The 95,965-nt window shown below is 49.6% G+C and carries 108 protein-coding genes, 1 tRNA gene and 1 CRISPR repeat array; of the genes, 72 read left to right on the top strand and 37 right to left on the bottom strand.

What is annotated here, in order from left to right:
• The 30 genes from ACTHTY_RS10330 to rplQ form a co-directional block, all read left to right on the top strand.
• Window positions 1-478 (top strand): EF-Tu/IF-2/RF-3 family GTPase (locus tag ACTHTY_RS10330; RefSeq protein WP_033911585.1); only part of this gene is annotated, 478 nt, incomplete at its 5' end.
• A 17-nt stretch (window positions 479-495) separates the two neighbouring features.
• Window positions 496-807, top strand: a complete 312-nt coding sequence (gene rpsJ, locus ACTHTY_RS10325; protein WP_002642322.1) for a 30S ribosomal protein S10 — start codon at window positions 496-498, stop codon at window positions 805-807.
• Between the two features lie 251 nt (window positions 808-1,058).
• Window positions 1,059-1,703 (top strand): 50S ribosomal protein L3, encoded by a 645-nt coding sequence (rplC, locus tag ACTHTY_RS10320; protein WP_004464584.1) that lies wholly within the window; start codon window positions 1,059-1,061, stop codon window positions 1,701-1,703.
• The gene (gene rplD, locus ACTHTY_RS10315; RefSeq protein WP_003684798.1) at window positions 1,703-2,323 is read left to right on the top strand and encodes a 50S ribosomal protein L4; all 621 of its coding nucleotides are present in this window, start codon (window positions 1,703-1,705) and stop codon (window positions 2,321-2,323) included. The genes rplC and rplD overlap by 1 nt, the downstream gene beginning before the upstream one ends.
• A complete protein-coding gene (rplW, locus tag ACTHTY_RS10310; protein WP_002243944.1) occupies window positions 2,320-2,634 on the top strand; it encodes a 50S ribosomal protein L23 in 315 nt (104 codons plus the stop codon). Before rplD ends, rplW begins: the two co-directional genes overlap by 4 nt.
• A gap of 5 nt (window positions 2,635-2,639) precedes the next feature.
• Window positions 2,640-3,473 carry a 50S ribosomal protein L2 gene (gene rplB, locus ACTHTY_RS10305; protein WP_003684813.1) on the top strand — a complete coding sequence of 278 codons (834 nt, stop codon included), beginning with the start codon at window positions 2,640-2,642 and terminating at the stop codon, window positions 3,471-3,473.
• A 5-nt stretch (window positions 3,474-3,478) separates the two neighbouring features.
• Entirely contained in the window at window positions 3,479-3,757 is a 279-nt protein-coding gene (rpsS, locus tag ACTHTY_RS10300; protein ID WP_002215422.1) for a 30S ribosomal protein S19, read from the top strand.
• An 8-nt stretch (window positions 3,758-3,765) separates the two neighbouring features.
• A complete protein-coding gene (rplV, locus tag ACTHTY_RS10295) occupies window positions 3,766-4,095 on the top strand; it encodes a 50S ribosomal protein L22 (protein WP_003749277.1) in 330 nt (109 codons plus the stop codon).
• A gap of 9 nt (window positions 4,096-4,104) precedes the next feature.
• The gene (gene rpsC / locus ACTHTY_RS10290; protein WP_003684753.1) at window positions 4,105-4,797 is read left to right on the top strand and encodes a 30S ribosomal protein S3; all 693 of its coding nucleotides are present in this window, start codon (window positions 4,105-4,107) and stop codon (window positions 4,795-4,797) included.
• On the top strand, window positions 4,781-5,197 hold the full coding sequence (gene rplP / locus ACTHTY_RS10285) for a 50S ribosomal protein L16 (protein WP_003684741.1): 417 nt from the start codon (window positions 4,781-4,783) through the stop codon (window positions 5,195-5,197). Before rpsC ends, rplP begins: the two co-directional genes overlap by 17 nt.
• Window positions 5,197-5,388, top strand: coding sequence for a 50S ribosomal protein L29 (rpmC, locus tag ACTHTY_RS10280; protein WP_003684705.1), 192 nt, complete (start codon window positions 5,197-5,199; stop codon window positions 5,386-5,388). The genes rplP and rpmC overlap by 1 nt, the downstream gene beginning before the upstream one ends.
• A complete protein-coding gene (rpsQ, locus tag ACTHTY_RS10275) occupies window positions 5,388-5,651 on the top strand; it encodes a 30S ribosomal protein S17 (RefSeq protein ID WP_003684766.1) in 264 nt (87 codons plus the stop codon). The genes rpmC and rpsQ overlap by 1 nt, the downstream gene beginning before the upstream one ends.
• A 227-nt stretch (window positions 5,652-5,878) precedes the next feature.
• Entirely contained in the window at window positions 5,879-6,247 is a 369-nt protein-coding gene (gene rplN, locus ACTHTY_RS10270) for a 50S ribosomal protein L14 (protein ID WP_002215434.1), read from the top strand.
• An 11-nt stretch (window positions 6,248-6,258) separates the two neighbouring features.
• Complete coding sequence (gene rplX / locus ACTHTY_RS10265; protein WP_003684754.1) at window positions 6,259-6,582, top strand: 50S ribosomal protein L24; 324 nt, start codon at window positions 6,259-6,261, stop codon at window positions 6,580-6,582.
• Window positions 6,583-6,591: 9 nt separating this feature from the next.
• Complete coding sequence (rplE, locus tag ACTHTY_RS10260; protein ID WP_003684750.1) at window positions 6,592-7,131, top strand: 50S ribosomal protein L5; 540 nt, start codon at window positions 6,592-6,594, stop codon at window positions 7,129-7,131.
• Between the two features lie 2 nt (window positions 7,132-7,133).
• A complete protein-coding gene (rpsN, locus tag ACTHTY_RS10255; protein ID WP_003684736.1) occupies window positions 7,134-7,439 on the top strand; it encodes a 30S ribosomal protein S14 in 306 nt (101 codons plus the stop codon).
• Window positions 7,440-7,453: 14 nt separating this feature from the next.
• Window positions 7,454-7,846 carry a 30S ribosomal protein S8 gene (gene rpsH, locus ACTHTY_RS10250; protein WP_314378550.1) on the top strand — a complete coding sequence of 131 codons (393 nt, stop codon included), beginning with the start codon at window positions 7,454-7,456 and terminating at the stop codon, window positions 7,844-7,846.
• Between the two features lie 13 nt (window positions 7,847-7,859).
• Window positions 7,860-8,393, top strand: a complete 534-nt coding sequence (gene rplF, locus ACTHTY_RS10245) for a 50S ribosomal protein L6 (RefSeq protein WP_004464590.1) — start codon at window positions 7,860-7,862, stop codon at window positions 8,391-8,393.
• A 13-nt stretch (window positions 8,394-8,406) separates the two neighbouring features.
• On the top strand, window positions 8,407-8,760 hold the full coding sequence (rplR, locus tag ACTHTY_RS10240; RefSeq protein ID WP_003749287.1) for a 50S ribosomal protein L18: 354 nt from the start codon (window positions 8,407-8,409) through the stop codon (window positions 8,758-8,760).
• A 17-nt stretch (window positions 8,761-8,777) separates the two neighbouring features.
• On the top strand, window positions 8,778-9,296 hold the full coding sequence (gene rpsE, locus ACTHTY_RS10235) for a 30S ribosomal protein S5 (protein WP_003684704.1): 519 nt from the start codon (window positions 8,778-8,780) through the stop codon (window positions 9,294-9,296).
• On the top strand, window positions 9,289-9,474 hold the full coding sequence (gene rpmD / locus ACTHTY_RS10230; RefSeq protein WP_003684808.1) for a 50S ribosomal protein L30: 186 nt from the start codon (window positions 9,289-9,291) through the stop codon (window positions 9,472-9,474). Before rpsE ends, rpmD begins: the two co-directional genes overlap by 8 nt.
• A 1-nt stretch (window position 9,475) precedes the next feature.
• On the top strand, window positions 9,476-9,910 hold the full coding sequence (rplO, locus tag ACTHTY_RS10225) for a 50S ribosomal protein L15 (RefSeq protein ID WP_440367514.1): 435 nt from the start codon (window positions 9,476-9,478) through the stop codon (window positions 9,908-9,910).
• A 13-nt stretch (window positions 9,911-9,923) separates the two neighbouring features.
• Window positions 9,924-11,219 carry a preprotein translocase subunit SecY gene (gene secY, locus ACTHTY_RS10220; protein WP_440367512.1) on the top strand — a complete coding sequence of 432 codons (1,296 nt, stop codon included), beginning with the start codon at window positions 9,924-9,926 and terminating at the stop codon, window positions 11,217-11,219.
• Between the two features lie 4 nt (window positions 11,220-11,223).
• The gene (gene infA, locus ACTHTY_RS10215; protein WP_003684714.1) at window positions 11,224-11,442 is read left to right on the top strand and encodes a translation initiation factor IF-1; all 219 of its coding nucleotides are present in this window, start codon (window positions 11,224-11,226) and stop codon (window positions 11,440-11,442) included.
• 18 nt (window positions 11,443-11,460) lie between these two features.
• Entirely contained in the window at window positions 11,461-11,574 is a 114-nt protein-coding gene (gene rpmJ / locus ACTHTY_RS10210) for a 50S ribosomal protein L36 (protein ID WP_003697674.1), read from the top strand.
• 67 nt (window positions 11,575-11,641) lie between these two features.
• The gene (rpsM, locus tag ACTHTY_RS10205) at window positions 11,642-12,004 is read left to right on the top strand and encodes a 30S ribosomal protein S13 (RefSeq protein ID WP_440367510.1); all 363 of its coding nucleotides are present in this window, start codon (window positions 11,642-11,644) and stop codon (window positions 12,002-12,004) included.
• Window positions 12,005-12,023: 19 nt separating this feature from the next.
• Window positions 12,024-12,419 (top strand): 30S ribosomal protein S11, encoded by a 396-nt coding sequence (gene rpsK, locus ACTHTY_RS10200; protein ID WP_002216249.1) that lies wholly within the window; start codon window positions 12,024-12,026, stop codon window positions 12,417-12,419.
• Window positions 12,420-12,438: 19 nt separating this feature from the next.
• Window positions 12,439-13,059 carry a 30S ribosomal protein S4 gene (rpsD, locus tag ACTHTY_RS10195; RefSeq protein WP_003749296.1) on the top strand — a complete coding sequence of 207 codons (621 nt, stop codon included), beginning with the start codon at window positions 12,439-12,441 and terminating at the stop codon, window positions 13,057-13,059.
• Window positions 13,060-13,084: 25 nt separating this feature from the next.
• Entirely contained in the window at window positions 13,085-14,071 is a 987-nt protein-coding gene (locus ACTHTY_RS10190) for a DNA-directed RNA polymerase subunit alpha (protein WP_003684706.1), read from the top strand.
• Between the two features lie 24 nt (window positions 14,072-14,095).
• Window positions 14,096-14,470 carry a 50S ribosomal protein L17 gene (gene rplQ, locus ACTHTY_RS10185; RefSeq protein WP_003684792.1) on the top strand — a complete coding sequence of 125 codons (375 nt, stop codon included), beginning with the start codon at window positions 14,096-14,098 and terminating at the stop codon, window positions 14,468-14,470.
• A gap of 112 nt (window positions 14,471-14,582) precedes the next feature.
• Window positions 14,583-15,674: direct repeats of the CRISPR family, unit length 36 nt; unit sequence GTTGTAGCTCCCTTTCTCATTTCGCAGTGCTACAAT.
• Window positions 15,675-15,737: 63 nt separating this feature from the next.
• Here the strand turns inward: rplQ and cas2 are convergent.
• The 7 genes from cas2 to ACTHTY_RS10150 form a co-directional block, all read right to left on the bottom strand.
• Complete coding sequence (gene cas2, locus ACTHTY_RS10180; RefSeq protein WP_033912916.1) at window positions 15,738-16,064, bottom strand: CRISPR-associated endonuclease Cas2; 327 nt, start codon at window positions 16,062-16,064, stop codon at window positions 15,738-15,740.
• Window positions 16,057-16,971 (bottom strand): type II CRISPR-associated endonuclease Cas1, encoded by a 915-nt coding sequence (gene cas1 / locus ACTHTY_RS10175; protein WP_440367508.1) that lies wholly within the window; start codon window positions 16,969-16,971, stop codon window positions 16,057-16,059. Before cas1 ends, cas2 begins: the two co-directional genes overlap by 8 nt.
• Window positions 16,972-17,037: 66 nt before the next feature.
• A complete protein-coding gene (gene cas9, locus ACTHTY_RS10170) occupies window positions 17,038-20,283 on the bottom strand; it encodes a type II CRISPR RNA-guided endonuclease Cas9 (protein WP_440367507.1) in 3,246 nt (1,081 codons plus the stop codon).
• Window positions 20,284-20,552: 269 nt separating this feature from the next.
• A complete protein-coding gene (locus tag ACTHTY_RS10165; protein ID WP_440367506.1) occupies window positions 20,553-21,977 on the bottom strand; it encodes an alanine/glycine:cation symporter family protein in 1,425 nt (474 codons plus the stop codon).
• 262 nt (window positions 21,978-22,239) lie between these two features.
• Window positions 22,240-23,751, bottom strand: a complete 1,512-nt coding sequence (gene lysS / locus ACTHTY_RS10160) for a lysine--tRNA ligase (RefSeq protein ID WP_440367504.1) — start codon at window positions 23,749-23,751, stop codon at window positions 22,240-22,242.
• A gap of 179 nt (window positions 23,752-23,930) precedes the next feature.
• Entirely contained in the window at window positions 23,931-25,373 is a 1,443-nt protein-coding gene (aldA, locus tag ACTHTY_RS10155) for an aldehyde dehydrogenase (RefSeq protein ID WP_070814096.1), read from the bottom strand.
• A gap of 310 nt (window positions 25,374-25,683) precedes the next feature.
• Window positions 25,684-25,759, bottom strand: a tRNA-Lys gene (locus ACTHTY_RS10150).
• Between the two features lie 182 nt (window positions 25,760-25,941).
• Between ACTHTY_RS10150 and ACTHTY_RS10145 the strand changes: the two genes are divergently transcribed.
• On the top strand, window positions 25,942-26,373 hold the full coding sequence (locus ACTHTY_RS10145) for an Ag473 family lipoprotein (RefSeq protein ID WP_063069252.1): 432 nt from the start codon (window positions 25,942-25,944) through the stop codon (window positions 26,371-26,373).
• 63 nt (window positions 26,374-26,436) lie between these two features.
• Here the strand turns inward: ACTHTY_RS10145 and ACTHTY_RS10140 are convergent, their stop codons facing one another.
• Window positions 26,437-27,411, bottom strand: a complete 975-nt coding sequence (locus tag ACTHTY_RS10140; RefSeq protein WP_440367502.1) for a TerC family protein — start codon at window positions 27,409-27,411, stop codon at window positions 26,437-26,439.
• 33 nt (window positions 27,412-27,444) lie between these two features.
• Window positions 27,445-27,894, bottom strand: coding sequence for a CopD family copper resistance protein (locus tag ACTHTY_RS10135; RefSeq protein ID WP_049330770.1), 450 nt, complete (start codon window positions 27,892-27,894; stop codon window positions 27,445-27,447).
• Between the two features lie 254 nt (window positions 27,895-28,148).
• Between ACTHTY_RS10135 and ACTHTY_RS10130 the strand changes: the two genes are divergently transcribed.
• Complete coding sequence (locus ACTHTY_RS10130; protein ID WP_003684747.1) at window positions 28,149-28,361, top strand: glycine zipper 2TM domain-containing protein; 213 nt, start codon at window positions 28,149-28,151, stop codon at window positions 28,359-28,361.
• A 63-nt stretch (window positions 28,362-28,424) separates the two neighbouring features.
• On the opposite strand, the gene ACTHTY_RS10125 is transcribed toward ACTHTY_RS10130, so the two are convergent.
• From ACTHTY_RS10125 to ACTHTY_RS10105, 5 genes are all read right to left on the bottom strand, one after another.
• Window positions 28,425-29,345 (bottom strand): hydrogen peroxide-inducible genes activator, encoded by a 921-nt coding sequence (locus tag ACTHTY_RS10125; protein WP_049330768.1) that lies wholly within the window; start codon window positions 29,343-29,345, stop codon window positions 28,425-28,427.
• A gap of 3 nt (window positions 29,346-29,348) precedes the next feature.
• The gene (gene minE, locus ACTHTY_RS10120; protein WP_003680625.1) at window positions 29,349-29,612 is read right to left on the bottom strand and encodes a cell division topological specificity factor MinE; all 264 of its coding nucleotides are present in this window, start codon (window positions 29,610-29,612) and stop codon (window positions 29,349-29,351) included.
• Window positions 29,613-29,615: 3 nt separating this feature from the next.
• Window positions 29,616-30,431 (bottom strand): septum site-determining protein MinD, encoded by an 816-nt coding sequence (gene minD / locus ACTHTY_RS10115; protein WP_063076224.1) that lies wholly within the window; start codon window positions 30,429-30,431, stop codon window positions 29,616-29,618.
• A 26-nt stretch (window positions 30,432-30,457) separates the two neighbouring features.
• Window positions 30,458-31,177, bottom strand: a complete 720-nt coding sequence (gene minC / locus ACTHTY_RS10110; RefSeq protein ID WP_004520214.1) for a septum site-determining protein MinC — start codon at window positions 31,175-31,177, stop codon at window positions 30,458-30,460.
• Between the two features lie 147 nt (window positions 31,178-31,324).
• A complete protein-coding gene (locus tag ACTHTY_RS10105) occupies window positions 31,325-32,560 on the bottom strand; it encodes an FAD-binding domain-containing protein (RefSeq protein ID WP_440367500.1) in 1,236 nt (411 codons plus the stop codon).
• A 125-nt stretch (window positions 32,561-32,685) separates the two neighbouring features.
• On the opposite strand from ACTHTY_RS10105, the gene ACTHTY_RS10100 reads away from it, so the two are divergent.
• From ACTHTY_RS10100 to ACTHTY_RS10070, 7 genes are all read left to right on the top strand, one after another.
• Window positions 32,686-33,543, top strand: a complete 858-nt coding sequence (locus tag ACTHTY_RS10100; RefSeq protein ID WP_440367498.1) for an ATP-grasp domain-containing protein — start codon at window positions 32,686-32,688, stop codon at window positions 33,541-33,543.
• Between the two features lie 370 nt (window positions 33,544-33,913).
• Window positions 33,914-35,305, top strand: a complete 1,392-nt coding sequence (locus ACTHTY_RS10095) for an alanine/glycine:cation symporter family protein (protein WP_070695183.1) — start codon at window positions 33,914-33,916, stop codon at window positions 35,303-35,305.
• 82 nt (window positions 35,306-35,387) lie between these two features.
• Window positions 35,388-36,644, top strand: a complete 1,257-nt coding sequence (locus ACTHTY_RS10090; protein WP_440367497.1) for a D-amino acid dehydrogenase — start codon at window positions 35,388-35,390, stop codon at window positions 36,642-36,644.
• Window positions 36,645-36,824: 180 nt separating this feature from the next.
• Entirely contained in the window at window positions 36,825-37,634 is an 810-nt protein-coding gene (zupT, locus tag ACTHTY_RS10085) for a zinc transporter ZupT (RefSeq protein ID WP_440367495.1), read from the top strand.
• Between the two features lie 96 nt (window positions 37,635-37,730).
• Window positions 37,731-40,562, top strand: a complete 2,832-nt coding sequence (locus ACTHTY_RS10080) for a valine--tRNA ligase (RefSeq protein ID WP_440367494.1) — start codon at window positions 37,731-37,733, stop codon at window positions 40,560-40,562.
• A 72-nt stretch (window positions 40,563-40,634) separates the two neighbouring features.
• Complete coding sequence (locus ACTHTY_RS10075; RefSeq protein WP_440367492.1) at window positions 40,635-40,862, top strand: enterochelin ABC transporter; 228 nt, start codon at window positions 40,635-40,637, stop codon at window positions 40,860-40,862.
• Between the two features lie 98 nt (window positions 40,863-40,960).
• The gene (locus tag ACTHTY_RS10070; RefSeq protein ID WP_440367491.1) at window positions 40,961-41,425 is read left to right on the top strand and encodes a hypothetical protein; all 465 of its coding nucleotides are present in this window, start codon (window positions 40,961-40,963) and stop codon (window positions 41,423-41,425) included.
• A 107-nt stretch (window positions 41,426-41,532) separates the two neighbouring features.
• Here the strand turns inward: ACTHTY_RS10070 and ACTHTY_RS10065 are convergent, their stop codons facing one another.
• Together ACTHTY_RS10065 and ACTHTY_RS10060 are read right to left on the bottom strand one after the other, a co-directional pair.
• On the bottom strand, window positions 41,533-42,474 hold the full coding sequence (locus ACTHTY_RS10065) for an ABC transporter ATP-binding protein (protein ID WP_440367489.1): 942 nt from the start codon (window positions 42,472-42,474) through the stop codon (window positions 41,533-41,535).
• Window positions 42,475-42,489: 15 nt separating this feature from the next.
• Complete coding sequence (locus tag ACTHTY_RS10060) at window positions 42,490-43,380, bottom strand: NUDIX domain-containing protein (RefSeq protein WP_440367487.1); 891 nt, start codon at window positions 43,378-43,380, stop codon at window positions 42,490-42,492.
• A 120-nt stretch (window positions 43,381-43,500) separates the two neighbouring features.
• Here ACTHTY_RS10060 and ACTHTY_RS10055 point away from each other — a divergent pair, with 120 nt between their 5' ends.
• From ACTHTY_RS10055 to ACTHTY_RS10015, 9 genes are all read left to right on the top strand, one after another.
• Window positions 43,501-44,085, top strand: a complete 585-nt coding sequence (locus ACTHTY_RS10055) for a beta-class carbonic anhydrase (RefSeq protein ID WP_049322449.1) — start codon at window positions 43,501-43,503, stop codon at window positions 44,083-44,085.
• 18 nt (window positions 44,086-44,103) lie between these two features.
• A complete protein-coding gene (nadD, locus tag ACTHTY_RS10050) occupies window positions 44,104-44,709 on the top strand; it encodes a nicotinate-nucleotide adenylyltransferase (RefSeq protein ID WP_003684732.1) in 606 nt (201 codons plus the stop codon).
• A 58-nt stretch (window positions 44,710-44,767) separates the two neighbouring features.
• The gene (rsfS, locus tag ACTHTY_RS10045; RefSeq protein ID WP_002246503.1) at window positions 44,768-45,154 is read left to right on the top strand and encodes a ribosome silencing factor; all 387 of its coding nucleotides are present in this window, start codon (window positions 44,768-44,770) and stop codon (window positions 45,152-45,154) included.
• Between the two features lie 108 nt (window positions 45,155-45,262).
• Window positions 45,263-46,657, top strand: a complete 1,395-nt coding sequence (gene hrpA, locus ACTHTY_RS10040; protein ID WP_440367485.1) for an ATP-dependent RNA helicase HrpA — start codon at window positions 45,263-45,265, stop codon at window positions 46,655-46,657.
• A 70-nt stretch (window positions 46,658-46,727) separates the two neighbouring features.
• Window positions 46,728-47,456, top strand: coding sequence for a PmeII family type II restriction endonuclease (locus ACTHTY_RS10035; RefSeq protein WP_070822986.1), 729 nt, complete (start codon window positions 46,728-46,730; stop codon window positions 47,454-47,456).
• 72 nt (window positions 47,457-47,528) lie between these two features.
• Window positions 47,529-48,788 (top strand): DNA (cytosine-5-)-methyltransferase, encoded by a 1,260-nt coding sequence (gene dcm, locus ACTHTY_RS10030; protein WP_070822989.1) that lies wholly within the window; start codon window positions 47,529-47,531, stop codon window positions 48,786-48,788.
• Between the two features lie 160 nt (window positions 48,789-48,948).
• Window positions 48,949-49,173 (top strand): hypothetical protein, encoded by a 225-nt coding sequence (locus ACTHTY_RS10025; RefSeq protein WP_349267275.1) that lies wholly within the window; start codon window positions 48,949-48,951, stop codon window positions 49,171-49,173.
• A 139-nt stretch (window positions 49,174-49,312) separates the two neighbouring features.
• On the top strand, window positions 49,313-50,890 hold the full coding sequence (gene lpt3, locus ACTHTY_RS10020; protein ID WP_440367482.1) for a lipooligosaccharide phosphoethanolamine transferase: 1,578 nt from the start codon (window positions 49,313-49,315) through the stop codon (window positions 50,888-50,890).
• 65 nt (window positions 50,891-50,955) lie between these two features.
• Window positions 50,956-53,913 carry a DUF3418 domain-containing protein gene (locus tag ACTHTY_RS10015; RefSeq protein ID WP_440367480.1) on the top strand — a complete coding sequence of 986 codons (2,958 nt, stop codon included), beginning with the start codon at window positions 50,956-50,958 and terminating at the stop codon, window positions 53,911-53,913.
• 40 nt (window positions 53,914-53,953) lie between these two features.
• Here the strand turns inward: ACTHTY_RS10015 and ACTHTY_RS10010 are convergent, their stop codons facing one another.
• The 5 genes from ACTHTY_RS10010 to ACTHTY_RS09990 form a co-directional block, all read right to left on the bottom strand.
• Window positions 53,954-54,904, bottom strand: a complete 951-nt coding sequence (locus tag ACTHTY_RS10010; protein ID WP_107810681.1) for a sce7725 family protein — start codon at window positions 54,902-54,904, stop codon at window positions 53,954-53,956.
• 48 nt (window positions 54,905-54,952) lie between these two features.
• The gene (locus ACTHTY_RS10005; protein ID WP_107810680.1) at window positions 54,953-55,816 is read right to left on the bottom strand and encodes a sce7726 family protein; all 864 of its coding nucleotides are present in this window, start codon (window positions 55,814-55,816) and stop codon (window positions 54,953-54,955) included.
• Between the two features lie 585 nt (window positions 55,817-56,401).
• Window positions 56,402-57,172: a ParA family protein gene (locus tag ACTHTY_RS10000; RefSeq protein WP_049336841.1), complete on the bottom strand. Its 771-nt coding sequence runs from the start codon at window positions 57,170-57,172 to the stop codon at window positions 56,402-56,404.
• A gap of 67 nt (window positions 57,173-57,239) precedes the next feature.
• Window positions 57,240-57,869, bottom strand: a complete 630-nt coding sequence (gene rsmG, locus ACTHTY_RS09995) for a 16S rRNA (guanine(527)-N(7))-methyltransferase RsmG (RefSeq protein WP_036493627.1) — start codon at window positions 57,867-57,869, stop codon at window positions 57,240-57,242.
• 82 nt (window positions 57,870-57,951) lie between these two features.
• Window positions 57,952-58,446, bottom strand: coding sequence for a hypothetical protein (locus ACTHTY_RS09990; protein WP_440367477.1), 495 nt, complete (start codon window positions 58,444-58,446; stop codon window positions 57,952-57,954).
• Window positions 58,447-58,877: 431 nt separating this feature from the next.
• Here ACTHTY_RS09990 and ACTHTY_RS09985 point away from each other — a divergent pair, with 431 nt between their 5' ends.
• From ACTHTY_RS09985 to ACTHTY_RS09975, 3 genes are all read left to right on the top strand, one after another.
• Complete coding sequence (locus tag ACTHTY_RS09985) at window positions 58,878-60,350, top strand: malate:quinone oxidoreductase (protein WP_440367475.1); 1,473 nt, start codon at window positions 58,878-58,880, stop codon at window positions 60,348-60,350.
• A 143-nt stretch (window positions 60,351-60,493) separates the two neighbouring features.
• On the top strand, window positions 60,494-61,276 hold the full coding sequence (gene trpC / locus ACTHTY_RS09980; protein WP_440367474.1) for an indole-3-glycerol phosphate synthase TrpC: 783 nt from the start codon (window positions 60,494-60,496) through the stop codon (window positions 61,274-61,276).
• A 64-nt stretch (window positions 61,277-61,340) separates the two neighbouring features.
• Window positions 61,341-61,712 (top strand): DUF488 domain-containing protein, encoded by a 372-nt coding sequence (locus ACTHTY_RS09975; protein ID WP_070583765.1) that lies wholly within the window; start codon window positions 61,341-61,343, stop codon window positions 61,710-61,712.
• A 72-nt stretch (window positions 61,713-61,784) separates the two neighbouring features.
• Here the strand turns inward: ACTHTY_RS09975 and ACTHTY_RS09970 are convergent, their stop codons facing one another.
• From ACTHTY_RS09970 to argG, 5 genes are all read right to left on the bottom strand, one after another.
• Window positions 61,785-62,417, bottom strand: coding sequence for a DUF421 domain-containing protein (locus ACTHTY_RS09970; protein ID WP_049336846.1), 633 nt, complete (start codon window positions 62,415-62,417; stop codon window positions 61,785-61,787).
• A 14-nt stretch (window positions 62,418-62,431) separates the two neighbouring features.
• A complete protein-coding gene (locus tag ACTHTY_RS09965) occupies window positions 62,432-62,881 on the bottom strand; it encodes a DUF3290 domain-containing protein (protein WP_070823009.1) in 450 nt (149 codons plus the stop codon).
• A gap of 120 nt (window positions 62,882-63,001) precedes the next feature.
• Window positions 63,002-63,217, bottom strand: a complete 216-nt coding sequence (locus ACTHTY_RS09960) for a hypothetical protein (RefSeq protein WP_049329287.1) — start codon at window positions 63,215-63,217, stop codon at window positions 63,002-63,004.
• Entirely contained in the window at window positions 63,210-63,425 is a 216-nt protein-coding gene (locus tag ACTHTY_RS09955; protein ID WP_003749376.1) for a DUF4177 domain-containing protein, read from the bottom strand. Before ACTHTY_RS09955 ends, ACTHTY_RS09960 begins: the two co-directional genes overlap by 8 nt.
• Before the next feature lie 42 nt (window positions 63,426-63,467).
• Entirely contained in the window at window positions 63,468-64,811 is a 1,344-nt protein-coding gene (gene argG / locus ACTHTY_RS09950) for an argininosuccinate synthase (protein ID WP_440367472.1), read from the bottom strand.
• Between the two features lie 109 nt (window positions 64,812-64,920).
• Between argG and ACTHTY_RS09945 the strand changes: the two genes are divergently transcribed.
• From ACTHTY_RS09945 to ACTHTY_RS09935, 3 genes are read left to right on the top strand one after another with little or no spacing between them, the layout of a single operon-like run.
• The gene (locus ACTHTY_RS09945; protein ID WP_440367471.1) at window positions 64,921-65,721 is read left to right on the top strand and encodes a competence/damage-inducible protein A; all 801 of its coding nucleotides are present in this window, start codon (window positions 64,921-64,923) and stop codon (window positions 65,719-65,721) included.
• Window positions 65,721-66,347, top strand: a complete 627-nt coding sequence (locus tag ACTHTY_RS09940) for a phosphatase PAP2 family protein (RefSeq protein WP_440367470.1) — start codon at window positions 65,721-65,723, stop codon at window positions 66,345-66,347. The genes ACTHTY_RS09945 and ACTHTY_RS09940 overlap by 1 nt, the downstream gene beginning before the upstream one ends.
• Before the next feature lie 12 nt (window positions 66,348-66,359).
• Complete coding sequence (locus tag ACTHTY_RS09935; RefSeq protein WP_440367469.1) at window positions 66,360-67,310, top strand: YheT family hydrolase; 951 nt, start codon at window positions 66,360-66,362, stop codon at window positions 67,308-67,310.
• Between the two features lie 96 nt (window positions 67,311-67,406).
• On the opposite strand, the gene ACTHTY_RS09930 is transcribed toward ACTHTY_RS09935, so the two are convergent.
• The 6 genes from ACTHTY_RS09930 to ACTHTY_RS09905 form a co-directional block, all read right to left on the bottom strand.
• A complete protein-coding gene (locus tag ACTHTY_RS09930; protein ID WP_003680641.1) occupies window positions 67,407-67,703 on the bottom strand; it encodes a helix-turn-helix domain-containing protein in 297 nt (98 codons plus the stop codon).
• Window positions 67,704-68,108: 405 nt separating this feature from the next.
• A complete protein-coding gene (map, locus tag ACTHTY_RS09925) occupies window positions 68,109-68,909 on the bottom strand; it encodes a type I methionyl aminopeptidase (protein WP_223168821.1) in 801 nt (266 codons plus the stop codon).
• A 42-nt stretch (window positions 68,910-68,951) separates the two neighbouring features.
• Window positions 68,952-69,557 carry a hypothetical protein gene (locus ACTHTY_RS09920; RefSeq protein ID WP_440367468.1) on the bottom strand — a complete coding sequence of 202 codons (606 nt, stop codon included), beginning with the start codon at window positions 69,555-69,557 and terminating at the stop codon, window positions 68,952-68,954.
• A 67-nt stretch (window positions 69,558-69,624) separates the two neighbouring features.
• Complete coding sequence (locus ACTHTY_RS09915; protein WP_150538015.1) at window positions 69,625-70,236, bottom strand: BON domain-containing protein; 612 nt, start codon at window positions 70,234-70,236, stop codon at window positions 69,625-69,627.
• A gap of 73 nt (window positions 70,237-70,309) precedes the next feature.
• Window positions 70,310-70,903: a phosphoheptose isomerase gene (locus ACTHTY_RS09910; RefSeq protein WP_003749391.1), complete on the bottom strand. Its 594-nt coding sequence runs from the start codon at window positions 70,901-70,903 to the stop codon at window positions 70,310-70,312.
• 4 nt (window positions 70,904-70,907) lie between these two features.
• Complete coding sequence (locus ACTHTY_RS09905; protein ID WP_049359336.1) at window positions 70,908-71,255, bottom strand: YraN family protein; 348 nt, start codon at window positions 71,253-71,255, stop codon at window positions 70,908-70,910.
• A gap of 65 nt (window positions 71,256-71,320) precedes the next feature.
• On the opposite strand from ACTHTY_RS09905, the gene rsmI reads away from it, so the two are divergent.
• Entirely contained in the window at window positions 71,321-72,199 is an 879-nt protein-coding gene (gene rsmI / locus ACTHTY_RS09900) for a 16S rRNA (cytidine(1402)-2'-O)-methyltransferase (RefSeq protein ID WP_440367466.1), read from the top strand.
• A 156-nt stretch (window positions 72,200-72,355) separates the two neighbouring features.
• Here rsmI and ACTHTY_RS09895 read toward each other — a convergent pair whose 3' ends face one another.
• The 3 genes from ACTHTY_RS09895 to ACTHTY_RS09885 all read right to left on the bottom strand — a co-directional run bounded on the left by ACTHTY_RS09895 (window position 72,356) and on the right by ACTHTY_RS09885 (window position 76,664).
• Window positions 72,356-73,165, bottom strand: a complete 810-nt coding sequence (locus ACTHTY_RS09895; RefSeq protein ID WP_440367465.1) for an alpha/beta hydrolase — start codon at window positions 73,163-73,165, stop codon at window positions 72,356-72,358.
• 113 nt (window positions 73,166-73,278) lie between these two features.
• Window positions 73,279-74,268 (bottom strand): peptidylprolyl isomerase, encoded by a 990-nt coding sequence (locus tag ACTHTY_RS09890; protein ID WP_250615162.1) that lies wholly within the window; start codon window positions 74,266-74,268, stop codon window positions 73,279-73,281.
• Window positions 74,265-76,664 carry an LPS-assembly protein LptD gene (locus ACTHTY_RS09885; RefSeq protein ID WP_440367464.1) on the bottom strand — a complete coding sequence of 800 codons (2,400 nt, stop codon included), beginning with the start codon at window positions 76,662-76,664 and terminating at the stop codon, window positions 74,265-74,267. The genes ACTHTY_RS09890 and ACTHTY_RS09885 overlap by 4 nt, the downstream gene beginning before the upstream one ends.
• A 69-nt stretch (window positions 76,665-76,733) precedes the next feature.
• On the opposite strand from ACTHTY_RS09885, the gene amgK reads away from it, so the two are divergent.
• The 3 genes from amgK (at window position 76,734) to ACTHTY_RS09870 (ending at window position 81,301) form a co-directional block, all read left to right on the top strand.
• Window positions 76,734-77,738 carry an N-acetylmuramate/N-acetylglucosamine kinase AmgK gene (gene amgK, locus ACTHTY_RS09880; protein WP_440367462.1) on the top strand — a complete coding sequence of 335 codons (1,005 nt, stop codon included), beginning with the start codon at window positions 76,734-76,736 and terminating at the stop codon, window positions 77,736-77,738.
• Between the two features lie 84 nt (window positions 77,739-77,822).
• The gene (mnmG, locus tag ACTHTY_RS09875) at window positions 77,823-79,718 is read left to right on the top strand and encodes a tRNA uridine-5-carboxymethylaminomethyl(34) synthesis enzyme MnmG (protein WP_440367461.1); all 1,896 of its coding nucleotides are present in this window, start codon (window positions 77,823-77,825) and stop codon (window positions 79,716-79,718) included.
• Window positions 79,719-79,846: 128 nt separating this feature from the next.
• Window positions 79,847-81,301: a KAP family P-loop NTPase fold protein gene (locus ACTHTY_RS09870; RefSeq protein ID WP_150538020.1), complete on the top strand. Its 1,455-nt coding sequence runs from the start codon at window positions 79,847-79,849 to the stop codon at window positions 81,299-81,301.
• Between the two features lie 74 nt (window positions 81,302-81,375).
• On the opposite strand, the gene ACTHTY_RS09865 is transcribed toward ACTHTY_RS09870, so the two are convergent.
• Entirely contained in the window at window positions 81,376-81,969 is a 594-nt protein-coding gene (locus ACTHTY_RS09865; RefSeq protein WP_440367459.1) for a 5-formyltetrahydrofolate cyclo-ligase, read from the bottom strand.
• Window positions 81,970-82,047: 78 nt separating this feature from the next.
• Here ACTHTY_RS09865 and ACTHTY_RS09860 point away from each other — a divergent pair, with 78 nt between their 5' ends.
• From ACTHTY_RS09860 to ACTHTY_RS09800, 13 genes are all read left to right on the top strand, one after another.
• Window positions 82,048-82,290 carry a hypothetical protein gene (locus ACTHTY_RS09860; protein WP_063076190.1) on the top strand — a complete coding sequence of 81 codons (243 nt, stop codon included), beginning with the start codon at window positions 82,048-82,050 and terminating at the stop codon, window positions 82,288-82,290.
• 176 nt (window positions 82,291-82,466) lie between these two features.
• The gene (rpsB, locus tag ACTHTY_RS09855; protein WP_002230071.1) at window positions 82,467-83,195 is read left to right on the top strand and encodes a 30S ribosomal protein S2; all 729 of its coding nucleotides are present in this window, start codon (window positions 82,467-82,469) and stop codon (window positions 83,193-83,195) included.
• 123 nt (window positions 83,196-83,318) lie between these two features.
• Window positions 83,319-84,173: a translation elongation factor Ts gene (gene tsf, locus ACTHTY_RS09850; protein WP_002223203.1), complete on the top strand. Its 855-nt coding sequence runs from the start codon at window positions 83,319-83,321 to the stop codon at window positions 84,171-84,173.
• 217 nt (window positions 84,174-84,390) lie between these two features.
• Window positions 84,391-85,110, top strand: a complete 720-nt coding sequence (gene pyrH / locus ACTHTY_RS09845) for a UMP kinase (protein ID WP_003708812.1) — start codon at window positions 84,391-84,393, stop codon at window positions 85,108-85,110.
• A 162-nt stretch (window positions 85,111-85,272) separates the two neighbouring features.
• On the top strand, window positions 85,273-85,743 hold the full coding sequence (gene rlmH / locus ACTHTY_RS09840; protein WP_440367456.1) for a 23S rRNA (pseudouridine(1915)-N(3))-methyltransferase RlmH: 471 nt from the start codon (window positions 85,273-85,275) through the stop codon (window positions 85,741-85,743).
• Window positions 85,744-85,888: 145 nt separating this feature from the next.
• Window positions 85,889-86,530, top strand: a complete 642-nt coding sequence (pyrE, locus tag ACTHTY_RS09835; RefSeq protein WP_003682682.1) for an orotate phosphoribosyltransferase — start codon at window positions 85,889-85,891, stop codon at window positions 86,528-86,530.
• Window positions 86,531-86,629: 99 nt separating this feature from the next.
• The gene (locus ACTHTY_RS09830; RefSeq protein ID WP_440367454.1) at window positions 86,630-87,025 is read left to right on the top strand and encodes an MJ0042-type zinc finger domain-containing protein; all 396 of its coding nucleotides are present in this window, start codon (window positions 86,630-86,632) and stop codon (window positions 87,023-87,025) included.
• Complete coding sequence (gene argA, locus ACTHTY_RS09825) at window positions 87,022-88,335, top strand: amino-acid N-acetyltransferase (RefSeq protein WP_440367453.1); 1,314 nt, start codon at window positions 87,022-87,024, stop codon at window positions 88,333-88,335. The genes ACTHTY_RS09830 and argA overlap by 4 nt, the downstream gene beginning before the upstream one ends.
• 45 nt (window positions 88,336-88,380) lie before the next feature.
• Window positions 88,381-89,160: an exodeoxyribonuclease III gene (locus tag ACTHTY_RS09820; RefSeq protein WP_440367451.1), complete on the top strand. Its 780-nt coding sequence runs from the start codon at window positions 88,381-88,383 to the stop codon at window positions 89,158-89,160.
• Complete coding sequence (locus ACTHTY_RS09815) at window positions 89,147-89,491, top strand: hypothetical protein (RefSeq protein ID WP_070608462.1); 345 nt, start codon at window positions 89,147-89,149, stop codon at window positions 89,489-89,491. The genes ACTHTY_RS09820 and ACTHTY_RS09815 overlap by 14 nt, the downstream gene beginning before the upstream one ends.
• A 10-nt stretch (window positions 89,492-89,501) precedes the next feature.
• Window positions 89,502-90,035 (top strand): alpha/beta hydrolase, encoded by a 534-nt coding sequence (locus ACTHTY_RS09810; RefSeq protein ID WP_440367450.1) that lies wholly within the window; start codon window positions 89,502-89,504, stop codon window positions 90,033-90,035.
• Between the two features lie 160 nt (window positions 90,036-90,195).
• Window positions 90,196-92,307 carry a TonB-dependent receptor gene (locus tag ACTHTY_RS09805; RefSeq protein ID WP_440367448.1) on the top strand — a complete coding sequence of 704 codons (2,112 nt, stop codon included), beginning with the start codon at window positions 90,196-90,198 and terminating at the stop codon, window positions 92,305-92,307.
• Window positions 92,308-92,477: 170 nt separating this feature from the next.
• Window positions 92,478-93,173, top strand: coding sequence for a thiol:disulfide interchange protein DsbA/DsbL (locus tag ACTHTY_RS09800; protein WP_440367446.1), 696 nt, complete (start codon window positions 92,478-92,480; stop codon window positions 93,171-93,173).
• Between the two features lie 165 nt (window positions 93,174-93,338).
• Here the strand turns inward: ACTHTY_RS09800 and ffh are convergent, their stop codons facing one another.
• A complete protein-coding gene (ffh, locus tag ACTHTY_RS09795) occupies window positions 93,339-94,709 on the bottom strand; it encodes a signal recognition particle protein (RefSeq protein ID WP_003684000.1) in 1,371 nt (456 codons plus the stop codon).
• Between the two features lie 182 nt (window positions 94,710-94,891).
• On the opposite strand from ffh, the gene ACTHTY_RS09790 reads away from it, so the two are divergent.
• Window positions 94,892-95,704: a cytochrome C assembly family protein gene (locus tag ACTHTY_RS09790; RefSeq protein ID WP_440367444.1), complete on the top strand. Its 813-nt coding sequence runs from the start codon at window positions 94,892-94,894 to the stop codon at window positions 95,702-95,704.
• The last annotated feature ends 261 nt before the right edge of the window (window positions 95,705-95,965 follow it).

The following is a 95,965-nucleotide window of genomic DNA, read 5'->3' as shown; positions in this document are numbered from 1 at the left end:
CATCCACGTTGGTGACGAGATCGAAATCGTAGGTCTGAAAGAAACTCAAAAAACCACTTGTACCGGTGTTGAAATGTTCCGCAAACTGCTGGACGAAGGTCAAGCTGGTGACAACGTAGGTGTATTGTTGCGTGGTACTAAACGTGAAGACGTAGAGCGTGGTCAAGTATTGGCTAAACCAGGTACTATCACTCCTCACACCAAATTCAAAGCAGAAGTATACGTACTGAGCAAAGAAGAGGGTGGTCGTCACACTCCATTCTTCGCTAACTACCGTCCACAATTCTACTTCCGTACTACTGACGTAACTGGTGCAGTTACCTTGGAGGAAGGCGTAGAAATGGTAATGCCAGGTGAGAACGTAACCATTACTGTAGAACTGATTGCGCCTATCGCTATGGAAGAAGGTCTGCGCTTTGCGATTCGCGAAGGTGGTCGTACCGTAGGTGCGGGTGTGGTTTCTTCTGTAATCGCTTAATTGAGGGATATTGATAAATGGCAAACCAAAAAATCCGTATCCGCCTGAAAGCTTATGATTACAGTCTGATTGACCGTTCTGCGCAAGAAATCGTTGAAACTGCCAAACGTACTGGCGCTGTTGTTAAAGGTCCGATTCCTTTGCCAACTAAAATCGAACGTTTCAACATCTTGCGTTCTCCTCACGTGAACAAAACTTCTCGTGAACAATTGGAAATCCGTACCCACTTGCGTCTGATGGACATCGTGGACTGGACTGACAAAACTACTGATGCACTGATGAAACTGGATCTTCCAGCGGGTGTAGATGTAGAAATTAAAGTTCAATAAGAACTGAAAAACCGAACAGCTTGGCTGTTCGGTTTTTTATAGAATTCTTAGGCCGTCTGAAAATTTTCAGATATTTGGTAACACTTCATCCGAAAAAAATGACGGTTTTAAGAAGTTAAATTGAAATTTTTGTTGATATTTCTTTGATTTGTCAATTATAATGGCGGACTTGGTACATCCGTATCAAGTTTAACTTTGTCTGAAAGGCAGGCCAATCGTAGCCCGCCCCTTTACTTAAAAGGAAAATAATCATGACTTTAGGTCTGGTTGGACGCAAAGTTGGTATGACTCGCGTGTTCGACGAACAGGGTGTTTCTGTTCCGGTAACTGTTTTGGATATGTCTGCCAACCGCGTTACACAAGTGAAATCCAAAGATACTGACGGCTACACTGCTGTACAAGTTACCTTTGGTCAGAAAAAAGCTAATCGTGTCAACAAAACTGAAGCCGGTCACTTTGCTAAAGCGGGTGTTGAAGCTGGTCGCGGTTTGGTTGAGTTTGCTTTGACTGAAGAAAAACTGGCTGAATTGAAAGCCGGTGATGAAATTACCGTTTCTATGTTTGAAGTTGGTCAATTGGTAGATGTAACCGGTACCTCTAAAGGTAAAGGTTTCTCTGGTACGATCAAACGTCATAACTTCGGTGCTCAACGTACTTCCCACGGTAACTCCCGTTCTCATCGTGTTCCTGGTTCTATCGGTATGGCACAAGACCCTGGTCGCGTGTTCCCTGGTAAACGTATGGCAGGTCAATACGGTAACACTAAAGCAACTGTTCAAAAATTGGAAGTTGTACGTGTTGATGCTGAACGCCAACTCTTGTTGGTTAAAGGTGCTGTTCCGGGTTCGGTTAACAGCGACGTCGTGGTTCGTCCTAGCGTGAAAGTAGGTGCGTAATGGAATTGAAAGTAATTGACGCTAAAGGACAAGTATCTGGCAGCTTGGCTGTTTCTGATGCTTTGTTTGCTCGCGAATACAATGAAGCTCTGGTTCACCAACTGGTTACTGCTTACTTGGCAAATGCCCGTTCTGGTAACCGTGCTCAAAAAACTCGTGCCGAAGTAAACCACTCTACTAAAAAACCATGGCGCCAAAAAGGTACCGGTCGTGCTCGTTCCGGTATGACTTCTTCTCCGCTGTGGCGTAAAGGTGGTCGTGCATTCCCAAACAAACCTGACGAAAACTTTACTCAAAAAGTGAACCGTAAAATGTACCGTGCCGGTATGGCGACTATTTTGTCCCAATTGGCTCGTGACGAACGTTTGTTTGCAATTGAAGCATTGACTGCTGAAACTCCTAAAACCAAAGTTTTTGCCGAACAAGTGAAAAACTTGGGTTTGGAGCAAGTTCTGTTTGTAACTAAACAGCTCGACGAGAATGTTTACTTGGCTTCACGCAACTTGCCTAACGTATTGGTTTTGGAAGCTCAACAAGTTGATCCTTACAGCTTGCTGCGTTACAAAAAAGTCGTTATCACTAAAGATGCAGTTGCACAATTAGAGGAGCAATGGGTATGAATCAACAACGTTTGACTCAAGTAATCTTGGCACCTATCGTTTCTGAAAAAAGCAACGTATTGGCTGAAAAACGTAACCAAATGACGTTTAAAGTTTTGGCAAATGCAACAAAACCTGAAATTAAAGCGGCTGTTGAGCTGCTGTTCGGCGTTCAAGTTGCAGACGTCACTACTGTTACCATTAAAGGTAAAGTTAAACGTTTTGGTCGCACTTTAGGTCGTCGCAGCGATGTTAAAAAGGCTTATGTAAGCTTGGCTGCCGGTCAAGAGTTGGATTTGGAAGCCGCTGCTGCAGCTGCAGATAAGGAATAAACAAAATGGCAATCGTTAAAATGAAGCCGACCTCTGCAGGCCGTCGCGGCATGGTTCGCGTGGTAACAGAAGGTTTGCACAAAGGTGCACCTTATGCACCTCTGCTGGAAAAGAAAAATTCTACTGCCGGTCGTAACAACAATGGTCATATCACTACCCGTCATAAAGGTGGTGGCCATAAACATCATTACCGCGTAGTAGATTTTAAACGTAACAAAGACGGTATCCCTGCAAAAGTAGAGCGTATCGAATATGACCCTAACCGTACTGCATTTATCGCACTGTTGTGCTATGCAGATGGTGAGCGTCGCTACATCATTGCTCCTCGTGGCATTCAAGCCGGTGCAGTATTGGTTTCCGGTGCTGAAGCTGCTATCAAAGTAGGTAACACTCTGCCGATCCGCAATATTCCTGTTGGTACAACTATTCACTGTATCGAAATGAAACCTGGTAAAGGTGCGCAAATTGCACGTTCTGCTGGTGCTTCTGCGGTATTGCTTGCAAAAGAAGGTGCTTACGCACAAGTTCGTTTGCGTTCTGGTGAAGTGCGCAAAATTAGCGTAAATTGCCGTGCAACTATCGGTGAAGTTGGTAACGAAGAACAAAGCCTGAAAAAAATCGGTAAAGCAGGTGCTAACCGCTGGCGTGGTATTCGTCCGACCGTTCGTGGTGTTGTAATGAACCCTGTTGATCACCCACATGGTGGTGGTGAAGGCCGTACTGGTGAGGCTCGCGAACCGGTTAGTCCATGGGGTACTCCTGCTAAGGGCTACCGCACTCGTAATAACAAACGCACGGATAACATGATTGTTCGTCGTCGTTACTCAAATAAAGGTTAATTAGTATGGCTCGTTCATTAAAAAAAGGCCCATATGTAGACCTGCATTTGCTGAAAAAAGTAGATGCTGCTCGTGCAAGCAACGACAAACGCCCAATTAAAACTTGGTCACGTCGTTCTACCATTTTACCTGATTTCATCGGTCTGACTATCGCTGTTCACAACGGTCGCACTCACGTGCCAGTGTTCATCAGCGACAATATGGTTGGTCATAAATTAGGTGAGTTCTCATTGACCCGTACCTTTAAAGGCCACTTGGCTGATAAAAAGGCTAAAAAGAAATAAGGTGAATCATGAGAGTAAGTGCACAACATAAAAACGCCCGTATTTCAGCTCAAAAAGCTCGTTTGGTAGCTGATTTGATTCGTGGTAAAGACGTTGCCCAAGCTTTGAATATCTTGGCATTCAGCCCTAAAAAAGGTGCTGAGCTGATTAAAAAAGTATTGGAATCAGCAATCGCCAATGCCGAGCACAACAATGGTGCTGACATTGACGAACTGAAAGTGGTAACTATCTTTGTTGACAAAGGCCCAAGCTTGAAACGTTTCCAAGCTCGTGCCAAAGGTCGCGGTAACCGCATCGAGAAACAAACTTGTCATATTAATGTGACAGTGGGCAACTAAGGAAAAGCTATGGGACAAAAGATTAACCCTACAGGCTTTCGCCTGGCGGTAACGAAAGACTGGGCTTCAAAATGGTTTGCTAAAAGCACCGACTTTTCTACTGTTTTGAAACAAGATATTGATGTTCGTAATTACTTGCGTAAAAAACTGGCCAATGCTTCAGTTGGTCGCGTAGTGATCGAACGTCCTGCAAAATCTGCGCGTATTACCATTCACTCTGCTCGTCCAGGTGTGGTTATTGGTAAAAAAGGTGAGGATATCGAAATCTTGAAACGTGACTTGCAAGCTCTGATGGGTGTGCCTGTTCATGTAAATATTGAAGAGATTCGTCGTCCTGAATTGGATGCGCAAATCATTGCTGATGGTATTGCCCAGCAGCTTGAAAAACGTGTTCAATTCCGTCGCGCTATGAAACGTGCAATGCAAAATGCAATGCGTTCTGGTGCTAAAGGCATCAAGATCATGACTTCAGGCCGTCTGAATGGTGCTGATATCGCTCGTAGCGAATGGTACCGTGAAGGTCGTGTACCTTTGCATACTTTGCGTGCGAACGTAGATTATGCAACTAGCGAAGCACACACTACTTATGGTGTACTGGGTCTGAAAGTTTGGGTTTATACAGAAGGTAATATTAAATCTTCTAAACCTGAGCATGAGAAGAAACAAAGAAAGGCAGGTGGACGTAATGCTGCAGCCAACTAGACTGAAATATCGCAAGCAACAAAAAGGCCGTAACACCGGTATTGCTACTCGCGGTAACAAAGTAAGTTTCGGTGAGTTCGGTTTGAAAGCCGTAGGCCGTGGTCGTTTGACTGCCCGCCAAATCGAAGCTGCTCGTCGTACTATGACTCGTCATATTAAACGTGGCGGTCGTATTTGGATCCGTGTATTCCCTGATAAACCAATTACTGAGAAACCTATCCAAGTTCGTATGGGTGGCGGTAAAGGTAATGTGGAATATTACATTGCTGAAGTTAAACCAGGCAAAGTATTGTACGAAATGGACGGTGTTCCTGAGTCTTTGGCTCGTGAAGCATTTGAATTGGCCGCTGCCAAATTGCCTATTCCTACAACCTTTGTAGTAAGACAGGTGGGTCAATAATGAAAGCAAATGAATTGAAAGACAAATCTATTGAGCAATTAAACTCTGATTTGTTGGACTTGTTGAAAGCTCAGTTTGGCTTACGCATGCAAAATGCAACCGGTCAGTTGGGTAAATCTAGCGAGTTGAAACGTGTACGTCGCGATATTGCTCGTATTAAAACCATTTTAACTGAAAAAGGTGCTAAGTAATGAGCGAAGCTAAAAATGTTCGTACTTTGCAAGGCAAAGTGGTAAGCGACAAAATGGACAAAACTGTTACAGTATTGGTTGAACGTAAAGTTAAACACCCTTTGTACGGTAAAATTATTCGTTTATCAACTAAAATCCATGCTCATGATGAAAACAATCAATATGGTATTGGTGATGTAGTGGTAATCGAGGAATCTCGTCCTTTGTCAAAAACCAAGTCTTGGGTTGTAAAAGAATTGGTTGAGAAAGCACGTACTGTTTGATTTAAAACACAGTAATGTAGCTTAATAAGAAACGAAGTCTTGCAGCAAAGTTAATTTGCGTGTAAACTTCGTTTCTTATCTTCCAACTTCTTATGGAAGTTTCTCTCCCTTCGGGATCCAAGACTGGTTTACTAGAACCGTGATGGTTTCATTTAATAAGCAGCTTAAAGTAAGGTGCGAGTTATATGAAAGTGGTAAATTAAGTTGGTTAATTTAAAGGTACTAATATGATTCAAATGCAGACCATCTTAGATGTGGCTGATAACTCTGGTGCGCGTCGCGTAATGTGCATCAAAGTATTGGGCGGATCTAAGCGTCGCTACGCTTCTGTTGGCGACATTATTAAAGTTGCAGTTAAAGATGCAGCCCCACGTGGTCGTGTCAAAAAAGGTGATGTATACAATGCGGTAGTTGTTCGTACTGCTAAGGGTGTGCGTCGTCCTGATGGTGCGTTAATTAAATTCGATAACAATGCTGCTGTGTTGTTGAATAATAAACTTGAACCTCTGGGTACCCGTATTTTTGGTCCGGTAACCCGTGAATTGCGTACTGAGCGATTTATGAAAATCGTTTCATTGGCGCCTGAAGTATTATAAGGAATAGCGCGATGAATAAGATCATTAAAGGCGATCAGGTTGTAGTGATTACCGGTAAAGATAAAGGTAAGCAAGGTCAAGTAGTTCGAGTGTTGGGTGATAAAGTTGTTGTTGAGGGTGTTAATGTTGTGAAACGCCATCAAAAACCTAATCCAATGCGTGGTATTGAGGGTGGCATTATTACTAAAGAAATGCCTTTGGATATTTCTAATATTGCAATCCTGAATCCGGAAACTAATAAAGCAGACCGTGTTGGTATTAAGCTGATTGAAAATGAAGGCAAAGTTAAACGCGTTCGTTTCTTCAAATCAAATGGCTCTATCATTGGAGCATAAGGAGATAACATGGCTCGTTTGAGAGAGTTTTATAAAGATACAGTTGTTCCTGAATTGGTTAAACAATTTGGTTACAAATCAGTAATGGAAGTTCCACGTATTGAAAAAATCACCTTGAATATGGGTGTGGGTGAAGCTGTTGCTGATAAAAAAGTTATGGAACACGCTGTTTCTGATTTAGAGAAAATTGCTGGTCAAAAGCCAGTTGTTACTGTTGCTCGTAAATCTATCGCGGGTTTTAAAATCCGTGATAACTATCCAGTTGGTTGCAAAGTAACATTGCGTCGTGATCAAATGTTTGAATTCTTGGATCGTTTGATTACTATTGCGTTGCCTCGTGTACGTGACTTCCGTGGTGTAAGCGGTAAATCATTTGATGGTCGTGGCAATTACAATATGGGCGTTCGTGAGCAAATTATTTTCCCGGAAATTGAATACGATAAAATCGATGCTTTGCGTGGTTTGAATATTACTATTACAACTACTGCAAAAACTGATGAAGAAGCGAAAGCTTTGTTGTCACTGTTCAAGTTTCCGTTTAAAGGATAATCATGGCTAAGAAAGCACTTATTAATCGTGAGCTGAAACGTCAAGCATTGGCGAAAAAGTTTGCAGCTAAACGTGAGGCAATTTTCGCTGTTATTAATGATGCTAATGCGACTGAAGAAGAACGTTTTGAAGCACGTTTGAAATTTCAATCCATTCCTCGTAATGCAGCACCTGTACGTCAACGTCGTCGTTGTGCTTTAACAGGTCGTCCTCGTGGCACTTTCCGTAAATTTGGTCTGGGCCGTATTAAAATCCGTGAAATCGCTATGCGTGGCGAGATCCCTGGTGTTGTTAAAGCTAGCTGGTAATAGGAGTATAAATAATGAGTATGCATGATCCTATTTCCGATATGTTGACTCGTATTCGCAATGCGCAACGTGCTAATAAAGTAGCAGTTGCCATGCCTTCCTCTAAACTGAAATGTGCAATTGCAAAAGTTCTGAAAGAAGAAGGTTATATCGAGGATTTTGCGGTTTCTGCTGAGGCAAAACCGGTATTGGAAATTCAATTGAAATACTATGCAGGTCGTCCTGTGATTGAGCAAATTAAACGTGTTTCACGTCCAGGTTTGCGTATTTACAAAGCATCAAGTGAGATCCCTAGCGTAATGAATGGTCTGGGTGTCGCTATTGTTAGTACTTCTAAAGGTGTAATGACTGATCGCAAAGCCCGTTCTGAGGGTGTGGGTGGTGAGTTGTTGTGCATCGTAGCCTAGTGGAGAAAAGTAAATGTCACGCGTCGCAAAAAACCCAGTGACTGTTCCTGCTGGTGTAGAAGTAAAATTCGGAACAGATGCATTGGTTATCAAAGGTAAAAACGGTGAGTTGTCTTTTCCTTTGCATTCCGATGTTGCTATTGAATTGAACGATGGTAAATTGACTTTTGCTGCAAAAAATGACAGTAAACAGGCTAATGCTATGTCTGGTACTGCTCGTGCATTGGTTAATAACATGGTTAAGGGTGTTTCTGAAGGTTTTGAGAAAAAACTTCAATTGATTGGTGTGGGTTATCGTGCCCAAGCTCAAGGCAAAGTTTTGAACTTGTCTTTGGGTTTCTCTCATCCAATCGTGTACGAAATGCCTGAAGGTGTTTCTGTTCAAACCCCTAGCCAAACAGAAATCGTTTTGACTGGTGCAGATAAACAAGTGGTTGGCCAAGTCGCTGCTGAAATTCGTGCATTCCGTTCTCCTGAGCCTTATAAAGGTAAAGGTGTTCGTTATGTAGGTGAAGTAGTAGTGATGAAAGAAGCCAAGAAAAAATAATTGAGGTTCACTAATGGATAAACATACAACCCGACTCCGTCGTGCACGCAAAACCCGTGCGCGTATTGCGGACTTGAAAATGGTAAGATTATGTGTGTTCCGCAGCAATAATCATATTTATGCTCAAGTAATTAGTGCTGAAGGTGATAAAGTATTGGCCCAAGCCTCTACATTGGAAGCTGAAGTACGTAGTAGCCTGAAATCAGGTAGCAACGTTGAAGCAGCAGCTGTAGTTGGTAAGCGTATTGCTGAAAAAGCTAAAGCAGTGGGTGTTGAAAAAGTTGCTTTTGACCGTTCAGGTTTCCAATATCACGGTCGTGTGAAAGCTTTGGCTGAAGCTGCACGTGAAAATGGTTTAAGCTTCTAATATTTGGAGACTTTCAGATGGCAAAACATGAAATTGAAGAACGCGGTGACGGTCTGATTGAAAAGATGGTCGCAGTTAATCGCGTGACTAAAGTAGTTAAAGGTGGCCGTATCATGGCTTTCTCTGCACTGACTGTTGTTGGTGATGGTGATGGTCGCATCGGTATGGGCAAAGGTAAATCAAAAGAAGTACCAGTTGCTGTTCAAAAAGCAATGGATCAAGCTCGACGCTCTATGATTAAAGTACCTTTGAAAAACGGTACTATTCATCATGAAGTTATTGGTCGTCATGGTGCTACTAAGGTATTTATGCAACCTGCTAAAGAAGGTAGCGGTGTGAAAGCTGGTGGTCCAATGCGTTTAGTATTTGATGCTATGGGTATCCATAACATTTCAGCTAAAGTACATGGTTCTACTAATCCTTACAATATTGTACGCGCTACATTAGACGGCTTGTCTAAACTGTATACCCCTGCTGATATTGCTGCTAAACGTGGCTTGACAGTAGAAGATATTTTGGGAGCTAACCATGACTGAGCAAAAAAAGATTAAAGTTACATTGGTTAAGAGCCTGATCGGTACAATTGAATCTCATCGTGCATGTGCTCGCGGTTTAGGTTTGCGCCGTCGTGAACATACTGTAGAGGTTTTGGATACCCCTGAAAACCGTGGCATGATCAATAAAATCAGCTACTTGTTGAAAGTGGAGTCTTAATATGTTTTTGAATACTATTCAACCTGCTGAGGGTGCTACTCACGCTAGTCGTCGTGTAGGTCGTGGTATTGGTAGCGGCTTAGGTAAGACAGGTGGTCGTGGTCATAAAGGTCAAAAAAGCCGTTCTGGTGGCTTCCACAAGGTAGGTTTTGAAGGCGGTCAAATGCCTTTGCAACGTCGTCTGCCGAAACGTGGTTTCAAATCTTTAACTGCAGCCGCTAATGCTGAAGTTCGTTTGAGTGAATTGAATCTGATTGCTGTGAACGAGATTGATGTCTTGGTTCTTAAACAAGCTGGTCTGATTCCTGCAACTGCTTCTAATGTAAAAGTTATTGCTTCTGGTGAAATCTCAAAAGCAGTTACCTTGAAAGGTGTAAAAGCTACTAAAGGTGCTAAAGCTGCTATTGAAGCTGCCGGTGGTACAGTAGAAGAATAAGGCTTGCACTATAGTGGCTAATCAACAATCTTTATCAGGATTATCCAAATTTGGTGATCTGAAAAAGCGTCTAGTGTTCCTTTTAGGGGCTTTAGTCGTTTTCCGTATTGGTGCTCATATACCTGTACCGGGCGTAGATGCTGTTGCGTTAGCTAAATTATTCGAAGGCGCTCGTGACGGCATATTCGGAATGTTAAATATGTTCTCGGGTGGTTCGTTGGAGCGCTTTACTATATTTGCAATTGGCATTATGCCTTATATTTCGTCATCGATTATTGTGCAGCTTGCTTCGGAGATTATTCCTTCTTTAAAAGCTTTAAAGAAGGAAGGTGAGGCTGGTAGGAAAATAATTACGAAATATACTAGGTATGGAACGGTATTATTGGCTGTATTGCAAAGCTTTGCGGCTGCATCATTTGTTTATCAACAAGGTGTTGTTGTAACGACTGCGCTTGAGTTTTATATTTCTACAGTGGTCTGTTTAGTTACAGGTACTATGTTTCTGATGTGGTTAGGGGAGCAAATTACCGAGCGTGGTATTGGTAATGGTATTTCCTTAATTATTACAGCAGGTATTGTATCTGGTGTCCCATCAGGGATTACTAAATTATTAGATCAGAAATCGCATACTGCCGTATTAATAGCTTTAGGTACGTTGCTATTAATATATGTTGTAGTCTATTTTGAGAGTGCTCAGCGTAAAGTTCCTGTTCATTATGCGAAGAGACAGTTTGGCTCGGGAATGATGTCAGGACAAAGCATTCATATGCCATTTAAGCTAAATATGGCGGGTGTTATTCCTCCCATTTTTGCTTCCAGTATCATTTTGTTTCCATCTACACTTTTAGGTTGGTTTGGTTCCAATAATACAAATTCAGTTTTATATCAGATTGCTGCTCAACTACAGCATGGTAAAATTTTATTTATCGTATTATTTGCGTCAACAATCATTTTTTTCTGCTATTTCTATACTGCTTTAGTATTCAGTCCTAAAGAGATGGCAGAAAATTTGAAGAAGAGTGGTGCATTTGTGCCAGGTATACGACCAGGTGAGCAAACCTCTAGATATTTGGAAAAAGTGGTACTAAGGTTGACATTATTTGGTGCTTTGTACATTACTACAATCTGTCTGATACCTGAAATTTTAACAACTGCATGGAATGTTACTATCAATTTCGGTGGTACATCTTTGCTTATTTTGGTCGTTGTTACAATGGATTTTAGGACGCAAATTAATTCATACATAATGAGTAGTCAGTATGAAGACTTGATGAGTCGTCCAGATATGAAATCTTTGTCACGTAAGTAGGCTTATGGCTAAAGAAGATACCATACAGATGCAGGGCGAAATTCTTGAGACTTTGCCCAATGCAACATTTAAAGTAAAACTGGAAAATGATCATGTAGTACTTGGTCATATATCTGGCAAAATGCGGATGCACTATATCCGTATTTCTCCAGGAGATAAGGTAACAGTTGAATTAACTCCTTATGATTTAACCCGTGCTCGGATTGTTTTCCGAGCAAGATAAACGATAAAAGGAAATAAAATGCGTGTACAACCTTCTGTAAAGAAAATTTGTCGCAATTGCAAGATTATTCGTCGTAATCGTGTAGTTCGCGTAATTTGTACTGACCCACGTCACAAACAACGTCAAGGTTAAGAAGCTAGTTTTCTTAACTATTGATTTTGTGGTATAGTGACATACTTTGCCCTAAAAAGGAAAAAATATGGCTCGTATTGCAGGGGTAAATATCCCTAATAATGCCCATATCGTAATTGGCCTTCAGGCTATTTATGGTATTGGTGCGACTCGTGCTAAATTGATTTGTGAGGCAGCAAATATTGCTCCTACTATTAAAGCAAAAGATTTGGACGAGGCTCAATTAGACGCTTTGCGTGAGCAAGTTGCTAAATATGAAGTTGAAGGCGATTTGCGTCGTGAAGTAACGATGAGCATTAAACGACTGATGGATATGGGTTGCTATCGCGGCTTCCGTCATCGTCGTGGCTTGCCTTGTCGTGGTCAACGCACTCGCACAAATGCTCGTACCCGTAAAGGTCCGCGCAAAGCGATTGCCGGTAAGAAATAAATTTTAAGGAATTTGATTAATGGCTAAAGCAAACACAGCTTCGCGTGTGCGTAAAAAAGTACGTAAAACCGTAAGCGAAGGTATTGTGCACGTTCATGCATCTTTCAACAATACCATCATTACAATCACTGACCGTCAAGGCAATGCATTGTCTTGGGCTACCTCTGGCGGCGCTGGTTTTAAAGGTTCTCGTAAAAGTACACCATTTGCAGCACAAGTTGCAGCAGAAGCAGCTGGTAAAGTTGCCCAAGAGTATGGCGTTAAAAATTTAGAAGTCCGCATTAAAGGCCCTGGCCCTGGTCGCGAATCTTCTGTACGTGCTTTAAACGCTCTTGGTTTCAAGATTACCAGCATTACTGACGTTACCCCGTTGCCTCATAACGGTTGCCGTCCGCCTAAAAAACGTCGTATTTAATATTGGAGTGATTTAAAACATGGCACGTTATATTGGCCCTAAATGTAAATTAGCACGTCGCGAAGGTACGGATCTGTTTTTGAAGAGTGCACGTCGCTCTTTGGATTCCAAATGTAAAATGGATTCTGCACCTGGTCAACACGGTGCGAAAAAACCACGTTTGTCAGACTACGGTTTGCAATTGCGTGAAAAACAAAAAATCCGTCGTATTTATGGCGTGTTAGAACGCCAATTCCGTCGTTACTTTGCGGAAGCTGATCGTCGTAAAGGTTCTACCGGTGAATTGCTGTTGCAATTGCTGGAGTCCCGTTTGGACAATGTCGTTTATCGTATGGGTTTTGGCTCTACCCGCGCTGAAGCACGTCAATTGGTTTCTCATAAAGCTATCGTTGTAAACGGTCAGGTTGTTAATATCCCTTCTTTCCAAGTTAAAGCAGGCGATGTTGTAGCTGTTCGTGAAAAAGCTAAGAAACAAGTACGTATCCAAGAGGCATTGAGCTTGGCTACTCAAATTGGCTTGCCAAGCTGGGTATCTGTTGATGCCGACAAATTGGAAGGTGTATTCAAAAATATGCCGGATCGCTCAGAATTGTCTGGCGATATTAATGAACAGCTGGTGGTAGAGTTCTACTCTAAATAATGCTAGCTCAATGAGGGACAGTTAAATGCAAAATAGCACAACCGAATTTTTGAAACCTCGTCAAATTGATGTAGATACTTTGTCTTCCACTCGGGCCAAGGTGTCTATGCAGCCATTTGAACGTGGTTTTGGTCATACTTTAGGTAATGCTTTGCGTCGTATCTTACTGTCATCCATGAATGGTTTTGCCCCAACTGAAGTAGTTATTTCCGGCGTATTGCACGAATACTCTACTATTGATGGTGTTCAGGAGGATGTTGTTGACGTTCTCTTGAACATTAAAGGTATCGTATTCAAGCTTCACGGTCGTAACCAAGTTCAGTTGACTTTGAAAAAAACAGGTGCCGGTGCAGTTGTAGCCGGTGATATTGATTTGCCACACGATGTGGAAATTATCAATCCTGAGCATGTTATTTGCCACTTGGCTGACAATGGCCAAATTGACATGGAAATTAAAGTAGAGCAAGGTCGTGGTTATCAATCTGTTTCAGGCCGTCGCGTATTGCGTGATGAGAACAAACAGATTGGTGCGATTCAGTTGGATGCGAGCTTTTCGCCCATCAGTCGTGTTAGCTTTGAAGTTGAACCTGCACGCGTAGAGCAACGCACGGATTTGGATAAATTGGTTTTAGATATTGAAACCAATGGTTCTATTGATCCGGAAGAGGCTGTACGTAGTGCCGCACGTATCTTAATTGACCAAATGTCTATTTTTGCAGATCTGCAAGGTACTCCGGTTGAAGAGGTTGAAGAAAAAGCGCCTCCTATCGATCCTATCTTGCTGCGTCCTGTAGATGATTTGGAATTAACCGTACGTTCAGCTAATTGTCTGAAAGCTGAAGATATTTACTATATTGGCGATTTGATTCAACGTACTGAAACCGAGCTTCTCAAGACCCCTAATTTGGGTCGTAAATCTTTGAATGAGATCAAAGAAGTGTTGGCCTCTAAAGGTCTGACATTAGGTTCTAAATTAGAAGCTTGGCCGCCTGTAGGCTTAGAAAAGCCGTAAGTTTGAAGATTAAAGGATAATGACATGCGTCATCGTAATGGCAACCGCAAATTAAACCGTACTAGCAGCCACCGTGCTGCGATGCTGCGCAATATGGCGAATTCCTTGTTGACTCACGAAACCATCGTGACAACTTTGCCTAAAGCAAAAGAATTGCGCCGCGTAGTTGAGCCCTTGATTACCTTGGGTAAAAAACCTTCTTTGGCAAACCGTCGTTTGGCTTTTGACCGCACTCGCGATCGTGATGTTGTAGTTAAATTGTTTGACGAATTGGGTCCACGCTTTGCTGCTCGTAACGGCGGCTATGTTCGTGTACTGAAATACGGTTTCCGTAAAGGCGACAATGCTCCTTTGGCATTGGTTGAATTGGTTGATAAAGCAGCTGATTCTGCTGAATAAGCAAATTAATATGAAAGCACTACCTGTTTAGGTGGTGCTTTTTTATTTGGATAGACCCTTTATCATTGCGCAGAGTTACAATCCGCCTCCGCTTGGACTCGTGTCAATAACTGTTGTAGCTCCCTTTCTCATTTCGCAGTGCTACAATCAACAAGAGCCGCATCATTAATATAGGCAGGTTGTAGCTCCCTTTCTCATTTCGCAGTGCTACAATGGATATTCGCCGTAGCCTCGAACGTTTCCCGTTGTAGCTCCCTTTCTCATTTCGCAGTGCTACAATAATTCTGTGTTGCGCTTGGTAGAACTTTTCGTTGTAGCTCCCTTTCTCATTTCGCAGTGCTACAATTGGCAAAGGCGTGAACGCTCACACAATCATGTTGTAGCTCCCTTTCTCATTTCGCAGTGCTACAATGTATGGTATTGAGATAGACGGCGTTGATGGGTTGTAGCTCCCTTTCTCATTTCGCAGTGCTACAATAGCGCGTGGAACACATCATCAAGACACTGGGTTGTAGCTCCCTTTCTCATTTCGCAGTGCTACAATCAAACACGCTGTCAAAGCATATCGTGTTGAGTTGTAGCTCCCTTTCTCATTTCGCAGTGCTACAATAGGTTTCATTTTAGATATACTCTTTCATAGGTTGTAGCTCCCTTTCTCATTTCGCAGTGCTACAATAGGCTTACGGCTGCCGTGTTTGAGTGTGAGGTTGTAGCTCCCTTTCTCATTTCGCAGTGCTACAATCGGTTGTTATTCGCTAGTGATGTATAACAGGTTGTAGCTCCCTTTCTCATTTCGCAGTGCTACAATGTCATTTTTAAATTTTTCTTTCACTTGCGTGTTGTAGCTCCCTTTCTCATTTCGCAGTGCTACAATCAGCCTGCTGGCGTTGGTAGATACACTCGAGTTGTAGCTCCCTTTCTCATTTCGCAGTGCTACAATGCCCTCTTGGTGTCAATACTTAACGACTTGGTTGTAGCTCCCTTTCTCATTTCGCAGTGCTACAATCGCGACTGTTGAACCTACACCTGAACCTGCGTTGTAGCTCCCTTTCTCATTTCGCAGTGCTACAATTCAGGTCGTAGTTGTTGGCTTCCAACGTCTGTTGTAGCTCCCTTTCTCATTTCGCAGTGCTACAATGTATGCCAGGTTCAGAAAATGAAATAAAAGGTTGTAGCTCCCTTTCTCATTTCGCAGTGCTACAATACCTCAACGGGAAACCCTTATCATGTAAGGGTTTCCCGTTTTATTTGGTCTGAAAAAAAGGGCTTAAAATAATAATAGTTGGTCGGAATTTACCCTTTTTTCTTGGGTTTTCAGCTCTCCCAACAGCAGTTTCATGGTGGCATATTGCTTTTCTGTTACTTCCAAACAGCGGATTGAACCTTCTTGCGGTAGGTTTGCACATAGCCTATTGTGGTGTTTTTGCAACGAATCTCGACCTTTGACAATACGGCTGTATACGGAAAGTTGGAGCATTTGGTATCCATCTTTTAATAGAAACTGGCGGAATTGATTGGCAGCTTTGCGCTTTGCCGCTGTGGTAACCGGTAGGTCGAAGAAGACAATAATCCTCATAAATTTGGCCTCACTCATATTGGTATTCTTTCAATGGCAAGATTTCAGGCAGTTTCAGCTGTTTGGCGTTTTTATCGGTTACGCTGGCTTGAAATGAAGAAATCATTTTGTCTATGGCAGCTAAGGTGCTGAAGTGTTGCCGTTCGATGCAGATTTGACAGTGAAGGGTCTTGATAAGGTTTTGTTTGATGCCGGGGGTCAGTTTAGTTTTCAGACGGCCTTGTTCATGCAAATGTATAACGACCAGGTCGGCCAGTGGGCGTAAGGGTTCGATAAAGTCATCAGCGAGGTTGAATGGATTCAGTTCGCTTCTATGAAACAAGCCTAATGCAGGCAACCAGCCATATAAGGTCAGGGCGCGTGCAACTGCTGCACGGAGTACGGCGTAGGTGTAGTTCAATGCGGCATTGACGGCATTGTTATCATTACGGGTAAACTTTTCTCCAAAGAGGGCTTGGAAGTAGAGGGTGGCAGCTTGGGCTTCACGGTTTCCGGTGTCGCCCGAACGGACTTCGACTGCCAAAGTGCGCAGCCGTTTGGCTGCAAGATCATTGCCTGTTTCGTCTGCGACAAATGCTTGATTTAGGATTTTTTGGCGGACGATATGTTGCCAGATTTGCTTTTTTAAGGGTTCGCTTATATTCAGCTGCAGTTTGAGGATTTTGAGTTGGCGGTGATATTGGGCATAAGGCAGCCATTGTCCGCAGGGCAGGAATTGCTCATCACATGTCAGCAGAGTTGTACCATGCTCGGCTAAGGCCGATAGGAGCGGGGTAGTGATCAGGGTTTCGCGGTTTTCGATGATGATTACAGCAATGTCTTCTAATGGTACGGTATGGAACTCGCCGTTTTGTTGAATCAGCAGTTGCCGGCGTTGCAAGGATAGTTTGCCGCCGTTTTGAATGAGCAGGCTGCGCCAAGTCATGTTTTTCCCCTTATTTTTATATAAAAAATCCCTGCTTCAGGCCGTCTGAAACAGGGATGGATTAATTTAACGGACAGATGGGCGTTTTTTCAGACGGCATGGTCTGATTTCTTTGCCCAGTTCGTCGATTTGGTATTTTTGGAATGAAAGGGCGGTTTTGACGCCGATGCCTTCCAGAATTCCGTTTTTCCCGACTTTATTATCCAGATCGTGGATACGGATATTAATATTACCTGTACCTCGATGACAGCTAGCAAAGTAACCAAATATTCTAGCTTTTTTTGTTATTACTTCAATTAAATCATTAGGATGTAATGAAAATTTAAAGTTAAAACTATCATCAATAAGTTGCCAATCTTCTTCATCTTTAAAAGCGATAATAGCCCTATCCGGCAAAATCCCTTTCGCTACCTGCCAACTGTAAATCGGTACGAGATAATACTTGCCGCCTTTCTCAAAAACATCTACGCGCACCATGGTTGCGTTGTCGGCAATGCCGTTGTGGTTACGCACCCATACGCCGGTTTTCTGTACTTGCTCTACGCGTACGGCTTTTACCTGTTGGGTGCGGTTGCCTACTTTATCGTATTTGTAAAACGGCTCGGCAAAGGCTTTGGCAGGATCGTCTTTATGTGCTTCCAAACGTGCTTTCAGTCCTTCGTATAGCTTAGGTTCGCGCTCCCGATTGACCATTTTTTCCAAGTCTTTCAGTTTTAACTGTGTCAGCGGTACGCGCAACACGCTGATGCCTTCGTCCAGTCGTTTGGCGGATTTGACGGTCTCCATATGGCCTTGCCCGCTCATCTTCCGATTGGGCGCGCGTGAAACAAACAGTGGCGTAACGTATTCGTGCACGGCTTCGGGACGAGATGATAATTTTTCTGCGAGCAGGGTACGCAGTTTTTCGGGGGTATCCGCTTCTTCAAATTCGGGTTTGCCGTCCGGTTTGCCGAAGACGCGAATCATGACTTCTTGTGCGAAAAATTCCCAAGGTTGCGGGAAGTGTGTTTTTTGATGCAGCACTTCTCCTGTTTCTTTATCTATGGTTTTGCCGTCAAACGCGTTCATCTCTTTATAGCGTACAAAACGGGTAATTTTCTGCTGCATGGCAACGGTCGAGCAGGCAATGACGACTGCGTCCAAGGCGTGATGGCGGTCGTTTTCCGCACGCACTTTGCGCAATCCCCAAAAGCCGCGCAACAGATTGGTAATTTGTCCGTTTGAGGCAAAGACACGTCTTTTCCCTTTACCTGTCAGCCGCATACGGTCGGCAACAAATTGGCACAGGAAACGGTTGACGTAGCGCGTATCGTTCAGGTTGCGTTCTTTAAAGCCATCTTCATCGAATTTTTGCAGCAGAATCCGTTGTTTTTTACTGCGCGGGAAACGGCTGGTTTCAACACGCGCTTTAAATTCCTGCCATTCGCGGCTGTTGTCTTTGCCGTTGAAGTATTCGTAAGGGGTTTGATTGCCTTTGTTTTGGTTTTCGCTGCCCAATACCAGCACTTTATTGTTGAAACTGTCGTCCCATGTGCGCGAGAACGGCAGGGCATGGTCGATTTCAACATAGCCTTTTTCGTTCAGACGGCCTAGGTTGATTTCTTTGCCCGAATATAGGCATTTGCCGTGTTGTTGCTCGTACAGGCGCAGTTTCAGAATATCTTTGGATTTGGGTTCGCCGACAAAATTGGGGAAATACTCTCGGAATTTAGCGGCGGCTTTTTCCCGGTCTTTATGGTTTTCTTTTTGGCGTTTTTCGATTTCTTTGCGGTCTTTAAACGATTTACCTACCTCTCTTGCCGTTTCAATATGGATACGTGCAGGGGAGCCATAACGGCGTACAACGGCGTTAATGACTTTTCTGGCTTGAGATAAGGCGCGTAAGACGACTGGGTTACGGATTTCATCGGCGGGGATCGGTGGCAGAGAAATCTCTTCCTCCGTATTTTTCTTTCCGCAATGGTCTCCGTAGATTTCGGCGCAGGCTTCATCGTAACGTTTGCCTTGTTCCATTAGAGGCACAATTCTGCGCAATGCTTTCAAGGAAATTTGGACGAACTTATCGAAGCTGATGTGCTTCAACAACGCTTCTAAGATTTCAGGCTGAACACGGTCTTTCAGACGGCCTGTAATGTCTTCATCGGTTTTGAACAGGGAGAATGCCGTGCCGATTTCGTCTTGTAATTCGGGAGAAAGGTTTAATGGGGATTTTTTGTCTTTCAATTCTTCTTTTTCCAGCGCACGGCTGATGGCATGGTAGGCCTTCATTTCCATCAATGTTGAGGTTTCGACATTGTCTTTACCATAGCGCAAGCCTTTGAAAAAGGCGGTATCTTCTAAACCCAGCAGCTTACGGGCTTGTGCGTAAGTCAGTTTCTTTTTATACGGCTGATTTATAAGTATGGTGCGTTCGGTATCGGTCAATGGCCGCTCGCTGCCTTGCTCTAAAATACGCAGGTTGTTCAGCTTGGTCAGCCAGATGAAACGTTCGGCTGTGTAGGTGTTTTTAGCGGCTTTCGGCTCTGTCGGTTCGAAGGTGCAATGCCCCAACATTTTTTGAATGGCATCGCCAGACAGAGCAGGGCGTTGCGCCATCAGCAGGGTTTCAATACCTTCTTTAAGGCCGTCTGAAACATGCGGATTGCCGAATTCTTTTTGTTTTTCAAACAGCAAAACCAGCTCCGCCTGTAAATCTTCGCGGCTGAACGTATGCGAATAATCGCCGCGCTGGTTGCGGATATGGCCGCTTTCTTTTTCAAATTTATTTAAAGCCAATTCGGCCGGAGTGCGGAAATTGCCTGTCTTTAAGGCTTGAGTGTTACTCTTCATACCTGCACGCAAAGCCCCAAGCTCCTTATCGGCAGTTTCGCCCTCGTTTTTTCTTTGCGACAAATAACCGCGATGTTTGATTAAATGCAACAAGACTGCCGACCACTCCAAAGGCGTCAGTTTGCGGTCTAATGCGGCTGCGCGAAGTTGCCATGGTGTATTCGGTAAGGATTTGATCAAGCCGTTTTCGTCAAAATCGGCGGCTTGTAATACGCCTTCGCGTTTCAATAGGCGGCGGGCCCGAAGCAGGCGATGGGCGCGACGGCGGGTCAGGCGGCGAACACTGCGTGCCAAGCGTCTTGCCGCTGCGAGAGAGTCACCTGTTTTCGGAACTTCTGCACGCTCAAATACGCGCACGCCCAAATCAATCAGGCGGATGGGGTTTTCTTCTTCGTCAATTTCTACCATCGCCCAGCCGACGGATGCGATGCCGATATCGAGACCGAGGATGTAGTTGATTGGGTTGGGTTTGAATGCAGCCATCAGTTTCTCCGTAATATGATGTTTGGTAAGTATAAATATATCCTAGGTAAGTATTACCATGCAAATGAAATGCTTGACTGGGTGTCGATTTGGAATTAGAATTTGAACATATTGTTGCACTGCGAAATGAGAAACGTTGCTACAATAAGGCCGTCTGAAAAGATGTGCCGCAACGCTCTGCCCCTTAAGGCTTCTGCTTTAAGGGGCATCGTTTTGTCTAAATGGCAGGGATTAAAAAGGCCGTCTGAAATTTCAGACGGCCTTTGGTTTTACCAGATATCGGATTTGATTTTGCGTTTCAAGCCCGGGTGTTCAGAGAGTTTGAACTCTGGGTCTTTACCCATTTTCAGCTTGGCTGTGTAGTCTTTCAACAGCAGGAAGGCAAGTGGTGACAGGAGCAGGATGGCAACGAGGTTAATCCATGCCATGATGCCCATGGCCATGTCTGCCATATCCCATACCAAGGGTACGTTGGCAATTGCGCCGAAGTAGACCCATGCCAAAACCAGCATACGGAAAACGGCGGTAACCAGCCAATGGCTCTTGATGAATTGGACGTTGGATTCGGCATAGGCATAGTTGCCGATAACGGTTGAAAAGGCAAACATAAACAGGATGGCAGCAAGGAAGCCCGCGCCCCATTCGCCTACCTGGCTGACGATTGCCGCTTGGGTCAGCGCCGCACCGCTCAGGTCGCCGTAAGGCTGTTGATAGATCAAGACGATAAAGGCGGTGCATGAGCAGACGATGATGGTATCGACGAAAACGCCCAGCATTTGAATCATGCCTTGGGAGACGGGGTGTTTCACTTCGGCTGCGGCTGCGGCGTTCGGCGCGGAACCCATACCCGCCTCATTGGAATACAGGCCGCGTTTGATACCCTGCATCATGGTGGTCGAAATCAGACCGCCGAGGAAACCGCCTGCAGCCGAATCGAAGTTGAACGCGTTGGAGAAAATCTGACCGAACACATCAGGAATTAGGGAAATATTGGTAGCAATGATGAAGAGTGCTATGACGAGATATAAAACCGCCATCAGCGGAACGATAATTTCCGCGGCTTTAGATACGCGACGGATACCGCCGAAGATAATCGGGGCAGTCAGAATGACCAGGGCGACACCGACATAGTGTTGATCCCAGCCCCATGCCGCTTTGGTGGTATCGGCGATGGTATTGGTCTGTACGGCTTCAAATACAAAGCCGAAACAGAAAATCAGGCTCAGGGCGAACAAAACGCCCAGCCATTTTTGTCCCAGGCCTTGAGTTATGTAGTAGGCAGGACCGCCGCGGAAGTGGTGGTTGTCGTAGTCCCGGACTTTAAAGAGTTGGGCCAGTGAAGATTCGACAAACGCCGAACTCATGCCGATTAAGGCAGTTACCCACATCCAGAATACCGCGCCCGGCCCGCCGAGTTTGATGGCAATCGCCACACCGGCGATGTTGCCCACGCCTACGCGGCTGGCCAAGCCGGTAACAAATGCTTGGAACGGTGTGATTCCGTGCGGATCATCACCTTGTTTGCGACCGCCTAGCATTTCTTTGATACTGCGGCCGAAGAGGCGGAATTGTACAAAACCGGTGGTAATGGTAAAAAATAGGCCTGCGCCTAAAAGCATATATACCAATCCCGACCACATTGGGTCGTTGATGGCGTTTACCCAGCCGTGAAGCTGTTCGAAAAATTGATCCATACAAACCTTTCAGAGTTTCTGCATTTTCAGACGGCCTGTGTGTGTGGGCTGCCTGTAATTGGATGTATTCTAGCAGACTGTCAACAAACTGAAAAACGTTTACATATTCTTTTTTATATTATCTTTTTGATTATCATGTAATTTTATTATTATGGTGTAAAGGATTTATTGATTTTAATTTTCCCATTTTGCATATTTGAACAAAAAGGCCGTCTGAAAACAGAGTCTTGTTTTCAGACGGCCTTGATTTTATTTCAATGTGTTATTCAGGACGCATTTGCGGGAACAGAATCACGTCGCGGATGGTTTGCGAATCGGTCAGCAACATTACCAAGCGGTCGATGCCGATGCCGCAACCGCCGGTCGGTGGCAGGCCGAATTCCATGGCGCGGATGTAGTCGGCATCGTAGTGCATGGCTTCGTCGTCGCCGGCGTCTTTTTGCGCCACTTGCGCTTTGAAGCGTTCGGCTTGATCTTCCGGATCGTTCAACTCGGAGTAGCCGTTTGCCAGTTCGCGGCCGACAACGAAGAGCTCGAAGCGTTCGGTCAAACCCGGTTTGCTGTCGGATGCGCGTGCCAATGGCGATACTTCGACAGGGTAGTCGATGATGAAAGTCGGGTTCCACAGTTTGCCCTCGGCGCAACCTTCAAACAGGGCGAGTTGCAGGCTGCCGATGCCCGGAGACGGAGGCAGGCTTTCGCCGTGTTTGACGATTTCTTTTTTCAGCCATTCTTCATTGTTCAACTGCTCATCGGTGTAGTGCGGATTGTATTTTTTGATGGCACCGAGAATGGTCAGGCGTTCAAACGGGCTTTCCAAATCGACTTCTTTGCCGTTGTAGCTGATTTTTGCCGTACCGTTTACCGCGCGGGAAGCGTTGCGGATGATGTCTTCCGCCATTTGCATCATGCGTTCGTAGTCGGAGAAGGCTTCGTAGAATTCGATCATGGTGAATTCAGGGTTGTGGCGTACGGACATGCCCTCGTTACGGAAGCTGCGGTTGATTTCAAACACGCGTTCCAAACCGCCGACAACCAAGCGTTTCAGATACAGCTCGGGCGCAATGCGCAGGTAGAGCGGAATGTCCAAGGCGTTGTGGTGGGTAACGAACGGTTTTGCTGTCGCACCGCCCGGAATCGGGTGCATCATTGGGGTTTCAACTTCCAAATAATGCTCGTTGACCATGAAATTGCGCACGGATTGGATAATTTGGCTGCGTTTGATGAAGGTATTGCGCGATTCTTCGTTGGCAATCAAATCGACGTAGCGTTGACGGTATTTGGTTTCCTGATCGCTCAAACCTTTGTGTTTGTCCGGCAGAGGGCGCAGGGATTTGGACAGCAGACGGATGTTGGACACGCGCACGGTCAATTCGCCGTGGTTGGTTTTGAACAAAGTACCTTCCGCACCGATGATGTCGCCTAAGTCCCAGTGGTTGAAGTCGTCCAAAACTTCTTGGCTCACGCCTTTGTTATTCAAATAAAGCTGGATTTGACCGGTAACGTCTTGAATGGTGGCGAAGCTGGCTTTGCCCATTTGACGTTTGAGCATCATACGGCCGGCCACTTTGACGGGAATGCCTTGCGGGTCGAGTTCTTCTTTGCTGACTTTACCGTATTGGGTGTGCAGATCGGCGGCAAAGCTGTCGCGTTTGAAATCGTTAGGGTAGGCATTGCGTTCTTTGCGGATGTTGTGCAGTTTCTCGCGGCGCAGGGCAATGATTTGGTTTTCGTCCAACTGCGGCTCGATTTGCGGATTGTTTTGTTCGCTCATGGTGTTTTCCGGAAAAATGAGTCAGGCTGCCGGAGTTTTCAGACGGCCTGAATAAAGTGAAAAATTGGCTCTATTTTACGCGATGTCGGTGTTTTTTTCTATAAAGGCAGAAAGGCCGCCTGAAACCTGAAAAATCAGTTTCAGACGGCCTTTTGTTTCATGAAGGGCCGTATCGGCAGTTAGATATCGGTTTCCAAATAAACGACTTGGGTTTGCAGATATTCTTCCAAACCGTGTTTACCGTCCGCGCCGCCGATACCTGATTTTTTCCAACCGGCATGGAAGCCCTGCATGGCTTCGAAGTTTTCGCGGTTGATGTAGGTTTCGCCGAAACGCAGACGGCGGGTTACATAAAACGCTTCATTCAGATTGGTGGTATAGACGGAGCTGGTCAGGCCGAATTCGCTGTCGTTTGCCAAAGCGATGACTTGATCGAGTGTGTCGAAAGTGGCAACCGGCAGGACTGGGCCGAAGGTTTCTTCCTTCATGATGTCCATGCTGTTGTCGGTATCGGTCAGCAGGGTAGGTTCGAAGAAGTAGCCTTTGCCGTCGGCACGTTTGCCGCCGCAAACCAAGGTTGCGCCTTGTCTAACTGCGCGTTCGACTTTTTCGGCAACGGATTTTACGGCGCGTTCTTCAATCAATGGGCCCATTTCCAGTGCGCCGGGTTCGGCTTCGGCCGGGTTGCCGTAGCGCACGCCTTTCATGGCGGCGGTCATTTTTTCAATAAATGCGTCTTTCAGGCTGCTGTGGACATACACGCGTTCGGCGCAGTTGCAGATTTGGCCGGTATTGCCCACGCGTGAAGCCAAGATGGATTTCACTGCCAAGTCCAAATCCGCGTCTTTCAAAACGATGGCAGGGGCTTTGCCGCCCAGTTCCAGTGAGACTTTGGTAATGTTGGTGGCGGCGGCTTCCATTACTTGGCGGCCTGCATCGACAGAACCGGTCAGGCTGACCATATCGACTTGCGGATGCGATGCCAAGGCATTGCCTATTTCTGCGCCAGGGCCGTTGACGACGTTGAATACGCCGGCCGGTAAGCCTGAAGCGTGAACGATTTCAGCAAAAATGTGGCAGTTAATCGGGGTAACGCTGCTTGGTTTGACGACGATGGTATTGCCTGTTACCAAAGCCGGGCCCATTTTTCGGGCAATCAGGAAGAATGGGAAGTTCCACGGCAAAATGCCGGCGATTACGCCCAAAGGACGTTTGAACAATAAAATATTTTCGCGCGGGCGGTCGCTTTGGATGATTTCGCCTTCATAACGGCGCGCCCATTCGGCTTGATAATCGAGATAGTCGGCAGTGAACATGACTTCTATGCGTGCCAAGTCTTTGGTTTTGCCGCCTTCAGCAACAATAGTGTCGGTCAGCTCGTCGGCACGTTCGCGGATGCCTTGGGCGATTTTGCGCAGGTATGCGCCGCGTTCAACGGCAGGTAAACGCTCCCACGCAGTTTGCGCATCTCTGGCCGCAGCAACGGCACGGTCAACATCTGCTTTTCCGCCTTTAGGCTCACGCGCGATGACTTCTTCGGTTGCCGGATTTAATACATCACGCCATGTGCCGTTAAAGTCGGTTTCAAAGCGGCCGTTAATATACATAGACAGTTGTTTCATCAAACCTTCTCCTGTTGTTGTAGTTGGATGTAGTTTTAGTCTATGCCTAAATTGTCTGGCATACAAGAGGATTTAGCGTGGGTTGATGATAGGTATTTGGAAGCTTTTAGAAAAAGATGATGGGTGGGGGAGTTGGGTTTGATTAATTCAAGAGGTTGGTGCTGGTGTGATGCCTTGAGTTGGTATCCGTAACAGCATTGTGACAAAGCTCGGATATTGCTTGATTTTGATGATAAAAAAGTATCAAGTGAAGAAAGGCTTGATGGAGAATATAAAAAAACCTGCTTTTTTTAAAGCAGGTTTTCATATTTGGTGGGTCGTGAGCGATTCGAACGCTCGACCAACGGATTAAAAGTCCGCTGCTCTACCGACTGAGCTAACGACCCGATAAGTTGTGCATTATAGGGAGATTGTTTCTTTTCGTCAACTGTTTTTTTGAAATTTTTTTCAAAAAACGTAAACCAGCTGTTATTTGGCGTTAATTCTCCCTTTTTTGAGCATTTATTATGTTATGATTTTTTGGTCTGTCAGTTTTGGCAGATATTTTTTAGACCAAAGGATATACAACATGAAAAAATTATTGATTGCTGCAATGATGGTGGCTGGTTTGGCTGCTTGTTCTCAAGAGGCGAAACAGGAAACTCAAGAAGCGGCTTCTGCCGTTGCTTCTGATGTGAACGCTGCTGCCGAACACGCGGCTTCTGCTGCCGATGCTGCTGCTTCCGAAGCTAAAGGCGCTGCTGAACAGGCTGTTTCTGACGCTAAAGAAGCCGGTGCCGATGCGAAGGAAACTGCGGAGAAAGCAATTTCCGATGCTAAAGAAACTACCGGTAAAGCCATCGATGGTGCTAAAGAAGCCAGCGACAAAGCCTTGGACGATGCAAAAGCTGCTGTGGGCGAAGCTAAAGATGCTGCCAAAGACGCAGCTAAAGACGCTATGGGTAAAGCTGCCGATGCAACTCAAGAAGCTGCCGACAAATTGAAAGACGCTGCTAAATAAGCTGGTGTTTGATATTTGAAAAGGCCGTCTGAAATGTTCAGACGGCCTTTTTATATCGGCAGATTATTTTTTCTCTTGCTGATGCGTGTACACCAAAGAAGTCAGGATGGATGCACCCAGTGCGCCGAAGACGACGGACAGGGAAATGGAAATCGGGATATGTACCCAGTGCATAATCAGCATCTTGATACCGATAAAGCTCAACACGAAAGCCAAGCCGTATTTGAGGAAAATAAAGCGTTCGGCAAAGTCTGCCAGTAAGAAGTACATGGCACGCAGGCCCAAGATGGCAAAAATGTTGGAAGTGAGGACGATGAAAGGGTCGGTAGTTACGGCAAAAATAGCGGGGATGCTGTCCACGGCGAAGATGACGTCGCTCAATTCGATCATAATCAATACCAGCAAAAGCGGCGTAGCGATACGTTTGCCGTTTTCGATGGTAAAGAATTTTTCACCGTCAAACTGTTGGCTGGTTGGGATGACTTTTTTGAGTAGGGTCAGGATTTTGTTTTGGGAAAGGTCTTCTTCAGCTTCGGCTTCCGGCTTCATCATGTGAATGCCGGTGTATAAGAGGAAGGCGCCGAAGAGGTACAAAATCCATTCAAATTGTTGTACCAAGGCTGCGCCGATGAAGATCATGATGGCACGCAGGACAATGGCGCCGAATACACCATAGAGCAAGACGCGGTGTTGGAATTTGGGTTCGACTTTGAAGTAGCCGAAAATCATCAGGAAAACGAAGATGTTATCAACGGCAAGGGATTTTTCAAGCACATAGCCGGTGAAGAATTCGAGGACTTTTTCTTTGGCGACAACGGCCCCGTAAGTCGGGTTGCCCGCCAGTTCAAAATAGAGCCAGCCTGCAAACGTGCAGGATACGGCCACCCAAATGCCGCTCCAGGCGAGGGCTTCTTTGATGCTGACTTTGTGGGCGCCGTTTTTTTTCAGCGATACCATATCGATGGCGATCATGATTAAGACGGCAATAAAGAAGATGCCGTAAAACATCGGCGAGCCGACGGACGGGTATTGGGTCATAAACAATCCTTGTGTGCGGGGGAAGGGTAAGGTTTACCAAGACAGGTAGAACATTGCTTTGGCAAAAAAGACGATAAACAGCATATGGCTGAATACGACGGCGTGTATGTATTTCGACCAGCCGACGGTGAGGGTGTGCCGTGCCATTTTGACGACGGCGATGGCAAAATGTACCAAAACGCTTATTGCCAACAGGATTTTGATGCTCAGCATGATGCCGAAAGAGCTGTCGAATGGGTGGTGAAGTATCGGCAGGTAGCGGTTGTACACCATCACGATGCCGCTGATGAACAAGGTAATGACGACAGGCGGCATTACGCGGACGGCACGATAGGACATGGCACGTTCGACTTCGCGGCGCGATTCGCGCGAAACGCGGCCGGTGTGCAAAACGGAGAGAACCAGCATTTCGAAAAATACGCCGCCGACAAAGGCAATCGCGCAATAAACGTGGATGATGTGTGCCAGTGCGTAGATACTCATGACGGGTGTTTCCGGTAATTCAGACAAGTCGTCATTGTATCACTACCGAATGCGGTTGATGTATGCGCAATTTTATGCCAAATATATTAAATTTTATAAATATTCTATTGGAATTGCCGTTTATTTTTGAAGTTAACCGTTCATCAAGGACGTTATCTTAGTTTAATCTGTCTTTACTTATCAGAAAATATATTAATGAAAGGTTGTGCCATACTGCTCCATATAAAGCTTAACCTCTGATGGAGAATCAAACCATGAAGAAAACTTTTGCAAAAACTGTGACCTTGATCATGCTGGCCGCTTCTTTGGGTGCATGTGCCAATATGACTCAAACCCAACGCAACACTGCTGCTGGTGCGGTATTGGGTGGTGTGGCAGGTAACTTGATTGGTGGCGATACCGGCTCTACCTTGGGTGGTGCGGCTTTGGGTGGTGTTATCGGCAGTCAAGTTCATACCCGCTACTAATCCTTTATTCGGTTAAAAATAAAAAGGCCGTCTGAATGTTCAGACGGCCTTTTGTTTTGCGGTTTATTCGTTGACGAAGGTTACACCGGTCAGTTGCGATTGCAAAATGGCAGTGCGCAAAGCAGTCAGTGCTTTCGGTCGGACAAAGTTGCGGCGATAGGCCAAAACGACACGGCGGTGCGGTGCAGTGCCTTCAAACGGGATAATGCTGAAAAGCATATGGTCGTTTTCGGTCAAGGCGGTAGCCGGCATGACGCTGATGGCCAAACCGCTGGCAACCATGTGGCGGATGGTGTTGATGGAGCTGCCTTGCAGGGTATTGGTCAAACCTTGGATTTTTTGTTTGGAAGCCAATTCGGAACAGCTCGCCAACACTTGGTCGCGCATACAGTTGCCTTCGGACAGCAGCAACACTTGTTCTTCGCCCAAAAGCTGAGGCGTAACGGCATCGAGTTCTTCAAAGTGATGTCCTTTGGGAACAATGACGAAGAAAGGTTCGTCATACAGAGGCTCGGTTACGATGCCCGGCTCTTGGAACGGTTCGGCAACGACGATTGCATCGACATCGCCGCGTTTGAGCGACTCGGTCAGGATGTGGGTATAGTTCTCTTCCAGCATCAGCGGCATTTTCGGCGCGGTTTCACGCAGCGCGGTAATGAGCTTGGGCAGAAGGTAGGGGGCAACGGTAAAAATCAGGCCGAGTTTGAACGCGCCTTCCAATTCGTTTTGCTCTTCATTGGCAAGGTGCTTGATGAGTTCTGCTTCTTCCAGAACTCGGCGGGCTTGGGCGACAATGCGCTCGCCCGCTTCGGTCGTGATGATGTCGTTGCTACTACGGTCGAACAGGGATACCGACAGCTCTTCCTCCAGCTTTTTGATGGCGATGGAGAGGGTGGGCTGGCTGACAAAGCAGCGTCGTGCGGCACGTCCGAAGTGACGTTCTTGTGCGACGGCTACGATGTAACGCAATTCGGTCAAGGTCATGTGTTAAGCCTTTTTTTGTTCCGGCAGGGTGATGTTCAGCTCAAGAACGTCCAAGCCGTCTTGTTTCTCTTGGGAGATGCGGATGTCGTCCAATGATACGTTGACGTATTTGGACAGGACTTCCAACAACTCTTTACGCAGGGTCGGCAGATAGTCCGGAGCTTGGCCTTCTTGTGCGCGCTCTTGCGCGATGATGATTTGCAGGCGGTCGCGCGCGACTGTGGCGGTTTTCGGCTTTCTGCCGAACAGCATATCGAGCAGTGACATGTATTAACCTCCGAACAGTCGTTTTAAGAAGCTTTTCTTCTCAGCTTCGAGGAAACGCATTTCGCGGTTTTCACCCAAGAGGCGGGCGATAACGTCTTTGTAGGCTTCTGCTGCTGCGGCATTGTCTTGGTGGATGACAGGTTCGCCGGCGTTGGAAGCTTGCAGAACGTTTTGTGATTCAGGAATCACACCGATCAACGGAATACGCAAGATGTCGCAAATGTCTTGAACAGACAGCATTTCGCCCTTGGCTACGCGCTCAGGGGAGTAGCGGGTAATCAGCAAGTGCTCTTTAACAGTACCGCCTTGTTCGGCTTTGCGGGATTTGCTTTGCAAAATGCCCAAGATGCGGTCGGAGTCGCGGACGCTGGATACTTCCGGATTGGTAGTAATAATGGCTTCGTCGGCAAAGTAGAGTGCCATCAGTGCACCTTGTTCGATACCGGCAGGGGAGTCGCAGATGATGAATTCAAAGCCCATTTTTTTGCTGGCCAGCTCTTTCATCACGTTGTCCACGCCTTCGCGGGTCAGAGCGTCTTTATCGCGGGTTTGCGATGCAGGCAGGATGTAGAGGTTTTCGCAGTTTTTGTCTTTAATCAGGGCTTGGTTGAGTGTGGCTTCGCCTTGGATGACATTGATGAGGTCATACACGACGCGGCGTTCGCAACCCATAATCAGGTCGAGGTTGCGCAAACCGACGTCGAAGTCGATCACGGCGGTTTTGTGGCCGCGCAGGGCCAAGCCGGTTGCGATGCTGGCGCTGGTAGTAGTCTTGCCTACGCCGCCTTTACCTGAAGTTACTACGATGATTTTGGACACGATATTTCCTTTTTAAGTACTGATGTTTATTCGGCGTCGATTGCGCTGATAACCAGTCGGTTGTCTTGCAATGATACTTGTACGGGTTTTTTGTGCAGATGCTCGGGCAGGTCTTGCTCGAAGTTGCGGTAGATACCGGCAACGGAGACTAATTCGGCCTGCATGGAATGAATAAAGATGCGCGCGTTGGTGTTGCCTTTTGCACCGGCCAACGCTCTGCCGCGCATGGGGGCGTAAATATGGATGTTGCCGTCGGCGATAAGTTCCGCACCTTGGCTGACGATGCCGGTAACGATGAGGTCGCCGTTTTCAGCGTAAACCTGCTGGCCGGTACGCACGGGCGTGCTGACCAATACGGTCGGATTATTGATGACGGTGGCCTGTACGTCTTGCGGTTGCGGTGCTTGGCGCGGGGTAGGCGCTGCCTGTGTGTCGGCTGCCTGGGTGGAGTTACCTTGTTTGAAGACCAAGTGGTAACGCGCCGCCGCTGCCGCCCATGTGTCGCTGGTGTGGTGCAGCCCTAAAATTTGCATGCCGTAACGGGCAAACAGGGAAATCATGCCGCCCAAATCGATGGATTCGGGATGGTCGAAATCTTGTACGTCTAAAATGAAAGGAACGAATTCGTCTTGGGATTGGCCTGCCAGTTGGCGCAGGAATTCTTCCAATTCGGTTAGATCTGCGGTGTGCAGATGGATGGATAAGACGTCTAAACGTGACGTTTTTATGTCGAATGCGGGTTTCATTGTAATGAAATAATAAAATTTTTTAATGACGTAAGTTTACCGTGTAAATCTTGGCTATTCAATCTGTTTGGCCGTCTGAAACCAAAATATTTTGTTTGAATGTTTTTCAGCTGTATCTAGTGTGGTTTTTTGGTGTGAGCGCAGGTTTCAGACGGCCTTGGGAAAGGGGTAGCCGTGTGTGTCGATGTCATCGGCGGCGGCCCACGGCGTGTGGATAAGGGTAGACGGCAGGTGCGCCAATTCGGGGAGGTAGCTGCGGATGTAGCTGCCGTCGGGATCGATTTGATGTGAACGGTGGGCATAGCGGACGGTGGCTGTGTCTTGTGCGGCGAGGTGCCAGTTAGCTTGGTTGAGCGCGGGGTCGGTGCCGGTTTGGACGGAGGCTGTCCACGCGATGCCTTGGTTGGGGTCGAAGTTGAGGGCATGACAGAAATAGTGGGCGCACAGCTGCTGGAGAACGGGGTGTAAGTGGCCGGTGGCTTCGAGGCCGCGGATGGAGGCGTCGATGATGGGCACGCCGGTTTGGCCGTGTCGCCAGTATTCGCGTACCGGAGCAGCATCGGTTGTTTCGGGCAGGCGGCGGTGGTAGGCGAGCTGGTAGCAGTAGTCGCGGAAAATGAGTTTGTCCAGCCACTCGAAATATCGGTTTTCCAAGCCTTCGGCAGCCAGCAGGCGCGGTGAAATGCAGCCTGCGGACAGGTAGGCATTGAGGAGGCTGGTGTTTTTTCGTGCCGGAAAGTTTTGGGTAATCGGATAGTGAACCAAATTCTGTTTGAACGCGTGCCATTGCGTTAAGGCTGCGGTTTCGCCGCCCTGTTGATAGGCAGGCAATACTGCGCCGGTATGGGCTGGAAACAGTAGAACGTTTTGTCCGGTTTGAACAGGCAATTCGGTTTCAGACGGCCTTTGTCCTGAATAAGCCTGCAACCATGCTTGTTTATAGGCGGCAAAATCGGTGTAGGGCAGGCCGTTGGCATCCATGAGGGGGGATTTGGCCAAAATGCCGCGGTCGTTGGCGTGTTGCAGGGCAAGGCCTGCTCGGTCAAAATTGTGCCAGAGGTGGTTGTCTTGGCGGATTTCGGCTTCGGTGTAGGCTTCGTCTGTGATGACGGTATGGGCATTAAGCGCAGCAGCCAAGGGGAGGAGGTCTTCGTCGGAGGCGACAACATATAAGGGAATATGGTGTGCCGCCAGACGGGTATGCAGCTCTTGTGCGGCTTGATAATGGAACAGGCTTTGACGCGGATTGTGGTTTTCAGACGGCCTTTGGCTGACCCAGACGCAGGCGATGGGCAAACCGCTTGCAACGGCGGCATTAAGCGCGGCATTGTCGTGCAGGCGGAGGTTGCGGCGGAACCAGACAAGGACGTGGGCAGATTTCATGAGCATGTTCCGACGGAAAAGGGGAAACCATTTTATCAGAATCGGCCTCATGTATCAGGCCGTCTGAAAAATCTTTTGGTTTGATTTCGCTATATAATTTCGGTTTTAGCGACGAGGCGGCAACCATGACCGAGCAAACTGTTTTGGCACTCATTACCTGCCAAACCTATCCCGAACCATCGGACAACCTGAAAACATTGGCGGCATGCTTGGAAAGCATGGGCGTGAAAACCGTATTTGATGCGTGGCAAAACCATCCGTCCGCGCCGTTTTTACTGCCTTTGTGCGCATGGGATTATGCCGCCGAACCCGAAGCCTTCCGCCAATGGCTGGAGCATGCCGGGCAGGCAGGGCAGCGTTTTATCAATCTGCCCGAGCTGATGGCTTGGAATATGGAAAAGACTTATTTGTGCGATTTGGCGGCGCGCGGCGCGCAAGTGATTCCTAGCGTGTTCGTTCCGCCGCAAAAAGCCGAATTGTCCGACATCCTGAACCAACAAGGATGGACGGACGCGGTCATCAAGCCCGCATTCGGGCAGAGCGGCAAAGGCGTGGTCAAAGTTTGTGCGGAGGAATTGGACGTGAACATGGCGGATTATCCGCAAGGTATGATTGTTCAACCTTATATCCGCGAAATCGAAACAGCAGGCGAAACCTCGCTGGTGTTTTTCAACGGCATATTCAGCCATGCCGTGCGCCGTCAGCCGCCGCAAGGCGAATGGCGCGCCAACTCGGTCTATGGCGTGTCGGTGTTCGGTATTGAGCCGCCCGAGTTTGCCGTCCGTGCCGCGCAAGACGTACTGGCCGCTTTACCGCAAATGCCGGTTTACGCCCGAGTGGATGGTACATTGGTCGGTGACACCTTTCTGCTCAATGAATTGGAACTCATCGAACCCGCCCTGTATTTGCACACCAGCGAAGGCGCAACGGAACGCTTTGCCCGAGTGTTGGCGCAGTTGCTTGGGCAACATTCATCAACCTGATTTTATCAATATAATTAACAAGCCTCAGGCCGTCTGAAAACCATCTTTCAGACGGCCTTAGGCTTTTTTAAAACAAGATTTGCGTGTTTGTATTTTTCAATAATGTGCCATTTGTCGATTGTGTCATTTTAATTGTTGCAGTCTTAATTGATGGTTGATTAACTTTCATTTGGCATTTTATCTCGGCCGCAGCCTTTATTTTTAGCGGATTGTAAACAATCTGGCCGGTCTAAATAGATATTTTTTTAGGGTAAAACCTCAAAAATCTTTTTAAAAAGAAAGATATTGTCTTATTGAATATTCTGTGCTGAAATTACATGACACTACAAAAAGTAGTGCATAAAAAATAAAACAGACAAAGGAGAAAGCCATGCAATTGTTTTTAGACAATCTCAAAGCCTTTTTCGAAACCATCAGCGGCTGGGTCTGGGGACCTATTATGTTGATGCTGCTGGTCGGTACGGGCATTTTGCTGACCGTTTTGCTGAAAGGCTTGCAGTTCACCATGTTGGGTTATGCGCTGAAACAGGCGTTTGTGCCGTCAAAGAAGCATGAAAACGGCGAAGACCACGAAGGCGATATTTCCCATTTTGCGGCGTTGATGACCGCGCTGTCTGCCACCATCGGTACGGGTAACATTGCCGGTGTGGCAACTGCGGTGGTAACCGGCGGCCCGGGCGCGGTATTTTGGATGTGGATGACCGCCATTTTCGGCATGGCCACCAAATACGGCGAGGGCGTGTTGGCGGTGAAATACCGCGTCACCAATTCCAAAGGCGAAATGTCCGGCGGCCCGATGTATTACATCGAAAAAGGCTTGGGCAAAAACTGGAAATGGATGGCCGTTGCGTTTGCGCTGTTCGGTACCTTCGCTTCCTTCGGTATCGGCAGCTCGGTGCAGTCCAACTCGGTTGCGCAGGCAGTACAAACCAGCTTCGGTGTTGAACCTGCCTACACCGGCGTGATATTGACCGTATTAACGGCCATTGTACTTTTGGGTGGCATTAAGGGCATTGCCAAAGCCGCATCTTTTATCGTACCTGCCATGGCAGTGTTTTATGTAGTAGGCGGTATTGCCATTATCGTGATTAATTCCGATGTGCTGATGCCCGCCGTCAAACTGATTTTCTCCGATGCGTTTAGCGCGCAAGCCGTGGCAGGCGGCGCCATCGGTACGGTCATCCGTTACGGCGTGGCACGCGGCGTGTTCTCCAACGAGGCGGGTATGGGTTCTGCGCCGATTGCCGCCGCCGCCGCGAAAACCGACCACCCCGTCCGTCAGGCTTTGGTTTCCATGACCGGTACGTTTTTGGACACCATCGTTGTCTGCTCGATTACCGGTATCGTGTTGGTCATGGGTCTGCTCGGTGCAGGCGGCGAGTTTGTGAAACCTGAATTGAGCGGCGCGGCGCTGACAACCGTCACTTTCCAAAAAATGCTGCCCGGCATCGGCGGCTGGATTGTGACCATCGGCCTGATTTTCTTTGCCTACTCAACCATTCTCGGCTGGTGTTATTACGGCGAGAAATGCGCGGTTTATGTATTCGGCGAGAAGTTTGCCGGTTTGTACCGTGTCGGTTATGTTTCTTCAGTTATGCTGGGAACCGTGTTGAGCCTTGATTTGGTGTGGCTGGCTTCGGACACATTTAACGGCTTGATGGCATTGCCCAACCTGATTGCGCTTTTGTTGATGGCGAAAGTCATCGTCAATGAAACGCGCGACTTCAAACAAAAAATCAAAAACGGCGAATTGCCGCATTAATGTCCAAGGCCGTCTGAACCTGAACATTCAGACGGCCCGATGGATATCAGTTTGTTTTGAAAAAAGTCAGAGGAGGAGAAAAATGAAAGTGCTTGTTTTAGGTGCTGGTGTTGCCGGCGTATCTTCCGCGTGGTATCTGGCAGAAGCAGGACATGAAGTAACGGTCATCGACCGCGCCGAGGGCGTGGCGATGGAAACCAGTTTTGCCAATGCAGGCCAGCTTTCTTACGGCTATACCACGCCTTGGGCTGCTCCCGGTATCCCGACCAAAGCACTGAAATGGCTGTTTAAAAGCCATCCGCCTTTGCTGTTTCGCCCTGACGGCAGCCTGTATCAAATTGAATGGCTGTGGCAGATGCTGCAAAACTGCACGGCAGCGCGCTATCAAATCAACAAAGAGCGCATGGTCAGGATTTCCGAATACAGCCGTGAAATGTTCCGCCGTTTTGAAGCTCAAACCGGCATGAATTTTGAAGGGCGCAAAAAAGGCACTTTGCAGATTTTCCGCCAAGCCAAAGAAGTCGAAGCGGCAGAACAAGACATTGCCGTTTTGGAACGTTACGGCGTACCGTACCGCCGTCTGAAACCCGAAGAATGTGCAGAGTTTGAGCCTGCGCTGGCGCTCGTTACCGCCAAAATTGCCGGCGGCCTGCACCTGCCCGCAGACGCGACCGGCGACTGCCATCTCTTCACTGAAAACCTATACAAATTGTGTCAGGAAAAGGGCGTACAGTTCCACTTCAACCAAACCATCCGCCGCATCGAACACAACGGACAGCGCATCAGCGCAGTCGAAACCGAAAAAGAACGGTTTGAAGCAGATGCCTTCGTCTGCGCGCTCGGCTGCTTCAGCAGAACGGTTTTGGCGCAGTTGGATCTCAATCTGCCGATTTATCCCGTCAAAGGCTATTCCTTGACCCTGCCGGTCACAAATTCAGACGGCGCACCGGTGTCCACCGTTTTGGATGAAAGCTACAAAGTTGCCATCACGCGCTTTGACAACAGAATCCGCGTCGGCGGCATGGCAGAATTGTCGGGCTACGAAATCAAACTGTCCGAAAAACGCCGCGAAACGCTGGCTTTGGTCGTCAACGATTTGTTCCCCGAGGGCGGCGATTTGAGCCAAGCATTGTTCTGGAGCGGCCTCCGACCGATGACGCCCGACAGCACACCGCTAATCGGGCGCACCCGTTTTGAAAACCTATTCTTGAATACCGGCCACGGTACTTTGGGCTGGACCATGTCGCTGGGTTCGGCAAAATTGACCGCCGATATCGTGAGCGGCAAAGACACCGAAATCCGCAGCGACGATTTGAGCCTGTCGCGCTATCAGGCTTAAGCTGGAAAGCGATAAAGTTTAGTGACATTTCAAACTTAAGGGTCGTCTGAAAACCATTTTTCAGACGGCCTTTTGTTTCAAAATCCGTGTATCCAATCAATAAAATAAATAATAACTATTATCATGTGCATTAAAAAGTGTTAGTCTGAACCTGTCCCGGCTTTTAGCGCAGGTTTTCTCATGCCCGATTTTTCGATGTCCAATTTGGCCGTTGCCTTTTCCATCACGTTGGCTGCCGGTTTGTTTACCGTATTAGGCAGCGGCTTGGTGATGTTTTCCAAAACGCCCAATCCGCGCGTGTTGTCGTTTGGTTTGGCATTTGCCGGCGGTGCGATGGTGTATGTTTCCCTGACGGAGATTTTCAGTAAATCCAGCGAGGCGTTCGCTGAAATTTATGATAAAGACCACGCGTTTGCGGCGGCGACCATGGCATTTTTGGCTGGGATGGGCGGCATCGCGTTGATTGACCGCCTGGTGCCGAACCCGCATGAAACCTTAGACGCGCAAGACCCATCGTTTCAAGAAAGCAAACGCCGCCATATCGCGCGAGTCGCCATGATGGCGGCGTTTGCGATTACTGCGCACAATTTCCCCGAAGGCTTGGCGACGTTTTTTGCCACCTTGGAAAATCCGGCGGTCGGGATGCCTTTGGCCTTGGCGATTGCCATCCATAATATTCCGGAGGGCATTTCCATCGCCGCGCCGGTTTATTTTGCCACCCGAAGCCGTAAGAAAACGGTATGGGCGTGCCTGCTATCCGGCCTGGCCGAGCCTTTGGGTGCGGCTTTGGGCTATTTGGTTTTGCAGCCGTTTCTATCGCCTGCCGTGTTTGGTTCGGTATTCGGCGTGATAGCCGGTGTGATGGTGTTTTTGGCGTTGGACGAGCTGTTGCCGGCCGCCAAACGCTATTCAGACGGCCACGAAACCGTTTACGGCCTGACAACGGGTATGGCGGTGATTGCCGTCAGCCTGGTATTGTTCCGTTTTTAAAACCCGTATGCCAAAGGCCGTCTGAAATGATTCAGACGGCCTTTTTGCGTTATAATCCGCACATCAAAAATAACCTTAATTTCACAAAGTTCCATCATGTTAGACAAATACAATCCAGCCGAAATCGAATCCAAACATTATCAAAACTGGGAAGAGCAGGGCTATTTCCAGCCTGATATGGATTTGACGAAACCGTCTTTCTCCATCCAACTGCCGCCGCCCAACGTAACCGGTACGCTGCACATGGGCCATGCCTTCAACCAAACCATCATGGACGGCCTGACCCGTTACTACCGCATGAAAGGCTGCAACACCGCCTGGATTCCGGGCACAGACCACGCGGGCATCGCCACGCAAATCGTGGTCGAGCGTCAGCTTGCCGCGCAAAATGTGTCCCGTCATGACTTGGGGCGCGAAAAATTCTTGGAAAAAGTGTGGGAATGGAAAGAAGTTTCCGGCGGCACGATTACCCAACAAATGCGCCGCGTGGGCTGCTCTGCCGACTGGACGCGCGAGTATTTCACGATGGACGACGTGCGCGCCGAAACCGTGACTGAAGTGTTTGTGCGCCTGTTTGAGCAAGGCTTGATTTACCGCGGCAAACGCTTGGTGAACTGGGATCCCGTGCTTGGCACGGCAGTATCGGATTTGGAAGTGGAAAGCGTGGAAGAACAAGGCTCTATGTGGCACATCCGCTATCCGCTGGCCGATAATCCCGCCGAAGCCGTTATCGTCGCGACCACCCGCCCCGAAACGCTGCTGGGCGACGTGGCCGTTGCCGTCAATCCTGAAGACGAACGTTATACCCATTTGATTGGCAAGGAATTAATCCTGCCGCTGACCGGCCGCACCATTCCGGTTATCGCCGACGAATACGTTGAAAAAGACTTCGGTACCGGCTGCGTGAAAATCACGCCTGCGCACGACTTTAACGACTACGAAGTCGGCAAACGCCACGACACGCGCTTGGTTAACGTGTTCGATTTGGAAGCCAAAGTGCTGGCTAACGCCGAAGTGTTCAACTTCAAAGGCGAAGCGCAACCAGGCTTTGCCCTGCCTGAAAAATACGCAGGCTTAGACCGCTTTGCCGCACGCAAACAAATGGTTGCCGATTTGCAAGAACAAGGTTTCTTGGTCGAAATCAAACCGCACACGCTAATGACGCCGAAAGGCGACCGTACCGGTTCAGTGATTGAACCGATGCTGACCAGCCAATGGTTTGTCGCCATGTCCGCCACGCCAAACGGCGGCGAGCCTGACAGCGAATTCAAAGGCTTGAGCCTCGCCGACAAAGCCAAAAAAGCCGTCGACAGCGGCGCGGTACGCTTTATCCCCGAAAACTGGGTCAACACCTACAACCAATGGATGAACAACATCCAAGACTGGTGCATCTCGCGCCAACTATGGTGGGGCCATCAAATCCCTGCGTGGTACGACAACGAAGGCAATGTGTATGTCGCCCGCAATCAGGAAGAAGCCGAAAAACAAGCCGGCAAAACAGGCTTGACCCGCGAAGAAGACGTATTGGATACATGGTTCTCCTCCGCTCTCGTGCCGTTCTCCACGCTCGGCTGGCCGTCTGAAACCGACGAACTCAAAGCCTTCCTGCCGTCCAACGTCTTGGTCACCGGCTACGAAATCATCTTCTTCTGGGTGGCGCGCATGATTATGATGACCACCCACTTCACCGGCAAAGTACCGTTTAAAGACGTGTACATCCACGGCATCGTGCGCGACCACGAAGGCAAAAAAATGTCCAAATCCGAAGGAAACGTCATCGACCCTGTGGATTTGATCGACGGTATCGACTTGGAAAAACTGCTGGTGAAACGTACCACCGGCCTGCGCAAACCCGAAACCGCGCCGAAAGTGGAAGAAGCAACCAAAAAACTCTTCCCTGAAGGCATTCCGAGCATGGGTGCGGACGCATTGCGCTTCACCATGGCGAGCTACGCCAGCTTGGGTCGCAGCGTGAACTTCGACTTCAAACGCGCCGAAGGCTACCGCAACTTCTGCAATAAATTGTGGAACGCCACCAACTTCGTGTTGATGAACACCGAAGACAAAGACTGCGGTCAAGACGAAATGCAGCCGTTGGCGTTTACCTTCGCCGACCAATGGATTATCGGCAAACTGCAACAAGCCGAAGCCGCCGTTGCCGAAGCCTTTGAAACCTACCGCTTCGACCTTGCTGCGCAAACGCTGTACGAATTTGTGTGGAACGAATATTGCGACTGGTACATCGAGCTGGCAAAAGTGCAAATCCAAACCGGCTGCCCGACAACCCAGCGCACCACACGCCGCACCCTTGTGCGCGTACTCGAAACCATCCTGCGCCTGTTGCACCCAATCATGCCGTTCATTACCGAAGAGCTGTGGCAGGTCGTTGCGCCTCTGGCGAATGCCAAAACCGCCGACAGCATCATGTTGGCCGCCTATCCGCAAGCCGATAAAGAACAAATCGTTCAGACGGCCTTCGACAAAATGGCCGCATTGAAAGACTTGGTGGAAGAAGTGCGCAAACTGCGCGGTGAAATGGGTATCGCGCCAAACGTCAAAGCACCGCTCTTTGTCGAAGGCAGTGCAGAACTCGAAGGCCTGCTCAAATACCTGCCGTCGCTGACCCGACTGACCGAAGCCAAGCTGGTGGACAGCCTGCCCGAAGCGGAAGACGCCCCCGTCGCCGTCTGCAACGGCGCGCGCCTGATGTTGAAAGTCGAAATCGACAAAGCCGCCGAAACCGCCCGTTTGAGCAAAGAAGCCGAGAAGCTGCAAAAAGCCTTGGACAAACTCAATGCCAAACTCTCCAAACCCGGCTACACCGAAAAAGCCCCGGCGCATTTGGTGGAAAAAGACAAAGCCGATTTGGCGGAATTGGAAGACAAAATGGCGAAAGTTCAAACTCAGTTGGCGAAGTTGAAAGACTGATTTTGATTTAAACAAGGCCGTCTGAAAACCTGAAACCAGGGTTTTCAGACGGCCTCATTAAAAGGAAATCAAATGATGGGCTTCATCGTGCCTATATTGTTCATCGTCGCCATCGTCGTACTTCATATTTATACCTGCTTTACCGAAGCCGCCCACCTCAACAAATGGCGGCCGTGGTTGATTATTCTACTGTTGATTTTGACCGGCACTTGGTTTATCTACTTCGTCAGTCGTACCGCACTGATGAAGTTGGGTGTCCAGCTGGTGCTGATTGCCGGTCTCGTGATTTATATTTCTTGAACGTCCGCCTGCAGTAAAATACTCGCAAAGGCCGTCTGAAAATGCAGCTTCAATGTCGTTGCAACTTTTCAGACGGCCTCTTTTAAGAAAGGAAATAGATGAAACTCTTTATTCTGCCGGTGCTTTTATCCGCAACAACCGCCCTGGCTTCTCCAATTGTCGGTACATGGCATTGCGTTGGCTCTGATGAAAACATTCACAGTGATACAAAAGTCGAATATCTTCAGGACGGCAGTTTCCGTGGCGACGCTAAGCTCAAAGTGGACGATGACGGCAATGTCTTGGCATACCATGTTGTCGGTGGGGGTAAATGGCGTTTTGCGAACAATGCCTTAACTCAAAGCCAAATCAAATACAGTGAAGTTTCACGACTCCACAGCCCTGAAACATTGGCATGGTTGGAAGAATCAGAAGACGGCCAATTCTTGGAAAGCATGATATACACCGGATTGGTCGCGCAGATGGACAAGCCTGGTGAAGATGAAGTGTATCAACTGGATAAAACAGGCAAATTGGTGGCTGAAGACGGGACTTCCCGTGAAGTATGTACGAAAGTGAAGTAAAAAGTGCTTGTAGATCAGATGGGTTTGTCTGATTGATGGCTAGATAACAAAGGCCGTCTGAAACTTAAATTTCAGACGGCCTTTTTCTTTTTCTCAACCCATCAGATTCAATCAAACCAAACGATCTGACTTTCATCCACGCTGATGCGGATTTCCTGTCCGGTTTGCGGTTTATCTGCATTGTGGTCGGCGTGGGGATACCAAATCAAATCGCCGTATTGCGGATGGGCGAGGGTGAGGCGTATGCCTTCGGCGAGGGGGGCGGCTTCGCTGATGCGGACGGCTGTGCCGTTCGGGTCGAATCGGATGGCGTGTTGGGGGATGTAGCGTGTGTCGCCGGTGTTGGCCAAACCGAGTAGCAGGGCGGCTTGGGCGTTGACGGGGCGGCGGATAAGGGTTTCCGGCGTGCCGTGTTGGAGGATGCGGCCTTCGTGCATGATGGCGATGGTGTCGACCATGGTGCAGGCTTCCTCGGCGGAGTGGGTCACGAGGATGGCGGGGATGTTTTGACTGCGGATGCGTTCGGCGGTCAGGGTGCGCAGGTGGCGGCGCAGGTGGGTGTCGAGGCTGGAGAAGGCTTCGTCCAAGAGCAACAGCGACGGGCGCGTGATGAGGGCGCGTGCGAGGGCGAGGCGTTGCTGTTCGCCGCCGGAGAGGCTTTCGGGTTTGCGTTGCGCTTCGTGTTCCAAACCGATGTCGCGCAAGGCCTGCATGGATTGTTCTTCGATTTCGGCTTTGGGCAGGCGGCGCATTTTGAGGCCGAAACCGACGTTGTCGAGGGCGGTTAAATGCGGCAAAAGGGCGTAGTCTTGAAACATCAGCGAGATATTGCGCTTTTCAGACGGCATGTCGGTGATGTTGTCGCCGTTGAGCCAGACTTCGCCGCTATCGGGACGCACCAGGCCGACGATGGTTTTGAGCAGGGTGGATTTGCCGCAGCCGGAGCGGCCGAGTACGGCGAGGATTTCGCCTGCTTCGACGTTTAGATTAATGTCTTGGGCAACGGTTTTGCTGCCGAAGCGTTTGTTGATGTTTTTGAGTTGCAACATGGTTTCAGACGGCCTTTAAAAATGGGGTCGGCAACGGATGCTGTCGAGCCATGCGGACAGCGGATGTTTGGGATCGATCAGGCCGTATCGACGGCAGGCTTCGATCGTAACCAGCTGGGCATCGTGCATCATGTGTCCGCCCAACATGGCATCAAGCAGGGTGGGGATGTCCATCAGTTCAAAACCGGCGACTTCGCCGTCTTGGTTGGCGGGTTGGAAGCCTTCGGGCAGGATGATGTCGAAGATATACAGAATTTCGTTGTGGACACCGCGATTAACGGGGCGCAAACTATATATTTGGGCAGTCGGTCGGATATGGTGGGTTAACGAAGCGGGAATGCCTGCTTCTTCTTCACCTTCGCGACAGACAGCTTCAGACGGCCTCTCGCCGCTACTGATGCCGCCTCCGGTCAGGTTGTCGAGTTTGTTTGGATCAACGGCTTTGTGCGGACTGCGGCGGCCTATCCAAAAGCGCAAACCGTCTTCTGTTTCGACCAATCCGTTCAAATGCACTGCCTGACTCATCAGGCCGAACGGGCGGAAGGCGGCGCGTTCGAGTGCGCATAAAGGCTTGCCCGACTGGTCGCAGATGTCGAACTTTTCACCGCGCCAACCTTTGAGCCAACCGCAATCGCGCCACTGTTGCGCCAGCGTTTGCAAACTGTCGCCCATTTCTGCCCAGCTGTCGGTTTCCAAATTCAGGCCGTCTGAAAGGGTCGACTGCCTGCCTGTCCAATCTTGCCCGAGGCGTTCGCGCCATAACGGGTTCAGACGGCCTAAAGGCAGGCCGTTGAGATACAGAATGCACCAATCGTCGGATGCGCCATAGCTTGTTTGCGCCCAATCCCACAATGCGTCGTGGACATCGGACGCGAATACCTGTTCAAAACGGAAAGACTGAGACATGGCGCATCCTCCAAAAGAACTAAAGATACGTCGATTTTAGCCGTTTACGGCGAATTTGCAAAACAACCGCACTACCCGAAAACCGCTATAATAGAGTAAACCATCCGAAACGAGCACATCATGAGCGAATTGAGCGAAATCCTCGCCTATAACCAACATTTCGTCGAAACGGGCGAATACGAAAAATACTTTACCAACAAATACCCCGGCCGCGAGCTGGCCATCCTTTCCTGCATGGACGCACGCATTATCGAGCTGCTGCCCAATGCGTTGGGCTTGAAAAACGGTGACGCCAAGCTCATCAAAAACGCCGGTGCGCTGGTGACCCATCCTTGGGGTTCGGTGATGCGCAGTTTGTTGGTGGCCGTATTTGAACTCAAAGTCAAAGAAATCATGGTCATTGCCCACCACGACTGCGGTATGCGCGGATTACACGCCGAAGAGTTCCTCCAACGCGTACACGACAGCAATATCCCCGACGACCGCATCGAAACCCTGCGCAATGCCGGTATCGATTTGGACGGCTGGCTGACCGGTTTTGACAACGTCGAAGACAGCGTGCGCCATACCGTCGAGCTGATTCGCAAACATCCGCTGATGCCCGACAACATCGCCATCCACGGCCTGGTCATCCACCCGACTACAGGCAAGCTCAACCTGATTGTTGACGGCAGCCTGCCTGCTTCAGACGGCCAAAACATCTAACGCAGACACCACCACGAAATGAAAAACATCGGATTATTCGGTGGCACGTTTGACCCCATCCACAACGGCCACCTCCACATCGCCCGCGCCTTCGCCGACGAAATCGGTTTGGACCTTGTCGTCTTTCTGCCGGCAGGCGACCCGTACCACAAAGACAGCACGCGCACGCCGGCGCAAGAGCGCCTCAATATGGTTGAACTCGCCATCGCCGACGAGCCGAAATTTGCCGCCAGCGACTGCGATATCGTCCGCGACGGCGCAACTTATACGTTTGACACCGTCCAAATCTTCCGCCAGCAGTTTCCCGGTGCGCAACTGTGGTGGCTGATGGGCAGCGACAGCCTGATGCAACTGCACACATGGAAAAAATGGCAAACCCTCGTGCGCCAGACCCATATCGCCATCGCCATGCGACAGGGCGACAACCTCAACAAAACCCCGCGCGAATTGCACGCATGGCTCGGCGAAGCCCTGCAAAACGGCAGCGTCCGCATCCTCAACGCGCCGCTGCACAACACCAGCTCCACCCAAATCCGCGCCGATCTCGCCAAAACCCACCATTCAGACGGCCTGCCGCAACCCGTCGCCCAATACATCCGACAACACAAACTCTATGAAAAATAGCGTTTATTCAGGCAGATAAGCTATAATGCCGTCTGAAAACATTTCAACTAGGAAAATAATGAACGAACAAGAATTGCAAGACCTGCAAAAAATGGTCGAAGTGGCCGTAAACGCCCTCGAAGACATCAAAGCCAAAGACATCTCTGTTTTGGAAACCCAAGACAAAACCTCCCTGTTCGCCCGCATGATTATTGCCAGCGGCGACAGCACACGCCAAGTCAAAGCACTGGCCAACAACGTTGCCGTCGATTTAAAAGAAGCCGGTTTCGAAATCCTCAGCACCGAAGGCGACAGCGGCGAATGGACGCTTGTCGACGCAGGCGACCTCGTTGTCCACGTCATGCTCCCTGCCGTGCGCGACTTCTACGACATCGACACCTTGTGGGGCGGAGAAAAACCGAGTTTCCACGCCGGTATGCAAAAACCTTGGCACGCCGCCGACTAAAACGGTTTATCCATACAAAGGCCGTCTGAAACTTGAAAGCAAGCAAGTTTCAGACGGCCTTTTGCTATAATTCCATTCTTTTCACATTATTTAATTCATTGCACCATCATGCCGCAACCCGATTTCGCCCAAACCCTCTCCAAAGACCGCCATTTCCTGCAATCCGCCTTTAAAAATCCCAAAAAATACGGCGGCTTGGCCAAGGTTGAAGAAAAATACAAAAAATCGCACGACCTCTATCTGCAACGCCTGTCCAAACTGCCCAAGCCCGAATTTGACAACACACTGCCCGTTCACGAAAAACTCGACGAAATCAAAAAAGCCATTGCCGAGAATCAGGTAACAATTATTTGCGGTGAAACCGGTTCGGGCAAAACCACGCAGCTGCCCAAGATTTGTTTGGAACTCGGGCGCGGGGCGGCAGGATTGATCGGGCATACCCAGCCGCGCCGTTTGGCCGCGCGTTCCGTAGCAGAGCGGATTGCCGAAGAGCTGAAATCCGAAATCGGCAGCGCGGTCGGCTATAAAGTACGCTTTACCGACCACACCTCGCGCGATGCCTGCGTCAAGCTGATGACCGACGGCATCCTGCTGGCGGAAACGCAGACCGACCGTTATCTCGCCGCCTACGACACGATTATCATCGACGAAGCGCACGAACGCAGCCTGAATATCGACTTCCTCTTGGGCTATTTGAAACAACTGCTGCCGCGCCGCCCCGATTTGAAAGTCATCATCACCTCGGCAACGATAGACGCAGAACGCTTTTCCCAACACTTTAACGGCGCGCCTGTGCTGGAAGTAAGCGGACGGACGTATCCTGTTGAAATCCTCTACCGACCGCTGACCAGCAAAGACGAAGATGATGCAGAAGTCGAGCTGACCGATGCGATTGTCGATGCAGCCGACGAATTGGCGCGACACGGAGAAGGCGATATTTTGGTGTTCCTGCCGGGCGAGCGCGAAATCCGCGAAGCCGCAGAAGCCCTACGCAAATCCACGCTGCGCCGCAACGACGAAATCCTGCCCCTATTCGCACGCCTGTCGCACGCCGAACAGCACAAAATCTTCCACCCCACAGGCGCAAAACGCCGCATCGTACTGGCAACCAACGTCGCCGAAACCTCGCTCACCGTGCCGGGCATCAAATACGTCATCGACACCGGCCTCGCGCGCGTCAAACGCTATTCTGCGCGGGCAAAAGTGGAGCAGCTTCATGTCGAAAAAATCTCCCAAGCCGCCGCCCGCCAACGCTCCGGCCGCTGCGGCCGCGTCTCCGCAGGCGTGTGTATCCGACTGTTTTCAGAAGAAGATTTCAACAGCCGCCCCGAATTTACCGACCCCGAAATCGTCCGCAGCAACCTCGCCGCCGTCATCCTGCGCATGGCATCGCTGAACCTGGGCGATGTGGCAGCATTCCCGTTTTTAGAAATGCCCGATTCGCGGTATATCAATGACGGTTTTCAAGTGTTGCTGGAATTGGGGGCGGTGGAGGCCGTCTGAAAACAGGCGGCCTGACAATAAAAAGCAGTCTGCACAGGCTGTCATTTTCAACTTGATAAAGGAAATACCCATGTCTTTGAACACAGCACAAAAACAAAAAATACTGGATGCTGCCAAACAATGGTTTCGCGACCGTATCGCGCAAAACCACATCAAAAATACCGAAAAACTGACTGACCCGAAACAGTTCAACATCAACCCTTTTTTAACGGTTTATCTTGCCAATTTTCTGACGGGCAATTCCAGCCCAGAAAGTATTGCTAAAGCATTACTGTTCCCACGCGTTTTGGGTACATCCATCAATACGTCGTTCGGGCAGAATATGCAGAGTTTCATTTCCGCTATTCAAAATGCCGTCGGTAGCACCGCCAGCGGTATGGATATCGAATTTACTGACCAAACTGACGGGCGCAAAAAATACTGCCAGCTTAAAGCTGGGCCTAACACCATCAATGCCGACGATGTGGAAACCATTGCCGGGCATTTCAAATCGGTACGCAATCTGTCGCGTACCAACCATCTGAAAATCCCTAACGACGACATGATTGTCGGCGTACTTTACGGCGAACCGGAAGATTTGAGCAGCCATTACCGCCGCATTACCGAGCAATACGACTACGATGTCGTCATCGGCAAAGATTTGTGGCACAGGCTGACGGGCGATGAAGGTTTTTATCACGAACTCATCAACGCCATCGGTTCGGTTGCGGTGGAGGCCGATTTCAGCAAGGATTTCGACCGCATTATCAAAACACTTGCCTCCAGCGAAACCGTGCAAAATTTAAGTAACCATGAATAATGTTTGACGACTCTAGCATTTCAGGTTAGATTATGCTGCGATTAATAACCATAACTAAGGTTTAGACAAATTATGCAAAGTCCCGAACACTACACCATCGCTCAAGTTGCAGATATATTAAGCGTTTCCAAAGAAACCCTGCGCCGTTGGGACAAAAACGGCACGCTTGTCCCGCAACGCCAAACTGACAACAACTACCGCCTGTACAGCCGCGAACAGCTCGAAGTATTTGAGGAAGCACGCCTGCTATTTGACAGCCGCTGGCAGGAAGAAGCCGCCATCCGACCGAACCGCCCGTACAAACTGTTGGAACTGTTTGCGGGCGCGGGCGGTTTGGCAATCGGCATGGAACAGGCAGGTTTCGAGTCCGTATTACTCAACGAAATCGATGCGGCAGCCTGTAAAACCCTGCGGAAAAACCGTCCAAATTGGAATGTTGTAGAAGGCGATATTGCCAAACTGGACTTTACCCCCTACCGCGACCAAATCGACATCCTATCGGGTGGCTTTCCGTGTCAAGCGTTTTCCTATGCAGGTAAAAAATTAGGCTTTGAAGACACGCGCGGCACACTATTTTTCGAGTTTGCCCGTGCCGTGAAAGAAACCAATCCCAAAGTGTTTGTAGCCGAAAACGTGCGCGGACTGCTGGCGCATGACGAAGGGCGCACACTGACGGCCATTACCGATATTATCGGCGAACTCGGCTATGAGCTCGTGCCGCCCCGCGTACTTAAAGCCATGTTTTATAAAGTACCGCAAAAACGTGAAAGACTGTTTTTAATTGGTATCCGTAAAGATTTGGCAGACAAAGTCGAGTTCCACTGGCCATCGCCCTACCACCGCATCCTGACCCTGCAAGATGCACTGAAAGCGGGCGAACTTTACAAAGACGACGTACCGCAATCGCCAGGGCAAAAATACCCACAGCGTAAGGCGGAAATTATGGCGCAAGTACCCGCAGGCGGTTATTGGAAAGACCTTCCCGACGCATTGCAGCGCGAATACATGCAGAAAAGCTATTTTCTCGGCGGCGGCAAAACCGGCATGGCGCGGCGGCTGGCATGGGACGAACCCAGTCTGACATTGACCTGCGCCCCTGCACAAAAACAGACCGAACGCTGCCACCCCGAAGAAACCCGCCCGTTGACTGTGCGCGAATACGCCCGCATCCAAACCTTCCCTGATGAGTGGCAGTTTGAAGGTTCACTTGGTGCGCAATACAAACAAATCGGCAACGCCGTCCCCATCAACCTGGCTTATGCTATCGGACGCTCATTAGTTCGCCTGTTGAACGATATTGAAACAAAACTTATCAAGCAGAAAGCCGCATAAACCGACAATTTTCAGGCAGGCGGGCTTCAGCCTGCCTTTTTAATCAAACCGTTTCAAACGAATAGCACGGGCTACCTGAAAGGTCGTCTGAAAACACAAAAAAGCAGCCTGCACTTTTCAGGCAGCCTGCCAATTGTATAATCACATTTAAAACAATAATATGCAAGAAATCCAACCTCTTTCAGACAGCCTGAAAACCGCCACTTCCAACACCCCCCCGCTACCGCCTGACCCGCCTCGGCGAACAAATGGCGCGCCTGCCCATCGACCCGAAAATCGCACGCATTTTGTTGGTATTATTCCATTTTTAGAAATGCCCGATTCACGGTATATCAATGACGGTTTTCAGGTATTGCTGGAATTGGGGGCGGTGGAGGCCGTCTGAAAATAAAATCTTTCTTAATCAAATAGCAGGCCATGTTTCATTTTCAGACGGCCTAAATCATTGAGAAACTAAAAACTATTGAAAAGGGAATATTGGGTTTTAAAACCCAATCGGTAAATTTTTTATTGTGAAATTATTAATGATGAAAAAATCTTTCCTCACGCTTGTTCTGTATTCGTCTCTACTTACTGCTAGCGAAATTGCCTATCGCTTTGTATTCGGAATTGAAACCTTACCGGCGGCGAAAATTGCGGAAACGTTTGCGCTGACATTTGTGATTGCTGCGCTGTATCTGTTTGCGCGTTATAAGGTGACGCGGTTGTTGATTGCGCTGTTTTTTGCGTTCAGTATTATTGCCAACAATGTGCATTATGCGGTTTATCAAAGCTGGATGACGGGCATTAATTATTGGCTGATGCTGAAAGAGGTTACCGAAGTTGGCAGCGCGGGCGCGGCGATGTTGGATAAGTTGTGGCTGCCTGTGTTGTGGGGCGTGTTGGAAGTCGTGCTGTTTTGCAGCCTTGCCAAGTTCCGCCGTAAGACGCATTTTGCTGCCGATATTTTGTTTATTGCGGCGATGTTGCTGATTTTTGGACGTTCATTCAGTACGACGCAGGAACACGGTATTTCGCCCAAACCGACATACAGCCGCGTCAAAGCCAATTATTTCAGCTTCGGCTATTTTGTCGGGCGCGTGTTGCCATATCAGTTGTTTGATTTAAGCAAGATTCCTGTGTTCAAACAGCCTGCACCAAGCAAAATCGGGCAGGGCAGTGTTCAAAATATCATCCTGATTATGGGCGAAAGTGAAAGCGCGACGCATTTGAAACTGTTTGGTTACGGACGCGAAACTTCGCCATTTTTGACCCAGCTGTCGCAAGCCAAATTTAAGCCGATTGTGAAACAAAGCTATTCCGCCGCTTTGATGACGGCTGTGTCCCTGCCCAGCTTTTTCAATGCGATACCGCATGCCAACGGCTATGAGCAAATCAGCAGCGGCGATACCAATATGTTCCGCCTCGCCAAAGAGCAGGGCTATGAAACGTATTTTTACAGCGCGCAGGCTGAAAACGAGATGGCAATTTTGAACTTAATCGGTAAGAAATGGATAGACCATCTGATTCAGCCGACGCAACTCGGCTACGGCAACGGCGACAATATGCCCGATGAGAAACTGCTACCTCTGTTCGACAAAATCAATTTGCAGCAGGGCAAGCATTTTATTGTGTTGCACCAACGCGGTTCGCACGTCCCATACGGCGCATTGTTGCAGCCTCAAGATAAAGTATTCGGCGAAGCCAATATTGTGGATAAGTACGACAACACCATCCACAAAACCGACCAAATGATTCAAACCGTATTCGAGCAGCTGCAAAAGCAGCCTGACGGCAACTGGCTGTTTGCCTATACCTCCGATCATGGCCAGTATGTGCGCAAAGATACCTACAATCAAGGCACGGTGCAGCCCGACAGCTATCTCGTGCCACTGGTGTTGTACAGCCCGGATAAGGCCGTGCAGCAGGCTGCCAACCAGGCTTTTGCACCTTGTGAGATTGCCTTCCATCAGCAGCTTTCAACGTTCCTGATTCACACGCTGGGCTACGATATGCCGGCTTCAGGTTGTCGCGAAGGCTCGGTAACGGGCAATCTGATTACAGGCGATGCGGGCAGCTTGAACATTCGCGACGGCAAGGCGGAATATGTTTATCCGCAATAAGCGGCGTGAAAACCAATAAAGACAAATTTAGATGATGTCGGGGAAGATGCCCGACCGACAAGACTATGCAAAATATGAAGAACCAAGTACGCGGATCAGGCATGGATGCACGATCCAATCCAGTCAATGTTTCAGACGGCCTGCAAAATAGTTCGGGCCATATCGGTGCCAACACGCGCTACCGCCTGACCAAACTCGGCGAACAAATGGCGCGCCTGCCCATCGACCCGAAAATTGCGCGCATTTTGCTGGCGGCGAAGAAACACGACTGCATGGCAGAAATATTGGTGATTGCGTCCGCGCTGTCGATTCAAGACCCGCGCGAGCGGCCGCTGGAAGCACGCGATGCTGCGGCTAAGGCGCACGAACGCTTTACCGACAAGCAATCCGACTTCCTTGCCTATCTGAATATTTGGGACAGTTTTCAGCGTGAGCGCGACAAAGGTTTGTCTAACAAGCAGCTGGTGCAGTGGTGCCGCCAATATTTCCTGTCGCACCTGCGTATGCGCGAATGGCGCGAGCTGCACCACCAGCTTGCCCAAACCGCGATTGAAATGGGTTTGACCACCAAAGAAGCCGCGTTTAGACAACCTCCTTCCCAAGAACAATTAAGGCCGTCTGAAAACCAAGGCGACCAAGATTTGGCGGCTAAACTCAAACAAAAACAACTGGACAAGAAACAACACCGCGCCCAAATCCGTGCCGCCAAAGAAGCCGGCTACGAACAAATCCACCGCGCCCTGCTGACCGGCCTTATCGCCAACGTCGGCATGAAATCGCCCGATGGCAACGACTACACCGGCGCGCGCGGCAGCCGCTTCCACCTTTTCCCGGCATCAGCCCTGTTCAAAGCCAAGCCCAAATGGGTGATGGCGGCAGAATTGGTTGAAACCACGCGCCTTTACGCGCGAGACGTCGCCGTTATCCAGCCCGAATGGATAGAGCAGGAAGCGCCGCACCTCGTCCGCTATCATTATTTCGAGCCGCACTGGGAACAAAAACGCGGCGAAGTCGTCGCCAGCGAACGCGTTACGCTTTACGGCCTGACCGTATTGCCGCGCCGCCCCGTGTCTTACGGCAAAGTTGCCCCCGAAGAAGCGCGCGAAATCTTTATCCGCGGCGCATTGGTGGCGCAGGAAAGCAATCTTCAGACGGCCTTTTTTGCCCACAATAAAAAGCTGATTAAAGAAATTACCGAACTCGAACACAAATCGCGCAAGCAAGACGTATTGGTTGATGACGAAGCCCTGTTTGCGTTTTATAACGAACGCCTGCCCGAGCTGGTGTGGAAAGACGCGAAAGGCAGCATTTGGGGAAGCGAAGAGGGCGGACAAACCCAGTCGGACAAGACGGCCGATCAAAACGGACAAGCAAACCAGCGCAACGCAGGGCGTGTGGCGCAAGCCGCGCACGCAGATTCCAAAGATGAGAACAACCGCGAGCGTGAACCGAGTTCACATACCCGACAAAATGTTTCAGACGACCCCAAATCCCAAAAGCAGCCAGCATCTCAAAAAGGCCGTCTGAAACCTTTGCCCCTTGCCGATATTCGCACCTTTGAAGCCTGGCTCAAAACCGCCGAACGCGACAATCCGCGCCTGTTGTTCCTCAGTCGCGACGATTTGATGCAACACGCCGCCGCGCACATTACCGAAGAGCAGTTCCCCAAATTCTGGCAAACCGCAGACGGCAAGTTCAAACTTTCCTACCGCTTCGAGCCGCACCATCCTCTCGACGGCGTGACCATGACCGTGCCGCTGACCGTCCTCAACCGTTTGCACGCGCCGTCGCTCGAATGGCTGGTGCCCGGTATGTTGCGCGAAAAAATCCAGCTGCTGATTAAAGCCCTGCCGAAGCAAATCCGCCGCATTTGCGTGCCCGTACCCGATTTCATCACCAAATTCCTCGAAAGCAATCCCGACCGCCAAGCGGCCATCATTCCCCAGTTGGCGCACTTTATCGCCAAAAGCGCCGGCGATATGCGGATTCTCGAGCAAATCGACCAAGACGCATGGGCGGCGCAAGAATTGCCCGAACACTGCTATCTGAATCTGCGCATTATCGACGACGGCGGACAAGAGCTTGCCGGCGGCCGCAAACTGCACGAATTGCAACAACAACTTGGCCAAGCCGCCGCCGTTACCTTCCGCGACAACACCCAAGAATTCGAGCGCGACAACGTTACCGCATGGGACATCGGCACCCTGCCCGAATCCATCAAATTCGCACGCGGCAAACAACAGCTTACCGGCTACCTCGGCCTGCAAAAAGAAAAAGACGGCCGCATCGCCCTGCGCCTGTTTGACACCACCGAAGCCGCCGAACAGGCACACCGTCAAGGCGTAATCGAATTGATGAAGCTGCAATTAAAAGAGCAGGTAAAAGATTTGAACAAAGGCATCCAAGGCTTTACCCAAGCCGCCATGCTGCTCAAACACATCAACGCCGACACCCTGCGCGACGACCTCACCCAAGCCGTCTGCGACCGCGCCTTTATCGGCGAAGACGAGCTACCGCGCAACGAAAAAGCCTTCAAAGAACAAATCAAACGCGCCCGCAGCCGCCTGCCCGCCGTCAAAGAAGCCCTCAGCCGCTACTTGCAGGAAACCGCAGCCGCCTACGCCGAACTCAACGGCAAACTCGGCAAACACCCGCTCACCCACCTCCTAAGACTACGCCTGCAAACCCTGCTTGCCCCCGGCTTCGCCAGCCATACCCCATGGACACAATGGCCGCGCCTCCCCATCTACCTCAAAGCCATGACCCTGCGCCTCGAAAAATACAGCGGCAACCCCGCCCGCGATGCAGCCCGCGAAGCCGACATACAGGAATTGGAACAAATGTGGCAGGAAAAAACCGACGGCTTGGTGAAACAAGGACAACCCGTTTCAGACAACCTCGCCGCGTTTAAATGGATGATTGAGGAATTGAGAGTGTCGCTGTTCGCGCAGGAATTGAAGACACCGTATCCGGTGTCGGTGAAGAGGTTGTTAAAGGTATGGGAGGGATTGAGCAACATATAATAAAAGGTCGTTTGAAAATTTTCAAACGACCTTGGGATTTTTAGTAAATACCTTGTGTTTTTAAATAATCCATCAATTCAAAATGATGTCGAATTGACAATCTTTTTAAAGTTCCTAATGAGAATGAGTAATTAGCAGAGTCGTAATACCGAACTAACTCTTGGCAAGCCGTAGACCATTGGAGTATATCTTGCCTATTCATAATGGTTGTATAAATATCCTCTAATAGTTCTTCTTTTTGAATTGAAGTTTCTTCTTTATATTCACGAGGGTCTGACAAACAATGTTGAATCCATATTACCCCTTGTTGTCTAGGGAAAGTCAAATGAAAAGCTGTAGTATATGGCTGAGAACCCCCATCAGCATAATAATCACCAATAGTACTAAAATTTGCAAACCCTTGCATACCTTGCTGAGTAAAGTTCAAATGGCGATCAGAAAAAAGTTCAATAATATTATATTGGTAGTCAAAATTTCTATTTAATCTATTAAAACAATCCTCCAAAATAACTCTATTTTGAATAAATTGATTTATATATGAATCACTAACCCTATTTCTGTAAAAAATATTTCCAATAATATGAGGCATATTATTAATGATATTTGCATCTATATTTAATTCGCCATTATGAATTAAAACAAAACGAGAATTTGGAAATATATTCCTCCAATATTCAATTTCTGTAATATCTGTACCGTTTGTTATTATTATTCCAAATATTATGGATGGTTGTTCTTCTGCCAATCGAGAAGCTTGCTGAATAATCAATTGATTATTATTAGCTAAGTCTCCAATTGTTGGATTCAGAATATAGATTAAATTCCCTCTGTAATCATCATTAATAATCTCGTTAACACATGTCAATAATTCTGTAATATTCAGTCTAACAGGTTCTAAAATTATAGAAATTTGTGAGTTTTGGATTTTCCTAGCAGAATCTCGGATTGCTAATAATTCATTACGCTTAGCTCGCAAGTAACAGTAATACATCTACTTCCCTTTCTTTTCAGTTAAGATTACAACAGACGAACGTTCGATCTAAATAATTATATTATTCAGATTATAGAGAATTTTTCCCATTTTATTATTACTGGGTCGCATATTTAAAATTAATGCTAACAATGAATAAGGCAAACTCCTAACAAATTCTTTTTCTTGTTGATTTAAGGACCGTTGCCGGAGTATTTTAACAAAATGATGATGAGCATCTATTATAGACATTGATTCAAATAAACTTATACAATCTTGTTTTACTTTTTTAGGAGATTTTGATGGTTCATAATCAAATAAGTCCTTCATCATTCTTAACATTTCTGAGTGTCTTAAACTAGATAGCATTGCTTTATAAGATAACTCTTCAAAATTGGAATTTGCTTCTCTAATAGTACGAAGGCTATTTCTTGATGTCAATTCAAGAATACCAATTTCTGAAGGTATTTTATTCTGAAGCAAATTAATTTTTGACTCAACAGTTACAATATATATTTTCTCAAAAATTTTTCTATAATCAGATAGTTGACTTTCAATTCTATCAAAATTATCTAATTCTGTTTTTATTTCATAAGCAGTTGATGTACCATTAAATATAGCAATATCACATATTGAATTTAATACATGAAACTCATTAATATAAGTTACATTAGATAACTTATGACGGCTCTTTACTAATTTATGAGCAATATTATTTTTAAAAACATATTCATTTCTATAACTTTTTTCTATTATTCTATACAATAAATCAAAAGCTTGTGATAAATTTAATCCATCCAGCTCAACTCTAATTTCAGAATTATTTAGCAGCTTTTCCCAAATTGAATGGTTAGATTTGAATACTATATCTTCAAAAACAGATTTTCGAAAAACCTGGCTAATTAAAAATGTTAAATTATTGTTTTGTTTCATGATTATTCTAAGAGTTAAAATAGCTTGATTATTGTGTTATTCACCGAATTTAATATATTTTAATTAATATCTGCTAAGCGAGCAATTAGATAATCAATATGGTTATTATAACAAAATATAGGTTACCAGTATGGCGTGAGTTACATTCATTTTAAAAAAGAACTACATGCACTTATATTATGCCACATACTATCTAAACACCAAAGTACCCCATAGTTTATCCTAAATTACCTGTGAATCATACTCATCCCCCACAGGTCGTCTGAACCCCATTTTCAGACGACCTTTTGCCACTTCGCAAAACAAGGATTCCCTCTACCCTCTCCCCAAACGTCGCCCGAACCAGTAAACTCCCCATGTTTCAATAACTTCTTGGAAGCAAGCTGTAGCCTACATCAAACCGCGTGCGTGCCTTAAGGCACACACCCTACCTATGAGTCATAAAGAGTTTGAAATTGATACGTAGGGTATGTGCGGTACGCACGCACGCGGTCTTTTTAAAAAATGTTCTTCCCAATCAAACCAAAGGCCGTCTGAAAGTATTTCCCAACTTTCAGACGGCCTTTTTTATATTCATATTTCTGTTTATTTTTCCAACCGTGCAATCAGTTCGTCGGCCAAGTCAAGATAAGCTTGGGTGCCTTTGGCGTGGGCGTCGTAGGCGAGGGCGGGGAGGCCGTGGCTGGGGGCTTCGGCTAGGCGGATGTTGCGGGGGATGACGGTATCGAAGAGCAGGTTGCCGAAGTGTTGTTTGAGCTGTTCGCTGACTTCGACGACGAGGCGGCTGCGGCTGTCGTACATGGTGCGGACGATTCCGGTTACGTCGAGGTCGGGATTGATGGCTTGGCGGATTTTGCGGACGGTGGCCACGAGGTCAGAGATGCCTTCGAGGGCGTAGTATTCGCAAAGCATTGGGACGATGACGCCGTTGGCGGCGACAAGGCCGTTGAGGGTGAGCAGGGTCAGGGACGGGGGGCAGTCGATGAGGACGTAGTCGTAGTCGTCGGCAACGAGCTGCAGGGCGTTTTTGAGGCGGATTTCGCGTGCGATTTCTTGGACGAGTTCGACTTCTGCGCCGGCCAGTGTGCGGTTGGCACCCAATACGTCGTAGCCGCCTTCTTTGCTGCGGACGACGGCGTTGGGGATGTCGGTTTCGCCGAGGACAACTTGGTAAACGCCGTTTTCGATGGTGGCTTTGTTGATGCCGCTGCCTGTGGTGGCGTTGCCTTGGGGGTCGAGGTCGACGACGAGGACGCGGCGGCCTTTGGAGGCCAGGGAGGCGGCTAGGTTGACGGTGGTGGTGGTTTTGCCGACTCCGCCTTTTTGGTTGGCGACGGCGAGGATTTGTGCGCTCATGTGCTTTGCTGTCGTGTTAAGTGTGGATGGCTGGATTGTACCGTTATTCGGTATGCTTGGGTTGTTTTCAGACGGCCTTTTTGCGGATGATGACGATATGGCGTTCGGCATTGAGTTGGGGGACGTGCAATGCTTCGACTTTTTCGACGGCGACGCTTTCGGGCAGTTTGTCGATTTCTTCTTGCGGGTATACGCCTTTCATGGCCGCCCAGTAGCCGCCGTCTTTGAGGAGGTGCTCGGTCCAGTTGACGAAGTCGGCGAGTTCGGCAAAGGCGCGGCTGGTGATGACGTCGGCGCGGCAGTCGGCGGCGGCTTCTACGCGGCCGCTGATGACGCGGACGTTTTTAAGGCCGAGTTCGATGACGGCTTGTTGCAGAAAGGCGGTTTTTTTGGTGTTGGCATCGAGGAGGGTGATGTCGAGGTCGGGGCGGCAGATGGCGGTGGGGATGCCGGGCTGTCCGCCGCCGGAGCCGACGTCGAGCATGGTTTGGGCGTGTTCGATATAGGGCAAGAGGGTCAGGCTGTCGAGCAGGTGATGGCTGACGGTTTGGGCGGGATCGCGCAGGGCGGTCAGGTTGTAGGTTTTGTTCCACTTTTGCAGCAGGGCGGCATAGTCTAGCAGTTTGGCCTGTTTGGCTTCGTCGATGTCCAAACCCAGTGCCTGTATGCCGTCGCGGAGCTGTTGCGCCTGATTCATTTGTTATTCCTTATTGGTTAAAACGCGTTGGATGTAATGGTAACGGAAAGCATGCCGTCTGAAAATGTTTGTGCCTGTTGAATCAACGTTTCATCTTGTGAAAGACGATGGGCTGCTCCGGCGCGCGCGTGAGCTGTTTGGGCAGGGTCAGCATGGCGATGATCCACACGGAGAGGGTGTAGTAGAACACGCCTTGCCCACGCAAGCCTGCCAATGCGGCATTGCCTAAGATGGCTTCAAAAATCAATCCTGCCGCCGCCGAGGCACACGCTGCGACACCGGCAAGGAATAGGGCGTAACGCGAATGCCGACGCATCATTTTTTTATACGCCAGCTTGGTCAGCCCGCCGGCAATCGGCAGGTTGAGGAAGGCAAACATGCCGCAGACGAACCATGCGACGGAATCCTGCCAACCGCTTTGCCATGCCCATGCGCCATCTTTGACCGTGACCAGCAGTCCTTGGCCGTCTGAAAAGGCGATTTGCACGATATTGTGCAATATCATCGCCAGCGGCAGGGTGAGGAACATCAGTGCGACCAATAGGGGGCGGTAGGGTTTTTCTTGTGTCAGATACATGGCGGTTTGCCTTGTTGCAGGATAAGTTGAAATGATAGCAGATTGGCGGTTGATTCACGTTTGTTAGCGCTGAAATTGCTGACAAAAACGGTCAATTAAAAAAGAAATGAAAAATTCTTTTTTCTTGGCAAACGTTGGCAGATAAAGGTTAAGAAAACGTTTTCAGACGGCCTAATCTCTTATTTTTATATGAACCGAACAGAAAATCTTTGCATTTCTCCGTAAAATCTACTAAATTCTCAATAACATATTATAAAGACCTGAAATCTGGAACCCAAACCGAAACTGCCTTCCGCCATTTACGCTCGGAAACTCAGCAGGCAAAAAAGTTTCACACACTACAAAAACAAAACAATTCCTCTGAAATCAGTTGTTTATAATGATAGATAACCACAAGGCAAACCATGCCTGACTTTAGTAGGAGTAAAACCATGGCTGAAGCAACCGATGTCGTATTAGTAGGCGGCGGCATTATGAGCGCCACTTTGGGCGTATTGCTCAAAGAACTCGAACCATCTTGGGAAATCACCCTGATCGAACGCTTAGAAGATGTGGCGTTGGAATCATCAAATGCATGGAACAATGCCGGTACGGGGCACTCTGCGCTGTGTGAATTGAACTATGCGCCCCTGACTGCCGATGGCACGATCGATCCGACCCGTGCCCTCAATATTGCCGAACAATTCCATATCAGCCGCCAATTTTGGGCGACTTTGGTCGAAGAAGGCAAACTGGCTGACCGCTCTTTCATCAATTCCGTCCCCCACATGTCGCTGGTGATGAACGCCGATCATTGCGATTATCTGCAAAAACGTTTCGACGTGTTCAAAAACCAAAAACTCTTCGAAAAAATGGAGTTTTCTACCGACCGCGCCAAAATCGCCGAATGGGCGCCGCTGGTTATCAACGGCCGCGATGAAAACCAATCCATCGCCGCCAACTACTCCGCCGAAGGCACAGACGTCGATTTCGGCAGCCTGACCCGCCAGATGGTCAAATACTTGAGCGACAAAGGCGTAAAAATCAAATTCAACCGTCATGTCGACGACCTCAACCGCGAATCGGACGGCGCATGGGTGCTGAAAACCAGCAGCACCAAAGACGATGACGACCCGTTGACACTCCGCACCCGTTTCGTCTTCCTCGGCGCAGGAGGCGGCGCACTGACCCTGCTGCAAAAATCCGGTATCCCCGAAGGCAAAGGCTACGGCGGCTTTCCGGTTTCCGGCCTCTTCTTCCGCAACAGCAATCCCGAAACGGCCGCGCAACACAACGCCAAAGTGTACGGCCAAGCCTCCGTCGGCGCTCCCCCTATGTCCGTTCCACACTTGGATACCCGCAACGTGGACGGCCAACGCCATTTGATGTTCGGCCCATATGCAGGCTTCCGCCCCAACTTCCTCAAACAAGGCTCGCTCATGGATCTGCCGATGTCCATCCACATGGACAACCTCTACCCCATGCTCCGCGCCGGTTGGGCTAATATGCCGCTGACCAAATACCTCTTGGGCGAATTGCGTAAAACCAAAGAAGAACGCTTCACTTCGCTCTTAGAGTATTATCCGGAAGCCAATCCTGACGATTGGGAACTGATTACCGCCGGTCAACGCGTACAAATCATCAAAAAAGACCCGAAAAAAGGCGGCGTACTCCAATTCGGTACCGAAATCGTCGCCCATGCCGACGGCTCGCTGGCCGCATTGCTGGGCGCGTCCCCAGGTGCATCAACCGCCGTGCCTTTGATGATTAAGCTGATCAACCAATGCTTCCCAGATCATGCCGAATCATGGTCAGGCCGTCTGAAAGAATTGGTGCCCGGCTACGGTATCAAGCTAAACGACAATCCGTCTTTGGCGGACGAAATCATCAGCCACAACGCGTCCGTTTTGGGCATTCATCACTAAATTGAAGCAGACACAAAGGCGGGCATTCTTGCCCGCCTTTTTTCAAACCATTAAAATAGCGGCATTCAGGCCGTCTGAAATCTAATCTGCAGCAGCATGTTGCACGATTCAAACCCGAAAATCAGCCCCAATAGAAAAACGCCATGACCGATATTCTCAACAAAATCCTTGCCACCAAAGCAGAAGAAGTGGCCGCCCAAAAAGCCGCCGTTTCCTTGGAAGACATCAAAGCCCAAGCGCAGGCTGCTGCGCCGGTTCGCAGCTTTATCGGCTCGATCCGTGAAAAACACGCGCAGAATCTGCCCGCCATTATTGCCGAAGTCAAAAAAGCCAGCCCAAGCAAAGGCCTGATCCGCCCTGATTTTCATCCTGCCGAAATCGCCGTTGCCTATGAAAAAGCCGGCGCGGCCTGTTTGTCCGTGTTGACGGACGAACCTTATTTCCAAGGCTCGCCGGAGTATTTGAAACAGGCGCGTGCGGCCGTGGCGCTGCCGGTCTTGCGTAAAGATTTCATCATCGACGAATACCAAATCTATCAGGCGCGCGCGTGGGGTGCGGATGCGGTTCTTCTGATTGCCGCCGCCTTGGAAGCCGAGCAGCTTGAGCGTTTTGAAGCCGTTGCCCACGAATTGGGCATGACTGTATTGTTGGAGTTGCACGATGCGTCCGAGCTGGAAAAATGCCGCAACATGACCACGCCGTTGTGGGGCGTCAACAACCGCAACCTGCGTACGTTTGAAGTGACCCTGCAACAAACCCTCGACCTCTTGCCCGAATTAAACGGCAAAACCGTTGTAACCGAAAGCGGCATCCGCAACAAAGAAGACGTCTATTTCATGCGCGACCACGGCGTGCATACTTTCCTGATCGGCGAAACCTTTATGCGTGCCGAAGATATCGAAGCCGAAGTCAAAAAACTGTTTTAAACCCTAAAAAACATCAGGCCGTCTGAATTTTCAGACGGCCTGAATCCATTGGAGACGAGAAAAAATGTTTACCGTACAGCGCATTTACGCCTATCAACCCGATTCTAAACAAACCGCCGTCTTTATCGACCGCCTCTATCCGCGCGGCGTCCATAAAGAAGTTTTCGCTACGGCGCTTTGGCTGAAAGACATTACGCCCAGTGCAAACCTGCGTCGCTGGTATCACGAAAATCCGGCTGAGAATTTTGATAGTTTTGTCAGCCGTTATCATGAAGAGCTGCAAGGCGATGCCGAGCAGGCCGCCATCAAGCGGCTGCTGGATTTGGAGCGGCAACACGGCAATATCCTGTTGCTGACCGCCGTCAAAGATCCCCGACATTCCCACGTCTCTGCGCTGGCTCAATTTTTGGGTGCAAGGTTTGAATATCGTGATTAAAAAATCAGTGTTTGGGATGAATACAAAAAGGTCGTCTGAAATCAAGGTTTCAGACGGCCTGCTATTTTCAAATCAAGAAGGATAACGGTGTGCCACCAATTTTCCGTCTATGTATTCGCCGATATAGACTTGCGAGGCTTCAAGGTGGAGGCGGTCAAGTTCCTGTTGCAGCCATTCTTCATCACGCTTAATGATTTCGAGGATGTCGGGGTCAACTTGGCCGTCTGTAATCAGTGGATAGCGCAGGCTTTCGTCGCCGTACTTAATGACGGCGAGCTGGCCGTTTTGTTCCATCACGGCACGTTTGACGGCAGAGATTTCGTAGATGCCGGCGGCGCGGAGTTTGAACATGAGGTCGTGTGCGCTGATGCCGTTTTTCATGCATTCATCGGTTTGGATTTTGCCGTTGACGATAACCCAGACGGATTTGCCGTCAATGATGGATTTGACCCAGCGATTGTGGTTTTTGATGAATTTCAGGCTTAAGACCAACAGCGTCCACAAAATCAGTACGAGGAAAAATTGCAACAGGCCGACGCTGTCGCTGTAAATCACGCCACCGATGATGCCGCCGAGTACATAGTTTTGCACTTGGTCCATGGCGGAGGTCGGTGCGAGGTTGCCTTTACCTAAGAGGTTGATTTGCAAAATCAAACCTAAAATACCCATCAGTAGTTTGAGGGCGAGCAGGGAGTATGCTTCCATGTGTGTGTATCCTGTTATTCTTTATCGATGAGTTCGATATTGTTGTTGACCAAATTGATGGGCGTCAGCGTGTAGGCGGAGAAGTCTTGATTGAAATGGACTTCATAGTATTGGCTTTTGATGCCGATAATCATGCCGTTGGACAGGCGCGTGCTGTTGACGATGATGTCTTGTTTTTCAACCTTTTGGTTTTCGATTAAGGCATCGAGAAAGCCAACCATGCGTGAAGTGTCGGCGGCGAAGTTTTGACGTTCGCTGTACGAAAGATATTGCGTGCCGCAGATGAGGATGAGCAACAGCAGCGCAATAATGCTCAGGTCGCGGTATTTGGTGTCCATGCGGTGGCGCAGGTATTGCGATACGGCGAGCAGGAGGATGACGAGGGCGGCAAAAATCAGGACGTATTTCAAGTAGTCGTTGAAATACATATGATTTTCAAGATAAAAGTGGGAAAAGAATTTCATGATATTCGTTAGCTTTAAGGAGGGTAATAAGGCCGTCTGAAACTTACAGTTCAGACGGCCTTGTCTATGAAACAAGGATGTTGCGTCAAGTTTTCAAAATAGGGTGTTTTTAAAGCGGTATCAGTTGATAAATCCGTCGTCTTTCATTTTCTTTTCGGCAAAATACTGGCTGATGACCAGTAAGCTGGCCAGAATGATAATGAAAAGACCTGCCATGGTCAGGGTGATTTTGAGAAACAAATCGGCATCGACGAAGGAAAACCAAAGTTGCAAAATCAAGAGCAACACCCAGCTGACGAACAATCCGAGACAGGCATAGACGCCGAGTTTAAACACGTTCTTTTTCCAAAATGACGACGTAGGCTTCACGCACGAAAAACAGCAGCATGCGGCGCTGGTCTTTTTCCATGGTAACGACCTTCCAGCCTTGCGAAGCGTGGCTGTTGAGGAAATCGCTGAATTTGACCGGATTGATTTTGGCGCTGCCGAAAACTAAACTGGAAAGCAGATTCTCTTGATAAATGACGGCTTTATATTCTTTCATTTTATTCCTTTAAAAATAAGGGGGCTTTAAAGCCCCCTTATTCTACTCCTTATTATTCAACTGCGGTAATACGGAGCCTTCGCCCAATGCCAACAAACCGCTTTGTGAGTAAATACCCAGTTTGGCGCGGGTGTCGGTAATGTCGAGGTTGCGCATGGTCAGTTGGCCGATGCGGTCGAGCGGTGTGAACGCTGCGTCTTCAACTTTTTCCATACTCAGGCGTTCCGGTTGGTAGGTCAGGTTGGGCGATTCGGTGTTCAGAATCGAGTAGTCGTTGCCGCGGCGCAGTTCGAGGGTGACTTCGCCGGTAATGGCTTTGGCAACCCAGCGTTGGGCGGTTTCGCGCAACATAAGCGCTTGGCTGTCAAACCAGCGGCCTTGGTAGAGCAGGCGGCCGAGGCGCAGGCCGTTAATGCGGTATTGTTCGATGGTGTCTTCGTTGTGGATGCCGGTAACCAAACGCTCGTAGGCGATGTGGAACAATGCCATTCCCGGGGCTTCGTAAATGCCGCGTGATTTGGCTTCGATGATGCGGTTTTCGATTTGGTCGCTCATGCCCAAGCCGTGACGGCCGCCGATGCGGTTGGCTTCGAGGAAGAGTTCGACAGGATCGGCGTATTCTTTGCCGTTCAGTGCAACCGGCACGCCTTCTTCAAAGCGCACGCTGACTTCTTCGGGTTTGACTTCGACGCTTTCGTCCCAGAAGGCAACGCCCATGATGGGCTTAACGATTTTGATGCCGCTGTTGAGGAATTCCAAGTCTTTGGCTTCGTGGGTGGCACCCAGCATATTGGAGTCGGTAGAGTAGGCTTTTTCAACCGACATTTTGTAGTTGAAGCCGTTGGCAATCAGAAATTCGCTCATTTCGTGACGGCCGCCGAGTTCGTCGATAAATTGTTGGTCGAGCCAAGGTTTGTAGATTTTCAACGCCGGGTTGGTCAACAGGCCGTAGCGGTAGAAACGCTCGATGTCGTTGCCTTTGTAGGTACTGCCGTCGCCCCAGATATTCACATTGTCTTCTTTCATGGCGGAAACGAGCATGGTGCCGGTTACGGCGCGGCCTAAAGGCGTGGTGTTGAAATAGGCGATGCCGCCGGTGGAAACGTGGAACGCGCCGCATTGGATGGCGGCGATGCCTTCGTGTGCCAACTGCGCGCGGCAGTCGATCAGGCGGGCATTTTCTGCGCCGTATTCCATCGCTTTTTTAGGAATAGCGTTGTAATCGTCTTCGTCAGGTTGGCCGAGGTTGGCGGTGTAGGCATAAGGCAGCGCGCCTTTGAGTTTCATCCACAACAGCGCGGCAGAGGTATCGAGGCCGCCGGAGAAGGCGATGCCGACTTTTTGACCGATGGGGAGATTTTGTAAAATGGTATGGTTTTGGCTCATTGGGATTCCTCCAGACTTGAAAAGTTGAAACCATTATCTTATAAATGGAATACATTGTCAGCAATAGGCCGTCTGAATGTTCGGAAGGCCGTATTAAAGAAACCTCATCATGAACGCTTTTAACCTCATTATCATCGGCGACGAAATCCTGCACGGCAGCCGCCAAGACAAGCATTTCGCCTTTTTCAAATCTTTATTGGAATCGCACGGGCTGAAACTCAATCAGGTGCAATATCTGCCTGACGAGCCCGATTTGCTGGTCAAACAGCTGCGCCGCAGTTTTTCAGACGGCCTGCCGACTTTCGTTACCGGCGGCATCGGCTCTACACCTGACGACCACACGCGCCAAGCCGCCGCGGCCGCTTTGGATTTGCCTGTCGTCCGCCATCCTGAAGCCGCCAAGTTTATCGAAGGCGTGACCCAGAAACGCGGCGAGCCGCTTGATTCGCCGGAACACGCCCAACGCCTGAAAATGGCGGATTTTCCCGAAGGCGCGGAATTGGTGCCCAATCCGTTTAACAACATCGCCGGATTTTCCATCCGCGAACATTATTTCTTCCCCGGTTTCCCCGTGATGGCGCACTCGATGGCTGAATGGGTATTGGAAACTTATTACGCCGACCGCTTCAACCAAACTGAACGCGGCAGCCGCAGCGTGTATGTGTTCGACCAACCCGAGTCGCGCATTACGCCGATTATGGAACATCTTGAGCGTACCTACGCCGGTATCCGTTCGTACAGCCTGCCTACCGTGGGCCGTACCGATTCAGACGGCCGTTATACTCCGCCGCATATCGAGTTCGGCATCAAAGCGGAAGGCGAGGCCTGCCGTTTGCTGGATGCTGCGTGGGAAGATGCGTTGCAGGGTTTGCAGGCGATTGGCGCGACTTTGAAAGAAACGGTGGAATAATGCACTTATCCCCAGCCCAATCCAGACGCGCACTGACTTTTGCCTCTTTGCTGTTTTTGCCGCCGACCCTCATCATCGGCATTTGGCTGGCGCAATATGGTGGCTTTGCTTTTGAGCCGCCGCTGATGCACGCCGTCCATGCCCACGCGGGCACATGGTTTGACCCGATTGCCACCGTGTTGCACTATTTGGGCAAAACCGCGATTGCCGTGCCGCTGATCGGCACAGTCGCCGCAGCCCTGTATTTTGCCGATAAGAAGCGTGAAGCACTGTTTTGCGTGTTGGCGGCATTGGTGCCGACTTTGAACATGCTGATTGTGAAGGTATGGTTTGCCCGCGAACGCCCGCTGCTTTGGCCGCGCCTGATTGAAGAGAGCAATTTTTCCTTCCCCAGCGGCCACAGTACGTTTTCCGCCGCCATTGCCGTCATGCTGATATTGCTTTGCCGCCGCACGCGCTACCGCCGCGCCGCTTGGATAGGCGGTATTTCCTTTGCCCTGTTGACCGGGTTTTCGCGCATTTATTTGGGCGTGCATTATCCCACCGACGTTTGGGCAGGCTGGACAAACGGCACGCTGACTGCCTTGCTGGTGTATATGCTCATCTTCAGGCCGTCTGAAAAATAGAAGAAATAAATCATGAATACACGTTCACCCAACACGCCTTATTGGCTCAGAAACGGCCATGCCGACACCCTGTTTGCCAAGCTGCTGCAAGGCAAAGCGCCCGACTACCGCCGCGAGCTTCTGCCCGACAGTACCGGCAAAACCCAAGTTGCCTACGATTTTGTCGACAGCACCGACCCCGATGCGCCGTTGGTGGTTTTGTTCCACGGACTGGAAGGCAGCAGCGAGAGCCATTACGCGGTCGAGCTGATGAAAGCCGTACAGCAGCGCGGTTGGAACGGCGTGGTTGCCCATTTTCGCAGTTGCGGCGGCATAGAAAACACCGCGCCCGTGTTCTACCACCTAGGCGATACGCCCGAAATCGCCTTTATGCTCAACACGCTGGCACAACGCTATTCAACCATCTACGCCGTCGGCGTTTCTTTGGGGGGCAATGCCTTGGCCAAATATTTGGGCGAGCAGGGCAGCAATGCCGTTCCGCGTGCTTCTGCCGTCGTTTCCGCGCCGGTTGATGCCGTCGCGGCAGGTACACGTTTTGATCAGGGCATGACGCGCTTGATTTACACGCGCTATTTTTTAAATTCGCTGTTGCCGAAAGCCCAGGCGATTCCCCGGTTTCAGACGGCCTTAAGCCAGCAAAACTGCAAAACGCTTGGCGATTTTGACGACCGCTTTACCGCGCCGCTACACGGTTTTGCCGACCGCCACGATTACTACCGCCGCAACTCCTGCAAACCGTTTCTGAAAGGCGTGGATACGCCGCTGCTGCTGCTCAATGCCGTCAATGACCCTTTCCTGCCGCCAGAAGCCCTGCCGACCGGGCGGGACGTGTCCTCGGCCGTTACGCTGCTGCAACCGGCATACGGTGGGCATGTCGGCTTCGTCAGCCGCGATCAAGGCCGTCTGAATCTGCAATGGCTGCCGCAAACGGTGTTGAACTATTTCAAACAGTATCAGCCGTAAATAAAAAAGGGCATGTATGCCGACATGTCCTTAGAGTGTAGAAAGTAAAAAGGCCGTCTGAAAACGAATTTCAGACGGCCTTTTTGAATGGCTTGATTATTTGCCTTTGTTGTCGGCTTTGGCTTCTTTTTTCAGAGAAGCATACAACTCAGGGTCGCGGTTTTTCAGCAAGGACGCAACGGCCAAGTCGTCACGGTTTACTTTAGCCAAATCTACGCGCTCGATGTGTACCAAACGCAGCAATTCGCGTACAGGTTTAGGCATATTGCGGCCTGATTCGTAACGGGAACCACCGGATTGAGTCACACCAATGCGGCTCCAGAAGTCCATTTGGTTCAGGCCGAGTTTTTTACGGATATCGCGGATGTTTTCAATTTTTTCGAACGATTTCATGAATCTTCCTTATTGTGGTATTTGTTGCATGCCTCTAGGCATAAAAATGGGTCTGCAAGAATGCCGGCATCCCTTTTCCTGTAGGCTTTTGGGGTGATATGTGGGCGTATTGCAAATGACTGATCTAGATAATTAGACAGTATATTCGAAAGAAGTTTTCCGCTGTCTGCCATAATTTGTGTAAATATTTCTTAATTCATTATTTCGGTAAATTTTCATTATATAAATCATTAAATTATGCGTTTATCTTAAATATGGCGTAAGCAAATTTTTACATAATTAAACAATTCAATTTGGATAAAAACTTAATTTCGAGTTTTTATTCGGTTTTCTAGGTTGAGAATGCGAATAAATTTCAGGCCGTCTGAATCTATGTTTTCAGACGGCCTGAAGGTTTTTTCAAGGTTAAGGCTTACCGCTGGCAGGGCTGATGGTAAGGATTTCGTAGCCGGTTTCGGTAACCAAAACTTCGTGTTCCCACTGGGCGGAGAGGGAGCGGTCTTTGGTGACCACTGTCCAACCGTCGTTCAGGATGCGCAGATGGCGTTTGCCTTGGTTGATCATCGGCTCGATGGTGAAAATCATGCCCGGTTTGAGGACGAGGCCCTCGCCTTTGCGGCCGTAGTGGACTACTTGCGGCGCTTCGTGGAAGCCGCGGCCGATGCCGTGTCCGCAGAATTCCTGTACTACGGAGTAGCCGGCATTTTCGGCAACCTGTTGGCAGGCATAGCCAACATCGCCGAGAGTGGCGCCGGGTTTGACCGCTTCGATACCCGCCATCATGGAGGCGTGGGTCACGTCGATCAGGCGTTGGGCAATCGGGGAGACTTTGCCGACGGTAAACATCCGGCTGGAGTCGCCGTGGAAGCCGTCTTTTTTAATGGTCAGGTCGATGTTGACGATGTCGCCTTCTTTCAGCGGCTTGTCATCGGGAATGCCGTGGCAGATAACGTGGTTGACGGAGGTGCAGCAGGATTTCGGGTAGGGCGGGTTGCCGTAGTTGAGGGGGGCCGGATAACCGCCTTGAACGTTGACGTGGTAGTCGTAAACGAGTTTGTCGATTTCGTTGGTGGTTACGCCGGGTTTGACGAATTGGCCGATGTAGTCGAGGGCTTCGGCGACCAAGCGACCGAGTTCGCGCATTTTTTCGATTTCTTCGGGGGTTTTGATGATGACTTTGTCCATGAGGTTTCCTTCTTGTTTCAGACGGCATGGAGGCCGTCTGAACGGGACGGGTGTGCCGTCTGTTTAAAACAGGTTGTCGAGATTGTCTTTATTGCGCGGTTTGGCTTGTGGTTTGGCCTCAGGCTCGGCTTTCGGAGTCGGTTTGGACTCGGTGGCTTTGGCTTTTTCCGGTTTGTTTTCTACCGCTTGTGCGGCAGGTTTATTGCTTGCGGCTTTGTTTTCTACCGGCTGGCTGGCTGCTTTAGGTTTGTTTGGAGTGGCAGGGCTGCTGTTGTCGGATTGTGTGTTTTCTGATTTGTCGGCTTCAGCGCGTTTGTTTTCTGTGCGTTTGCCGCGGTGTGTAGTGGGGCGGTCGTTTTTTGCACCTTCTTCTGCTTTTTCGCCTTTTTCGTCCTGTGGGACGACAGGATTGCCGGAGGCGGTTTTTGCGTCGCCGTCTTTGGCAGGCTGAACGGTTTCAGGTTCGACTGCGCCGTTGGGGCGCCAAACTTCAATGCGTGTGTCGGTTTGTTCGGCAGGACTTTTTTCGGGTACGTCGGTTTTGCCGGAGTTTAGGGTGCTGAATACGCCGGCGACGAGGGCGGCGACGGCGATAAAGCTGACAAGGAATAAAGCGCGGATTAAGTGTTTGGGCTTAAGTTGGAAAGGGGTTTTATTATTCTTGGACATGATGTGGCAGGTAATCGTTGGAGGAATGGCCGTCTGAATATTCAGACGGCCCCAGGTTGCCTGTGAATCAGTTGGCAACGTAGTTTTGATAGAGGGTGACGACTTTTTGTACGCCTACGGTCGTGCTGACTTTTTGGGTCACGCGGGCTTGTTCTTCAGGCGTAAGGATGCCCATCACATAGGTCACGTTGCCGTAAGTCACGATTTTGACGCGTGCTTGGGTGGCCGGGCTGAGGCCCAACAGGGTGGCGCGGACTTTGGATGTACCCCAAGTATCGTTGGTCACATCACCGAGCGAACGTGCTTGTGAGGCAACGGTAATGTAGTTGTACACGCCTTCGGCGGCTTGTTCGGAACGGGCGATGCGTTCAACAAATTGTTTTTCGCCTTCGGTAGCCACTTGGCCGAGCAGGAGCAGGTGGCGGTTGTAGCCGACAACGTTCAGTTTGGGCTTGTAGCCTTGGACTTGGTTGTTTTGGCGCAGGTAGGAGCGTGCGGTGGTTTCGACGCGCAGGGCCATAACGTTGTCGTCGGTTTGCGCGCCGGTGGTGCGGCGGTCGACGGCGGATTTGGTGCCGACGGCAGCACCGCCGATCAGTGCGCCGACGCAGCCGCTCAGACTCAGGCTCAAGAGGGTCGCTGTCAGAACGGGGAGGGCGTAGCGTTTGATGTTCTTCATATCCTTTTCCTTGGGTATGGACGGTTGGGTGTTCAGACGGCCTTTAAGGGATGGGCCGTCTGAAAAGAAAGGGTTACATGCCTTCAAGCAGGACGGAGTCGATGCAGTCGCACATGGCGTGAATCAGCAAAATATGGTTTTCCTGAATGCGGGCAGTGCGCGGATAAGGGACGTTGAGCAAAACGTCGGTATCTTTGAGCATGGCGGCGATTTTTCCGCCGTCGCGGCCGGTCATGGCGATGACGTGCATGTCGCGCTCGTGTGCCGCTTTGATGGCTTCGATGACGTTGGCGGAATTGCCGGAGGTGGAGATGCCGACCAATACGTCGCCGGCACGTCCGAGTGCGCGCACTTGTTTGCTGAATACATGGTCGAAACCGTAGTCGTTGCCGATGGCGGTCAGTGCGGAAGTGTCCGTCGTCAGCGCGACCGCGGCCAATTCCATGCGTTCTTTTTCAAAACGGCCGGTCATTTCGGCGGCGAAGTGTTGCGCGTCGGCAGCCGAACCGCCGTTGCCGCAGGCCAGGATTTTGCCGTCGTTCATCAGGCATTGCAGCATCAGCTCGGCGGCCTGTGCGGTCGGCTCGACCAGTACTTTTTCAGCTTCCTGCTTGGCGCGGATGCTCTCGGCAAAATGTGCGGAAACGCGTTCTTGTAATGTTGTCATGAGGTTAACCTGTAATATTTTGAATCCATTCGGGCGGGCCGTCGCCCTCAATCAGTACCGCGTCCAGGCGGCAGGGCGCATGGTTTAACCCGTGCTTTTGCAGATAATACTCTACACTTCGTTGCAATTTCAATAATTTGGACGGCGAGATGCTGTATGCGGCACCACCGAAACCTCGGTTTTTGCGGTATTTTACTTCAACAAACACAATCGTACCGCCGTTTTTGACGATTAAATCGATTTCGCCGTAGGCGCAATGCCAGTTCCGAGCCAGCAGCGAGCAGCCTTTGGCCTGTAGGAACGCCAGTGCCGCATCTTCGGCCGCCGCCCCCTGTTTGTGGTTTAAGCGCATGAAAAGTTTACCCGTTATATAATTATTGTTTTTAAAGAGACGCCGTTTCAGACGGCCTTGAATCTATGTACACAAAACACCTGCAAAAAGCCGTCGACAGCATCGAAAAACAGACATTATACGTTGTCGCCACACCCATCGGCAATTTAGCCGACATAACGCTGCGCGCGCTGGCCGTTCTGCAAAAGGCCGACATAATCTGCGCCGAGGATACCCGTGTTACCGCCCAGCTTTTGAGTGCGTACGGTATTCAGGGCAAACTCGTGAGCGTGCGCGAACACAACGAGCAGCAAATGGCCGATAAAATCATCGCCCATCTTTCAGACGGCCTGAGCGTTGCCCAAGTTTCGGATGCGGGTACGCCTGCGGTTTGCGATCCCGGTGCGAAACTTGCCGCCCGCGTGCGCGAAGCCGGATTTAAAGTGGTGCCTGTGGTCGGTGCAAGCGCGGTCATGGGGGCATTGAGCGTGGCAGGGGTGACGGAATCCGATTTTTACTTCAACGGTTTCCTGTCGCCTAAGGCCGGCGAACGTCAAAAGCTGCTGGCCAAATGGGCGGAAGCCGATTTTCCGATTGTGATGTTTGAAACGCCGCATCGCATTGAGGCAAGCCTTGCGGATATGGTCGCGCAGTTCCCCGATCGTCGTTTGACATTGGCGCGCGAAATCACCAAAACGTTTGAAACCTTCCTCAGCGGCACGGTTGCCGAAATCCAAGCCGCCCTTAAAAAAGACAGCAACCAAACGCGTGGCGAGATGGTGCTGGTGTTGCACCCTGCGGTAAAAGAGAAGCACAGCGATTTGCCCGAGGCGGCACAAAATACCATGAAAATCCTTGCGGCCGAGTTGCCGACCAAACAAGCCGCCGAGCTTGCCGCCAAGATTACCGGCGAGAATAAAAAGGTGCTGTATGATTTGGCTTTGGAATGGAAAAAGCAGGGATAAATGCTGATTGGAAAGTTGAATATCAAAGGCCGTCTGAACAATAGATTTCAGACGGCCTTTTTTGATTGGATTTTAGAGGTTTTAAAATTGATCCAATAGGTTCAATACGCTTCTAAGTTTGCGTTTCAGACAGCCTCGATGTTTGGCGAACCTGCTTCAACGTTGCCATGCGCTGCGCAAATATTCGATGCAGTCAGTCAGGGCGTAAAACGGGGCGTTGCCGTGATTGGCGTTGGGGTAGAGGGTGAAGCGGACGTCTGCGCCGAGGTGGTGCAAAGTGCCGGCAAGGATTTTGGCTTGTGCAACCATGCCGCGGCTGGTTTGGTCGGGGCGGTTGTTTCTGCCTTCATGTTCGCCTGCGCCGAGGCGGATGCCGATTCCTTGCGGCAATGTGCCGGGCAACCAATCGAGTACGCGGCGGTCTTGCCACCAGATAGACGGCGACACCAGCAAATAATGGCGGAAGCGTTCGGGGCGGGTGAACAGGGAATAGAGGCCGTACAAGGCGCCGAACGAATGGCCGAAGACGGCTTGGTTTTGGATATCGATGCGGTATTTGCCGTCGAGCAGGGCGGAGAGTTCGTCATCGATAAAGCGGCTGAAGCGGTCGGCTTGGCCGTATTGTTTACGTTCGGATTCGGGCGCGTTGTCGGGCAGCGGCGGCGTGTAGTCGAGGGCGCGCTGGCTTAAGTCGCGGATGGTGCCGCCGGTGTAGCCGATGCCGACAATCAGACAGGCGGCATGGCTTTTGGTGATGGGGTTGATGAGCAGGGATTGCGCCATATTGAGGATGGCGGGGAAAAAGGCGTCCCCGTCAAGAATATACAGTACGGGATAGCCGCCTGCCGGACGCTCGCCGAGTGCCGCGGCTTGAATGCGGTAGGTGCGGCCGGTGTGTGCGGAGGTAATGGAAGTTTCTTCGGCTTGCAGCAGGGTAGCGGCTTGCCAGTTGGGGCGGATGGGCATGATGGGGTGCTTTAATCAATGGGTTGTTTAAGTAAAAGGGAAAAAGGCCGTCTGAAAATAGGTTTCAGACGGCCTTATTGTACCGATTCTTGTCTTTTTAACAATACGCGCGATTAGCGTACGTCAACGTAGGAGCTGCTGTGCAGTTCGCGCAGGAGGTTGGTGGTCGCCTGTTGCGCTTTTTGTTGGGACAGGTATTGGCGGACGGCGTTTTGTTGGCGCTCTTCAGGCGTACCTGCTTCGCGGACGTCGTTCAGCTTGATGATGTGCCAGCCGAATTGGGTGCGGACAGGGGCGCTGATTTGGCCGGGTTTGAGTTTGTGGACGGCTTCTTCAAATGGGGCAACCATCATGCCGTCGGCAAACCAGCCCAAATCGCCGCCGTTGCCGGCGCTGCTGTCTTGCGAGTATTGGCGTGCCAAACCGCCGAAATCTGCGCCGCTGCGGGCTTGTGAGTAGATTTTGCGGATGGTGCTTTCCGCGCCGACGGCGGCATTATCGTTGTCGGCTTTAATGAGGATGTGTTGGGCATGGTATTGGCGCACAGGGTCGGCTTCGGGCAGGGTGATGCCTTGTTGTTTGGCCTGCTCGATGTAGCGTGCCACTTCGGAGTCGCTCACACGGCTGTTTTGCATGATGGCCTGTTGGCGCACTTTTTCAACAATAATGCTGTCGGCGATGTCTTGACGGACGGCGGCAGACGGATTTTTGATGTTTGGGTTGTGCGCGATGACGGCTTCGATTTCGCTATCGGTCGCTTGGATGTTGCGGCGTTTGCCGGCTTGGAGGATCAGGGATTGGTTGATCATTTGTGCCAAAACCTGTTGGCGCAGCTCGTTGGCGTCCATTTGTGTGCCTTTCGGCATGGTTTGACGCGCTTGCGCTACGGCTTGTTCTACTTGGCGGTGGGTAATGACTTCGTTGTCGACAACCGCGGCAATGCCGTCTGAAAGATGTACGCCGCTTTGTACGGCAGGCATGGTGGTGGCGCTGACGGCAGGGGCTTTGGCTGCGCGCGCTTTGCCTGCTTTGGCTTTAGGGGCGGCATGTGCGCCTACTGCGAGAGTGAGTGCGGCGACGAGAATCAGGGGTTTGAAGTTCATTGTTTGACTACCTCGTTGGTTTTGCTGTAACCGGGAATGGCTAAGCGGAGTTTTTCGAATGGGTTGTTGCCGATATTGCTCAAGTCTTTGAGTTGGAGGTTGAAGAATACGGCGTTTTTGTGGCTGTTTTCGCCGGTAACATAGCGTTGGCCGACCAAGCTCGCGCTCCAGCAGCCGCAGTTGCTTTTGTATTCTGCACCGATGAGCATTTCCAGCGGTTTTTTGGCTTCGATTTCGTAGTTGTAACGGGCAACGGCGTACAGGTTTTTGCTCAAAGGCCATTGGGCGGCAAGGTCGACTTGGCTGAGTTTGTCGTAGAAATAGTCGCCGTTGGCTTGCAGATAGATGCGCTCGTTGCGTCCGTATTTGTAGCGCGCGCTTAAGACTTTGCCGGGTTCGGGGTTGTAGGCAATCCCTGCGGCGTAGCTTTCGGCACGGCTTTGGTTCTGGTTGTAGTGGATGTCCAAGTCGATGCGTATGCTCGGGGTAATGTTGCCGTGTGCAAAGGCTACCCAGTCGGACTGGCTGCGCGGATAACGGCTGACGCTGCCGTCAGGCAGGACGTTGTCGTTTTTGAAGTAAAACTTCTGGCCGATACCTGCACGGAAGAGTTCCGCACCGGTATTGGGGTTGAGGATGCGGCTTTGTGTGGCCAGCGTCAGGCTGTTGGCCGAATTGATGCGGTCGTTGCCCGAATACAGGTTTTCGCGGAACAGCTGCGAATAGGTAAAGCTGTTTTCGGAGCTGTCGAAATTGGGCAGGTCGTTTTGGGACTTGGTCGGAATGTAGTTGTAAAACAGGCGCGGTTCGAGTGTTTGCAGGTATTCTCCGCCGAAGAGCCGGGCCCTGCGCTCGAAAGTCAGGCCGCTGTCGACGTTGATGATCGGCAGGACGCGGCTGACATTGCGGCCGCTTTGACCATTGAAGCTGTTGAGGCTGTAATAAGTGGCGTGTACGCCGACTTTAGGTCGGATGTAGCCCCATTGGTTGTGGAAATCCCATTTGACGCTCGGGTAGAGTACCACGCGGCTGCCGTCTTGCTTGGTATCGTGATCAAAACGGGTGAATTGGCTGAACACGTTGAGTTGCGCTTTGCCGAGATGGCTTTGCCAACGGCCGGTCAGGCGGGGCATGATGGCATAAGGCTCGTCCTTATAACCGTCTTGGTTGGCCAGTGTTTGATATTTTTGTACGCGCAACGAGCCGTCGAAGCTGCCGCCTAGCAGTTTGTCGCTGTAATTGAGCCATGCCTGACGGTCGAGGTTGACGTTGCGTGCGATGTCTTCGCGGCCGTAGAAGTCGCGGTAGTAATCGTCGTCGGAAACTTGGTTGTAGTTGATGCCGCCGCTGATTTTGCTGTTCAGCTGCTGCTGGTGTTTCCATTTGAACTGGTAGCGGTTGTTGTGGACGCTTTTTTGGTCGTTCGGCATCCAGTCGCCATCGACCTCGCCGCTGTAATTCGGTTGCAGATAACGGACTTGGCCGCCCAGTTGCACACCTCGTTTGCTGATGATGCCCGGGCGGATGGTGGCATCCAAATTCGGTGCAAGGTTGAAATAGTAGGGCAAGCTCAGCTCAAGGCCGTCTGAACCTGTGGCAATGGTCGGAACGAGCAGGCCGCTTTTGCGGTTGCCGTTGATGGGGAAGTCCGCCCAAGGCGTGTAGAGGACAGGGACGCCGCCGAATACCAGCGAAGCGTGTTTGGCCACGCCGATACCTGTCGATTCATCGGCTTCAATGCTTTGCGCTTGGATATACCAGCTGGCATCGCCGGGTGAACAGGTGTTGAATTTGGTATTGATGAGCTTGTAGAGGCCTTTGCCTTTGAGTTCGGCTTTTTCGCTGACACTTTGAAGGCGGCGGCCGCCTTGCTCGGTATTGAGGCGCACAGCAGTGCCGGAGCCGGTTTGGTCTTTGAGGTTGTAAACCAATTGATCGCCGGATACGGTCGAACCGTTTTGATACAGGGTAAAGCGGTCGCCGGCGGTAACGGTATCGGTGGCTTGGTCGTATTGCGCCCAATCGGCATTGAGAACATCGGCATTGCGCTCGACAATGACGTCGCCTTCGGCACGGACGCCGACTTGGGTTTGACCTTCTATTTTATCGGCGTTGACACGGGTGTAATCGGCAGGCAGGGCAGGCTCGCCGCTGCGTTTGATTTCGGCGGTTTCGGCCGGCTTGGCATCTTCGTGGTCGCAAAACAGGCAAGTGCTGCCCAAGGAAAGCGGATCGGCTTCGCTTTGGCTGGTTTTTGCCGGTTTGGATGCGGCGGTGTGGGCAGGGGTATAGTCTTCCGCCTGCGGAACAGAAGCATCTTCCGCGCGTACGGCTGTTGCGCCAAAGCCCATAATTAAGGCGAGTACCAAGGGTTTGAGTGAAAATAAACGAGCCAAAATCGCCCCTTAAATCGGTTTGCCAGTTAGAATAGCGGTTATTGTAACCTGAAATTCTGCGATACCGCTATGCAACGACAAACCGAATTACAAAACTGGCTGGAGTCTGTTTACCCGAACCAGCCGTTCGAATTGAGCTTTGCGGCAGCCGATGCCGACTTCCGCCGTTATTTCCGTGCGACGTTTTCAGACGGCCAGACCGTTATCTGTATGGATGCGCCTCCTGAGAAGATGAGTGTTGCGCCGTATTTGAAAGTGCAAAAACTGTTTAACATGGTCAATGTGCCGCAAGTGCTTCATGTGGATGAAGCGTTGGGCTTTATGGTGTTGAACGATTTGGGCAATACCACATTCCTGACCGCCATGAATCAGGAAAACAGTGAAACCGCACATAAAGCCCTGCTGCTCGAAGCCATCGACGAACTGATCGAGCTGCAAAAAGCCAGCCAACCCGGCAAACTGCCGGAATACGACCGCGAAGTCATGCTGCGCGAGATTAACTTGTTCCCCGAATGGTTTGTGGCCAAAGAATTGGGCCGCGAGTTGACCTTCAAGCAACGCCAGTTGTGGCAGCAAACCGTCGATACGCTGCTGCCGCCCTTGTTGACGCAGCCCAAAGTGTATGTCCACCGCGACTTTATCGTCCGCAACCTGATGCTGGCAAAAGGCCGCCCGGGCGTGTTGGACTTCCAAGACGCGCTTTACGGCCCGATTTCCTATGATTTGGTGTCGCTGCTGCGCGATGCGTTTATCGAATGGGAAGAAGAATTTGTATTGGACTTGGTCATCCGCTACTGGGAAAAAGCACGCGCTGCCCAGCTGCCCGTGCCTGCCGAGTTTGACGAGTTCTACCGCTGGTTTGAATGGATGGGCGTACAACGCCATTTGAAAGTAGCCGGCATTTTTGCCCGCCTGTACTACCGCGACGGCAAAGACAAATACCGTCCTGAAATCTCGCGCTTCTTGAACTATTTGCGCCGCGTATCCCGCCGTTACAACGATTTGGCGCCGCTCTATGCGTTGCTGGTCGAATTGGTCGGCGATGACGAATTGGAAACAGGCTATACCTTCTAAGCTTGGTTTTCTAAGATTTGATTCCACTTTTCAGACGGCCTGATCAACAAAAGGCCGTCTGAAACCTTTACAGAACACATAAAAATGACTTACATGATTTACCCCAAAACCTACGACGTGATTGTCGTCGGCGGCGGCCATGCCGGTACCGAAGCCGCACTTGCCGCCGCACGCATGGGTGCGCAAACCCTGCTGCTCTCGCACAACATCGAAACCCTCGGCCAAATGTCGTGCAACCCCTCCATCGGCGGTATCGGCAAAGGCCACCTCGTACGCGAACTCGACGCATTGGGCGGCGCAATGGCTTTGGCCACCGACAAATCCGGTATCCAGTTCCGCCGCTTGAACGCCAGCAAAGGCGCGGCAGTGCGAGCCACGCGCGCGCAGGCCGACCGTATCCTATATAAAGCCGCCATCCGCGAAATGTTGGAAAACCAAGAAAACCTCGACCTTTTCCAACAAGCCGTCGAAGACGTAACGCTCGACGGCGACCGCATCAGCGGCGTGATGACCGCGATGGGCGTGGAATTTAAAGCCCGCGCCGTCGTGCTGACCGCAGGCACGTTTTTGTCCGGCAAAATCCACATCGGTTTGGAAAACTACGAAGGCGGCCGCGCCGGAGACCCCGCCGCCAAATCGCTGGGCGGACGTTTGCGCGAATTGAACCTGCCGCAAGGTCGTCTGAAAACCGGCACGCCGCCGCGCATCGACGGACGCACGATTGATTTCTCCCAACTGACCGAACAGCCCGGCGACACACCCGTTCCCGTAATGTCCGTACGCGGCAGCGCCGATATGCACCCGCGCCAAGTGTCCTGCTGGATTACGCATACCAACACGCAAACCCACGACATCATCCGCTCTGGCTTCGACCGCAGCCCGATGTTTACCGGCAAAATCGAAGGCGTCGGCCCGCGTTATTGTCCGTCTATCGAAGACAAAATCAACCGCTTCGCCGACAAAGACAGCCACCAGATTTTCCTCGAACCCGAAGGCCTGACCACGCACGAATACTATCCAAACGGTATCTCCACCAGCCTGCCGTTCGATATTCAAATCGCCCTTGTGCGCAGCATGAAAGGTTTGGAAAACGCCCATATCCTGCGCCCCGGCTACGCCATCGAATACGACTATTTCGATCCGCGCAACCTCAAAGCCAGCCTCGAAACCAAAACCATCCAAGGCCTCTTCTTCGCAGGACAAATCAACGGCACGACCGGCTACGAAGAAGCCGCCGCGCAAGGCCTGCTCGCCGGTGCAAATGCCGTGCAATACATCCGTGAACAAGATCCGCTCCTGTTGCGCCGCGAACAAGCCTATCTCGGCGTATTGGTGGACGACCTCATTACCAAAGGCGTGAACGAGCCTTACCGAATGTTCACCAGCCGCGCCGAATATCGCCTGCAACTCAGGGAAGACAACGCCGACATGCGCCTGACCGAAGACGGCTACAAAATCGGCTTGGTGGGTGAAGAACAATGGCGCATGTTCAACGAAAAACGCGAAGCCATCGAACGCGAAATCCAACGTTTGAAAACAACGTGGTACACGCCGCAAAAACTCGCCGAAGAAGAGCAGCTGCGCGTATTCGGACAAAAACTCAGCCGCGAAGCCAACCTGCACGACCTCTTGCGCCGTCCGAACCTCGACTACGCCACGCTGATGACCCTGCCTGACGCACAACCTGAAACCGCACTTGCCGACAGCGTGGTCGAACAAGTCGAAATCCAAGTCAAATACCAAGGCTATATCGACCGCCAAAACGAAGAAATCGACAGCCGCCGCGACATCGAAACCTTAAAGCTGCCCGACGACATCGATTACAGCAAAGTCAAAGGTTTGTCGGCAGAAGTGCAGCAAAAGCTCAACCAGCACAAACCCGAAACCGTCGGCCAAGCCAGCCGCATCTCCGGCGTAACGCCTGCGGCGGTGGCATTGCTGATGGTGCATTTGAAGCGCGGGTTTAAAGATGCCAAGTAAGGGTTAATTTGAATAAAGGCCGTCTGAAAGTTTCAGACGGCCTTTTTGAATTTAAAAGAACAAAAACATAAAAACTGATGACAGAGTAAAATACGTTACACAAAACCTATGACAGACAAAGGGATAATATGGAAACTCAATCTTTAGAAAAAACTTTTGCTACACATGATGAATTTAACCGTAAGCCGATAGCCGAGAACATCATCAGGCTGTTGACATCGCCCATCGACCTTTCTCCTATGGTTATCGACGGTGGTTGGGGAACGGGTAAAACCGAATTTTGCCAAAAGCTGGTTCGGCTTATGCAGCAACATCCCAATTTCCAGCCCGTCTATATCGATGCCTTCCGCTCCGATCATAGCGGAGAGCCTTTACTGGCATTGCTTGCCGAAATCATCAAAACCTGTACGCCTGAAGATACTGATGGTCAGCCGTCTGAAAAACGCAAAAGTTTCACTAATAGAATTGCGAAAGTAGCTGGATTCGGAATAAAAACCATATTTAAGGCAGCAATGGGTCATGTCCTGAAGCAAAATACAGACGATTTGGCAGAAGAGCTTCAACAGATAATGAATGACGACCAAGAAGCGAGGAGTGTTGCTGAAACCGTAACCGATACCGCTAACATAATCGCCAACCATACTATTGATGTAACCGTTGAGGCTTTATTGAAAGAGCAAATTGAAGCAGAAAAAAATCTGGAAACGCTCAAATCCTGCATGAAAGAATTGGCAGAGGACAAACCGATTATCCTGTTTATCGACGAACTCGATCGTTGCCGTCCCGATTATGCGGTTGATATGCTGGAAGTTATCAAGCACGTCTTTGATATTGAAAACGTCAAAGTCGTGCTGGTTACGAATACCAAGCAACTGTGCGCGGCGATTAATCATCGGTATGGTGCAGAGGTGGATGCGCAGAAATATTTGGATAAGTTTTTGAAATATAGCTTTGCATTGCCAGATAAGGTTTTAGATCAAAATGAGGCGCAGGGAACCATAGTTGCTGTTCAATATTTTGAACCATTGCTAAGAAACAGTAGAATATTTAATGAATTAAAAGAGTTAATTGAAAATGAGAAAATAAAGAATTTTACCTGCGATATGATTAAACGAACTAACATATCTCTTAGAGAGACGGAGCGATTAGTTCGATTTTTGGAAATATACCATTCTTTAAGTGGCGGATTAAGTAATAAGGTGCGGTGGGAAAATATATTATTAGTTATTACAGGTATATTTATCTTTTGCTTTCATCCTGAATTAATTAAGAATATCAATGAAAATCATGTTGCTGCTGGGGATCCTTGTCAATTATTCAATTTCCAAATTCTGCCTAAAAAACCAATGGATGAATCGAATGTTAATTATGCAGATGTTATTGCTATGATGTTTATTATGTTTAGTAAAGTTAAAGATCCTACTTTTGTTTTCCGAATATCTGATGACCAAGAGTATTGGCAAATGCATGTGAATAATCTTTTTCTTAGAAATGTAAATCTTGATTATTGTGGCATAGATGGGGTTTTCTCTGTTTTGAAAAATACTTTCCGAGTGCTCAGTCTTGAGCGAATGCCACAATAAAATTAAAGGCCGTCTGAAACCCTAAAATTAGGTTTCAGACGGCCTTTAATCATTTTAATAAACTGACAATTGTCCTATTGAGGCTGTCTGAATTTCAATACACCAAGCTCGGAGACAAAGCCGTTTAGGGGGATGTCGTGGGGTTCGGTCGGCAGGGTGTCGGTTAGTTGGCAGCCGAAGCCTACGCCCAGGGTTTGGGTTTGCAGGCGGTATTTCATGGCGGAGAGAGTGGCGTCGTAATAGCCTCCGGCTTGTCCGAGGCGGTAGCCGCGTTTATCGATGCCGACGATGGGGACAAGCAGTAGGCTGAGTTGGTGGACGCGGATTTTTTTGCCGGTAAATTGGGGAACGCTTAATTTGGCGCGGCCGCGTTTGCGTTCTTGTTTTACTCCGTTGCCAGGATAAGGCGTGAACCACATCCGCCGTGTGTTCGGTTCGATATAGGGCAGGTAGAGTTTTGCGCCGCGTTTTTGTGCGGCACGGACAAAGCCGTCTAAACGCAATTCCTTGCCCATAGGCCAATACACGCCGATTTTCCGTCCTTTTTTGATGTAGGGTTTGAGCAAGCGGCTGATGGTTTCGGTGGCGGCGTTTCGTTCGTCGGCGCTCATTTGGGCGCGTGCACGGCGGAACTGTTTGCGTAATGCCGATTTGTCGGGATTCCTCATTTTCAGACGGCCTTTCGGGATTGCGGTAGAATGTTGCGATTATAACGATTTTGTTAACATTCAAACAGGACGCACACAATGTGGCACATTGTCGCCATCGGTTATCTTTTTGTTGCCGTGATGTTTTCCGCCGCGCAGCCTAGTATTGCACGCGCGTTGATTTATTTGGTTTTTTGGGCAGTGTTGCCCACTGTGTTCACGGTCTTCGTCGTGACCATCCGCCGCCGCAACCGCCTGATGAAACGGCAGGAGCAGGCGGAGTTTGAAGCGGCCCGCCAAAAGGCGGTACAGGCGGATGAAAAACAGGACGGAAAGGTATAAAATCCCTTTTCAGACGGCCTCTTATCCGCTATAATCCGTCAGTTTTCCATTTCGGAAACACTCTTTTATTTTTTAAACTTATGCCCACTTTCGCCGAAGGGTGCTTGACAATAGGCGCCGCCTATCAAGTTCTATGCGATTGAATGTGTGCTCTTTAACCCTTTCAAGGAAATAACATGTCTCAAATTACTATGCGTCAGATGATTGAAGCCGGTGTTCACTTCGGTCACCAAACCCGTTTCTGGAACCCGAAAATGGCTCAATACATTTTCGGTGCGCGCAACAAAATCCATATCGTAAACTTGGAAAAAACCCTGCCAATGTTCCAAGAGGCGCAAGAAGCCGTACGTCGTCTGGTTGCTAACAAAGGTACAGTATTGTTCGTAGGTACCAAACGCCAAGCCCGCGACATCATCCGCGAAGAAGCTACCCGTGCCGGTATGCCTTTCGTTGATTACCGCTGGTTGGGTGGTATGCTGACTAACTACAAAACCGTTAAGCAATCCATCAAACGCCTGGAAGAAAAAACTGCTGCCCTGGAAAACGCTGCTGAAGGCGGTTTCAACAAAAAAGAAATTCTGGAAATGCAACGCGACGTTGAAAAACTGGAACGTTCTTTGGGCGGTATCAAAAACATGAAAGGCCTGCCTGACGCGATTTTCGTTATCGATACCGGCTACCAAAAAGGTACTCTGGTTGAAGCTGAAAAACTGGGCATCCCTGTTATCGCCGTAGTCGATACCAACAACAGCCCTGACGGCGTGAAATACGTTATCCCTGGTAACGATGACTCCGCTAAAGCTATCCGCCTGTACTGCCGCGGCATCGCTGACGCAGTTTTGGAAGGCAAAAACCAAGCGTTGCAAGAAACTGTAGCCGCTGCCCAAGAAGCTGCTGCCGAGTAATTCGGTACACGGAAGAGGGGCGTTATGCCCCTTTTCTCAAATCCCGTTCTGAAATCCGTTTCAGACGGCCACTATTTCCAAACACGGCAATGGCCGTGTTCCCAAAAATCTAGGAGATTCAAAATGGCAGAAATTACTGCAAAAATGGTTGCCGACCTGCGCGCCGCTACCGGCCTGGGCATGATGGAATGCAAAAAAGCCTTGGTTGAAGCTGAAGGCAACTTCGACAAAGCCGAAGAAATCCTGCGTATTAAATCTGGTGCGAAAGCCGGTAAACTGGCTGGCCGTACTGCTGCCGAAGGCGTATTGGCTTACGCGATCAACGGCAATGTCGGTGCATTGGTTGAAGTAAACTGCGAAACCGACTTCGTTGCTAAAGATGCCGGCTTCGTAGAATTCGCCAACTTCGTTGCGAAAACTGCTGCCGAGAAAAAACCGGCTTCTGTTGAAGAACTGAGCGAACTGGTTGAAGCAGAACGCAAAGCCATCATCGCTAAATTGGGCGAGAACATGTCTGTTCGCCGCTTCCAAGTGATTGACACTGCCAACCAACTGGTTGCCTACATCCACGGTGCTTTGGCTACCGAAGGCGTATTGGTTGAGTACAAAGGCTCTGAAGACGTAGCACGCAAAATCGGTATGCACATCGTTGCCGCTAAACCACAATGCGTAAGCGAAGCCGAAGTAGATGCTGAAACTGTTGAAAAAGAACGCCACATCTACACTGAACAAGCTATCGCTTCCGGCAAACCTGCCGACATCGCCGCTAAAATGGTTGAAGGCCGTATCCGCAAATTCTTGGCTGAAATCACTCTGAACGGCCAAGCGTTCGTGATGAACCCTGACCAAACTGTTGCCCAATTCGCTAAAGAAAACGGCACTGAAGTGATCAGCTTCGTACGCTACAAAGTAGGCGACGGTATCGAGAAAGCTGTTGTTGACTACGCAGCCGAAGTTGCTGCCGCTGCTAAAGTGTAAGGCACTTATGAAAAAGAAAGCACCTAGATTCCAAACGAATCAGGGTGCTTTTTTTTGAGAAAACCGTTTACAGTACCTATTTTAAGGCGACCGAATATAAAGGCCGTCTGAAAACAAAACAATAATAAACCGACACACTCTATCATTAATATTCCGACCGTTTGAAATTCAGACGGCCCAACTCCGACCGACGACATTCAAGAAAGCAAGGTATCCCATGACACAGCAAATCAAATACAAACGCGTATTACTGAAACTCTCCGGCGAATCCCTGATGGGTTCCGATCCGTTCGGCATCAATCACGATACCATCGTTCAAACTGTCGGCGAAATTGCCGAAATCGTGAGAATGGGCGTGCAAGTCGGTATCGTTGTCGGCGGCGGTAACATTTTCCGCGGCGTATCTGCACAAGCAGGCAGCATGGACCGCGCCACTGCCGACTACATGGGCATGATGGCAACCGTGATGAACGCGTTGGCACTCAAAGACGCATTTGAAACTTTGGGCATCAAAGCGCGCGTACAATCCGCACTGTCTATGCAGCAAATCGCTGAAACTTACGCCCGTCCTAAAGCCATTCAATATTTGGAAGAAGGCAAAGTTGTGATTTTCGCCGCCGGTACCGGTAACCCGTTCTTCACGACCGACACTGCCGCCGCATTGCGCGGTGCGGAAATGAACTGCGACGTGATGCTCAAAGCCACCAACGTCGACGGCGTGTACACCGCAGACCCGAAAAAAGACCCATCTGCAACACGCTACGAAACCATTACTTTTGACGAAGCCTTGTTGAAAAACCTTAAAGTGATGGATGCCACCGCTTTCGCCCTCTGCCGCGAACGCAAACTCAATATCGTGGTATTCGGCATTGCTAAAGAAGGCTCGCTCAAACGCGTGGTAACCGGCGAAAACGAAGGTACACTGGTTCACTGCTAATCATTGAAAGGCCGTCTGAAACAGCCGAACGGGATACATTCGGCTTTCAGACGGCCTTTTATTTTCAGTCGGTTGCGAGGGCAGTTCCCATGGCTTGAACAGGTTAAGGGCTTGCTTGATCATAGTGCCCAACCAACAATTCGATAACAAAAGGATACCCCCATGAATATCACCGTCTTGGCTGTCGGCACGAAAATGCCGCGTTGGGTGGATGAAGCCGTCGGCGAGTACGCCAAACGCTTCGGGCGCGATGTCAATTATGCGCTGAAAGAAATCAAGCCAGAGAAACGCGACGCGGGTGTGAATGCGGCTCAGGGCATGGCGGCTGAAGAAAAACGCCTGTTGGAAGCCATACCGCAGGGCGCGTTTTTGGTGGTATTGGACGAGCGTGGCAAAGCGCCGACTTCGGTCGAATTGGCGCAACACTTGAAAAGCTGGCAGCAAAATGGCGAACACGTCTGCTTTATTATCGGCGGCGCAGACGGTATGACCGACCGTTTGAAACAGCAGGCAAACATGATGATGCGCCTTTCCAGCCTGACCTTGCCGCACGGCATGGTGCGCGTTTTGCTGACCGAGCAGCTTTATCGCGCCGTTTCGATTTTGCACAATCATCCGTATCATCGGGAGTAGTCCGCTTTGAGTGCTGGGATAAGACGGTAATGCCGCCTTGTCGGTTAAAAGCAGGGTTGAACCTGTTTTCAGACGGCCTGATTTTTCCGCATGAATCCTTTATAATCGTTTCTTTGATAAATCAACATCTTTCGAGAGAACCCAAATGTCCGATTTCCGTCAAGACTTCCTCAAATTCGCTTTGGCACAAAACGTGTTGAAATTCGGCGAATTTACAACTAAGGCCGGCCGTCAGTCGCCTTATTTTTTCAATGCCGGTTTGTTCAATGACGGCGCATCGACTTTGCAACTGGCGAAGTTTTACGCCGAAGCCATTATTGCCAGCGGCGTGAAGTTCGATATGCTGTTCGGCCCAGCCTATAAAGGCATTATTTTGGCGGCGGCAACAGCGATGATGTTGGCGGAAAAAGGCGTAAACGTACCGTTTGCCTACAACCGCAAAGAAGCCAAAGACCACGGCGAGGGCGGTGTGTTGGTGGGCGCGCCTTTGAAAGGCCGCGTGCTGATTATCGATGATGTGATTTCCGCCGGCACATCTGTGCGCGAGTCGGTCAAACTGATTGAGGCCGAAGGCGCAACGCCTGCCGCAGTGGCTATTGCGCTCGACCGCATGGAAAAAGGTACGGGCGAATTGTCGGCGGTGCAGGAAGTCGAAAAACAATACGGCCTGCCGGTGGTTTCGATTGCCAACCTGAATGACTTATTCACGCTCTTGCAAAACAATGCCGAATTTGGCGGCTTCTTCGAGCCGGTCAAAGCCTATCGCGAACGTTACGGCGCGGTTTAAACCATAACATCATGCTCAGGTCGTCTGAAAACTGTTTCAGACGGCCTGAAGCATTGGCTAAAATATATTTTTGATTCAATACACTTACGGAAAATACTCATGCCTGCTTGTTCTTGTCCTCATTGTAAAACACCGCATTGGGTGAAAGATGCCCAGTTGAACGTGGCGCAGGGTTTCGTGGTCTGCACGCGTTGTTCGGGGATGTTTAAGGCCAAGGATTATCTGTCGGGCAACCTGCCGGCCGATCCGGCCCATCTGCCTGTGGCGGTAACGGATGTGCGCCTCGTACATAACATCGGTGCGCAAATTCTCAAGCATTCCAAACTCTCGCGCAAAGAAATTTCCGATTTGCTCAACAGCGCGCTCAAGGAAGAATCCAAAGCGGAAGGGCAGGCGGCGGTCAAAACGCGCAAGGACGGTTTCAACTGGACTTTGGCATCGCTGATTGCGCTGACGGTTTTGATTATGCAACTCTTTTATCTTGCCCTGCTATGAGTAACATCGCCCATTTTGTTGCCAGCTTTCGCGAAGCCGCGCCCTATATTCAATATTTGCGCGGTAAAACTATGGTGGTCGGCGTGACCGACAGCCTGTTGGAAGGCGAAACCTTGATTCGTTTGGCCGCAGATTTGAATCTGTTGGCCAGCTTGGGCTTGCGTTTGGTCTTGGTACATGGTTCGCGGCATTTGCTCGACAAATTGGCTTCGGGTCGGGATTTTGTTCCGAAATACAGCGGCAGCCGACGAATTACCGATGAAGCAACTTTGATGGAAGTGAAGCAGGTGGCGGGGATTATCCGCAGCGATGTCGAAGCCGCCTTGTTCAGCAGCGTATCCGCACCGCAACGGAGCAAGCCGCCGGTTATCGCGTGCGGCAACTTTATTACCGCCCGTCCGTTGGGCGTTATCGACGGTGTGGACATGGGCTATACCGGTACCGTCCGCAAAATCGACGCAGAAGAAATCCGTTTGCGCTTAGATGGCGGCGCCGTGGTGCTGATCAGCCCTTTGGGGCATTCGTACAGCGGCAAAACCTTCAATCTGAGTATGTGTGAAACCGCTCAGGAAGTGGCAATGGCTTTGCAGGCGGAGAAGCTGGTTTTCTTGACCGAAGAAGCCGGTATCCGTCGTGCCGACGGCTCTTTGGCCAATACTTTGTCTGTCGGTGAAGTGCAGGAGCTGATACACGATAATCCCGATGCGCCGGCCGATTTGTTGCATGCAGCGGTAGGTGCGTTGGAAAACGGCGTATCGCGGGTGCAGATTCTCAACGGCCGTGAAGACGGCAGCCTGTTGCGCGAGCTGTTTACCCGCGAGGGCAGCGGTACATCTATTGCCCGTGAGCCGTTTGTTTCCATCCGTCAGGCACGCAGCGACGACATTCCGCACATCATCGCCTTAATCCGTCCGTTGGCGGAACAAGGCATCTTGTTACACCGCAGCCGCGAGTATTTGGAAAACCATATTTCTAGTTTTTCCGTATTGGAACACGATCAAAACATTTACGGCTGCGTGGCGTTGAAAACCTTTTCCGAACCGGACTGCGGCGAATTGGCCTGCCTGGTGGTGTCGCCCGAAGCGCGTGATGGCGGCTACGGCGAATTGCTGTTGGAACATCTGTTTCAAAAAGCACGCGCCTTAAATATCAAAACGCTCTTCGCCTTATCCACGCACACGGGCGAATGGTTTGTCGAACGGGGCTTTCAGACGGCCTCAGCCGATGACCTGCCTGCCGAACGCCGGCAGGAATACAATGCCAACGGCCGCAATTCCAAAGTATTTGTTTATGACTTGCAGGCCGTCTGAAAAACTTCAATCTTATTATCCGTTTTTAAAAATTACTTAAATCTTATGTTGAAAATCATCTCTGCCAACGTCAACGGCATCCGTTCCGCCTATAAAAAAGGTTTTTATGAATACATCACCGCTTCCGGTGCCGACATCGTCTGTGTGCAGGAACTGAAAGCTCAAGAGGCCGACCTGTCAGACGATATGAAAAATCCGCACGGTATGTACGGCTACTGGCATTGCGCCGAAAAGCGCGGTTACAGCGGCGTGGCGGTGTACAGCAAACGCAAGCCCGACAATGTGCAAATCGGCATGGGTATTGAAGAATTTGACAGGGAAGGCCGTTTTGTTCGTTGCGATTTCGGCAAGTTGTCGGTAATTTCGCTGTATCTGCCCAGCGGCAGCAGCGCGGAAGAGCGCCAACAAGTGAAATACCGCTTTTTGGACGCGTTCTATCCCATGCTCGAAGCCATGAAAAACGAAGGGCGCGACATCGTCGTCTGCGGTGACTGGAATATTGCCCACCAAAACATCGACTTGAAAAATTGGAAGGGCAATCAGAAAAATTCGGGCTTCTTGCCTGAAGAGCGCGAATGGATAGGCAAAGTCATCCACAAACTCGGTTGGACGGATATGTGGCGCACACTTTATCCCGATGTGCCGGGCTATACATGGTGGAGCAACCGCGGACAAGCATATGCGAAAGATGTCGGGTGGCGTATCGATTATCAGATGGTTACGCCGGAGTTGGCCGCCAAAGCTGTTTCCGCACACGTTTATAAAGACGAAAAATTCTCAGATCACGCCCCTTTAGTTGTGGAGTATGACTATGTTGCCGAATAAGGTTTTTGGTAAATATGATTGGAATATAAACGGTAAAACCGGCGTAGGCGCGGCGTGGGTCGTGGCGGCATTTGTATTGCCTATGCTGGTGTGGGCGGTGTTTATGCTGGCGCGGATGTCCGGCTGGGTTGCGCCGACCAAGGCCAATCCGACATGGGCGTTGGTATGGCTGCTGTTTTCCCTGCCTTGCCTGCTGATTGCGGCCAAATGCTTTGCTTGGAAGGGCTGGCGGCTGGTGGCCAACATCGTACTTTGTCTGGCGACTTGTGCCATCCTCAGCGTGCCTGCCGCATTGCTGATTGCATTTACACTCAACGATTTGCTCAAATAGGCCGTCTGAAATGCAGAGCTTCGAACTCGAAGAAATGGCACTGTTTCTGATACGCGATGCGGATGAAGCGGAAATGTGGATAGACCGCTGGGCGGTCAGCTATCCGATTGTTCAAACTGCCGAAGCCGATAGTCGGCAAACCATTTCCGAATGGCAACACGCTATTCAGACGGCCTTCGACCATATTGTGAGCAAAAATATTGCCGTCGTGGCTCATGGTGCCGGTATATCCGCATTTTTGGCATGGCTGTATCAAGCCGACATCCTGACGCAAAAACGCCTAACCAATATTATTTTGGTCTCGCCGCGTCCAGAAGCTTTTCCCGAGGACGAAATCCATACGTTTCAACGTGTCCGCTGCCCTTGCCGTACAGCGTTGGTTATCGCCGAAACAAACGGCACGCCACGCGATTGGGCGCAAGAGCAGGCAAACCGGTGGAACGCTCGTCTGCTTCAATCGCCGCATTCCGGCCGGTTAAACGGCGTACTCGGCGGCTGGCAATGGGGTATGAAGCTGATGCAGGAAATGCTGTTGAATAAGTAGTTTAGAAATGTCTATTAATAAACGAAGGCCGTCTGAAACCGATATGTATTTCAGACGGCCTTTGTTTGCAAATATCATGTTAAATATAATTAAAAGAAACTATTCTCATTTCTTTTATGAAGCAATATAATTCGGTTGTTTCGTTAAATTGAGTATAAAAATGCAAATACCATTTCATTTGGCTTTATTACCCACGCTGATTATTGCTTCTTTCCCTGTCGCTGCCGCCGATACGCAGGACAATGGTGAACATTACACCGCCACGCTACCTACCGTTTCCGTGGTCGGACAGTCCGACACCAGTGTACTCAAAGGCTACATCAACTACGACGAAGCCGCCGTTACCCGCAACGGACAGCTCATCAAAGAAACGCCGCAAACTGTCGATACGCTCAATATCCAGAAAAACAAAAACTACGGCACGAACGATTTGAGTTCTATCCTCGAAGGCAATGCCGGCATTGATGCTGCCTACGATATGCGCGGCGAAAGCATTTTCCTGCGCGGCTTCCAAGCCGATGCATCCGATATTTACCGCGACGGCGTGCGCGAAAGCGGACAAGTGCGCCGCAGCACTGCCAATATTGAGCGCGTGGAAATCCTGAAAGGCCCGTCCTCCGTGCTTTACGGGCGCACCAACGGCGGCGGCGTCATCAACATGGTCAGCAAATACGCCAACTTCAAACAAAGCCGCAACATCGGTGCGGTTTATGGTTCGTGGGCAAACCGCAGCCTGAATATGGACATCAACGAAGTGCTGAACAAAAACGTTGCCATCCGCCTTACCGGTGAAGTCGGGCGCGCCAATTCGTTCCGCAGCGGCATAGACAGCAAAAACGTCATGGTTTCGCCCAGCATTACCGTCAAACTCGACAACGGCTTGAAATGGACGGGGCAATACACCTACGACAATGTGGAGCGCACGCCCGACCGCAGCCCGACCAAATCCGTGTACGACCGCTTCGGACTGCCTTACCGCATGGGTTTCGCCCACCCGAACGATTTTGTCAAAGACAAGCTGCAAGTTTGGCGTTCCGACCTTGAATACGCCTTCAACGACAAATGGCGTGCCCAATGGCAGCTTGCCCACCGCACGGCGGCGCAGGATTTCGACCATTTCTATGCGGGCAGCGAAAACGGCAGCCGAATCAAACGCAACTATGCCTGGCAGCAGACCGACAACAAAACCCTGTCGTCCAACTTCACGCTCAACGGCGACTACTCCATCGGCCGTTTTGAAAACCACCTGACCGTAGGCATGGATTACAGCCGCGAACACCGCAACCCGACATTGGGTTACAGCCGCACCTTTTCCGCCTCCATCGATCCCTACGACCGCGCAAGCTGGCCGGCTTCGGGCAGGCTGCAACCCGTCCTCACTCAAAACCGACACAAGGCCGATTCCTACGGCATCTTTGTGCAAAACATCTTCTCCGCCACGCCCGATTTGAAATTCGTCCTCGGCGGCCGTTACGACAAATACACCTTTAATTCCGAAAACAAACTCACCGGCAGCAGCCGCCAGTACAGCGGCCACTCGTTCAGCCCCAACATCGGCGCAGTGTGGAACATCAACCCCGTTCACACACTTTACGCCTCGTATAACAAAGGCTTCGCGCCTTATGGCGGACGCGGCGGCTATTTGAGTATCGACACGTCGTCTGCTGCCGTGTTCAACGCCGACCCCGAGTACACCCGCCAATACGAAACCGGCGTGAAAAGCAGTTGGCTGGACGACCGCCTCAGCACTACGTTGTCTGCCTACCAAATCGAACGCTTCAATATCCGCTACCGCCCCGACGCGCAAAATGATCCCTACACTTGGGCAGTCAGCGGTAAACACCGTTCGCGCGGCGTGGAATTGTCCGCCATCGGGCAAATCATTCCCAAAAAACTCTATCTGCGCGGTTCGTTGGGCGTGATGCAGGCGAAAGTCGTTGAAGACAAAGAAAATCCCGACCGAGTGGGCATCCATTTGAATAACACCAGCAACGTTACCGGCAACCTGTTTTTCCGTTATACCCCGACCGAAAACCTCTACGGCGAAATCGGCGTAACCGGTACAGGCAAACGCTACGGTTACGACTCAAGAAATAAAGAAGTGACTACGCTTCCAGGCTTTGCCCGAGTTGACGCCATGCTTGGCTGGAACCATAAAAACGTCAACGTTACCTTTGCCGCGGCCAATCTGCTCAATCAAAAATATTGGCGTTCGGATGCCATGTCGGGTAATCCGCGCGGCTATACTGCTCGGGTAAATTACCGTTTCTAATGAAATCAGGCAAAGGCCGTCTGAAAATAAGGCTATGATCTAAGCCATATTTCAGACGGCCTTTTATAAAGGCTGAAATAAAACTAAACACATTTTTTCACTCAAATTGAACACGCCTTCAACAAAATGCCATAAAATCCGCCCATTGATTTGAATGTAAAGAGATACCTATGAAACTGAAAACCTTAGCCTTGACCTCATTAACCCTGTTGGTATTGGCCGCTTGCGGCAAACAGGCGGAAACCAGCGTTCCGGCAGACAGCGCCCAAAGCAGCTCATCTGCTCCGGCAGCGCCAGCCCCATTGACTGAAGGCGTGAACTACACTGTATTGTCTACGCCTATTCCGCAACAACAGGCCGGCAAAATCGAAGTATTGGAATTCTTCGGCTACTTCTGCCCGCATTGCGCCCATCTTGAGCCGGTTTTGAGCGAGCACATCAAAACGTTTAAAGACGATACCTATATGCGCCGGGAGCATGTCGTGTGGGGTGATGAAATGAAACCTTTGGCACGTTTGGCGGCCGCAGTGGAAATGGCCGGTGAATCAGATAAAGCCAACAGCCATATTTTCGATGCGATGGTTAACCAAAAAATCAACTTGGCCGACACAGATACCCTGAAAAAATGGTTGTCCGAGCAAACTGCATTTGACGGCAAAAAAGTATTGGCTGCATTTGAGGCTCCTGAAAGCCAAGCGCGTGCGGCTCAAATGGAAGAGTTGACCAATAAATTCCAAATCAGCGGCACACCGACTGTGATCGTCGGCGGCAAATACCAAGTTGAATTTAAAGACTGGCAGTCCGGCATGACCACGATTGACCAGTTGGTGGACAAAGTACGCGAAGAGCAGAAAAAGCCGCAATAAGTTGAAGGCTGAATGAGCAAAGGCCGTCTGAAAATAGGATTTCAGACGGCCTTTTATATTAGACGTTATAGAATAGATGGTTGCTAAAGCCTTATGGTTTTAAATTTGAATACAAAACAAAACGCCGTCTGAAACTTTTCAGACGGCGTTTTCTGTCAAATCGGCTTACAAACCCGGGAACATGCCTTTCATTCCCTTCATGCCTTTGGCCAAGCGCATCAGTTTGCCCAAACCGTTGCCGCTGAACATCTTCATCATTTGTTGCATTTGTTCAAACTGTTTGAGCAATTTGTTCACTTCCTGCACGGTCGTACCCGCACCCATTGCAATACGGCGTTTGCGGCTGGCTTTGAGCAGGGCAGGGTTGGCGCGTTCTTTTGGAGTCATTGAGTTGATGATGGCTTCTACTTTGCCCATCGCTTTTTCGGCCGTGCCTTCGGGGATTTGTTTCGATATTTGCCCCAGTTCGCCCGGCATTTTTGACATCAGGTTTTCCAAGCCGCCCATATTGCGCATCTGCTGGATTTGTTCTTTAAAGTCGTTGAGGTCGAAGCCTTTGCCTTTTTGCAGCTTTTTCGCCATTTTGGCGGCAGCTTCTTCATCAATACCTTTTTGAACGTCTTCAATCAGGGTCAATACGTCGCCCATGCCGAGGATACGGCTGGCAAGACGGTCGGGGTGGAAAGGTTCGAGGCCGTTGATTTTCTCGCCAACGCCGATAAATTTAATCGGTTTGCCGGTTACATGGCGTACGGACAATGCCGCACCGCCGCGCGAGTCGCCATCCATCTTGGTCAATACGACACCGGTTAGCGGCAGGGCTTCATTAAATGCCTGAGCAGTGTTCACCGCATCCTGACCCAACATGGCATCAATAACGAACAAAGTTTCAACCGGGTTGACCGCGGCATGAAGCGCTTTGATTTCGTTCATCATCTCTTCATCGATTGCCAAACGGCCGGCGGTATCAACCATCAATACATCGTAAAAATGTTTTTTGGCGTAATCAACAGCGGCAGTTGCAATCTCAACCGGTTTTTGGTTGGTATCGGATGGGAAAAAGTCCACGCCGACCTGTTCGGCCAACAGGCGCAGCTGTTCAATCGCGGCAGGGCGGTAAACGTCGGCAGATACCACCAAAACTTTTTTCTTCTGATCGTTTTTCAGCAGGCGGGCAAGTTTGCCGACGGTTGTTGTCTTACCGGCACCCTGTAAACCAGCCATCAAAACAATGGCAGGCGGTGAAACCGATAAGTCCAGCGTTTTGTTTTCCTTGCCCATCAATTCGACTAAGGCTTGGTTGACCACGCCAATAAAGGCTTGGTCAGGCGTCAGGCTGCCGACGACTTCTTGGCCAAGGGCCTGTTCTTTGACTGTGTTGACGAATTCTTTAACGACGGGCAATGCAACGTCGGCTTCCAACAGGGCAAGACGAACCTCGCGCAAGGCTTCTTTAATATTGTCTTCGGTCAGCGTTGATTGGCCGCGAATATTTTTAAGTACCTTGCTGAAGCGGTTGGTCAGGTTGTCTAACATACTTATCCTTGATAATGAGAATAGCTGCCCAATACAGGGCATTCTTTGTTAAAATAAAATTCGGATTATTTTACACGATAGTCCGAAGTTATGCTTCAAGAACACAAACACGCACACCAAGGCCGTCTGAAACTCGGCTGGGTGTCCATCAAGTGTTCACATGTCTATTGAGAAAGATATTTATGCCGATTGTCTTAATCTGCCTTATGCTGGTGTATGCCGGATTGGGCGCATTTTCCTGGTTGCAACATAAAAAGCACAATAATAAGTCTTACCCGCTGAAAACCGAGCTGCTGATTTTGAGCGGCGCATTATTGGTACATGGCGCAGCATTGATGTTCCCTGTATTGCAGGATAGGGTATTAATTACCGGTTTTGGTTATTCGCTCAGTCTGATAGTTTGGCTGATGCTGATGATGTACTGCTTAGGCAGCTTCTTTTATTGTCTGCGCGGTGTGCAACTCTTATTGTATCCCTGTGCCGCATTGACTTTATTGTTGGGTTTCCTTTTTCCGGGTGATTTTTCAGGCCGTCAAATTGTAGACTTATTGCCGTTGTCGCACATCGCATCATCATTGCTCGCATACGGATTGTTTGGCATCATTACCTTATTTGCCATCCTGATCCTTTTGCTCGACCGCAATCTGCACAAACGCCGTTTTTCCGCATTGGTCAGCTTCTTGCCGCCATTATTGAGTTTGGAAAAACTCATGTTCCAAGGTATGTGGGCAGGATTCGTTTTATTGACCTATTCCGTAATCAGCGGTACGTTTTTTGCAGAAACCGTTTTCGGCAAGCCGATGACCTTCACGCATAAAACCATCTTCAGCATTATGTCGTGGCTGATTTATGGCGCACTATTGCTGAAACACAGTATGACCGCATGGCGCGGCAAAAAAGCCGCCGTTTGGACTATTGTTGGATTTGTTAGTCTGATTTTTGCCTATGTGGGCAGTAAATTCGTCCTAGAAATTATCCTCCAACGTATTGGATAAATAGAAATCATGTAAACAGGCCGTCTGAAAGAGCATTTCAGACGGCCTTTAGTTTGTATTTTTTTGTATGTATTGGATTGTGTAGGAAGTTTGTTGGGGTTTTTTATAAAATAAAAGCCCTGTTAAAACAGGGTGGTGGTTAAATTTCTAGAAATAATTTTGCGAAAGGTGTTGACTGGTTTTGCTGGAGGGCGTATAGTTCGGTTCTTCGCTGCTGACGCGGTGAAGAAAACGAAGCAGACAGTATAACACAGTTAGTTA

Origin of the sequence: Neisseria sp. P0019.S002 (assembly GCF_051957155.1) — a bacterium.
Lineage (GTDB): Bacteria > Pseudomonadota > Gammaproteobacteria > Burkholderiales > Neisseriaceae > Neisseria > Neisseria perflava.
Note: the sequence above shows the minus strand (reverse complement) of the source record. Positions and strands in the feature narration are given on the sequence as shown.

Bases quoted from the DNA above. Each gene is read 5' to 3' on its own strand.
- rpsJ (WP_002642322.1), top strand. From the start codon at position 496: ATGGCAAACCAAAAAATCCGTATCCGCCTGAAAGCTTATGATTACAGT.
- rplC (WP_004464584.1), top strand. From the start codon at position 1,059: ATGACTTTAGGTCTGGTTGGACGCAAAGTTGGTATGACTCGCGTGTTC.
- rplD (WP_003684798.1), top strand. From the start codon at position 1,703: ATGGAATTGAAAGTAATTGACGCTAAAGGACAAGTATCTGGCAGCTTG.
- rplW (WP_002243944.1), top strand. From the start codon at position 2,320: ATGAATCAACAACGTTTGACTCAAGTAATCTTGGCACCTATCGTTTCT.
- rplB (WP_003684813.1), top strand. From the start codon at position 2,640: ATGGCAATCGTTAAAATGAAGCCGACCTCTGCAGGCCGTCGCGGCATG.
- rpsS (WP_002215422.1), top strand. From the start codon at position 3,479: ATGGCTCGTTCATTAAAAAAAGGCCCATATGTAGACCTGCATTTGCTG.
- rplV (WP_003749277.1), top strand. From the start codon at position 3,766: ATGAGAGTAAGTGCACAACATAAAAACGCCCGTATTTCAGCTCAAAAA.
- rpsC (WP_003684753.1), top strand. From the start codon at position 4,105: ATGGGACAAAAGATTAACCCTACAGGCTTTCGCCTGGCGGTAACGAAA.
- rplP (WP_003684741.1), top strand. From the start codon at position 4,781: ATGCTGCAGCCAACTAGACTGAAATATCGCAAGCAACAAAAAGGCCGT.
- rpmC (WP_003684705.1), top strand. From the start codon at position 5,197: ATGAAAGCAAATGAATTGAAAGACAAATCTATTGAGCAATTAAACTCT.
- rpsQ (WP_003684766.1), top strand. From the start codon at position 5,388: ATGAGCGAAGCTAAAAATGTTCGTACTTTGCAAGGCAAAGTGGTAAGC.
- rplN (WP_002215434.1), top strand. From the start codon at position 5,879: ATGATTCAAATGCAGACCATCTTAGATGTGGCTGATAACTCTGGTGCG.
- rplX (WP_003684754.1), top strand. From the start codon at position 6,259: ATGAATAAGATCATTAAAGGCGATCAGGTTGTAGTGATTACCGGTAAA.
- rplE (WP_003684750.1), top strand. From the start codon at position 6,592: ATGGCTCGTTTGAGAGAGTTTTATAAAGATACAGTTGTTCCTGAATTG.
- rpsN (WP_003684736.1), top strand. From the start codon at position 7,134: ATGGCTAAGAAAGCACTTATTAATCGTGAGCTGAAACGTCAAGCATTG.
- rpsH (WP_314378550.1), top strand. From the start codon at position 7,454: ATGAGTATGCATGATCCTATTTCCGATATGTTGACTCGTATTCGCAAT.
- rplF (WP_004464590.1), top strand. From the start codon at position 7,860: ATGTCACGCGTCGCAAAAAACCCAGTGACTGTTCCTGCTGGTGTAGAA.
- rplR (WP_003749287.1), top strand. From the start codon at position 8,407: ATGGATAAACATACAACCCGACTCCGTCGTGCACGCAAAACCCGTGCG.
- rpsE (WP_003684704.1), top strand. From the start codon at position 8,778: ATGGCAAAACATGAAATTGAAGAACGCGGTGACGGTCTGATTGAAAAG.
- rpmD (WP_003684808.1), top strand. From the start codon at position 9,289: ATGACTGAGCAAAAAAAGATTAAAGTTACATTGGTTAAGAGCCTGATC.
- rplO (WP_440367514.1), top strand. From the start codon at position 9,476: ATGTTTTTGAATACTATTCAACCTGCTGAGGGTGCTACTCACGCTAGT.
- infA (WP_003684714.1), top strand. From the start codon at position 11,224: ATGGCTAAAGAAGATACCATACAGATGCAGGGCGAAATTCTTGAGACT.
- rpmJ (WP_003697674.1), top strand. From the start codon at position 11,461: ATGCGTGTACAACCTTCTGTAAAGAAAATTTGTCGCAATTGCAAGATT.
- rpsM (WP_440367510.1), top strand. From the start codon at position 11,642: ATGGCTCGTATTGCAGGGGTAAATATCCCTAATAATGCCCATATCGTA.
- rpsK (WP_002216249.1), top strand. From the start codon at position 12,024: ATGGCTAAAGCAAACACAGCTTCGCGTGTGCGTAAAAAAGTACGTAAA.
- rpsD (WP_003749296.1), top strand. From the start codon at position 12,439: ATGGCACGTTATATTGGCCCTAAATGTAAATTAGCACGTCGCGAAGGT.
- ACTHTY_RS10190 (WP_003684706.1), top strand. From the start codon at position 13,085: ATGCAAAATAGCACAACCGAATTTTTGAAACCTCGTCAAATTGATGTA.
- rplQ (WP_003684792.1), top strand. From the start codon at position 14,096: ATGCGTCATCGTAATGGCAACCGCAAATTAAACCGTACTAGCAGCCAC.
- cas2 (WP_033912916.1), bottom strand. From the start codon at position 16,064: ATGAGTGAGGCCAAATTTATGAGGATTATTGTCTTCTTCGACCTACCG.
- cas1 (WP_440367508.1), bottom strand. From the start codon at position 16,971: ATGACTTGGCGCAGCCTGCTCATTCAAAACGGCGGCAAACTATCCTTG.
- cas9 (WP_440367507.1), bottom strand. From the start codon at position 20,283: ATGGCTGCATTCAAACCCAACCCAATCAACTACATCCTCGGTCTCGAT.
- ACTHTY_RS10165 (WP_440367506.1), bottom strand. From the start codon at position 21,977: ATGGATCAATTTTTCGAACAGCTTCACGGCTGGGTAAACGCCATCAAC.
- lysS (WP_440367504.1), bottom strand. From the start codon at position 23,751: ATGAGCGAACAAAACAATCCGCAAATCGAGCCGCAGTTGGACGAAAAC.
- aldA (WP_070814096.1), bottom strand. From the start codon at position 25,373: ATGAAACAACTGTCTATGTATATTAACGGCCGCTTTGAAACCGACTTT.
- ACTHTY_RS10145 (WP_063069252.1), top strand. From the start codon at position 25,942: ATGAAAAAATTATTGATTGCTGCAATGATGGTGGCTGGTTTGGCTGCT.
- ACTHTY_RS10140 (WP_440367502.1), bottom strand. From the start codon at position 27,411: ATGACCCAATACCCGTCCGTCGGCTCGCCGATGTTTTACGGCATCTTC.
- ACTHTY_RS10135 (WP_049330770.1), bottom strand. From the start codon at position 27,894: ATGAGTATCTACGCACTGGCACACATCATCCACGTTTATTGCGCGATT.
- ACTHTY_RS10130 (WP_003684747.1), top strand. From the start codon at position 28,149: ATGAAGAAAACTTTTGCAAAAACTGTGACCTTGATCATGCTGGCCGCT.
- ACTHTY_RS10125 (WP_049330768.1), bottom strand. From the start codon at position 29,345: ATGACCTTGACCGAATTGCGTTACATCGTAGCCGTCGCACAAGAACGT.
- minE (WP_003680625.1), bottom strand. From the start codon at position 29,612: ATGTCACTGCTCGATATGCTGTTCGGCAGAAAGCCGAAAACCGCCACA.
- minC (WP_004520214.1), bottom strand. From the start codon at position 31,177: ATGAAACCCGCATTCGACATAAAAACGTCACGTTTAGACGTCTTATCC.
- ACTHTY_RS10105 (WP_440367500.1), bottom strand. From the start codon at position 32,560: ATGAAATCTGCCCACGTCCTTGTCTGGTTCCGCCGCAACCTCCGCCTG.
- ACTHTY_RS10100 (WP_440367498.1), top strand. From the start codon at position 32,686: ATGACCGAGCAAACTGTTTTGGCACTCATTACCTGCCAAACCTATCCC.
- ACTHTY_RS10095 (WP_070695183.1), top strand. From the start codon at position 33,914: ATGCAATTGTTTTTAGACAATCTCAAAGCCTTTTTCGAAACCATCAGC.
- ACTHTY_RS10090 (WP_440367497.1), top strand. From the start codon at position 35,388: ATGAAAGTGCTTGTTTTAGGTGCTGGTGTTGCCGGCGTATCTTCCGCG.
- zupT (WP_440367495.1), top strand. From the start codon at position 36,825: ATGCCCGATTTTTCGATGTCCAATTTGGCCGTTGCCTTTTCCATCACG.
- ACTHTY_RS10080 (WP_440367494.1), top strand. From the start codon at position 37,731: ATGTTAGACAAATACAATCCAGCCGAAATCGAATCCAAACATTATCAA.
- ACTHTY_RS10075 (WP_440367492.1), top strand. From the start codon at position 40,635: ATGATGGGCTTCATCGTGCCTATATTGTTCATCGTCGCCATCGTCGTA.
- ACTHTY_RS10070 (WP_440367491.1), top strand. From the start codon at position 40,961: ATGAAACTCTTTATTCTGCCGGTGCTTTTATCCGCAACAACCGCCCTG.
- ACTHTY_RS10065 (WP_440367489.1), bottom strand. From the start codon at position 42,474: ATGTTGCAACTCAAAAACATCAACAAACGCTTCGGCAGCAAAACCGTT.
- ACTHTY_RS10060 (WP_440367487.1), bottom strand. From the start codon at position 43,380: ATGTCTCAGTCTTTCCGTTTTGAACAGGTATTCGCGTCCGATGTCCAC.
- ACTHTY_RS10055 (WP_049322449.1), top strand. From the start codon at position 43,501: ATGAGCGAATTGAGCGAAATCCTCGCCTATAACCAACATTTCGTCGAA.
- nadD (WP_003684732.1), top strand. From the start codon at position 44,104: ATGAAAAACATCGGATTATTCGGTGGCACGTTTGACCCCATCCACAAC.
- rsfS (WP_002246503.1), top strand. From the start codon at position 44,768: ATGAACGAACAAGAATTGCAAGACCTGCAAAAAATGGTCGAAGTGGCC.
- hrpA (WP_440367485.1), top strand. From the start codon at position 45,263: ATGCCGCAACCCGATTTCGCCCAAACCCTCTCCAAAGACCGCCATTTC.
- ACTHTY_RS10035 (WP_070822986.1), top strand. From the start codon at position 46,728: ATGTCTTTGAACACAGCACAAAAACAAAAAATACTGGATGCTGCCAAA.
- dcm (WP_070822989.1), top strand. From the start codon at position 47,529: ATGCAAAGTCCCGAACACTACACCATCGCTCAAGTTGCAGATATATTA.
- ACTHTY_RS10025 (WP_349267275.1), top strand. From the start codon at position 48,949: ATGCAAGAAATCCAACCTCTTTCAGACAGCCTGAAAACCGCCACTTCC.
- lpt3 (WP_440367482.1), top strand. From the start codon at position 49,313: ATGATGAAAAAATCTTTCCTCACGCTTGTTCTGTATTCGTCTCTACTT.
- ACTHTY_RS10015 (WP_440367480.1), top strand. From the start codon at position 50,956: ATGCAAAATATGAAGAACCAAGTACGCGGATCAGGCATGGATGCACGA.
- ACTHTY_RS10010 (WP_107810681.1), bottom strand. From the start codon at position 54,904: ATGTATTACTGTTACTTGCGAGCTAAGCGTAATGAATTATTAGCAATC.
- ACTHTY_RS10005 (WP_107810680.1), bottom strand. From the start codon at position 55,816: ATGAAACAAAACAATAATTTAACATTTTTAATTAGCCAGGTTTTTCGA.
- ACTHTY_RS10000 (WP_049336841.1), bottom strand. From the start codon at position 57,172: ATGAGCGCACAAATCCTCGCCGTCGCCAACCAAAAAGGCGGAGTCGGC.
- rsmG (WP_036493627.1), bottom strand. From the start codon at position 57,869: ATGAATCAGGCGCAACAGCTCCGCGACGGCATACAGGCACTGGGTTTG.
- ACTHTY_RS09990 (WP_440367477.1), bottom strand. From the start codon at position 58,446: ATGTATCTGACACAAGAAAAACCCTACCGCCCCCTATTGGTCGCACTG.
- ACTHTY_RS09985 (WP_440367475.1), top strand. From the start codon at position 58,878: ATGGCTGAAGCAACCGATGTCGTATTAGTAGGCGGCGGCATTATGAGC.
- trpC (WP_440367474.1), top strand. From the start codon at position 60,494: ATGACCGATATTCTCAACAAAATCCTTGCCACCAAAGCAGAAGAAGTG.
- ACTHTY_RS09975 (WP_070583765.1), top strand. From the start codon at position 61,341: ATGTTTACCGTACAGCGCATTTACGCCTATCAACCCGATTCTAAACAA.
- ACTHTY_RS09970 (WP_049336846.1), bottom strand. From the start codon at position 62,417: ATGGAAGCATACTCCCTGCTCGCCCTCAAACTACTGATGGGTATTTTA.
- ACTHTY_RS09965 (WP_070823009.1), bottom strand. From the start codon at position 62,881: ATGAAATTCTTTTCCCACTTTTATCTTGAAAATCATATGTATTTCAAC.
- ACTHTY_RS09955 (WP_003749376.1), bottom strand. From the start codon at position 63,425: ATGAAAGAATATAAAGCCGTCATTTATCAAGAGAATCTGCTTTCCAGT.
- argG (WP_440367472.1), bottom strand. From the start codon at position 64,811: ATGAGCCAAAACCATACCATTTTACAAAATCTCCCCATCGGTCAAAAA.
- ACTHTY_RS09945 (WP_440367471.1), top strand. From the start codon at position 64,921: ATGAACGCTTTTAACCTCATTATCATCGGCGACGAAATCCTGCACGGC.
- ACTHTY_RS09940 (WP_440367470.1), top strand. From the start codon at position 65,721: ATGCACTTATCCCCAGCCCAATCCAGACGCGCACTGACTTTTGCCTCT.
- ACTHTY_RS09935 (WP_440367469.1), top strand. From the start codon at position 66,360: ATGAATACACGTTCACCCAACACGCCTTATTGGCTCAGAAACGGCCAT.
- ACTHTY_RS09930 (WP_003680641.1), bottom strand. From the start codon at position 67,703: ATGAAATCGTTCGAAAAAATTGAAAACATCCGCGATATCCGTAAAAAA.
- ACTHTY_RS09920 (WP_440367468.1), bottom strand. From the start codon at position 69,557: ATGTCCAAGAATAATAAAACCCCTTTCCAACTTAAGCCCAAACACTTA.
- ACTHTY_RS09915 (WP_150538015.1), bottom strand. From the start codon at position 70,236: ATGAAGAACATCAAACGCTACGCCCTCCCCGTTCTGACAGCGACCCTC.
- ACTHTY_RS09910 (WP_003749391.1), bottom strand. From the start codon at position 70,903: ATGACAACATTACAAGAACGCGTTTCCGCACATTTTGCCGAGAGCATC.
- ACTHTY_RS09905 (WP_049359336.1), bottom strand. From the start codon at position 71,255: ATGCGCTTAAACCACAAACAGGGGGCGGCGGCCGAAGATGCGGCACTG.
- rsmI (WP_440367466.1), top strand. From the start codon at position 71,321: ATGTACACAAAACACCTGCAAAAAGCCGTCGACAGCATCGAAAAACAG.
- ACTHTY_RS09895 (WP_440367465.1), bottom strand. From the start codon at position 73,165: ATGCCCATCCGCCCCAACTGGCAAGCCGCTACCCTGCTGCAAGCCGAA.
- ACTHTY_RS09890 (WP_250615162.1), bottom strand. From the start codon at position 74,268: ATGAACTTCAAACCCCTGATTCTCGTCGCCGCACTCACTCTCGCAGTA.
- amgK (WP_440367462.1), top strand. From the start codon at position 76,734: ATGCAACGACAAACCGAATTACAAAACTGGCTGGAGTCTGTTTACCCG.
- mnmG (WP_440367461.1), top strand. From the start codon at position 77,823: ATGACTTACATGATTTACCCCAAAACCTACGACGTGATTGTCGTCGGC.
- ACTHTY_RS09870 (WP_150538020.1), top strand. From the start codon at position 79,847: ATGGAAACTCAATCTTTAGAAAAAACTTTTGCTACACATGATGAATTT.
- ACTHTY_RS09865 (WP_440367459.1), bottom strand. From the start codon at position 81,969: ATGAGGAATCCCGACAAATCGGCATTACGCAAACAGTTCCGCCGTGCA.
- ACTHTY_RS09860 (WP_063076190.1), top strand. From the start codon at position 82,048: ATGTGGCACATTGTCGCCATCGGTTATCTTTTTGTTGCCGTGATGTTT.
- rpsB (WP_002230071.1), top strand. From the start codon at position 82,467: ATGTCTCAAATTACTATGCGTCAGATGATTGAAGCCGGTGTTCACTTC.
- tsf (WP_002223203.1), top strand. From the start codon at position 83,319: ATGGCAGAAATTACTGCAAAAATGGTTGCCGACCTGCGCGCCGCTACC.
- pyrH (WP_003708812.1), top strand. From the start codon at position 84,391: ATGACACAGCAAATCAAATACAAACGCGTATTACTGAAACTCTCCGGC.
- rlmH (WP_440367456.1), top strand. From the start codon at position 85,273: ATGAATATCACCGTCTTGGCTGTCGGCACGAAAATGCCGCGTTGGGTG.
- pyrE (WP_003682682.1), top strand. From the start codon at position 85,889: ATGTCCGATTTCCGTCAAGACTTCCTCAAATTCGCTTTGGCACAAAAC.
- ACTHTY_RS09830 (WP_440367454.1), top strand. From the start codon at position 86,630: ATGCCTGCTTGTTCTTGTCCTCATTGTAAAACACCGCATTGGGTGAAA.
- argA (WP_440367453.1), top strand. From the start codon at position 87,022: ATGAGTAACATCGCCCATTTTGTTGCCAGCTTTCGCGAAGCCGCGCCC.
- ACTHTY_RS09820 (WP_440367451.1), top strand. From the start codon at position 88,381: ATGTTGAAAATCATCTCTGCCAACGTCAACGGCATCCGTTCCGCCTAT.
- ACTHTY_RS09815 (WP_070608462.1), top strand. From the start codon at position 89,147: ATGTTGCCGAATAAGGTTTTTGGTAAATATGATTGGAATATAAACGGT.
- ACTHTY_RS09810 (WP_440367450.1), top strand. From the start codon at position 89,502: ATGCAGAGCTTCGAACTCGAAGAAATGGCACTGTTTCTGATACGCGAT.
- ACTHTY_RS09805 (WP_440367448.1), top strand. From the start codon at position 90,196: ATGCAAATACCATTTCATTTGGCTTTATTACCCACGCTGATTATTGCT.
- ACTHTY_RS09800 (WP_440367446.1), top strand. From the start codon at position 92,478: ATGAAACTGAAAACCTTAGCCTTGACCTCATTAACCCTGTTGGTATTG.
- ffh (WP_003684000.1), bottom strand. From the start codon at position 94,709: ATGTTAGACAACCTGACCAACCGCTTCAGCAAGGTACTTAAAAATATT.
- ACTHTY_RS09790 (WP_440367444.1), top strand. From the start codon at position 94,892: ATGCCGATTGTCTTAATCTGCCTTATGCTGGTGTATGCCGGATTGGGC.